Below are 112,274 nucleotides of genomic sequence, written 5' to 3' on the forward strand. Positions count from 1 at the left end.
TCATCGCTGCGCGATGAGCAAGCGAAGCGCCGCGCTTCGCTTGGCGCGTCCTTCCGCTTCGCTCCAGGACTACGGATGCCGGCTCGCTTCGCTCCCCGGTGCGCGCGAAGCGCGGGCGTTCACTCCGCTTCGCTCCATGAACGCAATGAACGGGCCTCGCTTCGCGGTGCCTTGACGGGCCGTCACTTCATGGCTGCCCGTCAAGGGTTTCGCTTCGCTCCACCCCTACCCGTCCGCTTCGCTCCCAGATCCAGAGCCCGCTTCGCGGGCGGCTTGCTGCACAAGTAAGGAATGAGAAAGTTGGCCTCAGCCCTCTCGGCTCAGCCTGTGCTTCATTCTCTGAACTGGATTCGAACTGGACTAGAGATATCCCCCCGATGAGGCTCAGCTCGTTCGTCTGTCTGTTTTGCCCTGCACCGTGGCAAGGCGCGGCACCGGTGACCTTGCCACGTCAGGCTTCACCCGGCCGCGCAGCGCGGGATCGCCGGATACCTCTTGAGCGCCGGGGTGGCCGATCACCCCGGGTACCCGCTCGTCAGAAGACTCGTCGGTGACTCGCCCCTCGGTCACCCCGGTGACGGCTGTCCCGTATCGGTCTGAGGGAGGTTCAGTGCGGGAACGCCCTCGGCGGACGCTGACGGGGCAGCGTGGTGCGGAACTCCTCGATCACGGAACTCACCTGCCGCATCAGCGAGGTCCGCTCCAGCAGACCGAGGTAGAGATTACGGCGGGCCAGTCCAGGCAGGTCCACACAGAAGTACAGCGCCATCAGCGGGTTGATGAACAACTCGCTGCCCTTGGTCCTTTCCGTGAACCGGACATTGCCGAAGTCACCGCGCACGGCAGCGGCCACAGAACCGTTCACAATGCTCGGGTGGCTCGCGGTGTGGCGCTGGGCATGCGCCACCGCGTCAAGATACAACGCACCCTCCCGCCCCGCCCCCAGCAGCGAGAACGCGCCGAGATACGAGCCATCCCGGTCCAGAGCGGCCAAGTTCTCCAGCACGAGCGAGTGGTTCACACCGTGATACGCATCCACCCCGAAGCCAAGACAGGCCACCAGCCGGTGCGCGACCTCGTCGAGTCCGCTCACGGCGGCGAGACTCGCCATGTCCTCCTCCGGGGTGCCGAGACCGTGCTCGTCGCCGCGCATCAGGATGTCGGTGCCGCCGTCCACCAGCACGATCGCGTCAACACCACCGAGATGCTCGATCAGCGTCCGGTAGGCCGTCCGCAGCGGCCCGACCCCGATGCTCGGGAAGGCGTACACGGTCGGCGGTAGATCCTGCGTCACGAGCCACTGGGCAAGCGTCCGTTCAGGGAAATAGTCACCACGCATAGGGGTGTCGGGCCCGATGGCCGCGACGTCCTGGTCCACCCACACGTCAAGGTCCAGGCCGTACAAGTCGGCGAAAGACAGGTTGGCAAGGTGTACCTCCTTGCCCGCCGACCGCAGCGCGAGTGCGAGCGGCAGCCCGGCGTACACGTCGAAGCCGCCGCCCGCACCGGCGATGAGCACCCGTCGCACGTCGTGCAGGCGAGTGAAGAATGCGGGTTCCCCCAGAGAAATCACCGCATGACGCTAGCAGGAGGGCGAGTCGGCACCAGGGCGATCAGACTTCAGTGAGATTGAGGCCGTGGAGTCCCTGTCGTCGTCCTGAGGGGCATCGCCTACGCCCCGTCCGGTGGTGCGACGCAGGTGTGCATCTGTGCGGTACGGCCGCCGGCTGTTGTCCAGGTGGCTGGGGACGTGGAGACGTAGTGCCATCCGGCGCGTTCGTAGAGGTGGATGGCGGCCGAGGCTCCGGATTCGACCTGGAGGGCGGGGGTGCGGCCAGCGGTTGTGGCTGCTTCGGTGGCCTTGCGCAGGAGCTCTGTGGCCACGCCTCGTCTGCGGGCGTCGGTGCTGACGAAGAAGCGCGCCACGGACAGCAGTCGCTGTGGCGGCAGGCCGACTGCGGTGGCCAGTGCCTGTCCCGGGGGGTCAGCCAGCCTTCGGGGTCGACGGGCCAGTCCACTGGATAGCGATCTGCCGTGTGGACCGTGGCGAGTGCCTGGACGCAGCCCGGCATGTGGTCATCGGTACGTGGACGGATCGTCGGTTCGCTCATTGCGGGATCCTGGCACGTCACCGCGTTTGCCCGGGAGCGCAGCTGAGCACGAGGGCCGCGGCTCCGGCCAGGGCGAGCACGACTGAGGCGCTGCGGGCCATGGTGCGGCTCCTCACCTATGACGGCCGATCAGGAACGTTGCAGGGCCGCCGGACGGCGGCGGCGCAGCGCCGGGCGGGCCGGCAGGAGGACGCCCGCGGCCACGGTCACAACGACGACCAGGACGATGGCCGCCACCTGGACCGGCGGCAGATAGGGCAGCGACCCGGTGACGGACAGGCTGAACGCGGTGAGGGGGATCAGGGCGGCCAGCACGCCGACCACCAGTCCGGTGACGATCAGCACCAGGGTGCTGAGGAGGGTCCTCGTCGTAGTCGGTCGAACGTGCCATGGAGGGCTCCTGCTTCCGGTCCAGTGCTCGTCACGGGTCCCCGTAACGTCTGCTCCATGCTGCCCTGGCCGTGTGGTGCGGGTCAGTGCACCGCACACCCGAATCGGGGTGGAGCCTGCACCACCCTGTTCTACGCAGCCGCTCGGACCATGTGCACCTGGGACTTCCGCTCGGCGACGAGTGCCGCCAGGCGGTCCAGGCCCGTGTTGATGCGGTCCGGTTCCAGGGCGCTGAAGGAAAGGCGCAGTTGGCGGTGGCCGCCGTGGCCTCCGTAGAAGTGGTGCATGGGGGTCCACAGGACTCCGAAGGCGCGGGCGGAGTGTTCGAGGGCTTCCTCGTCGGCGGTGAAGGGGACCGTGAGGACGGTGAACATTCCGCCGCGCGGAGTGGTCCAGGTGACGGTGGGGTCGCCTCCGAACCGCTGCTCCAGGCCGTCGAGTACGGCGGTGAGGTTGCGCCGGTAGACGGCCCTTTCGCGTTCCGTGGCCCGGACGAGGCTGCATCCGTGTTCCAGGAGGTAGCCGCCGATGACGGCCTGGGAGACCGTGGAGGTGTTCAGGGTGAGCATGCTCTTGAGCTTGGCCAGTTCGTCGGCGAGGAGGGTGCCGTCGGTCATCGGCTGGTCGGCGACGACGTAGCCGACCCGGCTGCCCGCGAAGGCCGTCTTGGCGAAGGAGCCGAAGTGGAGGACGCGCCGGGTCCGGTCGAGCGACTTGAGCGTGGGCTGCCGGTTCCCGTCCGCCCCGAAGAACGCGTACGGGTTGTCCTCCAGGATGAGCAGGTCCTCGCGGTCGGCGATGTCCAGGAGTTGCCGGCGGCGCTCCTCGGGGAGGGTCGCGCCGCTCGGGTTCGCGAAGTCGGGGACGACGTAGCAGGCGCGGGGCCGCAGTCCCCGGGCGCGCAGCAGCCGGACCTGGGTGACGAGGTCGTCCGGGTCGAGGCCGTGGGCGTCCTCGCGGACGCCGTGGACGGGCATGTCGACCAGCCGGGCCGCGCCGAGGAATCCCACGTACGCGGGGAGCGCCGCGAGCACGACGTCCTGGGGGCCGCGGCGCAGGGCGCGCAGGGCGAGGACCATGGCCTCCTGGCAGCCGGTGGTGACGAGGATCGCTTCCGGGTCGGCCGTGATGTGCTCGTCCTGTTCCAGCTGGCGGGCGACGAGGTGGTGGATGAACCCCTTGGTGCGGCCGTACTGGAAGAGGGTGCGGTTGATCTCGGCGGGGCTGCGGCGCTGGTCCTGCTCCAGGTGGCGCTGGAAGCGGCGGAGCCACCGGGGCAGCGATTCGGCGTCGTAGAAAGCCTCGTAGGGGCGTCCGGCGGCGAACGACACGGCGTCGGGGAAGCGTCCGGCGATGTCGTTGAGCGTGGTCATGGACGTCAGGACGGGGTCGTCCACCGAGGGGTGCAGATCCGTCCGGTCCAGCGGGGGCATCGCCGTCTCCGGCCGGCGCGGCGGTGTTCTCGTGTCCATGCTTCCCCCTTGTTCAGGCGTGGTGCGGGGCCGGGACGCCGGCCGTGTCGTCGGCCTCGGCCGGCCGGGTCCGGGCGCCGAAGCGGGCCAGGGCGGGGCCGGTGAGCCCGAGGAGCAGCATGATGACGCCGAGGCCGATCCAGCCGAGGCTGCCGAGGCCGAGTACGACTCCGAGCAGGAAGACCGGCGAGGCGGCGCGGACCGCCGAGGACGCGGTGCCGGACAGGCCCTGGTACTGCCCCTGCGCGTGGGCCGGCGGGAGGCCGAACTCGAAGGCGAAGGAGCCGGCGGAGTACCAGATCTCGCCGAGGGTGAGCAGCACCATGCCGGCGACGAGGGCGAGCACGGCGACCCACGCGGACACCCCGGCCATGAGGCTGATCGCCGCGCAGCCGAGCAGCAGGGCCATGCCGGAGCGGCGCAGGGCGGCCCCTCCGTCGGTGAGGGTCTGGACTCCGCTGCCGAGCCGGACCTGGAGGAGGACCACCAGGGCGGTGTTGATGAGGAAGGCGGCGGTGACACCCCAGGTGGGGGCGTCGGTGTGGGAGACGATCCAGACCGGGATCATGATTTCGAGGACGAGGACCTGGACGGTCATCGCGCCGCCGACGAGCGCGTAGAGGACGAACGCCGTGTCCCGCAGCGCGGCTCTCCGGGTGGCTCCGGCGGGCGCCTTGCCGGTGCCGGCGGCCGGGGCGGGCCGGGGCAGGGGCCGGTAGTCGGGGACCCTGAACAGGAGGAGCAGCGCGGCCGTCTGGGCGACGCCGAACAGGACGATGAGGACCTGGTAGGCGGTCTCGGTGCCGATCTGGATACCGACACCGCTGACCAGGGAACCGAGGGCCACGCCGATGTTGGAGACCGCCCGGGACTGGGAGCGGATGGTCACGGTGTTCTCGCCGCCGACCCGGCGCAGCAGGGCGCCGACGGAGGGGAAGTAGGCGGCGAAGCTGACGTTCATGCACGCGTTGACGACGAGCAGGGTCCAGAAGCCCTGGACGGCCAGGTAGGCGAGGCCGGACGCGCCGAGGCCGGCGAGCGAGCCCATGACGACCCGGCGCGGGCCGACGCGGTCGGCGAGGGCGCCGGCGGGCATCGACGCGAGGATAGCGATCAGGCTGGACACGGTGAACGCGAGTCCGACCCGGGCCGTGGGGAGCCCCACGATCCGGGTGAAGTAGAGGACGCTGATCGGCATCATGATGCCGCCGCCGACCGTCCCCACGAACGACGAGGTGACGTAGACGCGTTGTGCGCCGGCTTCGGGTATGAGGCTCTTGGCGAAGGTCAACGGACTGAGTGCGGACATGGCCTGCCTTCTGTCGCCCGTGCGTCGGTCTTCCGTGACGGCTCTGGTGGACGGCCAACCTAGGTCCGGCCCGGCGGTCGGTCATCTCCTCCCGTGCGCGGCCCGGAACGGGCTGCGCGTACGGGCAAGCTCGGAGTTGTCCGGCTTCTCGCGGGGCGCCTAGCTTCGCCGTTCCGATGAGGAGGCGTTGCCCATGCGAGACGTCGAGGAAATCGCGCGCTATCCGCTCTCCGCCCAGCTGGCCATGTGCTGCGCCAACGAGCGCGACGGCTTCGACATGTCGAAGTTCATCGCCGTGATGGCGTTGCGGATCCGGGGCCCCTTGGACTCCTCCGCGCTGCGCGGGGCTTTGGACGACCTGGTGTCCCGGCACGAGTCGCTGCGTACGGTCCTGGCCTGCGACTGCGACGACGACGGCGAGGGGTACCAGTCGGTGCTTCCGCCGGCCCCGGTGCCGTTCACCGAACAGGTGCTGGTGCCCGGGCCCGGCGAGTCGCGGGAGGACGCGGCCGAGGAGCTGCTCGTCAAGCTGCACGCGGAGACGATGCCGCGTACGGAGACCCCGCTGCTCAGGGCGGTGCTGTACCGGTTCGACGACCAGGACGCGGTGCTGACGGTCCTGTCGTCCCACCTCGCGGTCGACGCCTGGTCCGCGGGCATCCTGCGCCGCGATCTCGCGGCCTGCTACCGGGCCCGGGTGCGCGGCGAGACGCCGGAGCTGCCGCCGGCCCGGAGTTACGGGGAGTACGCGGCCCAGCAGCGGGAGGGGCTGGCCGGGGAGAGGGCCCGGTCCGTCCGCGACTTCTGGAAGGCGGAGCTGGCGGGCGGTCAGGTCTTCGCGCCGACCGCCGAGGAGGTCGGGAGCGCCGACCGGGGCGGGGCCGTCTACGGGAACGCCGTGTTCGACCTCGGTGAGCGGGAGATGGGCGCCGTCCGCGCGGTGGCCCGGAGCGTGCGCAGCACCCCGTGGCACGTGCTGGTCGCGGCGGGCGTGCTGCTCGCCGCCCGGGTCACCGGTGTCCCGGACGCGGCGCTGATGACCAACACGGCCGCCCGTGACGACCGGTCCTTCTACGACACGGTGGGGTTCTTCGCGGACGTGCTGCCGCTCCGGGTGGACCTGAGCGGCTGTGTCACCTACCGGGACGTGCTGCTGAGCGCCCGCCGGGCCTGTCTTGAGGCGTCCCGGCATCCTCTGCCGCACCGGGAGCTGGAGCGGGACAACCCTGCCTTCATGCGGCCGCGCGCGCAGCCGGAGAACATGATGTTCCTCTTCAACTACGCCCGGTCCGTCGTCGGGGACGACGACATCCAGTTCGCCGGGCGGGTCGAGCAGGTCTCGATGCGGCGCGAGATGCCGCTCGACCGGGGCGGGTTCTGCGTCTGGGCGATGTGGGACACCCCGTCCGGCGGTCTGCGCGGCTGCTTCGAGTACGCCCCCGAGCGACTGCGGAGCGGTACGGCAGAGCGCTGGACCGCCGACTTCGCCGCCCTGGTCTCCCACCTCGCCACCCACCCCGATCGCCCTTGGAGGGACGACACGTGACCACAACTCAGGACGACCTCGCACAGCGCGTACGGGACGAAGTCCTCGACGCCGCCCGGCAGGTGTTCGCCGGAGAGGTGGACGACACGCTCGACCCGGTCGCCGCCGGCTTCGACTCGCTGGCCGCGACGGAGATGGCCGTGGCGCTGGAGGAGCGGCTGGGCGTCGAGTGCACGCTCGCCGATGTCTTCGACATGCCGTCCCTCGGCGAGCTGGCCGCCCTGCTGGCCGAGCGGGTCGACCGGGCCGGCGGCCGGTAACCGGTGGACACGGGCGCGGAATGCCCGGTCGTCGCCCGGGTCCGGAGCGTCGCGGCCCGTCACCCGGGCCGCCCGGCCGTGGTGACGGATACGGGCCGGGTCACCTACCGGGAGCTGTGGCGCCAGGTGCTCGGTTGGCGGGACCGGTGCGCGGCGCTGGGTCTGGCCCCGGGCGCCCTGGTCGCCGTGCTCGCCGGGCCGGGGGCGCGCTGGCCGGCGGCGTTCCTCGGGGCGCGGGCGGCGGGTCTGGTCCCGCTGCTCGTCGACGTACAGCAGCCGGTCGAGCGCACCGGCGCGTTGCTCGCGGCGGCGCGCCCGGCCGCCGTGCTGCGGTCCGAGACCGGGGAGGCCGAGCGGACGGGTGAGCCCGCGCCCCGGGTGCTGCCGCCGGGCGCCGGTTATGTCGTGTTCACCTCGGGCAGTACGGGCGCGCCCAAGGGGATCGTCGGGCGGGCCGCGGGGCTGCTGGCGTTCATCGACTGGGAGATCGGGGCGGTGGGCGCCGGCCCGGGGACCCGGGTGGCGGTGCTGACGTCGCCGTCGTTCGACGTGGTCTTCCGCGATCTGCTGCTGCCGCTGTGTGCGGGCGGCGAGGCGCACTTCGCCGGGCGGGCGGTGCGCGCCGCCCCGGCCGCCGTGCTGGGCTGGCTCGCGGAACGCCGTGTGGAGGTGGTGCACGCGGTCCCGAGTCTGGCGGCGCGCTGGCTGGCCGCCGACGGGTCGGACGGGTCCGTGGACTCCCTGCGCTGGACGCTGTTCGCGGGTGAGCCGCTGCACGGCCGGCTGGTACGGCGGTGGCGTGCGGCCGCGCCGTCGACGGAGGTCGTCAATCTGTACGGGCCTTCGGAGACCACGCTCGCCAAGTTCCACCACCGGGTGCCCCGCGACTGCGGCCCCGGTCTGCTGCCCGTGGGCCGGCCGCTGGACGGGACGGCGCTGTCCCTCGTACACCCGGAGGCGACGGGGCCGGTGGGGGCGGAGGTGCGGCAGATCGTCATCACCTCGCCCGACGGCTCGCTCGGCTACCTGCCGGGGACCTGCGGGGACGACGACGCGGAACGGCTGCGGTACGCCCCCGGGTCCGGGGTGACCCGGTTCCGTACGCGGGACCGGGGCGTGCTGGACGACGACGGGAATCTGGTGGTCGTCGGGCGGCTGGACTCGCTGGTCAAGCGGCGGGGCGTGTTCGTGGACCTGGCGCGCGTCGAGGCGGCGGCGGCCGGTCTGGCCGGGGTGACGGCGGCGTGCTGCGTCCAGCTCGCGGACGGCGATGTCGTCCTGGCCGTCCAGGGCTTCGGCCCGGCCGCCGCCGCGGCGCTGCGCCGTCCGCTGCGCACGGCGCTCGGCGAGGGCATGCCCGACCGTGTCACGGCCCTGCCCGTCCTGCCGCTGCTGCCGGGCGGCAAGGCGGACCGGCGGGCCGTCGCAGACCTGTTGGACCGGAAGGAGACCGATGAACGCCGGGCGTCGTGACCGTACGAGGGACCGCACCATCGTCGTATGCAAGTACCAGCCGGAGCTGCTCGCCGCACTGCTCGACCACGAGGCGCGGACGGCCGACGTCTGCCTGGTGATCGAGCGGTCCGACGTCCTGTACGAGAGCCCCGATCCGGCGCTGCTCGGCCGGTGCCGCAAGGTGTACACCGTGTCAGGCTTCGACTCGCTGGCGGAGCTGTCCGCCGTCGCCGTGGATCTGCGGCAGACCTGTCCCCCGGTCGTCCAGGTGCACAACCAGGACGAGCGCAGCCAGTTCGGCTCGGGCTATCTGCGGCTGCTGCTCGACCCCTCGGCACCGGGGGCCCGCCACCATGTCGCGCTGCGGGACAAACGGCTGATGAAGGAGCTGGTGGGTGAGGCGGGCGTGGCCGTGACCCGGTTCCGTTCGCTGGCGGATCCTCAGGACGCGGACGCGGTGGCCGCCGTGGCGCGCGAGCTGGCCGCGCCGCTGATCGTGAAGCCGGTGGCGGGGTACGGGGCGAGCGCCACGGAGAAGGTGGAGTGCGGGGAGGAGCTGGGCGCGGTCGCGGCCGGGCTGAAGTTCGAGGTGGGGCAGCGGGCCGGGCAGCTGATGGTCGAGGAGTTCGTGCCGGGCGAGGAGCTGGCCGTCGACGCGATCTGGTCCGGCGGCGAACCGCTGACCTTCGTCGTGCACCGCTATCTGTACCCGAGGATGCAGGTGCTGGGCGGCGCCCTGGACGGTTCGCTGATCCTCGCGCCCGGGGAGCATCCCGGGCTGTACGCCCGTATCAAGGACATGCACAAGCGGTTCAACCCGGCCCTGGGCATCCACGACGGGCCCAGCCACCTCGAAGTCTTCGTCCGGGAGGACGGCGAGCTGGTGTTCTCCGAGGTCGCCGCGCGGCCGGGCGGCGGGTGGATCCAGCTCATGATCGGCGCGTACCACGGGCGTTCCACGTCCGGCCTGATCGCCGAGGCGGCGCACACGGGGTCGGTGACGCTGCCCGGCGCGCCGTGGCCGCACATCGGCGGGCTCCACATCAGGCCGTCCGCCCCGGGCGTCATCGTGTCGATGCCGGACGACGACGAACTCGCGGCGTTCCCCGGCGCGGTGGACTGGCACCGCAGGCGTGAGGCCGGCGACCGTGCCCGGATCTCGGGCCCGTCCGACTGGTACTTCCACCTGGTGCTCGGCGCGGACACCGAGGAGGGACTCTTCGAGACCTGCGAGCGGGCGGCCCGGACGTTCACGGTGGAGACCGCGGAGTCCGCACCCCCGGTACGCGGCAGAGCCGTCGCGCGCCGCGCCTGAACAGCCGTCCGCGCCCGGACCTCCTGGTCCGAGCGCGGACGCTTGTGTCAGGCGTTGTTCAGGGGGCTGTTCTGGTACGCGGCGAGGCGCCAGCCGTCCGGCTGCTTCACGGCCAGCCAGGAGGCGTGCACGGCGCGCTCGGGGGCCGGCTCGGTCTCGCCCTCGACGCAGATCCCGCCGCGCGTGATGAGGACGGCGACCTCGGGTGACAGGAAGCGGACGTCGATCGGGGTGCCGACGACGCGGGTGCCCTTATACGGCCCGGCGAAGGCGGCGCTGGTGAAGGCGCGGATGGACTCGCGGCCCTTCTGGAAGACGCCGGGCAGGATCATGGTGCCCTCGTCCGTGAACACGGCGGCGAAGGCGTCGGAGTCGTAGCGCGCCCACGCCTCGACGATGCGGCGCGGCAGGCCGGCGACCTCCGCCTTGTCCTCGTCGGCTACGGGGCCGCTGATCGGGGCGGTCTGCGTGGTCATATGTGCTCCCTGGAGGCTGGGCCGTGGTGGCCGGGCAAGGTCCTCCGGCCGTCGCGCGAGTGCCGCGGAGGGGCCGGCCGTGCTGTGCGTCAACCGTCACATTCCGGGGGTACGGGCCGCACCTTCCGGACCGACCGCGTTCGGGCCCGGCGCGGGCGGATTGGGCACGGGGCGAGAAGCCCGGGCGGCCGTCACCAGGGCCGGCCGCGCATCGCGGCGGACAGGCGCTCGGCGATCATGACCGTCGGGGTGTGGGTGTTGGCCGAGGGGGTGTCCGGCATGACCGACGCGTCGATGACCCGGAGGCCGGTGTGCCCGTGCACCCGTCCCTGGAGGTCGACCACGGATCCGGGGTCGGCCGCCGGGCCCATCCGGCAGGTGCCGGTGGCGTGGAAGTAGTCGCCGACGTGGTCCGGCAGCCAGGCGTCCGCGAAGTCCTCGTCCAGCAGGGCGGTGAGGTCGCTGCCCCGGTCGTCCACCCGTACCGACTCCACCACCTCGGCGAAGGCGGAGCTCCGCAGCGCGCGGACCAGGCAGCGCAGCGCCTCGTGCATGGCGCGCCGGTCGGCAGGGTCGTCCAGCATGCGCAGGTCGATCCGGGGCGGTCCGGACGGGTCGTCGGGGTCGAGCCGGACGGTGCCGTCGGAGCGCGAGGTCATCAGGGCGGCCATGAGGACGCCGTGCACCTCGCCGCCCCCGCTGGAGTCGCCGTGCATCGGCAGGAGGTGGATGTCGCCGTGCCCCTCCCCGGAGGACGTCCGGAGGACGGTGCCGATGCACGGGAGGTCGGCGCGCGCCTCCCGGTACTCGGGGCGCAGGACCAGGCCGACCGAGACGGCCGGGTGGTCGCGCAGGTGGTGGCCGATGCCGGGGCGGTCGACGCCGGAGCGCAGCAGTACGGCGGGGCTGCCGATGACACCGGCGCTGAGGACGACCTCGTCCGCGTGCAGCTCCTCGCCCGTCGCCGTCCGTACGCCGACGCACCGGGTGCCGTCGAACAGCAGCCGTTCGACGGGGGTGTCGGGGCGGACGGTGAGGTTGGCGCGGTTCCTCGCGGGCCGTAGCCGGTGCTCGGCGCTGGAGTGCCTGCCGTGGGGGGTGGCGTTGCGCAGGAGTACGCCGGCCCCGTCGGATGGGTCGTCAAAGGTGTCCAGGTCGCGTTTGAGGCCGAGTTCGGCGGCGGAGGCGAGCAGGGCGCTGTCCAGGGGCGTCAGCTCGGCGTCCGTGGAGGCGGCCAGGTGGGGCTTCAGCTCCTGGAGCCAGGGCCGCACCTCCGCCCAGGACCAGCCGGTGCAGCCGAGCTCGTCCGCCCAGCGGTCGTAGTCCCGGGGCAGGCCCGGCAGGGCGAGCATCGAGTTGACGGACGACGACCCGCCGACCCCGTACCCGCGCAGGTACCAGCCGAGCCGGCCGCCGGCCAGGTGGGTCGCCCGCTGGTCGGGCCAGAACGCCTGGTGGTGGGCGAAGATGCCGATGCCGTTGCGGGAGGCGATGGCGCGGGCCAGTCCGGGGGCGCGCCGGTCGGGCCCGCCTTCGAGGAGCAGCACCGCACGGTCCGGGTCCTCGGAGAGCCTGCTCGCCACCACGCAGCCGGCCGAGCCCGCTCCCACCACGATGACGTCCGGTCCTGGGGACACGCCGTCACCTCCTTCTCGCCTTCGCCATGGAACAGGGGCGCCCATCCTGTCGGCGCCGCGTTCGCGGCGGCCACTTTCAGGGTGCGGTCCTTCCGGGACGGACCGCCGCTGTCAGTGGCGGCACTTAGGATCGGCCCGGCCCCACCGTGGGGCCCCGGATGAATCGAGGTCCGTAGCGTGAAGTTCATGATGTTCGTGTGTACCGACTCCGAGCCCGACGAGGACCGGACCGACGACTGCGACACCTGGGCGGCCGAGAACGACGCCGCCGGACGGCGGGTCACCGGGAGCGCGCTGGCGCCGGTGGACGAGGCCGTCACCGTCCGGATGCGGGCGGGGGAGCTGCTGCGCACGGCGGGCCCGTTCGCGGAGTCCAAGAACGTGATCGTGGGGTTCGACATCCTGGAGTGCGCGGATCTGGACGAGGCGGTCGAGGTGGCGCGGCAGCATCCGATGGCCCGTATCGGCCGGCTCGAACTGCGCCACTTCGTGGATCTGGACTGAGCAAGCGGTTCGACTGAGCAAGCAGGGAGTTGGGCGCCCGGCGCGATATCGGTAGCGTCGGGCGTGGTTGCCGACGCCCGTACCGGTCGGTGCCAGGACCCCCGGCCGGTCCGCCGGCAGCCAGCGACTCAGCCCCCGCGGAGGCCCCCGTGTACGAGAACGACGCCGCCCCGAAAGCCTCCGTGGTCATTCCCACGTACAACAGGGCCGGTCTCCTCAGGGACACCCTGCACCAGCTGACCCGGCAGACCGTGCCCGCCGGTGACTTCGAGGTGATCGTCTCCGACGACGGTTCCAGCGACGAGACGGCGGACGTGGTACGGGAGTTCACCGACCGGCTCCGCATCCGGTACCGCTTCCAGGAGGACCGGGGCGCGCGCATCGCGCTCGCCCGCAACCAGGGGGCGCGGCTGGCGACAGGCCGGGTCCTGGTCTTCCTGGACACGGGTGCCATGGTCGGGCCGGGCTTCCTGCGCTCCCATCTCGCCGTGCACGACGCGGCGGAGCCCCGGGCGGTCATCGGTTACGCGTTCGGCTACAACCCCTCGGACCCCATGCGGCAGCTCGCCGGTCCGCTGGATCTGAGCGAGCCGGAGGCGGTGTGGGAGCGCTTCCGCGACGACCCGGCCTTCCGCGACATCCGGCACGAGCAGTTCACGGGGTGCGGTTTCGACCTGTCGCGGCGCCGGACGCCGTGGAGCATGCTCTTCACCATCAACTTCTCGGTGGACCGCGCGGCCTTCTGGGCCATCGACGGGTTCGATGAGCAGATCAGCGGCTGGGGCGGGGAGGATCTGGAGCTCGGCTACCGGTTGCACCGGGACGGGGTGGCGTTCCACTCGACGTACGACGGCTGGGTGATCGAGTCCTCGCACGAGCGGAACATGGACGTCTCGTTCAGCGAGTTCATCTCCAACATGGCCCAGATCCTCGCGAAGCACCCGCAGCCCGCGATGGAGCTGGGCTGGGCCCTGGTGGGCTGGACCCGGCCCTTCTGGGACTGGGAGAAGGAGTACCGCGCTCTTGAGGAGTGGACCGCCGAGGTGGGTGGGGCGTCCGTGGCCGGTGAGCTGGCCGCGTCGCTCGGGGAGGTGCTCGCCGGGAGCCGGATCGCGGTGTTCGGGTCGGGCGGTGACATCCCGTCGGATCTTCCGCCGTCGGTCCTCGTGGAGTTCGACCGGGGCCTGCTCGACGCGGCCCTGGCGGGGGGTGCGCACGAGGGCCATCACTCCATCGGTCTGCGTACGCCGCTGGCCGACGGCGCGGTGGACACGGTGGTGATCACCTCGCGCCTGTCCGGGCTGTGGAAGCGCTGGGGCGACGACCTGACGGCGGAGGCCGGGCGCGTCGGCCGCCGGGTGATCAACCTGGCTGCCTAGGTGTTCTGCGCAGCGACGAAGCTCCTGGTAGGCGGGTTCTCGACCAAGATCACCCGCACGGGGCTGATGTATCAGCGGCAACGATTACAGTCGCCCTTCCGGGCCGCTGCTGCTATTTCGTGGACATGGCCCAGACCTGATCGTGACGGGGAGCAGGGGTATGCGTGCAGATGCGGAGCACGTGGCGATGGTGGTACGTAGGGCCGTGCGGAGGGACCTCGAGCTGGTTCTGACCGTCCTGGCCAATGCTCGTGCCGGCCAGGAGCGGCAGGGGACCCCTCTCTCGTGGCGCGCGCTTCCGCGGGCGGCCGCCGCAGCCAGCGTCGCCAGGGGGGAGACCTATGTCGTGCAGCGTGCGGGAGACACCGTGGGCACGTTCGCTCTCGAGGATACTGACGCTGCGGTCTGGCCGGACTCGGAAGCGGTGGGGGCTGTGCATCTCCATCGGCTGGCTATCGACCCGCACCACCAGGGCCAGGGGATCGGCAGTTTCGCGGTTGACTGGGCTGCACGAACCGCGGCGGCGCAGGGGCGCTCCCTTCTGCGCCTTGACGCCGTCGCAGCCAACACGAGGCTGTGCACCTGGTACGAACGGCTGGGGTTCGCAGCGAAGGGTGAAGTGCTGCTCTCCGGATGGGTGCGCGCCAGCATGCGCTTCGAGCGCGAGGTGACCAGGCCCGTGGGCTTGCCGGAAATCGACACGCCGTGTTGATTTCCGGCAAGCCCGCAGAGCTCGTGAGCACGTTGCTGCAACGGCCTAGGTGTTCTGTCCACGGAGGTCCGTGTACGCGCGGGCCGAGGCGTCCGCGTGGGCGAGCCGGCGCAGGGCGCTGAACATGGCCTCGCCCAGCACCGTGCCCACGACCACGCGCTCCACCAGGTCCGCGCGCGCCGCCGGCCGCCCGAGATGGCCGAGATCGGCGCGGGCGACCCGCTCGGCCGCCGCCGCGTAGTCGTCCAGGAGTACGGCGAAGTCCCCGTGCCCCGAGGCGCGCAGGGCCACGAGCACACCGGCCAGCGCCTCGCCCGCCGGCCCGTCCGCCTCCGCCCGCCAGCCCAGGCGCCGCACCAGCCGGGCCACCTCGGCGCGGGCCGCGTCCAGCTCCGGGCCGGACGCGGTCTCCCGGGGCGGGGTCAGGCGGTCCGTGGCGGTGCGGAGCACGTCGGCCGGCGGGCGGTCCGGGTCGTCCACGGCCCGTAGTACGTCACCGATGGCCGCCAGGGAGAGCCCGCCGACGTCCAGCAGGGCCCGGACGAGGCGCAGCCGGTGCTCGTGGGCGCTGTCGTAACTGGCCCGGGTGGGGCTGGTGAGCCGGCCCGCGGGCAGCAGGCCCTGGCGGATGTAGAACTTGATCGTCGCCACGGGTACGCCGGACCTGCGGCACAGCTCGCCCATGCGCACCGGCGGGTGTCCTTCCTGGGGCGGACGGCAGGACGAAGGCGGGCCGGGGGTACCGGCCCGCCTTCCGGTGGCCGCCCGCGCGGGGGAACGCCGGCGGCCACGGCTCGACGGGCTACTGCCGCTTGAGGTGAACCGGGAGGGTGTCGACGCCGTTGAGGAGGAAGGTGCCGGCGGGCCGGACCTGGTCGTCGGGGACGGCGAGGGACAGGTCGGGGAAGCGTTCGAAGAGGGCCGGCAGGGCGACGAGGGCCTCGATCCGGGCGAGCGGGGCGCCCAGGCAGTGGTGGACGCCGTAGCCGAAGGAGAGGTGGCGCTTGTCGGCGCGGGTGATGTCGAAGCGGTCGGCGTCGTCCCCGTGCCGGGTGGCGTCCCGGCCGGAGGCGGCGAAGCCGGTCAGGACCGGGTCGCCCTTGGGGATGGTGACGCCCGCGATGTCGATGTCCTCGGTGGCGAACCGGAACGGGAGCTGGGCGATCGGGGACTCCACCCGCAGGGTCTCCTCGATGACCTCGCTCCACGGCACCTCGCCGGAGAGGACGAGGGCGAGCTGGTCGGGGTGGGTGAGCAGGGCGACCACGGCCTTGCTGATCAGGTTGGTGGTGGTCTCCGAGCCGGCGCCGAGCATGAGGTGCAGGGTGCCGGCGAGCTCCGAGTCGTTGAGCCGTGAGCCGTCCTCCTGCTGGGCCTCGATGAGCTTGCTCAGCAGGTCGTCGTCGGGCTCGCGGCGCTTGAACGCGACCAGGTCGTACATGGCCTGGTGCCACTGCTCGACGTTGGCGACGGCCTCCTCGTGGGAGATCGTGGTCTCGGTGTTGACCTCGCCGCCGCGCATGACGTCCCGGCGGCGGTCCTCCGGGACCCCGAAGAGCTCGCAGATCACCCGGGTCGGCAGCGGGTAGGCGAAGCGGTCCTTGAGGTCCACGACCTCGTCGGGGCCGCTGGTGGCCAGGTCGTCCAGGAGTTCGGCGGTGATCCGCTCGACGCGGGGCCGCATCTCCTCGGAGCGGCGCAGCGTGAACGCCTTCGCGGTGAGCTGGCGGAGCCGGGCGTGGTCGGCGCCGTCGGCCGTCGTCATGTTGTCCATCATGACCCAGCCGATCAGCGGGAAGTCCTCGCCGATCTCGCCGTTGACGAAGGCGGGCCAGTGCTTGTGGGCGTCCTTGGCGAACCGCTCGTCGTTCAGCACCTCCTTCAGCGCGTCGTGGCCGACGACCGACCAGGCGCGTACCCCGCCGGGCAGCTCGACCTGGGCGACCGGGCCGCTCCGGCGCAGGCGCGCGCCTTCCGCATGCACGTCCCGACCCGTCGGGTCGAGAACGATCGACTCCGATTCCACGCAGACCACTCCTTGTTCCGTCACGTGCGAAGCGTTGGCGGCGGCAGGCCGGGAGCGCGGCGGATGCTGGTTCCGCGCCGGATTCCTGACGGCTCTCGCCGGTGCGCAGACGCTAACGAGCGGGCGGCGGACGGCACCACTTCCAGCGTGCGCACTCGTCCGGGCCGGGACGGACGCGGTGGTCGGCCGGTCGGGCGACCACTTCCGGATTGCTCTCTTCCGGCTGTTCGCTGCCGTAGCGTGCGCAACTTCCCTAGTCTGGCTTTCATTTGACCCACCGATGAGCCCAAACTGCCCGGTTCTGAAAAGGAGTTCAGGGATGCGCCCCTTCCGCGTCGCGATTCCCCAGGAGGCGCTGGACGATCTCCATGACCGCCTCTCCCGTACGAGATGGCCCAGTGAGCTGCCGGGTGTGGGGGATGCCCGCGGTCTGCCGGTCGGTCAGGTGCGGGAGCTCGCCGCCTACTGGCGCGACGGCTTCGACTGGCGGGCCGCCGAGGCGCGGATCAACGCGTTCCCCCAGTTCGTGGACGAGATCGACGGTGCGCGGGTGCACTTCCTCCATGTGCGCTCGCCCGAACCGGACGCGACTCCGCTGCTCATGACGCACGGCTGGCCGGGGTCGATCGCCGAGTTCCTGGACGTGATCGGGCCGCTGAGCGACCCGCGCGCGCACGGCGGGGATCCCGGGCAGGCGTTCCACCTGGTGATCCCGACCCCGCCCGGCTTCGGGTTCTCCGGTCCGGCGCCGGAGGCCGGCTGGTCGGTGGGGCGGATCGCCGGTGCCTGGGTCACCCTCATGGAGCGGCTGGGGTACGAGCGGTACGCGCTGCACGGCACGGACCTGGGGGTGTGGATCTCGCTGACCCTGGCCGGGATGCGGCCGGAGCGGGTGATCGGGGCGCACGTCAACTTCCTGCTGACGCCGCCGTCCGGCGAACCCGGCGAGATCGAGGCACTGAACGCCTCGGACCGGGAGCGGGTCGCGGCGCTCGGGGGGATGGAGCAGGGCAGCGGCTACATGCGCATCCAGAGCACCCGGCCCCAGACCCTGGGGTACGGCCTCACCGATTCACCGGCCGGGCAGCTGGCCTGGGTGGCGGAGAAGTTCCACGCGTGGACGGACGACTCGGTGCCGGGGGGCTCGGTCGATCGCGACCAGCTCCTGACCAATGTCTCCCTCTACTGGTTCACGGCCACCGGCGGCTCGTCGGCGCAGCTGTACTACGAGATGGCCGACCAGTTGCCCGGCTCGTCCAAGCCGCAGGAGGTGCCGCCACCGCTGCCCGTACCCCTGGCGGTGACCGTGCATCCGTACGACAGTGCGCTGCCCGTACGCAGCCTGGCGGCGCCCCGGTTCCCGGAGATCGTGCAGTGGAGCGAGTTCGACCGGGGCGGGCACTTCCCGGCGATGGAGGTCCCCGAGCTCTTCGTGGCGGACGTGCGCTCGTTCATCGAGGCGGCACGGGCCCGCGACATCGCACGGCAGTCCGAGGTTCCCACCCTGGCGGAGGCGTCATGACCGAGCAGTTGCAGTGCAGCGTCGTCATTCCCACGTACAACCGGAAGGCGCACCTGGCGCACACCCTGGATTCGCTGGTCCGGCAGACCCTGCCGCGCGAGCGGTTCGAGGTGCTGGTCGTGGACGACGGTTCCAGTGACGGCACCGAGGAGCTGGTCGGCGGCTACGCTGACCGGCTGGACGTGCGGTACTTCTTCCAGCCCGACGACGGCTGGCAGGTGGCCAGGGCCCGCAACGTCGGGGTCGCGGCGGCGCGCGGTGCCGTCACCGTCATGATCGACTCCGGTGTGGTGCTGCACAGCGAGGCGCTGGCCGGCCACCTGACGGCACACCGGAAGGCGTCCGGTCCGGTCGCTCTCGTCGGCTACCTCTACGGCTTCACCGTGGACAACGCGGACGCCGAGGCGCTGGAACGGGAGATCGACACGGACGACCCGGACGCCACCATGGCCGGCTTCGCGCGGACCGGTACCCGGTTCGACATCCGGGAGTACTTCTACGAGAAGTACACGGACGACTTCAACGGCCTGCCCGCCCCGTGGGTGGTCTTCTGGACCGGCCATGTCTCGGCCCCGACGGCGGCGATCCGGGCGGCCGGCGGCTTCGACGAGAACTTCCGGTCCTGGGGCGGCGAGGATCTCGACCTCGGTTACCGGCTGCACCGCGACGGTGTGCGGTTCGAGCTGTGCCGGGACGCGTCGGCCATCCACCTGCCGCACTACAAGGACTTCGAGGAGAACGAGGACGCGGCCGCGCCCAACTACCAGTACATGGCGCGGAAGTACGGCACGCCCATCACCGGGCTGCTGACCGAGCTGCGTACGGTCACCCCGTTCGACTTCAACGACGTCATCGCCGAGCGCGGGCTGCCGGCCTGCGCGGACCACCTCGCACAGCACGGGGTCGCCGGATGAAGTGGCTCCTGCCGGACGGTGTCGCCCGGCTGCTCGCGGCCCGCCGGGACATCGCCCGCCTGCTGCCCCGTGCCGGGGCGGCCCTGGTCGCCGCGAGCGCGGTGGTCAACGTCCTCCTCGGCCTCCTGCCCGTGCTGTTCGTGGTGGCGAGCGCCGTGGTGCTCGGCCGGGTCCCGGCGGCGGTGGAGGGCGGGACCGGCTCCGGCGCCTTCGACGCGCTGATCCGGGCCTTCGTGCTGGCCGCCGCCGCGTTCGTGGGGCAGCAGATCCTCGCGCCCGCGCAGCAGGCGCTCGGCGAGTCGGTGGCCCGCCGCATCGACGGCCGGGTGCTGGACGAGCTGATGGACGCGGCGACGTCGACGCCCGGGATCGCCGCGCTGGAGGACGCCCGGGTCATCGAGGACCTGCGCGCCGCGGCCCGTGAGCTGGAATCGGGGGTGCAGAGCCCGGGCCAGGCCGGAGCCGGGCTGCTCGCGCTGGGCGCACGGCAGATCCAGCTCCTCGGGTACGTCGCGGTCGTCGGCTTCGCGTTCTCCTGGCTCGCGGCCGCCGGGCTGCTGACCGCCGTGCTGCTCTTCCGGCACGGTCACGTCGGCGGGCTGCGGAAGTACGCCGGTGCCCGCTTCGACCTGGGCTCGAAGGAGATGGAGAACGACTACCTGCGCACCCTCGCCACCTCGGCCGACGCGGCGAAGGAGATCCGCGTCTTCGGGCTGATGCGGTGGCTCCAGGACCGGCTGCACACCTCGTACACCGACTGGCTGAAGCCGCTGTGGAAGATCCGCCGCGCGATCTATCTCGGACCGTTCCTCTGGTACACGCTGTGGATGGTGCTGGTGAGCGGTGCGGCCCTCGCGGCCATCGGCACCGGCGCGGCCGACGGGGACACCGGGCAGACCCTGACCGTGTTCGCCCTGGTCCTCCAGGCCGCCCTGGGGGCGCTGCGGCTCGCCGAGTTCTACCCGGAGAGCGATCTGCAGACCGCCATCGGCATGCACGCGTACGAGGCGGTGCGCCGCTTCACCGACCACCTGGACGCCACCACTACCGCCGAGCCGGCCGGGAACGCGCGAGGCGCCGAGGTGCCGGAGCCGGCCGGGGTCATCCACTTCGACCACGTCACGTTCCGCTACCCCGGCGAGGACCGCGCGGTCTTCGAGGATCTGGACCTGGAGATCCCCGTGGGCAGCTGCACGGCCGTGGTCGGGCTGAACGGCGCCGGCAAGACGACCCTGGTCAAGCTGCTCACCCGGCTCTACGAACCCAGCGCCGGCGTCATCCGCCTCGACGGGGTGGACATCGCCTCCTACCCGTTGGAGGCGTGGCGCGCCAAGACCGCGGTGATCTTCCAGGACTTCGCCCGGTTCGAGGTCTCGGCCGCCGACAACGTGGCCTTCGGCGCCGTCCACCGCGCCGACGACACCGAGGGCGTCCGCCGGGCGATCGAGGCCGTGGGTCTCACCGGCGCCCTCGACGCGCTCCCCCGGGGCACGGCGACGCCGCTGGCCCGCCATCTGGAGGGCGGGGCGGAGCTGTCGGGCGGCCAGTGGCAGCGGCTGGCCCTGGCCCGGGCCCTGTTCGCCCTGGACCACGGCTCGTCCGTGCTGGTCATGGACGAGCCGACGGCCAGCCTCGACGTACGGGCGGAGGCCGGGTTCTTCGAGGAGTTCACCTCGCTCACCCGGGGCGCCACCACAATGCTGATCTCGCACCGCTTCTCCACCGTGCGGCGCGCGGACGTCATCGTCGTGCTCGACGGCGGCCGCGTCATCGAGCGGGGCAGCCACGAGCAGCTGCTCGACCGGGGCGGCCGGTACGCGGAGCTGTTCCGGCTCCAGGCCGACCGCTTCACCGATGACGACGACGGGGCCGGCCACGGCGTGCCGGCGGAGGTGCTGTCATGAAGGAAACCCTCGACGGCTCGTGGGGCCTGTTCCGCATGGCGTGGCGCATCCACCCCCGCAAGACGCTCCTCGCCCTCGCCCTGATGGTGGCGGGCGCGGTCTCGGCCCCGCTGCTCGCGGTGTTCCTGGGCCTCATGACCGACGCGGTGGTCGCGGGCCGGGGCACGGCGGCCGCCCTGTACGGGGTGGCGACCGCGGTGCTCGCCGCGCTCACCCTCACCGGGGCGCACTTCGCGCACATCGCCTACTTCGAGCTGTCGGAGCTGGCCGAGCTGGACATGGTCCAGCAGCTGGCGGAGCTGTCCAACGGCTCCGCGGGGATCGAGCACCACGACCGGGCCGAGTTCGCCGACGAGCTGTCCGTACTGGACCGCGAGGTGCGGCAGTTCAGCAACGCCCTGTCCGCGCTGTTCAGCAGCGTCGGCCTGGCCCTGGCCATGGTCCTCACCGCGGTCCTGCTGGCGCGGCTCCACCCGGTGCTGCTCCTGCTGCCGCTCGCCGCCGCTCCCCCGCTGCTGGCCGGGCGGGCCGCCGAACGCCGCCTCGACCGCTCCCGGACGAGCTCCGCCGAACCCACCAGGCTGGCCCTCAACCTCTTCCGGCTCTCCACCTCCGCCCGGCACGCCGGGGAGCTGCGCGTCTTCCGGCTGCGGCAGGAGATGCGGCGCCGGCACGCCGGGCTGCGCGCGGACGCGGACCGGGTCCTGTGGCGCGGGCAGGCCGGGGCCGCCGCGCTGCGGGCCGGCGGCCAGGTCGTCTTCGCCCTGGCGTACGTGGGCACCGTGCTGCTCGTGCTGCGGGACGCGGTGTCCGGCCGGCACGGCATCGGGGAGGTCACCGTCGTCATCGCGCTGGCCGTCCAGGTGAACCAGCAGGTCACGGAGGCGGTCAATCTGACGGGCACCCTCCAGCGCATGGGCAGCACCCTGCGCAGGGTGGCCGCGGTACGCGCCCTGGTGGCGGAGCCGGACGGCCCCGCCGAGGAGGGCGGCCTCAGCCCCGCGGACCGGATGCGCGAGGGCATCGAGCTGGACGGGGTCGGCTTCGCCTACCCGGGTGCGGACGCGCCGGTGCTCAACGACCTGCGGGTGCGCATCCCGGCCGGCACCACGGTCGCCGTGGTCGGCGAGAACGGGGCCGGGAAGTCGACGCTGGTCAAGCTCCTGTGCGGGCTGTACCGCCCGACGAGCGGCCGGGTCCTGGTGGACGGCGTCGACCTGCACCGGCTGTCCGCCGAGGAGTGGCGGGCCCGTATCTCGGTCGGCCTCCAGGACTTCGTACGGTACGAGTTCCGGGCCGGGACCACCGTCGGGCTGGGCGACCTGCCCCGGGTGGACGACGACCGGGCGGTGCTCGACGCCCTGGAGTCGGCGCACGCCGGTGACGTGGTCGAGCGGCTGCCGCAGGGGCTGGACAGCCAGCTCGGCAAGAGCTGGACGGAGGGCGCCGAACTCTCGGGCGGGCAGTGGCAGAAGCTGGCGCTCGGCCGGGCCATGATGCGGCCGGCACCGGTCCTGCTCGTCCTGGACGAGCCGTCGTCCGCGCTCGACGCGGAGACCGAGCACCAGCTCTTCGAGCGCTTCTCGGAGCAGGCCCGGCAGGTGCGCGAGGCGGCCGGCGCGATCACGGTCCTGGTCTCGCACCGGTTCTCCACCGCGCGCATGGCCGACCTCATCCTCGTCGTCCGGGACGGGCACATCGCGGAGTCCGGCAGCCATCAGGCGCTCATGGCGGACGGCGGCCTCTACGCCGAACTCTTCGGCCTCCAGGCGGCGAGCTACCGGTGACGGGCGGAGGGGCACATTCCATCGGATCTGCCGGGCTCGCGCGACTTTGGGATGTGCCCCTCCTGCCGGATGCCCGCCGGACGCTACGGTCGGCTGACCCGGATGATGCCGCACGGAATACGGAGTAAGAAATGATCAAGGGACTCGACCGGCTTGAGGTCATCACGCTCTTCGTCGAGGACGTGGTCGCGGCGAAGCGGTTCTACCAGGACGTCTTCGGCCTTGAGGTGGTCTTCGAGAACGAGGACTCCGCGGTGGTCAAGCTCAGCAACACGATGATCAACCTGCTGGTGACCGACAACGCCCCGACGCTGGTCGAGCCGCGCCCGGTCGCCGCCCCGGAGGCGGGCGCCCGGCTGCTGCTCACCATCGAGGTCGAGGACGCCGACGCGGTGTGCGCCGAGCTCGTGGAGCACGGGGTGACCCTGCTCAATGGTCCGGTCGACCGCCCCTGGGGCCGCCGTACCGCCGCCTTCGCCGACCCGTCCGGCAACGTCTGGGAGGTCGCCCAGGTCCTGCCGGACGCGTAACCGGAAGCGACACACGAGCGGGGCGCGGCCACCGGGTGGCCGCGCCCCGCTCCGTCGTGTCCGGTCAGTCGTGTCCGGTCAGTCCCAGAGGACGGTGGTGCGGTACAGCAGGCGCGGGCTGACGAGCCGGTCGCAGGGCGTACGGGTGTGCATGGTGGCCTCGTTGTCCCACATCACCACGTCGCCCTCACGCCACTGGTGGCGGTACACATAGCGGTCGGCCGTCGCGTGGTCGTGCAGCTCGCGCAGCAGCGCGTCGCTCTCGGCCCGGCCCAGACCGACGATCCCGCTGATGATCATGCTGCCGAGGAGCAGCGACCGGCGCCCGGTCTCGGGGTGCTCCCGGACGAGGGGGTGCGCCATGTCGGGCATCCGCTCGCGTTCCTCGGCGGTCAGCGGCGCCTTGTGCGGGTTCGTCAGCCGCTCGGTCTCCACCAGGTGGTGCATCGAGTGCACGCCCTGGAGCCCGGCGATCCGCTGCTTGACGGCCTCCGGGAGTTCGTCGTACGCGGCGGTGGAGTCGGCGAACAGCGTGTCGCCGCCGGTCTCCGAGGCGACGACGGAGTACAGCAGCGACGCCCTGCTGGTGCGCGCCTTCCAGCTGTAGTCGGTGTGCCACTCGATCTGCTCGTCGCCGTCGTACAGGCCGATCGGCTGCCCGTCCTTGAAGATGTTGCTGATGGTCAGCACTTCGGGGTGGTCGGGGACCACGTACTTCGAGACGGGGTAGACGTCCAGCGGCCCGAACCGGCGGCTGACGTCGACGTGTTGTGCATGGCTGAGCTGCTGACCGGGGATCACCAGCACCCGGTGCTCGGCGAGATCGCGGGTCAGCGCGCCGACGGTCTCCTCGGTCAGCGGCTCGCGCAGGTCGAGTCCGTGGACCGTGGCGGCGAAGGTCTGGCCGGCCCGTTCGATCCGGTAGGGCGCTGCGGTGGTGGTGAGCATGGCGGCTCCTCACTGTGGTGGGTGGTGTGGGTGGTCCCGCGCGCCTCAGCCCACGACGGCGTACGCCCGTACGGGGAAGCTGCCCAGGCCCGCGACGGGCGCCGGTACCGCGTGGAAGCGGAATCCGTCCGACGGCAGGTCTTCGAGGCCGCGCAGGTGCTCGATGACGCAGATCTCCGCCGCGAGGAGTCCGGTGTGGGCGGGGCGCGTCAGGTCCGCCATGTCGTCGATGTTCACGGAGTCGATGCCCACCGCGGCCGGCTTCCGCGCGACGAGCCGTTCCACCGCGCTCGCGCTGAGGAAGGGGTGCCCGGCGTCCGCGTACCGAGGGGTGCGCCAGTGGCGGTCCCAGCCGGTGCGGATCAGGACCGCCCGGCCGGTGACCTCGACGCCGTCGAGGAGCTCGGGGCCGACGGACCGGCCCTCGATGCCCGTGGCGTCGATGACGACGCCCTCCACGTCCGCCAGCCGGGACAGGTCGAGCGCGGACAGGTCGGGGCCGTCGGGGTAGCGGTGGAAGGGGGTGTCCAGATAGGTCCCGGTGTTGGCGACCATGGTGATGGAACCGATGTGGAACTCGGTGCCGGCCGGGTACCTGCCGCGCGACTCCTCGCGGGAGAGGTGGTCGCTCAACTCCGGCCCGGGCAGGCCGGGGTAGGTGTCCATGCCGTGCTCGATGGTGTGGGAGAGATCGATGATCCTGGTCCGGACGGGGTGCCCCACGGTGGTTCCTCTCGGTCGGTGTTCCACGCTTCAGCCGGGGTGGGCGGGGCCGCGCACCGGCAGCAGTCCCTCGTACTCCGGTTTCTTCTTCCACTCCGGTTCGGGCGGCAGGTGGCCGGGGCGGGGGCAGTGTGCCGAGGGGGCGCCCGTGACCCGGTCGTGCAGATATCTCGGGCAGTTCTCGAAGACCTGGTCCACCGTGATCCGCAGGACGGCCTCCGCGCCCTCGTGCGCGGCGACCGCCTCCGGGTCGGTGAGCAGCCGGGCCCGCCCGCCGACGCGGAGCTTCGCGGGGACGCCGGCGGGCAGGAAGAGGAGGGCGACGTGCGCGGCGGCCGCGGCGTTGCCGAGCGTGCGGTACATGCCGTTCCCGTCGTAGCTCGGCAGGTCCAGCGTGTGCGCGTCGAGCACCCGGACGAAGCCGGGCAGCCCGCCCTTGTACGAGCAGTCCGGCCGGCCGTCGGGGCCGACGGTCGCCACGAACACCTCGTCGGCCGCGGCGATCCACTCCTGGTGCCCGGGCTCCAGGCGGTCGAGGACGTACTTCTCGGCGAGGTGTCCGGCCAGGCCGGACGTGCCGAACCGGCGCTGAAGTCCTCGGCTCTGCTCGTGGTAGAAGGCGTCGGGCTCCATGGGGCCGCTCCCTGTGATCGGGGGGATCGGGGTCCGCCGGTCAGCGGCGCAGGTCCTTCATCTGCTGCCAGATGCGCCGGTAGTAGGCGTTCGCGACGCGTTCCCGGGTGAGCACCCCCATGCACACCTCGCGGAGCGCGGCGGGCGAGGACTGGACGAGCGGCAACAGGACGTGGTCCAGCCAGTCGGCGCCGTGGCCCTCGTCCACGTGGACGTGGATGCTCTGGTACGTGATGACGTCGGCGGGCACTCCGAGGCGGGTGCAGGCGTCGACCATCGCCTGGAAGCGCGGCGGGGCGCTGTGCTCCATCAGGCCGAGGGCGCCCAGGGCGCGCGGGACCAGGCCGCGGTGGAGCGCGTACATGAGGGTCAGGCAGGCGTTCTCGAAGACCTCGGTGCCGTTCAGCTCGGAGGTGTCGATGTTCCGCTCGGCCAGGCGGTCGCGCATGTAGACGGCGGAGTGCTCGAAGAGCACGGTGTGCATCCGTTCGAGCGCGCCCTCGCCCATCTCGTCCCAGTAGTTCTCGGCCATGACCAGCTTGCTGGCACCGGCGGAACCGAGCTGGACCAGGGCGACCAGGTCGTCGAAGCGGCTGTCGACCAGCTCCTCGGCGAGGAAGAAGAGCGCCACCTCGTCCAGCCTGGCCTCGTTCTCGATGTACCGGCAGAACTCGGGCTGCACATGGGCGGCGCTGACCGCCTCGAACCAGTCGCGGAACTCGGCGGCGGACTCGGGCAGCCGGGCGGTGTCGACCTGCTCGTCCTCCCAGCGCAGCCACTCGTTCTCGATGCGGCCGATCTGCTGCGAGGCGTTGAGCCGCGGGATCTGCTCGAAGGTCTCGGGGCCGCCCAGGTAGGCCGCGTAGTGGCGGTGCAGACGGGTCATCAGTTGGAGTCGCGCGGCCAGGTCCGGCGCGGACGCGTCCTGCGGGAAGGCAGCGGAGATCGCGCTGCCGTGGGGACGGGGGCGTTCCAGAACGCTGCCCGGGAGTGCTCCAGCCACTGCTTACCTCCTGGCCGTGACGGCCTGTGCGAGTTGTTCCGGGTGGGGGGCGGGCCCGTCGCCGAGGGGGGCGACGGGCCGTTGGTCGCTCAGACCGCCGCCATCGGGCAGCCCGCGGCCTCGGCGGCCGTGACCACCGGGGCGGCGGCCGTCGCGGCGATGTCCTCGGCGATGCCGGCGACGATGGCCTGGGCCTCGTCGGCGGTGGGCGCGGCGGCGATGACCGCGATCATCGGCTCGTCCCAGTGGATGCCGCGCACGCTGGTCGGGTAGGCGCGGACACCCTGGTCCCAGAGGCGCTGGAAGACGGGGCGGATGTGCTCCTGGTAGCTGAGCCCCGGCGGCACGGTCATCATGAAGTGGGCGGAGAGGGTCAGGTCGCGCTCGGCGTTCCACAGCCGGAGCAGGCCGCCGGCGTGCAGGGAGCCGCTGCGCCGGGCGTTGATCTCCGTCACGTACAGGGTGCCGTCCGCGCCGGCGACGCAGTCGGCGCACATCCAGCCCCGGTAGCCGAGCGCGTGGGCGGCGGCGCCCACACCGTGCGCGACCTTGGTGACCTCGGCGCCCCAGTTCTGCGGGAGCGCGCCGTCGCCGACGTCCACGCTGCGGAACTGGTAGCCGTTCTCGACGGTGAGGGCGCACAGGACGACGTCCTCGACGCCGTCCTCGCCGACCAGGATGTCGACGGCCGGGCAGCCGACGCCCGGGGCGTGCTCCACGAACTGCTGCACCAGGATCGGGAAGGCGAAGAAGGAGTCCCGCGCGGCGTTGTCCAGGAAGCTTTCGACGGTGCCGGCCGAGACGACGCCGGAGCCGTCGCCGGCGACGCCGTAGGCGGTACGGGCGATGACCCGGTCGTAGCGGGTGAGCAGCCGGGTGAGGGCGCCGCGCAGCTCGACCCAGTTGCTGACGACGACGCCGGGGGCGACGTGGATGTCGGGCAGTTCGCGGGCCAGGTCGAGAACACTGACCTTCGAGTCGAGGTAGAGGCTCGCCCAGTAGTCGGCGGTGTCGACGGAGTCGAGCTCGACGTCCAGGCCCCAGCCGCGGATGATCGCGGCCAGCTGGTACGTCTCGGGGGTCGGGCCGACCATCTGCATCCTGACCAGGTCGTGGCCCTCCAGGCGGGCGCGCAGGGCGCGCTGCGCCGCCCCGTCGGCGAGCAGGTCCTCGACCAGCAGGCCCGTGGTCACGGCCGGGGAGATGTACGGGGGTGCTTCCACGCCCAGCGCGTGGTGCACGTCCGCGAACCACTGCTCGTCCACCCCGGCGGGGAGCAGGAGGACGCGCGGGGCGGAGGTCCAGAACACCGAGTGCTCGCACTCGTACGTACCGCTGAACCGCACCACGCGGGCGCGCTCGTCGCCGGTGAGGTTCAGGTCGGGGTCGCGCAGGAAGTACTCGGCGGCGTTCGGGATGATGAGTTCTACGGTCTTGGTCACTGCGGGGTCTCCCCGGTCGCGTAGGGCATGGGTGTGAGGGCCCGCACCGTGGGCTCGCTGAGGAACGGCGGGCGGGGCTTCGAGACGTCCTGCGGTCCGTTGTCGCTGCTGTTGTAGACGAAGATCACCATCGCCCGGCGGAACGGTGAGCTGTTCGGCGCGGAGGTGTGGAGGATGTTCGGGCTGAAGAAGAGCACGGAGCCGGCCGGGCCCTTGGGGCTGACCATGCCGCGCTCGCGCACCATGGCGCCGACGGTGTCGTGGCCGACCTGGAACTTCTCCTCGGCGGTGAGCGTGGCCACCCAGGACGGGGCGTCCTCGTAGCCGGCCGGCATGCCCGAGGACTCGGTGCCGGCGAGCACGCCCCGGCGGTGCGAGCCGGGGACGAAGGTGAGCGGTCCGTTGAACTCGGTGACCTCGTCCAGGAAGATCGCCACGTTGACCAGGTCGGGGCGCTGGATGCCGTCGTTCTGCAGCCAGTAGATGTAGTCCTGGTGCCATTCCCACTGGTCCCCGGAGAACGGCGCCTTGAAGTTGATCTTCGACTGGTGGACGTACGCGGAGTGGCCGACGATCTGCTCGACCGCGCCCAGCAGCTCCGGCGCCCGGGTGACCTCGGCGATCTCCGGGTAGGTCTGGTGCAGTCCGTAGACGGAGCGGACGGTGGTGTTGTCCCGCTCCATGACGCGTCGCGGGCCGTCGTCGGCGTGGAGCCGGGGCAGCAGTGTGTCGACCACCCCGGGGACGTCGGTGTTCAGATAGCCCGGGGGCAGCATCAGGTACCCGTCGCGCCGGTACTGGTCCAGCAGTTCGGTCCCCAGGGGGCCGGCCGTCAGGGTACGAGCTACATCAGGCATGGGTCCTGAACCTCCCGGTACGGTGCGGGTCTTGCGGGCAGCGCGAGCTCCGGGCACCGATTCTGCGCAGTGGGGCCCGAGGGGGCATCTCCGTGGTTGCTCACGTTCGGCGGCCCCGGTCCGCCCGGGGTGCCGTGCGCGCCTCCTGCTCGCGGCCGAGGCGGCGGCCGGTGCCCAGCGCGGAGCGCAGCGCCGCCCAGGAGGTGAGCTCGATGAGCGCCCGGTCGCCGGGGTGGCGGGCGCGGAACGCGGCGACGTCCTGGTCGGTCACCTGGTACGGGGCGTACGCCACCAGCAGCGCGAGGGCGGCGGCGGGCCGGTCGGCGGCCGGCAGGCCCGCCACCGCGTCGGAGAACCAGGCACGGCTCGGCCCCCGCGGGTGGTCCCCCGCGTCGAGGCGCCCGGTCACCAGCGCGCGGACCGGCTCGGGAAGCCAGTGCACGGCGGCGTCCGTCGCGGCGGCGGCCCGGCCGAACGCGTCGGCGGCCGCCGGCACGTCCTCGGCCCAGGAGAAGCCGTCCGGGGGCGGGGCGGCGGGCAGCAGGGGGAGCGACCGGCCGGGCGCGGGGCTCGCGGCACCGGCGGGGCGCATGGCCCGGGCGACCGTGCGCATCATCGGACCGCGCACCGGGCCGGGGACGGCGGCGGGCATGGGCGACTCCGCGAGGAAGAGGGTGACCATGCGGTTGAGGTAGTGGAAGACGACGGCCACCGCGAGGAATTCGGCGCGCTGGGCCGGCTGCCAGGAGGCCGGCCAGGGCGGGGTTCCGGCGCCCGGGTCCGCCCCGGCGCGCGCCCACGCGGTCAGCTCGGGGTCCTCGTCGGCGGCGCCGTCCAGGGTCTCGTACGTGGCCCGGTGGACGTCCACGCAGTACGGGCAGGCGTTGGCCCGGGACACGGCCGCGGCGACCCGTTCCCGGGCGGCCCGGTCGGTCGCGCCGTCCACGAGCAGGCCCTCCCGGAGCATCGCCCAGGCGGCGGCCAGCGCGGGCGGGGACGGCGAGTGCAGGGCGAGCGGGGGCGCCAGCACCCCGAAGTCCCGCACGGCCTGGGTGTAGACGGCGGCGACGTCGCCGCGCGCCTCGGACTGCCGTACGGCCGTGACGTGCCGGACCTGTGTGCACGCGTGCCGGAGCATCGCTCCCACGATCTGTCTCATCTTCTCCGCGCCTCCCGCGAACCGTGCCGTGCCCGTTGCCGCCAAGTGGCCTCGCGGCCCGGCGGCTTCGGCGGTGTCGGCGCAGGCTGTCAGCCGGCGGGCGGGGCGGGCACCTCCGCGGTTGCCGGTTCGCCCGGGACCGCGTGGACCGGCAACCCCGAAGATGCCTGCCGGGGCGCGGGGTTGAACGCTGAGGGGGTGTCCTCGCCCCGGCCGGGCGAGGCGGAGAACGAGGAGGCGCCATGTCCCCTGTGCCTGTTGTCGCGCGGCGGCGACCGTCCCTTACGCCGGTGCTGCGGACCCGGCTCCGAACCTCGGCGGCCCTGTCGGCGCGCAGCGGTGAGCCGGACCGGGCGGCGGTCGCCGAGCTGCGGGCGTCGGGGCTGCTGGCCGTGGCGGTGTCCGAGGCGTACGGCGGCGCGGGGGGCCGGGCGGCCGACGTGAACCGGATGGTGGAGGAGGTGGCGGTGGTCAATCCGTCGCTGGCCATCATCGCGTTCCAGCACTGCTCGGTCGCGGCGCGGATCGGTGAGTGGGGCTCGGCCGCGCAGAAGGCGCAGCTGCTGCCCCGGCTGGCCGACGGCACCTGGCTGGCCGCGTCCGCCTGGAGCGAGGGCGGCGGCCGGCCCGGGTCGGGCGGTCCGCGCAGTACGGCGGTGCGCGAGGAGTCGGGCGGCTGGGTGCTGCACGGGGCGAAGGCGTTCACCACGGGTGCGTGTCTGGCCGATGTGTACCTGGTGCAGGTGCGCGACGCCCGTCCGGCCGTGGAGCCGGCGCCGGGCGGGGGCCCGCGGCCGACGTTCTTCGTCGTCCCGGCGCGGACGGAGGGCCTGGTCGCGGAACTGGGCCTGGACCTCGCCGGGATGCGCGGTTCCGCGACGGGGACGGTGTCCCTGACGGACTGCCGGGTGCGGGACGCGAACCGGCTGGGCGCGGTGGGCGCCGGGCAGGAGATCGTGGCCGGCGCGCACCGGTCGGGCGCCGGCCTGGGCGCGGTGGCGGTGGGCATCGCGCAGGCGGCCCTGGACGAGGTGACGGGGTACGCCCACCGGCACGGGCTGATGGGGCGGCAGTCGTTCCGCTACCGGCTCGCCGAGCTGACGACCCGTCTGGAGGCGGCCCGGGCCATGGTGGAGCGGGCTGGTGCGGGGACCGCTCCCCGCCCGGACCTGGCGACGCTGCGCAGCAAGCTGTTCGCCTCGACGGCGGCGGAGGACATCTGTCTGGAGGCCGGCCGGCTCATGGGCTCGGCCGGCTACGCGTCGGAGAGCGCGGTGGCGGGCCTCCTCGCGGACGCCCGCGGGGTGGCGCTGATGGGCCCGTCCAACGAACTGTGCCACCGGCTCCTCGCCGTGTCGCTCCTCGGCCGCGACCACGCTGTCGCGGAGGAGCCCGACGAGGCGCCGGAGGCCACGGTGTTCAGAATCTGAGGACGACCTTGCCGGTGAAGCGGCCGGTCAGCTGGCCGACCGCCGCGTCGACGCCGTTCTCCAGGCCGTCGACCACGGTCTCCGGCACCACGATCTGCCCGGTGCGCACCCAGCGGGTGAACTCCTCCTCGAACCGGGGCATCAGCTCGGGGTGGTCGAAGGTGTAGAAGCCCTGGATGCTGAGGCGTTTGCCGACCACCGTGAGCATGTTGCGCGGGCCGGTCGGCACGCCCGACCTGACCTGTTCGGTCTGCCCGCACATCACGATGCGGCCGCGCGGCCGCAGCGCGTCGATGGCCGCTTCCAGGTGCTCTCCGCCCACGCTGTCGAAGTAGACGTCGAGTTCGCCCCCGATCTGGGAGGCGATGCCGTCGTGGTAGTCGAACGCGGCGTCGTAGCCGAGGGTCTCGACCGCGAAGCGGACCTTGTCGGGCGAGCCGACCGAGCCGATCACCCGGCCCGCTCCGCGCAGCCGGGCGATCTGCCCGGCGATGGAGCCGACGCCGCCGGCGGCGCTGGACACCAGCACGGTGTCGCCCGGTCTGATGCGGGCGAGTGCGACGCCGATGTAGGCGACCACCCCGAAGCTGAGGTGGTGGGAGAGCGACGGGTACGCGTCCGGGTCCAGGCGGCGGAACTGGCAGCCCTCGCCGACCGCGTAGTCCCGCCACCCGTACCGGTGCCACACGAGGTCCCCGGCCGCCAGGCCCTCGCACCGCGACTCCACGACCTCGCCGACCGCGTCGCTCCACAGGGGCTCGCCGGTCTCGAAGTGGGGGATGTCCAGGGCGGACAGGTCGCTCATCCGCAGCAGCGCGCCCGGGTCGATGGACATGTAGAGGTTACGCACCAGGACCTCGCCGGGAGCGGGGTCCTGGACGTCCACCTCGACCAGTTCGACGTCCCCGGGGTCCGGCACGCGCTGGGCCGGGCGGGAGACGAGGCGGACGAGCCGGCCGGTCCTCATGACAGGGCCCGTTCCCGGTCCGCCGCCGTGTCCGCGCTCCCACGCCGGCCGCGCGGGAAGAGCACCCTGCGCAGCACCGAGGGGCGCATCACGGCGGGAGGCGGGTCGACCAGCCCTGCCACGCGCAGGAACGCCTCGGTGACGGCCTCGTCGTGGACCGCCGCCGCGCGCAGCCTCGGCATATAGGCGTTGACCAGCCGTACGGGCAGGCTCCGCCTGCCCCGCGTACCGGGGAAGGCCAGGTCGCCGCCGGCCGCCAGCGCCCACGGGGCGTCGTTGACGCGTGCCAGGTCGCGGAAGTAGGCGCGCGGGTCCGGGTCCCGGTCGCGGCCGGTGTGCCGGGCGAGCACCCGCGCGCCGAGGGCGGCGACCGTCATCCCCTGGGCGTAGATGGGGTTGAAGGAGCAGACCGCGTCGCCGAGGACGAGCAGTCCCCGGGGGAACGCGCCGAGGGATTCGTAGCGGCGGCGGACGCTGGCGGGGTAGTGGAAGGAGACCGGGTCGCCCAGCGGGGTGGCCTCGCGCACCGCCTCGTGGATCGCCGGTACGGGGAGGGACGCGGCGAACGCGAGGAAGCCGGGGAGGTCGGCCGGCGGGCGGTCGCCGTGGATCCCGTACAGCGACAGCGAATAGCGGTCCGCGAGCCGGGCCAGCGTCGCGCCCCGGGGGGAGCCGGGGGTGGCGACGCAGACCTCGGCGACCCCGTCGCCGACGGGGTCGGGGTCCAGGGGGCCCCGGAAGTCGCAGGTGGTGTAGGTGAGGTCGATCCTGACCTTGTCCTCGCGCACCTGGGGCAGGCCGAGCGCGGCCAGCCAGCCGGGGGTGCGGGAGCCGCGGCCGGTGGCGTCGACGGTGAGGTCGGCGGGGACCTCGTACGCGCCCTCGGACCCGTGCCGGGCGTGCAGGCGCACCCCGGTGACCCGGCCCCCCGCGGTGCCGATGAGGCCGGTGATGTCGGTGGCCTCGGCGAACCGTACGGCGTCCAGGGCGCGGACCCGGCGGCGCAGCCGCTGTTCCAGCATGGGCCGGGACGGCGAGATGCAGGTGAGTCCGGTGGTCGTGCGGCGCATCATGCGGCCGTCGAAGTGCCAGCCGAGGCTGGTCCCGAAGTCGCCGACGGGGACGCCGTCGGCGCGCAGTTCCTCGGTCAGCCCGGGGAAGAGCCCTTCGATGACCTCGTGGCCACTGGCGAGCAGTCCGTGGACGTGGTGCCCCTGGGGCGCGGCGCGCCGGGGCCCCGCGGTGTCTCCCAGCTCGTCCCGGTCCACGACCAGGACGTCGTCGTAGGAGTCGGCGAGGACCCGGGCGGCCAGCAGGCCGGCGATGCCGCCGCCGAGGACGACGGCGCGCCGGCCGGGGGCCGTGGCTCCCGCCGTCATGCGCGGTCCCCCGCCCCTGCGGTGACGGGCTGCCGGGCGCCGACGGCCGCGGCGAAGTCGCGGAGGTCGGCGACGAAGTGCGCGGGCTGCTCCAGCGGGGCGAAGTGGCCGCCGCCGGGGTGCTCGCGCCACTGGACGATGTGCGGGTACTGCTGCTCGGCGAACGCCCGGACCGGCGGCGCCGGGTCGTCGGGGTAGACGGACACGCCGAGGGGCGCGGTCATGGGCGGCGGGGCGGTCGCGGTGGGCGAGCCGGGCAGCTGGTCGGCCAGTTCGTAGTAGGTCTGGGCGGACGAGCCGCCGGTCGCGGTGAGCCAGGTGAGGGTGAAGTTGGCGAGCAGGTCGTCCCGGTCGATGACCTCCTCGGGCCGCTCGGCGCAGCCGGACCACTCCTTGTACTTCTCGGCGATCCAGGCGAGCTGGCCGGCCGCGGAGTCGTCCAGGGAGTACGCCAGGGTCTGCGGCCGGGTCCCCTGGATCTTCATGTAGCCGGAGCCGTACTCGAAGAAGTCCCCGAGCCGGGCGAGGCGGCCCAGGTCCCGCTCGTCGAGCCCGGCGACGGCCTCGGGGCCCGGCGGCGGGGTCACCAGGAAGTTCACGTGCACCCCGGCGACGTGCTCCGGGTCGAGGGAGCCGAGGGCGAGGCTGACCCAGGAGCCCAGGTCGCCGCCCTGGACGAGGTAGCGGTCGTAGCCCAGCCGGCGCATGATCTCCGCCCATGCCTGGGCGATCCGGGGCACGCCCCAGCCGGGTTCGGCGGCCGGGCCGGAGAGGCCGTGCCCGGGGAGGGTCGGCAGGACGAGGTGGAAGGCGCGGGACGGGTCGCCGCCGTGCGCCCGGGGGTCGGTGAGGGGGCCGATCACGTCCAGGTATTCCAGGACGGACCCGGGCCAGCCGTGGGTGATGAGCAGCGGGGTGGCGTCCGGCTCGGGCGAGCGGACGTGCAGGAGGTGGACAGGGGTGCCGTCGACCTCGGTGCGCAGCTGCGGGTGGGCGTTGAGCCGTTCCTCGACGGCACGCCAGTCGAACGTGTCCAGCCAGTACTGGGTGAGCTCGCGCAGATAGCCCACGGGGACGCCGCGGCTCCAGCCGGCTCCGGGGATCTCGGCGGGCCAGCGGGTCTCCGCCAGACGCCTGCGCAGGTCGTCCAGTGCGGACGGGGGGAACTCGGTGCGGTACGGATGCATGTGGTCTTCCCGGTTCCTGGTGCTGTGGTGGGTTCCGTCGCGTGGAGCGGGGCGCGCCCCGGAAAGGGCCTAGGACCTGTCGGGAGTTCCCCGTCGTCCGCGCGGAGCGCGGGCGCCGCTGCGCAGGCGGGGAACTCCAGACAGGGCCTAGAGGTACGAGGTGTTGGGGTCGAGGCCGCAGAGCACGCGTCCGTACAGTTCGGCGTTGGTGTCGGGGTGCATCAGCGCGTGCAGGTTGAGCGCCTGGACGTCGCGGCGGATCCGCTGGATGGGGTCCGTGCTGTACAGGCCGCTGCCGCCGCTCGCCGTGGCCAGGGCCTCGACGGCGCCCGCCGCCTGACGGAACGTGCGGCCGAGCGCGGCGCGGGCGGCGATCCGCTCCGGCAGCGTCCACGGCTCGCGGGCCAGGCCCTTGCGGTCCAGGTCGCCGGCGATGCGGCGGGCGTGGAACTCGGCCTCGTCGGCCAGGTAGGCGGCCTCCGCCACGTGGAGGTGGGTCACCGGGGCCTCGCGCCGGCTGTCGTAGGCGGTGTACGTGATCTTCCGGCCGGGGAGCCGGTCGTGGAAGGTCTCGACGGCGGCGCGGGCCAGCCCGACCGCGGCGCCGGCGAAGCAGGCGGAGCCGGTGGCCATCATCGGCGCGTTCCAGACCGGGGACGCCTGGTTGAGCTCGGTGGCGTACTGGCCCTGGAGGACCAGGGGCAGGGGCAGCACGCGTTCCATCGGCACCCGCACGTTGTCGGCGATGGTGGTGAGTGACCCGGTGCCGCGCAGGCCGGAGGTGAACCAGTCGTCCTCCAGCTGGAGTTCGGCGGTCGGTACGAGGGCCATGACGGGCCACACGCCGTCGCCGCCCGGGGCCGGGGCCATGGCGAGGACGACCTGCCACTGGCTGTGCGGGGCGCCGCTGACGAAGGACCAGCGGCCGTCGATGATCATGTCGGAGCCGTCCGGGCGGGCCTGGGCGGAGGGGCTGAGCACCCCGCAGACGCGGACGTCCGGGTCGGCGAAGACCTCGTCCTGGACCTGGTCGGGGAAGAGCCCGGCGAGCCAGGCGCACATGGACCACACGGCGGTGTTCCAGGCGGCCGCGCCGTCGCCGCGCGCGATCTCGCCGATGACGCTCTGGAGGGTCGCGAAGTCCGTCTCCTCGCCGGAGTAGCGCGCCGGGACGCGCATCCGCAGCGCCCCGGTCCCGGCGAGCGCGTCGAGCGTGGCCTCGTGGAGCCTGCGGTTGTCGTCGGTCCACCGCGCGTGCTCGCGCAGCGTCGGCAGGACCTTGCTGACGTTCTCCTGGAGGGGATGGGCCACAGGCGCTGTCGCAGTCATGTGTGGTGCCTCTCGTCTCGGTCTTCGCGGAGGGACCGGGCGCTGCGGGACGTCGCGGCACGCGCGTCTCCGGCGCCTGCCCGGGCGTGGATCAAGGCTGCGGTCCGCGTCAGGCGCGGCGCATCTTCCTTCGTGCGCAACGGGCTCGGGGAGCGTTGGGCGCGTCTTCCCGCGTGCTGTGGTCGCTCTTCCGCTGTGCCTGAACGCCTGTTCAAGCGGGTCGGGCCCGTCGCGGGCGGTGAAGGCTGCCCTCCGGGTTCCGCCGTCGGCCCGGGAGAGGAGCGCGGTCATGGCATGGCTTCAGCGCACACGGGTCGCGCCCGGTGCCGCGTTCCGCGTGGTCTGCTTCCCGCATGCCGGGGGCACGGCCGCCTTCTTCCGGCACTGGGCCTCCCCCGGCGGGCGGTTCGAGGTGTACGCGGTGCGCTATCCGGGCCGTGCGGAACGGGCGGCCGAGCCGTGCGCCACGGACGTCCGGGACCTCGCGGCGGGCGTCGCGCCCGCCGTCGCTGCTCTGGCGGACCGGCCGGTGGCGCTGTTCGGGCACTCCATGGGCGCCTGGGCCGCGTTCGAGACGGCGCTGCTGCTGGAGCGGGGCGGTGTTCCGCCGAGCCGCCTCTTCGTCTCGGGCGCCTCGGCCCCGCCTCCGCGACCGGCCCCCGCCGGGCTGGAAACGGCGTCCCCGGACGAGCTCGCGACGACCCTGGTCCGGCTCGGGGGCACCGACCCCGCGCTGCTGGACGACCCGGGGCTCCTCGACCGGTACTTCCCGTACATCCGGGCGGACCTGCTCATGGCGAGCCGGTACGCGGCACGTCCGGCGGACCGCGTCGGCTGTCCCGTCACCGGGGTGCTGGGCGACGCGGACCCGGTGACCGGCCCCGGTCAGGCGTCCGGCTGGTCGCACCGCACCACCGGCGGATTTCGCCAACTCGTCGTTCCCGGAGGCCACTTCTACCTCGCGGACGACCCGCCCCTCGCGCTGCTCGACGCGGAGCCGGCCTCCTCCCCGCGCACCGCGCCGATCCCCACGTAACACTCCTCCGTGAAAGGGCCTCGCATGACGCACATCGCGCTCGACAACGACCTCCCCGGCATCACCGGCCTGATGGCCAACCGGCCGGACACCGCCGCCCCGCTGAACCACCTCGCCGAGACCCTGCTGCGGGCGCCCGCCTCGCTCCCCCAGGGTGAGCGGGAGCTGATCGCCGCGTACGTCTCCCACCTCAACCGGACCCCGTTCTGCGCCGGTTCGCACGCCGCGTTCGCCGCCGCACAGCTGGTGGAGGGCCAGGAGCTGGTCGACGCGGTCCTCGCCGACCCGGCGAGCGCCCCCATCGGCGCCAAGCTGCGCGCGCTGCTCGCCGTGGCGGCCGAGGTGCAGGCGGCGGCCCGGGCCGTCTCCGCCGAGGCGGTGGCGGAGGCGCGGCGGGCGGGCGCGAGCGACGCGGACCTGCACGACACCGTGCTGATCGCGGCGTCCTTCTGCATGTTCAACCGGTATGTCAGCTGCCTGGACACCGCGCTGCCGGTGTCCGACGCCTACTACCTCGAATCCGCGCACCGGATCACGACCGTGGGCTACGGCCGGGCCGTGAGCGTCCCGGCCTGAGCGGTGTACGCGGCGGCGGAAGGAGGACCGGAGTGTTCGGCCTGACAACGGAAGAGCGGTGGACGGCTGCCCGGGCGCCGGAGCAGCACGGGCGCACCGCCGTCGTCACCGGTGCCAGCTCCGGCATCGGCCTCGCGACCGCCGCCGCGCTCGCGCGCCTCGGGGCGCATGTGGTGCTGGCGGTACGGGACCCCGGCCGGGGCACCCTGGCGGTGAGCCGTATCCGGGAGGCCGTACCGGGCGCCGACCTGACGGTCCAGGAGCTGGACCTCGCGGCCCTGGACTCCGTACGGCGGGCGGCGAGGGAACTCGAAGGGCTGCCCCGGATCGACCTGCTGGTCAACAACGCCGGGGTGATGTGGACCAAGGGCACGACGACCGCCGAGGGCCATGAGCTGCAGTTCGGGGTGAACCACCTCGGGCACTTCGCGCTCACCAACCTGCTGCTGCCCCGGCTGGCCGAGCACCCCGGCTCCCGGGTCGTGACGGTCAGCAGCCATCTGCACCACCTGAGCCGGCCCGGGCCGCCCGGCGCCCGGCCGCCCTCGGGCCGCTACCGGGCGTACAACCGGTCGAAGCTGGCCAATCTGCTGTTCACCGCCGAACTGCAACGGCGGCTCACCGCGAGCGGCCGTCCGACGATCGCCACGGCCGCCCACCCCGGCCTGGCGGCCACCGGTCTCGGCCGGGGCTTCCCGGCCGGGCTGCGGGTGGCCGGCGCACCGTTCGCGCGGCTGCTCCTCCAGGACGCCGACGCGGGAATGCTGTCCACCCTGCGGGCGGCCACCGACCCGTCCGCGCGAGGCGGTTCGTACTACGGGCCGGGCGGGATCACGGGCACCCGGGGCGCTCCCCGGATCGTCCGCCCCGGCCGGGGCGCCCGGGACGAACGGGCGTGGCGGCGGCTGTGGGAGCAGTCGGAGGAGCTCACCGGCCTCACGTACGGCGGCTGAGCGGGACCGAGGCGGGTGGGGTACGGGAAGCTTCCCGTACCCCACCCGCCTCGGTCGTTCCCAGGCCCTGCCCGGTCACCCGAGGCTGTTCCAGGACCGGTCGGGCTCCCGTACGGCCGCTTCGAGCAGGGCGGCGTAGGTCCCGGCCCAGCCGGCGACGGTCTCCGGGTCCAGCTCCTCGGTGTTGAACTGGATGTGCCCGCCCAGCTCCCCGGTGGCCAGGGCGTGCACGGTCCACGCGACGCCGTGCGGGATCCAGGCGCCCTCCGGGGTCAGGCCGGCCGGCTTGGGCACCTCCTCCGTGGCGTCGGCGATCCGGGTGGCGGCGGGCTCGAAGGGCGGGGCGAAGGCGCCGAAGATGAGGTTGGTCTTCCGGGGCTCGTCGTTGGGGGACATCAGCTCGGGCAGCATGTCCTCCACGTGCTGGATGGGGACCGCGTTCTCGTGTCCCTCGCGGCAGGTCCGGGCGGTGGCCGCCAGGACGTCGCGGAAGGTGTCGTGGCCGGCGAGGCCGGTGCGCAGTGCGAGGAAGTCCATCAGCGGGCCGACGATGCCCTGGTGGCGCGGGGCGGGGCGCACGGTGGTGAGCGTGTCGATGACCGGGTCCATCGTGCCGTTGATCCGGTGGGCGAGCAGGTTGAACGCCGCCAGGTACACGGTGGAGACGGGGGTGTCCGCCTGCGCGGCCAGCTCGTGGGCCCGGGTCACGGTGGCGGCGTCGAGCGGGAAGGTGTGGGCCGAGTAGGGCGCGGAGTGGACGTGCGGGACCTCGCGGTCGGTGGGGACCGCGAAGACGCGGGCGCCGGCCAGGTGCGTACGCCAGTAGGCGCGGTCCTCCTCGGTGCGGGGCGTGTTCTCGCGGGTGAGCTCGTCGTGGGTGAAGTCGGTGTACTGGACGGCCTCGGGCAGGTCGGCGGGCCGGTCCTCGGCGTGGGCGCGGATCAGCTCGGCCAGGTCCCGCAGGAGCACCTGCATCGACCACTCGTCGCCGGCGGTGTGGTGCGTGACGAGGCTCAGGACGGCGTCCTCGGCGTCGAAGCGGACCAGCCGGGCGCGGAGCAGCGGCACGGTGCGGGGGTCGAGGCTCCCGGTCTCGGCCTCGTTGCGGAGCCGTTCGGCGGCGGCGTCCCGGTCCGGTCCCGCCGCCACGGCGAGGTGGTCGACCAGCAGGGGGACGGACCGGGCGGGCACGACCTCCTGGGTCGGGCTGTCCTTGTCGCGTGTGACGACGGTACGCAGGATGGTGTGCCGGACCACCAGCTGGTCCAGGGCCCACTGGAGGTCCGCGGTGTCCAGCGGACCGGTGATCCGCCAGCTGCCCGCCATGGTGAACCGGTGGCTGAAGAATCCGGCCTCGTCGCCCTCGTCCCCCGAGTTCCACAGCACCTGGGGCGCGGAGAGGGCTTCGGGCTGCTGGTCGGACGCCTGCGGGGTGAGCGTGGTCATCGTCTTCCTCTTTCGGAGATCGGGGAGCGGGCCCGGCGGCCCGGGGGCACGTCGTCGCGGTGGGCGCCGCAGGTGCGGACGAGGCGGTCGACGGCGTCGAGGGCGTCCGGTTCGGCCAGGGGGTAGGGGCACACGGTCCACGGGCGGCCCGCGAAGAGGCCGGCGGCCGGTCCGCCCGGCCGGGCGGGGAGCCGGGGGCGGCCGGGGACGTACCCCCGCAGGTCGCAGCCGCGCAGGCGGGCTTCGTCCCAGATGCCGTGGTTCCCGGCGGTGAGGTCGGTGTAGGCGCGGCCGAGACCGGCGGCCTGCGCCTCGTACAGGGTGTCGATCACGGCGGCGGTCGGGGTGGCGACGACGACCAGTGCGGCCGGGAGGCTGTCGGGCCGAAGGACGGTGCCCGCGCCCCGGAACACGGCCCGGGCGAGGGCGCGCGGGTCCTCGTCGGCGAGCGCGACGCTGCGGCCGGCCCGGGTCAGGGCCAGGGCGATGGAGGTGCCGAGCGTCCCGCAGCCGATCACGGTGACGTCGTGCGGGGCCGTGGAGGTCATGGTGGCCGCCGGGGGTCCGTCGGGGTGCCGGGTCAGTGGCTGTGGGCCGCGAACTGCCCCGGCCGGCGGCCTTCTCCGGCCGGTCCCCGGTACGCCTGGGCCAGGCCCAGCCACTCGGTCGCCCGGTCGCCGCTCGCGGTCAGCGCGAGGTCGTCGGGGTGGCGGCGCCGGGTGACCAGCAGGCAGAAGTCGTGGGCGGGGCCGGTGATGGTCTCCACGGCGTCGGCCGGGCCGATGCTCCAGTGCTCCCCGGAGGGGGCCGTCAGCTCGAACCGGAACGGCTCGGCGGGCGGCGTCAGGCCGCGCGAGAGGTAACCGAAGTCGCGGGTCAGCCAGGCGAACTCCGCCAGGTGGCGCAGCCGGTCGCTGGGCTCGCGGCGCACCCCGAGGGCGTCGGCGATGTCCTGGCCGTGCCCGAAGACCTCCATGATCCCGGCGCAGGTGAGGATCCGCGGGGGCAGCGGATTGACGAGCCAGGGGACGATGGAGTCCTCCGGCACGGCGGCCAGGGCCCGCACGCACGCCTCGCTCTCGGCGGTGAAGGCGGCGAGCAGTCCGGCCGGGGTGAGGTGGTCGAAGCCGCGGAGCGCCGCGTTGACCGCCCCGTCGAAGTCGCCGGCCGCACCGGCGGCGATCTTCTCGAAGGTCTGCGGGTCGGCGGCGGCGGTCCTGGCCAGCTGGAAGATGAAGGTCAGGTGGGCGATCTGGTCGGCGATCGTCCAGCCGGTGGCGGGGGTGGGCGTCCGCCAGGCGGCGTCGTCCAGGTTCTCCACGAGGCGGATGGTCTCCTCGGCGTCGATCGAGAGGTCCTTGAGGGTGTCCTGCAGCGTGGCCATGGGGTTCTCCTGGGGTGGGTTGTGTGAAGCAACTCGGTCGGGTTGCGTGAAGCAACCCACTGGGCGTGCGGGGGCCGTACGGGAACGGGGCGTCAGGCGGCGAGCGCGGCGCCGGAGTACGGCGCGAGGGCCTGGACCAGGGAGTCCGGGACGAGCGAGGGGACGGTCGCGGTGTTGGGGCCGCGCATGCAGGCGATCCGCTGGCGGCCGCGGGCGACCAGGGTCTCGCCGCCGTCCTCGGCGAGCCGCACGTAGTCGAAGGTGAACTCCAGCTGGGTCTGCCCGAGCTCCGCCAGGCGCATCCGGATGGACAGCTCGTCGAAGGCGGTGATCTCCGCGAAGAACTCGCAGTCCACCTTGAGGGTGAAGAGCTTCAGGTCGTCCTGGACCTCGGCCAGGACGGCCGGCGCCTCCTGCTTCAGGAACATCTCACGGCACCGTCCCTGCCAGCGCAGGTAGTTCACGTAGTACACGTTGCCGACGAGGTTGGTCTCCTCGAAGCCGACGGTGTGGAGGTACTCGAAGTAGGCGCTCATGGTCTTTCCTCTTCCTGCTCGGTGCGGTGGGGCTGGTTTCGTGAAGCAACCTGCTGGCGATGAGTGGCCGCCCGGGCCCCTGGCCCGGGCGGGGGCGCGCGGCTATCCGGCGACGGGCGCGGGTACGGACGGCGAGGGGATCACGGTCAGGGTCCTGGACCGGCTGTCGCGGACGGCGGCGGGGAGCGTTGCCCGGTAGCTGACGCGGACGCCCTTGTCCTGGGCGGCGCGCACGATGCCCGGGACCGCTCGTTCGGCGATGGCCGCGATGGTCATGGCGGGGTTCACCGTGAGCGCGCCGGGGACGGCCGAGCCGTCGGTGACGAAGATGCCGGGGTGGCCGCGGAGTTCGTTGCGGTCGTCCAGCGCGGAGGTGTGCGGGTCGTCCCCCATCCGGCAGGAGGCCAGGGGGTGCACCGTATAGGCGCCGACCAGGTCGTTGGTCCAGGGCATGACCTGGGACAGGCCGTCCTTCTCCAGGATCTCCTTGACCTCGGCGTCCGACTTCGCCCACGCCTCGACCGTGCTGGTGGTGGGGGCGTAACGGAGGTTGCCGCGGCCCAGCATCTGCTGGGAGATACGGTGCGCGTTCCCGGTGGCGGGCGGCGGACCGAAGACGCCTTCGTTGTTGTCCTCGATCATGGTGAAGATGGTCAGCCAGGACTGCCAGCGCTTGAGGATCTCCTTCTTGGCCTTTCCGAACCAGGAGGGCGCTGCCTCTCCCGGCACCTGGGCGAGGATCGTGCCCAGGCCGGGCGGGAAGTACAGCTGTTCCAGCGAGTAGCGGGAGAACTCGGGGAGGGATCCGTCGAGCCGGTCCCAGTTGGCGACGGTGGGGCCCTTGCCGATCTGGTTGACGGCGTACGCGGTGCCGTCGCCCCGGTCGAGCTTCAGCAGCTCGGCGGCCTTGTCCTCGTCGATGATCGCCGTGTTGAGGCGTTCCCCGTTGCCGGAGAAGTAGCGCCCCACCGCGTGCGGCATCGTGCCGAGGTCGCCCTCGCTGCGCTGGAGGATGACGGGCGTGGCGCCCGCGCCTGCGGCCAGGATGACGATCTTCGCCTCGATGACGCCGTTTCCGGTGCGGACCCGGTAGTCCTCGGCGTCGATGACGTCGTAGTGGACCCGGTAGTCGCCCTCGGGGGTCCGGGTGATGCGCTGGACCTCGTGGAGTGGCCGGATCACGGCGCCGTGGGTGACGGCGGCGGGCAGGTAGTTGAGGAGGAGGGACTGCTTCGCCTCGTAGCGGCAGCCGGCCATCATCCAGTTGCAGTTGGTGCACCGGGAGCTGTCCACGGCGGTCGGCAGCGGGTTGGCGGTGCGGCCGGAGTGGTCGCACGCGGCCGCCCACAGGCCGCCGGCGTAGCTGACGTCGTCCCAGTCCTGCCGGGTGACGGACAGCGCCTGGGCGACGCGGTCGTACCAGGGGTCGAGGGTGTCGCGGTCGATGGCCTTCGGCCACATGCGGCGGCCGATGCTGCCCTTGCGTTCGAAGACGAAGCGGGGGGCGCGGGGCATCGCCGCGAAGTAGACGACGCTGCCGCCGCCGACGCAGTTGCCGCCGAGGACGCTCATGCCGTCACCGACGACGAAGTCGAAGGCCCGGGTGTAGGAGGAGCCGAGCTTGTAGTCGTGCTCGAAGTCCTCGCTGGTCAGCCAGGGTCCACGTTCCAGTACGGTGACGGAGGCCCCGCCGGCCGCGAGGTGGTAGGCGGTGATGGCGCCTCCGAAGCCGCTGCCGATCACCAGGACGTCGGTGCTTTCCGCAGGCTTCTCCGCGGGGTTCGTCATGCCGGGCTCCCGGAGGGTGTGGTGTCGGGGTGCAGGCGGGCCAGCGGGCGTCCGTAACCGGGCTTCGCGAAGCGCCAGAAGCCGTCCGCGCCGGGCGGGGTGATGCCGAGGGCGGCGAGACCGGGGTGGTCCGCGGCCAGGGCCTCCGCCGTGTGCAGGTGGGCGGCCGAGTCGAAGGACATGTTGGAGAAGAGGGCCAGCAGGATCCAGAACTCGCGCTCGGGGTGTCCGGGGGCCGTCAGCCGCTTGACCAGTTCGGTGCGGTGCTCGAAGTCGAGTGCCACGAAGGGCGGGACCGTCGCGTCGAGCTCCAGGCCGTGCTGCCCGGCGTAGCCACGGGCGTGCTCGTCCAGGAGTTCCGCGAGGCCGTCCACGCCCTCCGACATTCCGGTGGCGTCCCAGCGCAGGAGGTCCAGCGCGCCGGCCGCGACGGCTCCGCCGCCGGTGGCCGCGCCGGCGACGGCACGGTCCTCGGGACCACGCTTTTCACCGGGGATTATGGTGTCCGCGAATGCTTCCAGGGTCAGTCGTGCACTGTCGGCCGACTGCCGGCCGGTCACGTCCGTCATCAACTCTCCCTCTCCGGACAATCGGAATGTCGTGCGGCATGCCGAGGAAGCTATGCGAGCGGTGCGAGTTCAAGCAACGGGTGAGTCTGTTCAAGAAACGACCGAGTTCCACGAAGCAACTAACCGAAGTCTCCTCGGGGCCGCTCCGGGCCACCCGATAAAACCAGCCAGCCGGTAGACTTCGAATCGCTCTTCGAACAGCGGAACCGGATCGTACGACGCGTTGGAAATCGTTCCACCTCTCTACGTCGGGAACAGTTCACCCCCACTTCCAGGAGCACCCATGAGCGGTTCTGCCGAGGAACAGACGGAGCTACCCGCCCATTTCACCCAGCCGGTGCGCATCCGCGATCTGGCACCGGGCCGCTCACCGCGTCTGGACGGGATCGACGAGGCGCACGCCCGGCGGCTCGCCGAGGTGTACGACTCGCTGCCGCCGGTCCTGGTGCAGCGCCCGACGATGCGGGTCATCGACGGGATGCACCGGCTGCGGGCCGCCGAGATCCTCGGGCACGAGGTGCTGCGGGCGCAGTTCTTCGACGGCGCCGACGAGGAGGCGTTCATCCAGTCCGTCGCCCGGAACATCGCGCACGGACTGCCGCTCTCGACCGCCGACCGGAAGGCCGCAGCGGACCGGATCCTGCGGTCGTTCCCCGCCATGTCGGACCGGAGCATCGGCATCTACACCGGGCTCGACGCGAAGACGGTGGCCGGGGTCCGGCACCGTTCAACCGTGGATTCTCCGCAGCTGAACATGCGTGTCGGGCGCGATGGCAAGGCCCATCCGCTGGACCGCACCACCGAGCGCCGGCAGGCCGCCGAACTCATCTCACTGCGCCCGGGCCTGACCCTGCGCATGGTGGCCCAGCGCACCGGACTCTCCCTGGGCACCGCCCACGACGTACGGCAGCGGCTGCTGCGCGGTGAGGACCCGGCGCCCCAGCCGGGACCCCGTTCCGCGGCGCGCCCGGCGGCCCGCGACACGGCGGCCCGCGACACGGCGGCCCGCGACACGGAGGGCCCGCGCCCCGCGGCGCCCGTCCGCCGGGCCCCGTCCGGCGGGGGCCGCACCGTGACGACCCGGGACGCTCTGGACATCCTGCGGAGCCTGGCCGGTGACCCGGCGCTGCGGCAGACCGATTCCGGGCGCGACTTCGTCCGGTGGCTGCACGCCCATTTCCTCACCGACGAGGCATGGCGGCGCCAGACACCGGCCATCCCGGCGCACAGCCGGCAGGCGATCGCCGACGTGGCGATGAAGTGCTCGGATTCGTGGCGACGATTCGCCAATGAAATGAATACCGGCCGCTGAACATGCGGATCATGACCCGATCGAAGTTATCCGGAAGGGATCTCTTGTGACTTCTCCATCGGTCAACCAGGCGATTCTTCGCGTCGTCGAGGAAATGCATGAGCGTCTCGATCAGGAACTCACGATCGATGACATGGCACGCGTTGCCATGTTCAGCAAGTTCCATTTCACCCGGATCTTCCGGCACACCACGGGGACGTCACCGCGGCGGTTCCTCTCCGCGCTCCGGATTCAGGAGGCGAAGCATCTTCTCGTCTCCACCGACATGAGCGTCGCGGACGTGAGCAGCCGGGTCGGCTACAGCAGCGTCGGGACGTTCAGCACGCGGTTCAAGACGTGTGTGGGGGTGTCGCCGAGCATGTACCGGGAGAGCGGCGGCGATGTGTCGGCGCTCGGCCCGGCCCCGGTCCGCGCCGCCGGCGACGGCCCCGCGCCGCTCACCATCCGGGGGCGGGCGGTGCTGCCCGGCGACCGGGCCCTGGGCCAGGTCTTCATCGGGCTCTTCCCCAGCGCGATCCTGCAGGGCCGGCCCGTCCGGCACACCGTCATGGACGGCCCCGGCCCCTTCCAGTTGCACGACGTGCCGCCCGGCACCTGGCACGTACTGGCCTACTCCGTCCCGTACGGCACTCCGCTCCCCGCCGGCCAGGGCGGGTACGCGCCGGACACCCTCAGCATCGGCCGGTACGGACCGGTCACCGTGCAGCCCGGGGTCGCGGTGCTGCCCGCCGACATCGTGCTGCGCCCGGCCGATCCGCTGGACCCGCCCATCCTCGTCGCCCTCTCGGGCCGGGACCTCCGCACTCCGGTCGCCGCCTGAGAAGCCCCCGGGCGGCCGGGGCACACGAAGGGGCCGGCGGTGCGAATCCCCCTCGCACCGCCGGCCCCTTCGTGTGCCGCGACCGCCGGCCTCAGCGGTTCCGGCCGACCGTCATCGGCAGCCCGTCCGCCATCCGCAGCGAGAGCATCGCCTCGGGGACGGCCTTGTGCCCCGGTACGGAGTCGAGCGTCAGGTCCCGGGTGACCAGGGCCGTGACGAACACCGCCTCCATCATCCCGAGGTTGCTGCCCACGCAGTACCGGGGCCCGGCCCCGAACGGGATGTACGCGTAGCGCGGGCGGTGCGCGACCCGCTGGGGGTCGAACCGCTCCGGGTCGAACCGCTCGGGGTCCGTCCACAGCCCCGGGTGCCGGTGCAGGATGTACGGGCTGATCAGGACGTCCGCCCCGGCCGACACCTCGTATCCGCCGACGTTGTCCGCCCGCTGGGCGATGCGGGGCAGCACCCAGACCGGCGGGTAGAGGCGCATGACCTCCTGGATGACCATGGTGGTGTAGGACAGCCGGTGCAGGTCGTCCAGGACCGGGGCACGGTCCCCCAGGATCTCCCGGGCCTCCTGGCGGACCTTCTCCCGGACCTCGGGGTGCCGGTCGAGCAGGTGGAAGGTCCACCCCAGCGTGCTGGCGGTCGTCTCGTGCCCGGCGAGCAGCAGGGTCACCAGCTCGTCGCGCAGCTGCTCCGGGGCGCCGTCGACGCTCTCCGCCTCGGCCGCCGCCAGGATCATCCTGGCCAGCGCGTCGTCGGGCGCCGCTCCCCCGCTCATCCGGCCGCGCCGGTCGGCGATGAGGGCGTCGGCGATCCGGTGCAGCTCGCGGCGGGCGGTGCGGAACCGGCGCTGCCGGGGCAGCGGCAGCCACGCGGGCACCTTGTCCATCGTCACCATGTCGAACATGGCCTGGTCCTGCACCGCCTCGAAGGCGTGGGCCACCTCGCCGTAGCCGTCGAGGCCGGTGTCCAGGAGCGTGCGGCCGAGGACGCCCAGGGTCAGCTGGGTGACCAGGTGCATGAGGTTCACGGGGGCCGCGCCCTCGTGCCGGGCGAGGAGCGCGACGAACTTCTCCGCCTCCTCCGCCACGGTCTCGGCCTGCTGGGCGATCCGGGCCGGCTTGAACGCCGGCTGGACGGTCCGGCGTTGCTTGCGCCAGACCGGGCCCTCGCTGGTCAGCAGGCCGTCGCCGAGGGCACTGCGGGCCTGCACCAGGCCGATGCCCTTGTGGTAGTTGTCGCTGTTGTCGGCCAGGACGTGTTTGGCGTAGTCGGGATGGTTGAAGATGTAGAGCTTCTTCGGGCCGATGGCGACCCGGACCGCGTCGCCCAGGGCCGCCGCGTCCCGCATCAGGCCGAGACGGTCCGTGGCCAGTTTGCGCAGCAGTCCCGGGAGCGCGGAGACCGGCGGTTCGGCCGGCCGGGCGGTCATGCCGCCTCGCGTTCTTCGGTGAGGCCCCGGAAGCGCCCGCTCCGGAAGACCAGGGTGTCGGCGGCCGGCGGCCGCTTGCGCGCGGCGACGACCCGGCCGATGAAGATGGTGTGGTCGCCGCCGTCGTAGACCTCCTGCCGCACGCACTCGAAGTGCGCGTCGGCCCCGGCGATCAGCGGGGCGTCGGTGGCCCGGCCCGGCTCCCACCCGACCGTGGCGAACTGGCTGAGCCCCGAGGGCCGGGTGGGGTCCGCGAAGTGCCGGGCGACGTCCTCCTGCCCGGCCGCCAGTACGGAGACCGAGAAGTCCTCCGCGCCGGTGAGGCTGCCGTGCATGACGGCCTCCTTGCCGACACAGACCAGGACGAGCGGGGGGTCGAGGGAGAGGGCGGTGAACGAGTTGGCGGTCATGCCCCGCCAGGCGTGGCCGCCGACGGTGACGACGGTCACCCCGGTGGCGAAGGTCCCGAAGGCGCCGCGCAGCTGCCGGGTGTCGGTGAGGTCGACGTCCTCCGCGGTGCGGGTGGTTACCAGGCTCATGCGGAACTCCCAGCCGGTGTCGAGAGGATGGACGGGCTGATCCCGGCGATGCGTTCCCGGCCGCGGGCGACCAGGATCCCCTCGCCGTGCGCCCCCTGCTTGTACTGGTGGTACGTCAGCTCCAGCTCTCCGGGCGCGGTGCCGGTGACCCGGACCCGGACGAGCACGGCGTCACCGGGCTCGGTCTCGGTCAGGGCCTCGCAGTCCATCTCCCGGGTGCTCAGCGGTTCGGCGGGGAACTCCGCCTGTTCCAGGGTCAGTTCACGGCACTGCTCCTGGCGCAGGAGGCAGCCGAGATAGGAGCCGTCGGCCTCGGCCTCGGCCTCCGTCCCGGTGGCCGTGAAGTGGTATTCGTACGTCTCACCCACGGCCCTCGCCCCCCTCCCCCGGTCCCGCCAGGACGGCGAAGACGGCGGGTTCCAGCGAGGTGCGCAGCGCGGTGACGAAGGTGGCGATCTCCAGGTCCCCGCTCTTGAAGAGCACCCAGTTGTCCTTGGTCTGCGGGAGCAGGGACAGGGACGTGCTGGTGAGGTGTCCGGCCTTCTTCAGGCACTCCACCGCGCTCCACACCCGGGTGGCCGCGGTGTCCGGGGCCTCGCCGGTCGTGCCCGCCACCAGGGCGGCCAGCGGGGCGTGGTCGCCCAGGAGGCCCGTCCAGTCCTTCTGCGTGCGTACGCAGACGGCCTCGACGTCACACGCGACGGCGGTGTCGGACACGGTCGCCAGGGTGAGGTTCATGCCGTGGGCGGCGGACACGTGCTGCCCGGTGGCGAGTTCGGGCTTGCCGTCGGGCCGGTAGCGCAGCTCGGCGGGTGCGCCCAGCGCGCGCTGCACGGCGGTGAGGGTCGCGGCCCGGCGGGTCCGGACCACCTTCTTGGTCCTGGTCGCCACCGCTCCGGGCCCGGGGGCGTCGGTGTCGTCGTCCGGGTCGGGTTCGACCACGACCGCGATGCTCGCGCCGAGGACCTCCTCCAGCGACCGTTCCAGGTAGGAGCCGAGGAGCGCCGGCGGCCAGGGCCCCGAGCCGTCGTTCTTGCGCACGGCGTGCAGGGTGAGCCCGTCCCACCGCTCGACCACGGTGCCGTCCGGGGTGCGTACGGCGATGTCGTAGATGTACGTGTCACCGTCCCGGGACCGTTCGGTGGCGCAGTAGCGCAGCTCGTCCGGGTCGCCGGGCAGCTTGGCGGCGGTCAGCGGCGTCAGGCGTTCGATGCCGGACGGCAGCAGGGTGGCGTCGGGGACGCAGACCTGGTTGCCGTGCATGAGCGCGTCGCGCATGCCGGGGTCGGCGAGCAGCAGGGTCGCGGGGAGGTAGCCGGCGAACCAGCCGCCGGTGCCGGCCAGGGTGAGGTCGGCGTCGACGTCCCGGGCGGCGGCGCGGTGGTAGCGGCGCAGCCGCTGGAAGCGGGTGCCCTGGAAGAGCACGCTCCCGTACAGGTCGGCGTCCGGGTCGAGCGGCACCTGGCCGAGCGGTGCGGTGCTGACGTCGGGCCGTCCTTCCTCCGGCGGTGTCGTCGTGTAGACCACGCGGGCCCGGAAGTGCTCGGCGGCGTAACCGGTCTCCTTGGTGAAGACGGCGACGTCGACGGTGTCGGGTCCGGTGACGGTGGCGGCGATGCGGATGTGCGCGGAGCCGTCCGGCGGGACGACGATCGGCCGGGTGAACCGCACGTCCTCCAGGACGGGTGTGCCGGTCCGGCCGGTGGCCGCGAAGGCGACCTGGGTCATGGCCTCCATGCCCATGACGGCGGGCATCAGCAGGTTGCCGTCGAGGTGGTGGTCGGCGAGGTAGGGGTCGGAGCCGACGTTGAGTTCCGCCTCGGTGATCAGCTCGACGTCGTGGTAGCGGATGAGCGGGGTGGCGGTGAACCGCAGCAGCGGCAGCGGCGGCTGGTGGCGGCGGACCGTGGCGACGCCTTCGGTACGGCCGCTGACGACGGAGACGACGGGCGCGTCCGGGTCCGTGATGAGGCGGAGCAGGATCTCCACGCCCTGCTCGGGCGAGACGGGGGCGATGCCCTCGCGGGCCAGCGTCTCCACGACGGAGAGCTTCTCGCCCATGCCGACACCGGACCAGACGGACCACTCCACGCACCGGGCCCGCAGCCCCGGGTGGTCCCGGGCGACGCTCTCGGTGAGGTCGGCCAGCCACTCGTTGGCGGTGGCGTAGTGCGCCTCGCCCTTCAGGCCGGCCCGGCCGATGATGCTGCCGAAGGTGACGAGGAGCTTGAGGTTCTGCGCGCCGACCGCGTCCAGGACGTGCTGGAGGCCGTTGACCTTGGGCGCGAAGGTGCGCCGGAGGTCGTCGCGCCGCAGCGCGGTCAGCGGGGCGGGTTCGTTGCGCCCCGCACCGTGCAGCAGACCGGTGACCGGTCCGAGCCGCCCGGTCAGCTCCGCGAGGGCCGCCCGGACCTGGGCGGGGTCGGTGACGTCCGCACGCGCGTAGTGCACGGGCACGCCGCCGTCCGTCATCCGGGCGAGGTTCGCGGCGAGTTCGGCGTCCGCCGCCGCGTCGGACCGTCCCATGACGGCCAGGGCCGCCCCGGTGTCACGGGCGATGGCGAGGGCGCACTCCGCGGAGATGCCCTTGCCGCCCCCGGTGACCAGGAGGACGTCGGAAGCGCCGATCGGCGGGTCGTTGTGCTCGGCGCGGACGGGCAGGGCCCGGAGCGTCGGCACCCGGCGCACGCCGTCCTCGCCGTAGTGGGCCTCGGAGAACCGGACGGCGCCACGGGTGGCGGCGACCTCCGCGAGGACCCGTTCCACCAGGTGCGCGCCGGGCGGCGTGTGCACGATGGTGACGCGGAGCCGGGGCTCCTCCTGGGCGAGGGTCTTGACGAGGCCGGCGGCGCCGCGCCCCGACTGGACGAGGACACAGCGCGGTTCGGCGTCCTGGGAGGCGACGGCGAGGGCCGTCTTCGCCCCGTCGAGCGCGTGCTGCAGGGCCTCCTCGGAGCACTGCTCGGGCAGCCGTATCAGGATGCCGGGACCGTACGGGGACGCCTGGAGCGCGGTACGGATCTCCTCGGCCCCGGTGTCCCCGGCGTCCGCGAACAGCTGCCAGGTGCTGGTGCCCTCCCCGGCGCGCGGGGCGGCGGGCAGCGGCAGTGCCTCGGGGGCCACGGAGAAGGCGCGGGCCCAGGGCGCGGCACCGATGACGACCGGGCCCGCCGCGTCCGGAGCGTCGGCCGTCGCGGCCAGCTCCTCCAGGGCCTCGGCGAGGAGCCGTACGGAGGCGGTCGCGAAGTTGGTCGGCATCCGGGCGGCGGAGAGGCCCAGTTGGGTAGCCGCCTGGTTGACGATCTGGCCCACCGTGATGGAGCTGAGGTGCAGGTCGTCCAGGAGGCTGGTCTCGGGTCCGACGAGCTCGGCCGGGAGTTCGGCGCGCTCGGCCACCAGGGCGGTGAGCACCTCCAGGACGGACCGGCCGGCGTCCGCGCCCTCGGTGCCCGTGGCGTCGGCGTCCGCCGGGGAGGCGGCCGGGGCGACGGCGGGCAGGTCCAGGAGCGGGGCCTGCTCGCAGGGGCTGGAGAGGAACGTGCGGGCGGCGCCGATCTCCAGCGGCCGGGTGAGCCGGTGCCGGAACAGGCGCTCGTGGGCGACGGGCGCCCCGCTCACCCAGGCGGCCGCCACGACGCGGAGCAGCGAGCGGACGGACTCGTCGTCGGTGTTCAGGGCGACGGCGGGGACGCCCGTGGCGTTGCCGGCCAGCGCGGAGAGCACCCGGCCCGGGCCGACCTCGATGAACAGGTCGGTGTCACCGGCCGCCCGGGCCACGGCCTGGGAGAACCGGACAGGGGCGGTGATCTGACGGCGGAGCAGGTCCGGGACGGAGGTGTCCGGGGTGAGTTCGGCACCGGTGACCGTGGAGATCACACGGCGTCCGGGGGCCGGGTGGGCCCGGTCGTCCAGCCAGGTGCCGAAGGAGTCGGCGGCGGGGGCGACCAGGGGCGAGTGGAAGGCGTGCGAGACCGGCAGCCGGGTGCAGGGGACGCCCTCCTCGGCGGCGCGCGCGGCCAGCGCGTCCACGGCGTCGACCGGTCCCGCGACAACGGTCTGGGCCGGGCCGTTGTAGCCGGAGACGACGACGGGCAGGCCCTGGGCGAGGCGTTCGGCGGTCTCGGGCCCGGCGGCCAGGGAGGCCATGGTGCCCGAGGCGCTGTGGTCGGCCATGGCCTGTCCGCGTACCCGGGCCGTCTCCAGGAGCTGGGCGGCGGTCAGGGAGCCTGCCCAGTGCAGGGCGGAGATCTCGCCGAGGCTGTGGCCGACCGCGAGGCCGGCCTCGATGCCGAGGGAGTCCAGGACCCTGAGCCCGGCCAGCGAGCCGGTGGCGATGCGCGGCTGGGCCGTCTCGGTGGCCGTCATGTCGCCCGTGGTGGGCAGGGCGGCGGTGGCGTACGCCTCGGCGGCCTCCGGGAAGCGCCTCGCGAGGGCTCCGCCGGTGGTGCTGGTGCCCGATCCCTGGCCGGGGAAGAGGAAGCCGATGCGGGGCTCGTCGGCGGCGTGGCCCAGGAAGGTGTTCCCGTCCGCGGTGAAGGCCGTCGCGCGTGCGTCGCGCTGGTCGACGGCGGTGATCAGGCGGCGCAGCTGCCGTTCGGCGTCCTCGGGTGAGGTGACGACGGCGGCGGCCCGCCAGGGAAGGTCGCGCAGTTCGCGCTGGAGGAGGGCGGCGAGGTCGGTGATCTGGCCGTAGGAGAGCCGGATCGTCTCGTCGGCGGCCCGGGTGAGGCGGTCGCGCAGTTCACCGGGCGAGTCCGCGTCGAAGAGCAGGACCTCGGCGTCCTGGAGCGAACCGGCGAGGTCGAGGGAGCGGCGGGCGAGCGGCTTGCGCTGCTGCGGCTCGGGCTTGTCGAGGACGATGTGGGTGTTGATGCCGCCGAAGCCCATCGCGGTGATTCCGGCGCGCAGCGGGGCGTCCTCGGGCCAGGGTTCGGCCGTGCGCAGGGCCCGCAGGTTGGCGTCGTCGGCGGTGAGGAGGTCGTGCGGGTCGGCGCAGCCGATGGTGGGCGGCAGCATGCGCGCGTCGACGGCGAGCGCCGCCTTGATCAGGCCGGCGACGCCGGCGGCGGCCTTGGTGTGGCCGATCATGCCCTTGATGGAGGTGATGACCGCCGAGCCCGGTTCGGCGCCCGCCCGGGCGCGGAACTCGCCGAGTGAGGTGAGCTCGGTGGCGTCGCCGACCTCGGTGCCGGTGCCGTGGCCCTCGAAGAGCGGCACGGTCTCGATGCCGAAGCCGGCCTGTTCGTAGGCGCGCCGCAGGGCGAGCTGGTAGCCGCTGACCTCGGGGCGGGTGATGCCGCCCTGGCCGTCGGAGGAGATGCCCCAGCCGGCGATGGTGGCGTAGATGCGGTGACCGCCGGCGAGCGCGTCCTCCTCGCGCATGAGGACGACCATGCCGCAGCCCTCGCCGGGCCAGAAGCCGTTGGAGCCCTGGTCGTAGAGGCGCATCTCGCCGCGTGCGAGGGCGCCGGTCTTGGCGAAGCCGATGACCTCGAACGGGTCGATGGACAGGTCGACGCCGCCGGCGACGGCGATGTCCGTGACGCCGCTGAGCAGGGAGGCACTGGCGGTCGTGACGGCCAGCAGGGAGGAGGAGCAGGCGCCGTCGACGGTGTATCCGCCGCCGTTGAGGTCGAAGTAGTTGCAGATGCGTCCGGCGATGGTGTTGGCGAGGCCGCCGGCGAGGGTGTCCTCGTCGGTGGGCGGGAACGGCCGCTTGTAGTCCTCCTCCATTCCGGCGGCGAACTCGGCGATCCGTTCGTCCTCCCAGCCGAGGTCCTTGAGCGCCCCGGTCAGCACCCGTCGTACGTAGGGCCAGCGCAGGCGCATCACGTTGGCGCGGGAGAACTCGCCGGTGAGGGTGTTGCCGATGACGACGCCGGTGGTCTCGCGGGGCAGCCCGGCCGCGTCGGGGAAGCCGGCGTCGGCGAGGGCGCGGCCCGCGGTGTCCAGGGCCAGCCAGTGGGTGAGGTCGGTGGACCGGTAGGTGCTGCCGGCGGTCCGGTGGGCGACGCGGTCGAACTCGTAGTTCTCCAGGAGCGCCGCCGTACGGGAGTAGAAGCGGTCGGGGACGGTGGGGTCGGGGTCGTAGTAGTCCTCCAGGCGCATCCGCTCGTCCGGGAGCCTGCGGAAGGCGCGGCGGCCGGCGACGGCGTTGTCCCACAGTTCGCGGGGGGAGGCGGCGTCGGGGTACCGGCACGCCATGCCGACGATGGCGATCCTGCTCATGCGGGCACCGACTCCTTCTGTTCTCCGGGCGACACGCCGTTGAGGGACGTGGCGGCCGGGGCGGGACGGAGGGGGACGACCTCGGACACGGCCTTGGGCTGCGCGGCGGTGTCCTTGTCGGCGGTGGCGTGGATCCACCACAGGTAGCCGCCGCGGATCAGGCAGACGAGCGCGGTGGCGAAGAAGATGCCGTAGGCGATGTGCAGGGCCGTCAGGAGGCCGTACATCGCGGCGACTCCGCCGCCGAAGGCGATCTGGGCGGTCCGCTTGGACGGCGAGGTGCCCGGGTCGGTGATCATGTAGTTGGTGAAGAGGACGAAGGCGGTGCCGGTCATCATGCCCAGGGCCGCCGGGATGGAGGTCCCGAAGATCAGGCCGCGCACGATGGCCTGGAGGGCGAAGCCGCCGACCCAGGCGGCGATCAGCCACATGCGGTCCGTGAGCTTGGCGTTGAGCATGGTGCCGAGCACGATGATGATGCCGGGCAGGACCCAGTCGGCGGGCCCGTAGAGGTACTCGGTGAAGTGGTACGGCGGGGCGATGCTGGCCCAGGGGAACAGCATCAGGATGACCGCGATGCCGAAGTTCGACGGGTTCATGAAGTGGCGCATCCGGCCGCGCAGCGGCGCGCGCAGCACCCATTTGGTGCCGACGGCGACGATCACGCCGAAGATCATGACCCAGATCCGGTCGTTGACGTAGGTCAGCATGTTCACGGCCAGGCCGGTGATGTGCGAGGGGAGCAGGAACTGCATCAGTCCGCGCGGGCCGCCGCCGAGGAAGCGGGCCCTGCGGCCCTCGACCCGGGCGCTGACGGCTTCCAGGGCGATCTCCAGGGTGTACGCCGTCGCGAGGGCGACCAGCGGCCAGGTCCATGCCTGTTCGAAGCCGAGGACGGTGTAGCCGAGGATGTTGAGCACCGAGATCGAGAGCGCGAACCGGGTCAGGGCCTTGATGACCTTGGCGTCGTGCCGGGGGGCGCTCTGCGCCTTGATCGGGGTGGGGGTCTGCTGGTCGGTCATGGTCACTTCTCCTTGGCCGTGACGCCGAGCTGGAGGCAGTGCCAGCCGGGGTTCAGCTGAAGGTCCTGGTGGTGTACCTGGCCGGAGCGGTCGCGCCAGACGAGGTTGACCTTGAGCGGTCCGTCCGGCTGGTCGCCGAGTCCGATGTGGATGTCGCTGCTGCGGCGTCCGGAGTGCCCGCCGCCGCCGTCGACGCGGCCGACGCGCACGCTGCCGTCGGAGCGGGTCACCGTGGCCTGGGCGCCGATGACGGGCGAGCCGTCGGCGTCGACCAGCTTGAGTCCGAGGTAGTCGCCGGGGTTCTTGCTGGTGTTGCTGTAGAAGACGGGCTCGCCCCACTGGCGGGCGACGGCCATGTCGAGCCGGCCGTCCCCGTCGACGTCACCGGTGGCGACGCCCCGGGTGGGCACCGGTACGGCGAGGCCGAGCGCGGGGGCCAGGTTGGCGTAGGAGCCGTCCGGGCTCTTGGAGAACAGGTGCAGCGCCTGGTCGCCGGCCAGGTCGTCGCCCTCGCGCAGGTTGGGCCACCACATCGGGTGGCGCACCAGGGCGTCGTTGGCGGTGGCGAGCTCCTGGAGCTGGGGCCAGCGGTTGGTCTTGCCCTTGACGAAGCCGGTGGCCTGCGCGATCTCCAGGTCGCCGTTGTTGTCGAAGTCGCCGGTCTTGACGTCCCAGCCCCAGCCGGACCACGCCAGGTTCAGCGGGGCGCTGTGGTCGGTGAAGGGGGCGATGCCGTCGCGCATCTTGGCGCGTACGTCCTTCTTGTCGCGGGCGGAGTCGATGAACGCGAAGTTCGACTCCTGGATGCCGAACGACGTGGTGATGTTCGAGACGAACGCGTCGTACAGGCCGTCGTTGTCGAGGTCGCCGAAGTCGACGCCCATGCCCTTGAAGGAGCTGCGGCCCATCTGCTTGGACTTCGGGATGGTCGAGCTGTACGCGGACTTCACCTCGGCGAACCGGATCTTTCCGGGGCGGGAGACGTTGTGGAGCAGGGCGGAGGTGCCGAAGTCGTGGCCGAGGTACAGCTCGGGGAGCTGGTCGCCGTCGAGGTCGTTGGCGGAGGCGGCCAGGGTCCAGCCGTGGCTGATGCCGGCGGGGACGGCGCCCTTGACCTCGCTGTAGCCGTTCTCGGTCCAGCGGAAGATGTGGGAGCCGCCGCCGTTCTGGGCGTGCGACAGCGAGTCGTTCATGGTGACCCCGCCGTCCTTGGACGGGTCGAGGACGGGGCTGTCGGGGAAGTAGTTCCCGATGAGGATGTCGTTGTGGCCGTCACCGTCGAAGTCCGCGACGGCGGCGGTGTTGGAGTTCCACAGCGGGCCGTTGTACGTCGTGCCGCCGGCGCCGGGGACGAGTTCGACGGGGGTGAAGCCGTCGGGGCTCATCTTCGTGAGGTCCTGGCCGGCGCCCCGCGTGCCCTGGAAGATCACCGGCGTACGGCCCCAGTAGGTGACCAGGAGGTCGGTGACGCCGTCCTCGTTGAAGTCACCGGGGGTGCAGCCCATGGGGGCCATGGTCGTGCTGGTCGGCAGCGGGGCCGGGGCCAGCACGAACGGCTCGTAGGCGGGGCTGGTGCGGTTCGGGGAGGGGGCCGGTGTCACCACGACCTGGTCGATGCGCGGGTCGGTGACGCACAGGTCGTTGGGCAGGGAGTCGCCGTCGATGTCGTTCATGGCGATGCCGGCGCCGACGGAGGAGATCCAGGCGTCGATGTGCTCGTACGCCTTGTTGACCTTGCGGATGGTCTGCTGCTTGTAGCCGGCGGGCATCGCGATCGACTCGGCCTTGAAGGTGAAGTGCGAGGCCATGGCGCTCTTGTCGGCCGCGCTGGAGACGGGCAGGCGCACCGCGTAGAAGGTGCCCACCATCAGGGCGAGGGCGAGAACACCCGGCGCCTGCTTCCGCAACCAGATCCGTGGGTGGGTCATGAGAGGGCATCTTTCTGCGCGAGGGGAAGGGCGGTGAGCCGGCCGGCGATCTGCTGCCGCCAGGTCTCGTATGCGGGTTCGCCGGACGGCCCGGTGGCGCGGGCGTCCGGGCCGGGCATGAGGTCGGTGCAGATCCGGGCCGCCTCGGCGGGGGTCCGGCCGCAGAGCACGCGTGCGGCGAGGTGGGTGTGGTCGATGGTCAGACCGGCCTTCTCCCGGGCCTCGGCGGCGAAGGCGGCGCCCTGGGCGAGCTGGTCGCGGTGCGGGCCGGACTGCTCGGCGAAGCGCCGGAGTTCGTCCTCGCCGACGCTGCCCGCGTAGGTGGCCGCGAGGCCGGCCCCGGCGTACATGTCCGCGTGCCGGTGCTCGGCGTAGGAGCGGATGAGTCCGGTGACGACGTCGGGGTCGGTCCCGCCGACGAACCACAGGGCCCGTCCGATGCCCTGGTCGACCGCGCGCAGGCTGTAGTCCGCGGGGCCGCCCGCCCAGGTGAAGGGGTGGACGCGGTCCGGGTCGCGCACATAGGCGTCGGTGCGGAAGTACGCCTGGTGGAAGCCGTAGCCGTCCAGGATCAGCCAGCGCAGCAGCGGGTCGGTGCGGGTCACGTCCGGCCACAGGAAGCGCGGGAGCCGGGCCATCGCCCAGCCGATGCCGACGTACACCATGTAGATGTGGTGCTGTCCCTGCCCGGCCAGGAGGCCGTCGAGCCGCTTGGTGCTGCCGGCGAGCGAGTCGAGCATGACGGCGCCCATGCCGGCGCCCTCGTACGCGAATCCGCGGTACCGCTCGTCGATGGTTTCGAGGCGTTCCTCGGCCTCGGCGGACGACCGTGCCTCGACCACGTACGCATACCCGTCGAGGAACGTTTTGCCGATCATTTCCAGCTGGTTCTTCGACGCCGCATCCTTCACGTGGAATCCGCGAACGTCCATTCTGGTCGCCGACACATTCGGCGTGAGAATCCTGCGCCTCGCCGCGCGAAGAAGTTTTGACACGTGAAGACCGTCCCTCGTCGTCATTTCTGCGATCGCATCCGATGCCTTCGGCTTTCCGGAAAAAAGTGCCTTCCGCAGCCGATCGGTGTCTACTCCGGGAATGCTCAGCCGGCGTTCACGGGGAGTTTTCCGCGCACCGATTCCCGCCACAGCTCATAGGCGGGCAGCGCGCCGTCGCCGGATTCCACCGCGCAGTCGTCGGCGAGTGCGGCGGCGTCCTCCACGGACAGGCCCGCGAGTTCGCGTACGGCGATACGGGTGTGCTCGGGGACCACGCGGGAGTGGTGCCGGGCCTTGCCGGCGAAGACCGAGCCCTGCGCCACCTGCGGCGCGTGCTCCCCGGCCAGCCGGCGCAGGGCGGCCAGGTCCTCGGCGTGGGACGAGCCGGCGAAGGTGGCCGCGAGTCCGACCCCGCTCCACAGGTCGGCGTGGCGCGCGGAGGCGAAGCGGCGGACGGCGGCGTCCACGTGGGCGGTGTGCGCGCCGTGGATGAACCACAGCGCGCGGCCGATGCCCTGGTCCACCGCGCGCGAGAAGTAGGCGGCGTCGCCCTGCCAGGGGTAGGCGGCGGGGGTGTGCTGCGCGTCGACGTGCCGGGCGGTGTCGAAGTACGCCTTGTCGAAGCCGTAGCCGTCCACGGCGAGCCAGCTCATCTGCGGGTAGAGCGGGGGGCCGTCCGCGCTGTCCGTGAGGTCGGGGAGGACCTTCTTCCACAGCGGCCGCGGCAGCCGGGCCATGGCGAACCCGATGCCGATGTAGTTCAGGAAGATGTGCGGGGCGCCGGGGCCGCGCAGCAGGTCGAGGGTCCGGTGGCCCTTCCCGGGGCCCATCGCGTCGCGCACGACGCAGGCCATGGTCGCGCCCTCGTAGGCGAAGCCCTGGAGCTCCGGGTCGACCAGGGCGAGATGGCGCTCGGTCTCCTTCGGGTCGCCGGCCTCGATGGCCCACTCGAACCCGCAGACGACCGCCTGCGGAATGGTCTCCAGCGCGCGGGTGTGCGCCGTCTCCTCGACGGGAAAACCTCGTCGGGCGAAGGTCACTTCGTCCAGGGACGGCGCCATGAGAATCCGGCGCAGTGCTCCCACAGCCGTCACGATCTGCCTCCTTCGGACCGCCACGGGAGGCGGTGGAGGCTTCATGGTGGGCGGGGCGCCGGGGGCGGGCATCTTCCGCTGTGCGCTGTTGACCGGGCAGCCGGAATGTCCGCGCTCAGCGGGTCCGGCGGACCGCCACCTCGTCCGTGTGCACCTCGCGGTCGCAGTCCGTGCACCGCAGCTGGGCATGCACCGATCCGTCGCAGCCGAGGTGTTCGGCGGTACGCGGGGGCCCGTCGGCGAGGTGGAGGTTGCGGTCGCCCCACTGCATCAGCGCGATGACGGGCTTGGCGAGGTCGCGGCCTTTCGGGGTGAGTACGTATTCGTACCGGACGGGCTTCTCCTGATAGAGCACCTTCTCCATCAGACCGTGCTCGACAAGCCTCCCCAGGCGGTTGGCCAGCACGTTCCGAGCAATTCCGAGGTTGCTCAGGAATCCGTCGAACCGTTTGATACCGAGGAACGCCGAACGAGCGATGAGGAGGGTCCACCGTTCGCCTATCACTTCCAGCGAGCGGGCGACGTTGCAATCCTGTCCTTCATAGGTGTTCTTCAACATCCATCCACCGTAGGGACCGAGTGAGTCTCTTGAAAACACCAAGGTGGTGAAGTGTGCACGAGCGATCCGTCCGGACCCGGGAAGCCATTTTGAGCGGAGCCGCCGAGGTATTCGGAGAAAAGGGGTATCTGGGCACACGACTGGAGGACGTCGCGACGCGGCGGCAACTGAGCAAGGGCGCCGTGTACTTCCACTTCGCGTCGAAGACCGACCTCGCGAAGGCCGTCATCGCACGGCAGTACGACCTGGTGCCGCGGCTGATCGGCCGGCTGCGCCCGCGCTTCCCCCGGGCCGCCGGCCTGCTGACCGCGCTCGCCCAGGAGGTCGCGCGACTGCTGGCGGACGACCCGGAGGTACGCGGGAGCTTCCGGCTGCTGGCCGAACGAGGGCTCATCGACGCCTCGGTGGACGATCCGTTCGCCGCCTGGTCGGCGGCCGTGGAGGACGTCCTGCGGGAGGCGGAGCACCAGGGCGCGGTCCCGGCCGGTACGCACAGCGCGGCCGTGGCGGGACTCGTCGTCTCCGCGCTGGTGGGGCTGCACCACATGGGCGAGGGAGCCGCCGGCCCCGGAGTGCCGGGTGACTGGCCGCCGCTGCTCGGCGCGCTGCTCGCCCTGGACTCCCCCTACGAGGCCCGCGCCAGCGCCGGGGCGTCCGTGCCCAGCCGGGCGTGCATGTAGGCGGCGGACATCAGCGCCATGTGGTGGTGCCAGCCCGGATACGAGCGGCCCTCGAAGTCGGCCATCCCGTAGTCCTGCTCCAGCCGTTCCAGCGTCTGCGTGGAACGGGTCCGCAGCCGGGTGAGCCGCAGTACGTCGTCCAGCCGCCGGCTGACCATGTTGGTGAGCCACAGGGTCTGCGGGCCCGTCCCCCGCGCGGGGCCGGCGATGAGCCGGTACGCGCGGGCGGCCGCCGGGTCCGCGACGGGTCCCGGGAGCCGTACGAGCGCGGTACGGAAGGTCAGCGGGCGGCCGATGCCGTCCCGGATCGTGTGCGAGCCCACCAGGTGCTGGTCGCGCGCGGCCTCGAAGAGGTCGGCGGCCGGTGTCACGAGGGGCGCGGCGCTGTCGCAGGGCCGCACGCGCAGGTGGCGGTCGGGGACGACCGGGAAGCGGGCCGGCACGCCGACGAGGAAGTCCCGGTGGCTTCTGCCCAGTCCGCGGATCAGCGACGTACCGGGGCAGTGGCTGCTGAGGTCGGCCACGAAGGGCACCTCGCCGAGCCGGGACCTCTCCCCCATGGCCCGGACGAGTTCGAGCGCACACGTCTCCAGGCCCCGCGCGTCGACGTCCTGGGGGATGCGGGTGCGGCTCCGGCGCGCCGGGTCCTCGGTCCAGAGGCGGGGCAGCAGCAGCCGCCAGCCGACCGGCAGCGCGTCGTCGTCGGTGACCAGGAAGGCGCCGATGCCCACCTGGCAGTTGACGGACCGCCCGGTGCTCGGCACGAAGCGGCGGTGGACCCCGCAGGAGTGCTCCCCGCGCTTGCGGACCACGGAGACGTCGATGGTCCAGGCGCGCGGCACCGTGTGCTCCTCCGCCCACCGCAGCAGTTCCCCGTACGCCGGTTCCCACGGCCAGGGGCTGGCGTTGACGAACTGGTGCAGCGACTGCGCGGTGGACGTCGATCCGGCCAGCGACTCGGCGAGCCGGCGGACCGACTTCTTGCCGGGCGTGGCCAGGAGGGCGCCGAGGTAGGCGTGGGCCCAACGGCGCTGGTCCACCCGGGGGAGGTGGCCGAAGACGACCTCGGTGAAGTCGAAGGCCGAGACCGGTCCGGGGCGCGGCGGGAGGGACGTGAGCACAGTGCGACTCCCTGTCGGCAGGGTGACTGGACTCGCAAAAGAATAGCGGACGTCCTCTTTTTTTCCTCCCGCCGGTACGGCCTCGGTTCCACTTCGCCACGTCGGAACCGGGTCCGGTGTGATACGGCGCCCGAACTGTCGCACTTTGCCAACTCCCCCTTGTCAACCCTCCGTTGCCCCGTGATCGTGACCGCGTATTGGATACGGCAGGACAGATCCGGAGTGACTATGGCTAAGCGGGTCAAGGCCCTGCGCACACGTGCTCTCCTCCTGGAGGCGGCGGCTTCGGCGTTCAGCGGGAACGGCTTCCACGGCACGTCGCTGGCGCAGGTGGTGGAGAAGTCGGGCATGACGATGGGGGCGCTGACCTACCACTTCGCCAGCAAGGACGATCTGGCCGACGCCGTCGAGGAGGAGGGCACGGAGGTGACGCGCTCGATGGTGCGCACCTTCGCGGCACAGGCGTCGCCGCCGCTCACCCGGCTGGCCGACCTGTTGCTGGGGCTGGCCCGGCTCCTGGAGGAGGACCCCCTCGTGCAGTGCGCGGTCCGGCTGTCACGGGAGCGGTCGACCGCCCCCTGGTCCCGGCTGTGGCTGCCCCTGGTGACGGCGCTGGTGGACGACGCCTGCAAGCAGGGCCAGGTACGGGCGGCGGCACGGCCCGACGACGTCACCGAACTGATCAGGCTGCTGCTGCACGGCACGGCGCTCGGCCCGGACACGCAGCGCAAGGACGCGCTGGCGAGGCTGCGGGGGGCCTGGCAGGTGGCGCTGGGCGGCATCACCGCCGAACCCGAGCCGGCGGTACCGGCCTGAGACCCCGGGCACCGGCCCCCGCGTCAGGCGGGCTGCTTCCGGTACCAGTCCGCCGCGTCCGCGAGAGCCGCCAGCGGCCCGGGCCCGGGATCGCACTGCGCCACGTCCCAGATCTCCTCGCTCCGGTACCAGTGGTCGCGCGCCAGCAGCTCGAACTGCCGCTCGCTGACGGGCCCCGGGACCGCGCGCAGCCGCTCCAGGCAGCCGGGCCAGTCGAGTTCGCCGCGCTGGGCGGGCAGTACGGCGTGCGCCGCGAGGGTGTCCATCAGGTCCCGGTTGCGCACGGGCCGCGGGTGCGAGGCGTGGAAGACGCCCCCGGCGGCCGGACCGGACCCCGGCGACAGGGCGAGTGCGGCGATCAGCCGGGCGAGGTCGTCCACGGCCACCGCGGACAGCAGCCCCCGGCCGCCGTCCCACCGCGACGGCACCCTCCGTACGAGCTCCGCCAGGGCCGGAACGACCCAGCGGTCGCCGCTCCCCAGCACGAGGCCCGGCCGGAGCACGAACGCGCCGGCCTCGCGGGCGGGGCGCTCGGCGAGCAGCCGGCTGCGGCTGGCGGCGGAGACCGGTGCGGGCACGATCTCGTCCACGCCGATGCCCCGGTGCGGACCCCGGCCGTAGACCGCGGCGGTCGACAGATGCACGATGCGCCGGACCCCGGCCCGGACGGCGTCGGCCATCACGGCCGCCGTTCCGCCGGCGTTGACCGCCTCGCAGCGGGCCGCGTCCGGGCCCAGCGTGGAGGCCAGGTGCAGGAGCACGTCGGCGCCCTCGCAGGCACCCCTGAGCGAATCCGGGTCGGTGAGCTCGGCGGACACCCACTCGTCGGCCGCGGAGGCCGGCCCCTCCGGACGCGGGCCGCGCCCGACCGCGCGGAGCACGGTCCCGGACGCGGCGCGGTGCCGGCCGAGTTCGCGCAGGACCGCGCCGCCGATGAAGCCGGTGGCCCCGGTGAGCACGACCCGTACGGGGCTCACCCCCGCGGCTCCGCCCAGTCCGGCCGCACGGTGAGCCGGGCACGGGCCTCGGGGGCGGCGATCCCGGGGAGGAGGTACCGCCAGAGCGAGGCGATGCGCTCGATGAGGTCGACGGACCCGGTGGCGACCTTCGAGTAGAGCTGGGTGCCGCTGTACGCGCCCACCAGGACCTGGGCGAACTCGCGCTCGTCCACCTCGGGGAGGAGTTCGTCGTCCTCGCGCGCCTCGACGAGGATCGCGTAGAACTGGTCGGCCCAGCCCTGGTAGGCGCTGGCGTCCTGGATCCCGATCTCGCCCTGTTCCACGGCGAGCCGGACGCCCGCACGGAAGAGAACGTTCCGCTGGAGCTCCCTGGCCAGGTAGAAGTTGACGTCCAGGAGCCGTTGCAGGCCCCTGCCCCCGTCGGGTATCTGCACGAAGGTGCCCTGCGCGTGCATGACCTCCTGCGCGATGGCCTGCTTCGTCTTGAAGTGGAAATAGAGAGCGCCCTGAGTGACGCCGGCCTTGGCGCTGATCCTGGCGACGCTCGCGGCGTGGTAACCGCTCTCCTCGAACACCTCGGCCGCCGCACGAACAATCAAGTCCCTTGTCCTGATTGCTCGTTCCTGTTTCGGATCCCTTGTCGCCACCACACGCGCCCCTCTTGGAAAAATACCGAGCAACCGTTATTTTATCAGCCTGCTCCACATCCCTAGAAGGTTGCATCCAGCCCACCCCGCTAGGAGTCACCATGCTGACTGAGCACGTGGACACGACCGCTCGACATGACCTGACCACGACTGTGGCCAAAGAGTATGTGCATCGAGCGGCTCTCGCCGAGGTCTTCCTGACCGGATGGCGGCGCACCGGGCCGGACGCCTTCACCCTCACCGCGCAGTGGCCCCGCAGCCACAGCTTCTACTCCGTCAGCCAGGCGGTGTACGACCCGATGCTGTTGTGCGAGACCATCCGCCAGACGTTCCCGCTCCTGATGCACGCGGCGTACGAGGTCCCGTTCGGCTACCAGCTCAGCTGGAAGGACTTCCGGTACACGGCCGATCCCGAGGCCATGCGGGTCACCGGCACCCCGGCGGAGATCGTCCTGCGGGTGTGGTGCCACGAGATCAGACGCGTCCGCGGACTGCCCTCGGCCCTGGCGATGCGGTTCGAGATCAGCCGCGGCGACGCCCTCCTGGCGGTGGCGAGCACCCGCATCGGATGCAGTTCCCCCGCCGTCTACCGGAAGGTCCGCGCCGGCCGGGGCGGTGTCGTACCGGAGCCGGTCGCCGCCGAGCGGCGCAGGCCCCTGGCCCCCCACACCGTGGACCGCCGCTTCGCCGCCGACGTCGTCCTCGCCGAGCCGGCCCGGCCGGCGGCCGGTGGTCCGCCCGGCTCCGTGGAGTGGCAGCTCCTCCTCGACCCGACCCACCCCGTCCTCTTCGACCACCCGGTCGACCACGCACCCGGCATGGTCCTCTTCGAGGCGGTGCAGCAGGCGGTCCTCGCGCTCGGTGATCAACCTGACATGAGCATGCCAATTTCGATGGACATGGCCTTCCACCGCTACGTCGAGTTCGACAGCCCCTGCACCATCACCGCCGAACCGGCCGCGTCTCCGGCGGCCGGGACGCGCCGCGCCCTCCGGGTCAGCGGTCTCCAGAACGGGGCCTGCGCCTTCGAGGCGACCGTCGAGGCCGACACGGTCCGCCCGCTCCCCGCACCCGGTCTCCGGTCCGGGGCGGTCGCCGCCGGCACGGCCTGATCCACCCCGTACGACGCACCCCCCGCCACTGGCCGCCGGTCCGCCGGCGGCCAGGACGGACCCCAGGAGACCTGATGCACGTGCACGGCAGCCCGTTCGAGGCGGCGCGGTGAGCCTTTCCGACCCGGCCGAGCTGAACGTCGCCTTCGAGCTCGAACTGGGACGGCGTGCACCGTTCACCATGCTCGGGGACTGGGTGCTCCTCTCGGGGGCCTCGTCGGAGGCGCGCGCGCTGTGGTGGGCGCTGTCGTCGCACCTGAACGTGAAGCGCAACGACGCCGAGGTGTGGCCGGGGCTGGCGACCCTGGCCCGGCTGCTCCACCTCAAGAAGCCCGAGCACGTGGCCCGTTACCTCCTCGAACTGGAGGTCATCGAGGCGGTGACCGTGAAGCGGGTGGAGGCGGGCCTCAAGCGCCGGCACCGTTACGTCATCCACCAGACCCCGTCCGCCGGATACGCGGGCCCCCGCTCGATGGGCGAGTGGTACGCCCTCAACCGGGGGCCCAGGTCCGAGACGGACGAGCAGCGGCGGCAGCGCGAGTCGGAGTTCGACCTCTGGCTGGAGGCCGTCCGCAAGGGGCTCAAGGAGCACTGCGCGCGGGTCGCCGCCGAGCGCACCCGGGCCCGCCGGGACAAGGAACGGCCTCCACCGCTGACCGCGTTCCGCGCTCCGGCCATCGAGGATTTCCGTACCCCCCTGGGAGGAGGTACGGAGCCGTCGGCGCAGACGTCCGCCCTCGAAGACGTACCCCTCTCCGAGGGGGTACGGCCCCCTGCGCGAAGGGGTTCGGTACCCCCTCCGGGAGGGGTGGAAGAAGACGAAGGTGAAGCAGACCAACATCAACGAGACCGCGATGCGCCTGCGGCGCGCAGCGCCGGTGACGGCCGTAGGCCAACTCACCGTAGTAAGGCCGCGGATCCGCGCCCGGCGCTCACCCGGGAACGGTCGTTCCGGATGAGCGCGGAGCAGAGCCGCGCGGTACGCACGGTGGAGGCGGCCTTCCCGTCCGAGCTCAGGGAGGGGCTGCCCGGGTACCGCCCGAAGGTGCTGCGCGACGCGGTCCTCGCCGCGCTGGAGTGGCGGTCGGCCGAGGAGGTCGCCGAGCGGGTGGGCCGCCGCTGGTACACCTGGGGCTTCTGCGACGACGCGGCGCACGGCCGGCTGGAGCGGCCCGTGGGCATCGCGGTCCGCCTCGTCGGCGACGGGGACTGCGGGGCGCCGCGCTGCGAGGACGGGGTGGACATCGACACGGGCAGCGTGTGCCCCCGGTGCGCGGAACGCGCCGCCCGCCGCTCCCGCTCGTCGGCCCGCCCCGTGGAGGCCCCGCCGGAGCCCCCGGCCACGCCGTCGCGGCCGGGCCCGATGTGGGAGTGCCGGCGGCCGGACTGCCGGACCCCGGTCAAGGGCCCGCGCCCGTCCGACCAGCTGTGCCCGTCCTGCGCGGCGGAGTACGGGGGGAACTAGTCGTTCATCACCCGGCGCACCTCGACCGGCTGCTGCGTGGGGACGCCGCCGGGGCCGGGGACGGCGGAGATGCGGGCGGCGATCTCCAGGGCGCGGGCCTCGGAGGCGACGTCGAAGATGTTGAAGCCGGCCAGGTGCTCCTTGGCCTTGGGGTCGGGGCTGTCGGCCACCTTCGGTGCCGCCGCCCCGTCCGCGCGCACGATCTTGGTGAGCTGGGGGTCGGCGAGCGCGGTGAACTGGATCATCTCGCCGCTCTCGGTGAGTTCCTTGGTCAGGACCTCGTAGTACTGGAAGTGCGCGGCGATGTCGCTGGGGTCCCACTCGTCCATGGGCTGCTCGAAGACGCCGCCGTCGTGGTTGACCATCAGCATGAACTTCGGCATGGGAACTCCTTGTGTCGTGGTGGTGCGCCGGTGCGCTTTCTCACCCCTGGGTCGGAGCGGGCGGGCCGTTCTCGACATCCCCCGGGAAGAAAGTTGAGAAGTTTTCCGGCGGGGCCCCGGCCCCGGGTCAGCGCAGCTTCCGGGCGAACTCGCGTACGTCGTCAACGAACAGTCCGGGCTGCTCCAGGGCGGCGAAGTGCCCGCCCCGGTCGTGCTCCGTCCAGTGCGCGAGGGACGGCAGGATGCGCTCGGCGAAGCCGCGGACCGGCCGGACGATGTCCCCGGCGAAGTACGCCACGCCGACCGGCATGGTGAGCGGCCACGGACCGGCCCAGGTCTCCAGGAAGTCCTCGACGGTGCGGTTGGACTCGTAGTACAGCTGGGCGCTGGTCCCGGCGGACGCGGTCAGCCAGTACACCGAGGCCACGGCCAGCAGCTGGTCGCGCTCCACCGCCTCCTCGGGGGCGTCCTTCGAGGACGTCCACTCCTTGTACTTCTCCGCGATCCAGGCCAGCTGGCCGACCGGTGAGTCGGTGAGCGCGTACGCGAGGGTCTGCGGGCGGGTGGACTGGATCTTCCGCCACCCCGTGCCGTCCTCCTCGAAGGCGACCGCGTGCGCGAGCCGTGCCGCGTCGGTCTCGCCGAGGCCGGCCATCGCGGCGGGGTCCTCCGGCGGGATCGTCACCAGCATGTTCACGTGCACCCCGGCGACGTGCTCCGGGTCGGCGAGGCCGAGGTGGAGGGAGATGGAGGAGCCCCAGTCCCCGCCCTGGGCGATGTACCGGTCGTAGCCCAGGGACGCCATGAGCTGCGCCCACGCCCGCGCGACCCGCTTCACCCCCCAGCCGGCTTCGGCGGGCGCGCCGGAGAATCCGTACCCGGGCAGGGACGGGATGACCACGTGGAAAGCGTCGCCCGGGTCCCCGCCGTGGGCGGCCGGGTCGGTCAGCGGCCCGATGACGTCGAGGAACTCGGTCACCGAACCGGGCCAGCCGTGGGTGAGGATCAGGGGCGTCGCCGTCGGTTCGGGCGAGCGCACGTGGAGGAAGTGCACGTCGACGCCGTCGATCCCGGTGACGTACTGGGGCACCTGGTTCAGCCGGTCCTCGACGGCGCGCCAGTCGAACTTCGTGCGCCAGTGGTCCGCCAGGTCCTTCAGGTATTCCAGGGGGACGCCGCGGTCCCACTGGACGCCGGGCAGTTCGGCCGGCCACCGCGCGTCGGCGATCCGGCGGTCCAGGTCGTCCAGGGCGGCCTGGGGGATGTCTATGCGGAACGGGCGCATGGTGTCACCTTTCATCGGCCCGGGGCCGAGATCACGAGGCCGGTCTCAGGGAGCGCCGGAGCACCCGGAGAAGAACGCGGGGGCGCATCAGCGCCTGGGGTGGATCGATGAGGCCCGCCGCCCGGATGAAGGCGTTGGATATCTCCGCATCGTGCTCCGCCGCTTTCTGGAGCCGCGCCACATAGGCGTTCACCAGGCGGGTCTTCACCGTGCGCTTTCCCCCGACGCCGGGAAATCCGAGATCGGATCCGGCCGACAGGTCCCAGGGCGCGTCGACGTCCTGGGAGATGTCGCGGAAGAAGGAGAGCGGCTGCGGGAGCGCGCCGTTGCGCAGATGCCGGAGCAGGGTCAGTGATTCCAGGGCGGACACGGTCATGCCCTGCGCGTAGATCGGGTTGAAACTGCAGAAGGCGTCGCCCATGACGAGCAGCCGCTCGGGGAATGCGGCGAGTCCTTCGTAATGGCGGCGCACACTGGCCGGGAATCGGAAGGTCACCGGATCGTCCAGGGGTTCCGCCGTACGAATGGCCTCGTAGATCTCCGGGACCGGAAGGGATTTCGCGAAGGCGAGGAAGCCCTCCGGATCGGTCGGCGGATGGTCCCCCAGCATTCCGGTCAGGGAGAGTTCGAAGCGGTTTCCGTCGCCGGGCAGCCGGTAGAAGAACGCGCCGCGCGGGTACGCCGGGGTGGGCGCGGGGATGATCGCCAGGTCGGTGCCCAGGGGGTCCTCGGCCAGCTGGTAGTGGCGCGTGGTGTAGGCCAGGTCGACCTTGACGTGCTCCTCGCGGGGGGCCGCGTACCCCAGCTCGCGCAGCCATGCCGGGGTGCGCGAGCCACGCCCGGTGGTGTCGACGACCAGGTCGGCGTGGAGCGTCCGCTCGGCGCCGCCCGGGGTCCGGGGCTGGACGCGGGCGCCGGTGACGCGGGCGCGGTCGGGGGTGGTCTCCAGGCCGGTGATGTCGTGGCCGTCCAGGAAGGTGATGTTGTGGATCTTCCGGACCCGCTCGCGCACGTGGTATTCGAGCACCGGTCTGGTGGCCGGGACGCAGAGGAGTCCCGAGTGCCCGGGGCGCATCCGGCGGCCGTTGAAGCACCACCGGTTGTCGCCGTTGAAGTCGCCGGAGGTGATGCCGGCGGCCGTGAGCTCGGCCGTGAGACCGGGGAAGTGCGATTCCAGGATCTGCTGGCCCCTGGCCACCAGGCCGTGGGCGTGGCGGGCGTGCGGAACCCCGCGGCGGTACTCCACGGTGTTCGGGAGTTCGTCGCGTTCCACGATCGTCACGTCTGTGAAGAATTCCGCGAGGACCCGGGCGGCGAGCATTCCCGCCATACTCCCGCCCAGGACGACCACGCGATCTCCGACGAGGCTGGTCACCACCAGCGCCTCCTCAATTCATAGGTGTCACCGCGATGTTCGAATGGTCGTCCTCAGCCGTTCGTGCGGCATCTTCCCGTGTGCGCTCCCTTGCCTCTACGGTTCAGCCGCCGGCCATCGGAGGGATCAGGACGACGGTGCTTCCCTCGGGCACCTCGGTGGTGGCCCGGGATTTACGGGGAATGAGCGTGTCACCCACGCACATATTGATGTAGCCGGCGGGTTCGCGGTCGGTACCGAGCAGCCGGCGGGCGTAGGACGGGTGGTCGGCGACGAATCGCTTGATGACCTCGTGCAGCAGCCCGGCGGGTACCTCGAACTCCGTCTGGCCGTCGGCAGCCCACACCGAGGGAAGAACGACCTTCACCATGGAATCCTCCTTTATTTCAATCGTCTTTCGCGCACCGGAATCCGTGCGCGAAACTGGCCCATCCGCTGGGATCGCCGTGCATTCTTTCGGCGCAGCGCACCTGGTACCGGAGATTCATCCAGGAGCCGCCGCGGATGACGCGGTACCGGCCCAGGGCCATGCGCACGGTCGGGTCGCAGTCCACCGCGTCGTCGTAGAGGTGCGAGAGCGTCGACGTCCACTCGTAGACGTTGCCGGCCATGTCGGCGCAGCCGAACGGGCTGTCGCCCCGGTCCGAGAAGGCGCCCACCGGCGTCGTGCGCGGCAGCGCCCCCTCACGGGCGCACTCCGCGGCCCACCACTCCTGCCATGCCGCGTACGAGGTGAACGAACGCGCGTGGAACTCCGTGGTGTTGGCGTTCCCCGCGTCCCAGCTGTCGCCCCACGGCCAGATCCTGAACCCGGTCCCGCGCGCCGCGAACTCCCACTCCGCCTCGGTCGGCAGCCGCTTGCCGGCCCACCGGGCGTACGCGCTCGCGTCGCCCCACGAGACGTGGACGACCGGGTGGTCCTCGTATCCGCTCACCGTGAGGCCCGGGCCGCCGGGCGCGTCCCAGCGGGCGCCGGGCTGTTCCACCCAGCCGCCCGCCCCGTAGACGAGGCTGAAGCCGCGCTCCTCCGCGTCGGTCCGGTAGCCGGTCTCCGCGACGAACCTGCCGAACTCGCCGACCGTCACCGGGTACTGGTCGATCCGGTAGGGGGCGACGGTCCGCGCGACGACCGGGGTCTCGTCGGCGAACCACTGGCGCGGGAACGGCTGGTCCGCCTCGTCCAGGAGGTCGAGCATCCGCTGCGGCGAGCCCTGGAGGAACTCACCGCCCGGGACCCGGACCATCCGGCCCGTCGCGATCGTGCTCCCCGTCGCGGTCATGCCGCACGCGCCACGGGGGCGGCGGCCTCCGCCAGCAGCTCCCGCAGGACCTCCCGGTACTCGTCGGCCATCCTCACCACCGTCGCCTCGTCGAAGCGGTCGGTGCGGTACATCAGGTTGCCCATGGCCTCGCCGGAGGGCTCGAAGCTGAGGGTCCACAGGGCGCCGTCCGGGAGCTCGGAGACCACCGGCGCCGACTGCGGCTGCCAGGGGATCTCGGAGAACGCCGGTGTGCCGGCGTCCGGGTCGCCCTCGTCCTCCTCCAGGGCGCGGGCGCGCGGGAACACCTGGAAGGTGACCGGCGCGTGGTCGTCCCGCATCGCGAGGGACATCAGGTCGGGCAGCGCCTCGAAGAGCTGGATCGCGGGGATGTCGTGCGCGTAGGCGTCCAGGCAGGTGGCGCGGGTGCGGCGCAGCAGCTCCCCGACGTCCGCGCACCCGGCGAGGTCGACCCGGAGCGGCAGGAAGTTGAAGAACGAGCCCACGGTGTCGTTGAACTTCCCGTTGGCGCGCCCGGGGGTGTGCGTCGAGACCACGACGTCCGTGGCACCGGTGATCCGGTGGACGAGCCGGTAGTACGCGGCGAGCAGCACCATGAACGGTGAGCAGCAGGCGTCCTTGGCCAGCGCGGTCGCGCCGGAGACGAGGTCCGCGCCGACCGTGAACCGGTAGGCGGCGGTGACGGACGGCAGCCCGGCGGACTTGAGGTGGTCGGTCCTGAGGGCGGTCAGCCGGGCGTCGCGCAGCTTCCGCCGCCAGTGGTCCAGCGATCTGGCCGTCGCCGCGCTCGCCGCCTGCTCCCGCTCCCAGGCGACGAACTCGTGGTACGGCCGTACGGGCGGCAGCCCGGCGTCGGTGCCGTCCTTGCGGGCGGTGTAGTACGCGGCGAGGTCCCGCGCGAGCAGGCGCATCGACATGCCGTCGGTCGCGGTGTGGTGGGTCTGGAGCAGCAGGACCGCGTCGCGGGCGTCGAAGCGGAGGAGCACGGCCCGCAGGTGGGGCAGCTCGTTGATGTCGAGCGTCCCGGCCTCGATCTCGCGGCGCAGTTCCTGCGCCCGCCGCGCCCGCTCCGCGACCGGGACACCGGGGCACTCCCGGACGTCGAGGCGGGGCGGGGTGGCGGGGAAGACCCGCTGGTGGCCGGCGCCCGCCTCGCGGACGATCTGGCTGCGCAGCGGTTCGTGCCGGTCCACCACGTCGGCCAGGGCCCCGCGCAGGTGGTCCGGGTCGACCGGACCGGTCAGCCGCCAGACGCCGACCATGTGGAACCGGGGTCCGAACGGGCCCGACTCGTCGCCCGAGTCGAACATGCGGAGGAACTCCTGGTTGAACGACAGCGGCAGCCGGGTCGTCCCGTCCGCCGTGCTGGATGCGGTCATGCCTGCGTACTCCTACTCCTGTGACGTGCGGGCCGGAGGTGCGTGCTCAGCGGGCGAGGGCGAGCTTTTCGAGGGTCGGGACGATGTCGCTGGGGCTCGGCGACGCCATCAGGTCCATCCGCAGCCGCCCGGCGCCGTCGCGGAACGCCGGGTCGGTCAGGAGCCGGGTGACCTGTTCGCGTATGGCCTCCACGGACGGGCTGCCGAGGTCCATCACCTCGCCCGCGCCGAATCCGGTGATGTAGGCGCCGGTCACCGGCGCGAGCTTGTACCGGGGGTAGGCGATCCGCTCGGACGGCGGCTCGTCCTCCTTCTTCTCGTCGGTCTCCGGGAAGTCCACGACGATCTGCGGGACGCCCACGCAACCGGCGGCGGCCATGGTGCCGATCCCGCCGTGGTGGATGAGGAGTTGGCAGGTCTGCATCAGGTTGTCGAGCGGCAGGTAGTCGACCACCCGGATGTTCGCGGGGAGTTCGCCGGCGTCCGCGAGCTGGCTGGCGTCCAGCGTCGCGACGACCTCGATGTCCAGACCGCCCAGCGCGTCCAGCAGCGTCCGGACGTACGCCCAGTCGGTGGCCGGCACGTACTTGCGTACCGAGAGCCCGAGCGAGAGCGCGACCCGGGGCCGGTCCGGCACGGGGTACAGCCAGTCGGGCATGGCTGTCTGGGCGGTGTGCGGTATCCACCGCATCGGGAGCCGCCGGGTGTCCACGTCGAAGTTCATGCCGCTGGGGACGACGTCGATCGTCCACTGCCCGTAGAGGGTGTCGTGGTCGATCGGGACGTCGTACCGCTCGGCCATCGCCCGGATCGTCTCGACCATGGGGTTGGGCTCGTCGGGGGCGTCCGGGCCCTCGGTCAGCTTCTCGTACAGGTCGAGGAACCAGCCGTTGTAGTCCGTCCCGGACTGCCGGGCGTGCCGGGCGCCGACCGCGCGCGCGGCGACGGCCGCGCCGGGCATGCAGGGGTCCCAGATGACCAGGTCGGGCTGCCAGCTGCGGAAGAAGCCCACCATCCCGTCCATGGCGGGCAGGGGTTCGTCGGGCGAGCCCTGGAAGGGGGTGAAGTCCCACATCGCCGGCAGGAAGCCGTGGCAGATGGTGCCCCACTCCATTTCGTTCTCCTCCGGGACGCGCAGTGCCTCGGTGATGCGGGTGACTTCCTTACGGGCCTGCGGCCACGCCCCGGTCGGTCCGGTGGGTTCGGGCATCTCGTCCGCGCCGCACATCTCCTTGAAGGTGAGGCCGGACGCCGTGACCGTGGGGCCGAGCGTGGGGTGGGAGACGACGACGACGTCATGTCCTGCGGCGCGCAGCGCCCAGGCCAGGGGGACGAAGGGGTAGAGGTGGGCGGCCGCGGGCCAGACCGCGAAGGCGACACGCATGGGAGGGCTCCTTACTCGTTTTCTTCGGACGGTTCGGGCGAGGAGCCGATCGGCCGGACGCCGCGCAGGGTCTTGTGGGCGACGAACGCGAGCCCGAGGAAGAGCAGCATGGCCAGCAGCGCGACGGAGGTGGCTCCGGTGTTGAAGGTGTCCCGCGCGGCCGCCAGGACCTGGCTCCCGGCCCGGGCCGGGAGCCGGCCGGCGGCGTCGATCGCGTGGGGAAGGGTCTCGTTGATCGCGGAGGCGGTCTTTCCGGTGACGGATGCGGGGATGTTCACGTGTCCGGCGTAGAAGGCCGTCATGAGGCTGCCGAACACGGCGACGCCGAGCGCGGAGCCGAATTCGCCGCTGATCCCGCTCAGGGAACCGGCCGAACCCGCCCGCTCCTGCGGCACCGCCTGCATGACCAGCTGGCCGCTCAGCACGCCGACGGGGCTGGTCCCCAGCATCACGACGCACAGCCCGCCGATCAGCGTGGCCACCCCGCTCTCCGCGGTCATCCGCGTCAGCACGGCCTCGCCGGTGGCGGCGAGCAGCAGGCCGCCGGTGAGTACCCTGCCGGGCGGGAAGCGCTTCGCGAGCATCGTGGACAGATGCACCCCGAGGATCGCCATCGAGACCGGCAGCACCATCCACAGGGCCGTCTGGAACGCCGAGTAGCCGTCGACCAGTTGGAGGTGCTGGTTGAGCACCAGGCCGTTTCCGCTCTGCACGATCCCGACGAGCAGGAACACCAGCAGCGTCGCGCCGACCGTGCGGACCCGGAAGAACCCCATGTCGACCAGCGGGTCGGCCAGCCGGCGCTGGCGGCGCGCGAAGGCGACGCCGAACGCCAGCCCGACCGCGATGGCCACCAGCGGGAGCACGGACAGGCTGCGGGCCAGCGCGGTCAGGCCCCAGATGGCGGGGAGCATCGTCGCCAGCGACAGGCCCACGCTGACGAGGTCGAGCGGCTGCGCCGAGTCGTCCCGGGACTCGGGCAGGACGAACGGCCCCACCACGAGCAGCAGGACCATCACCGGCACGGCGATGAGGAACGTGGACCCCCACCAGAAGACGCCCAGCAGGAAGCCGCCGACGGTGGGGCCGAGCAGCACGCCGAGCATCGCCGCGGTCGCCATCATCGAGAAGGCGGTGGCCATCTTCTTGGGGTCGGGGAACATCTCCTTGATCAGGGCCATGACGGCCGGCCCGATGGTCGCCCCGGCGATGCCCAGCAGGGCACGCACCACGATGAGGACCGCCGGACTGTGCGAGAGCGCCGCGAGCACCGACAGGACGGCGAACGCGGCGGCACCGATCAGCAGGAGCTTCCGGCGGCCGATCCGGTCGCCCAGGCGTCCGATGGTGACCATGAATCCGACGACGAAGAAGCCGTAGATGTCGATGATCCACAGCGCTTCGAGGTTGCTGAGGGACAGGTCGCTGACCATGTAGGGGATCGCCAGGAAGATGACGCCGAGGTCCAGCATCACCAGCATCATCGGCAGCAGGAGTACGACGAGACCGAGCCACGCCTTCCTTCCGGACGGCCCGGTCTCCTCCCTCGCGGGTTTCTGACTCACGGAAGTGCTCATCATGCTCCTGTACTCAAGGGCTCGTGGTGGTTGCCCGGTCGGGCGGACTCGTGTGCGCGGATCGTCAGGGGGACGGCCGGGGTGTAGTGGACGTCGCCGTACGCCATGACCTTGACCAGCGCCCAGGACGCGGCCGGGTCCGTGCCGTGCGGCACGCGCACCGGATAGGCGAGATCGGTCCGGGCGCCGGGGCCGAGGGCGAACGTCCGCGTCCACGGACCGGCGAACTCCCAGGTGCCGTACGGGGTGATGAGCTGGGCCTCACCGCGCACCTCGTCCAGGCTGTGGCTGGTCAGCCGGACCCGCAGCTCGCCGTCTCCCCCGGCGTCGACCACCAGCTCCGGGGTCAGGCTCTCGACGCTCAGCCGCCCCTCCTCGCCGGGGGCGCCCATCCGGACGGTGGCGACGTCCTCGACCGGCGGGCAGCCCTCGCCGGCCAGCCGGGCCGTGAGGTGCCGGATGCCCGGGGGCGCGCCCTCCTCGGGGCGCAGCAGCACGTCGAAGCACCGGTGGTCGTCGTCCAGGTCGAAGCGCAGGTCGTCCGGCGCGCTCGCGGTCACGCCCGGCGGGAGGGTCAGTTCCACGGTGCCGGACGCCGTGCCGACGGCGGAGACCGTCACCCGCACGGTCACCGGACCGGTGAGGTCGATGTCCCGGGGCTCCACGTACACGGTGGCCGGCTGGTGGCCCAGCGGGGCGGCGCCCTTGTTGTGGAGCCAGTACCGGGCGAACACCGGTGCGTCCGGCCCGGTGCCGGACCTGGCCGGTCGCACCTGGTCCGGTACGGCGGGCAGGGCCGTCGCGGTGACGGTCGCAGCCGGGCCGAGGGCGAGGCGGAGTGTGCCGTCGTCGGTGTCCAGGGGTGCGCGCGGCTGTTCGTGGAGGTCGGCCTCGGCGCCGTCGTGGAGCGGGACGAAGGAGTGGACGCGGGCCCGCGTGGCGCGGCCGCGGGTCTCGTAGCAGCGGAGGGTGATTCCGGCGCCCGGGTCGCCGTGCCGGGGCTTGAGCGCCGTGACCACCACGTTGTCGGGTTCGGCCCGGAGCAGGCTCGCGGAGGCGGGCAGCTCGCCGTCGTGGGAGTCGGTGAGCCGGGTCAGGAAGCGGCTGTTGTAGGCGTGGCCGGCCCGTACGAAGCCGGCGTCCCGCCAGTCCCCGGCGCCGCTGACGAGGGCGTATGCGAAGGTGTGGCTCCAGTGCTGGAGGGCGAAGCTCGATCCGTCGGGGGCGGTGCGCTGCGGCGGCTCGATCCAGGTCCCGGCCGGCCATCCGCTGCACGCCCGCAGCAGGGACAGGCAGAGCGTCCCGTCGGGCTCGACCACGACTCCGGGGGTGCCCCGGTGGAGCACCGCCGCCGAGTGGTCCTCCAGCATCTCGTCGGCGGGGACGGCGTCGGGGGCCCCGGGCTGCTCGATCCAGATCTCCGCGCCGGACAGTCCGGCGACGAGGTCCGCGACGGCGCCCGCGAGGGCCGGGCCGTCGTGTCCGGCGACGACGAGGACGGGCAGGTCGCGTGCGCCGCGCAGATCGGTGCCCGGCGCCCACATCTCCGTACGGGAACGGGTCGCCGGCACCCAGAGGCAGGCCGTGCCGTGCTCCTTCAGCAGGGCGTCGAGCCGGTCGGTGTACCAGTCACCGGCCGCCGCGAGGACGCGGGCCGTGAAGGCGTTCTCGGCGGGCCCGCCCACGCTCACCCGGACGTCGGGGAGGTTGGAGTCGACGTCGAGCGAGCCGTACCGGGAGCCGTCCGGGCGCGAGGTGGTCGCCGTGACGCCCTGCTGGGCGAGGGCGGCGACCAGGGCGCGCACCGCCGCGTCCTGGTCCTCACCGCGCCCGTGGTGCGCGACGACCTCGGCGACGCCGATCGCCTGCGTGGCGACGGGGACGCCGTGGCTTTCGAGCACGACGCGTGCGGCGGAGGAGAGGCCCGCCCAGTTGTACGCGGGGCTGTCGAGCGCGTACGGATGCTCGGCGACGTCGAGCTGGGACGAGCCGAAGGTGCGGCCGATGACGGCGTTGCCCACCTCGTACACCGGCCGGGCGCCCGCGATGTCCAGCGGGAAGCGGACGCGCAGCAGCCGGTCCTGGCCGCTCGCGCCGTCGACGCGGGTCCGGAACTCCAGGCGGTCGAGCCCGTGGAGGAGCGTGACCTCGGTGGTGATGCGGAGGTCCCCGATGCGGCACGCCGAGACCAGGCGCAGGCCGGCCGGGGACGTCTCGACGTGCACCTCGGCCGGTGCCTCGGCCGGGGTGCGGCGGTGGCCGGTCGGGACGATGTGCCACGGTCCTTTGCCGAACGCCGGGTGGTCGGGGTACTCGTCGTCCAGGACAGGACCGGCCGCCTCACCGGGCCGCAGCAGCTCCTTGCCGGTGCGCTTGTCCAGGACGCGGGTCAGCGCACCGCCGCGCGCCGGGTCCGCCTCGACGAGGAAGGCGTCGTTCTCCGCGCGGTGGCCCTCGGTCCGTTGCCAGCCCTCCTCGGCCGGGGCCGCCGCGTCCACGAGGCGGAACACCCGGTGGCCGGTGGCGGGGACGCGGGCGGCCACGAACGACAGGGTGACCGTGGCGAGTGCGCCGCCGGGGTGCCGGGAGACGCCCGTGGCGACGGCGGGGACCTCCTGGCCCTCGGTGTCGAGCACCCGCACTCCGGCCGGGCCGTTCTCGGGGAGGCGGACGGTGACGGTGGCGAGGTCGGTGCGCTCCCAGGACTGGGTGTTCACGACGAGCAGCGGGCGCCCGGCGCCCCGGGTGTCCGTGCGCCCGGCCAGGTGGGCCAGGGCCTCGTCGCGCACCCCGGCCCCCAGCTCGTACGCCTCCCGCCAGCCGGCCGCGAGGTCGAGGTAGACCTGGTCGGAGGTGACGCCGGTGATCCCGTCGTGGTGCGCGCCGAAGAACAGCTGCCGCCAGGCTTTGTCGATGGCCCCTTCCGGGTAGGGCGCGCCGAGGACGGAGGCGAGCGTGGACAGCTTCTCCGCGTCCAGGACCGCCGTCTCGGCGGCGCGCTGGGCCTGCTTGATGTCGATGTACGAGACGTCCTTGCCGGGGTAGACCGGGTTCATGTCGCGGGACTGCGGGGTGAACGCGATGTGGTCCCGGTCCGCGTCCTCCCGTACCCGGGCGAAGAACTCGCCGGGCAGCGCGACGACGAACCGGGGCCAGACGTACCGCTCGTTCCAGTGGCGGTGGATCTCGGTCGTCCAGCGGCCGGGGGCCACGTGGTTGTAGCCGACCGGCAGGAGCACGTTGCGGGTGGACGCCACCCGTTTCAGGGTCCGGAACTGGTGGTACGCCTCGTCCTCCGCCTCGGCGAGGGTGTCCACCTCGTTGAGCCGCCATCCGGCGGGGTAGTGGTGGGCGAGGTAGCAGGCCGGCAGCCCCGTGCCGTCCGGCCCGATCCACTCGATCTCGCTGGCGAACTGCATCCCGGTGTCGTCGCCGCCGGTCACCTGCGGCCCCCACTGGTGGAACGGGCCGCGCGCGAAGGCCAGTTCGGTGAGCCCGGCGTCGGCCATCAGGGACGGGAACGCGGGGTCGTGCCCGAACACGTCGAGCATCCATCCGGTACGCGGTTCACCGCCGATCAGGCCGCGCTGGAAGCGCACCCCGTGGGCGATGTTGCGGATGGTGGCTTCCAGGCTCGTCAGGTTGGTGTTCGGCTCGTTGTACATGCCGCCCACCAGTTCGATCCGCCCCTCGGCGATGAACCGGCGCAGGTCCGCCCGGTCCTCCGGGCAGACGTCCCAGTACGGCTTGAGGTAGTCGAACTCGGCGAGGACGAACTTGTAGTCCGGGTCCCGGCGGGCGAAGTCGAGATGGGCCCGTACGAGGTCGAAGGCGGCGGCCTGGTGGGGCTTGCGGAGCTTCTGCGCCTCGGCCGGCTGGGAGTCCCACTCGGAGAGGTAGCCGGCCTGGGTGTTCCACCAGAACGGGTCGTAGTGGAAGTGCGGGACCATGAACATGGTCCACCCCGGGGCGGCCGCGACGAGTTCGGCGGTCGTCTCCCGGCGCCGGCCCCCCGCCTCGACGGACACCGTCACCGCGAGGCGCGTTCCCTCCTCGGTGCCGGGGCCGACGGCGACCGGCACGTCGAGGACGCGTTCCTCGCCCGGCCGCATCCCCGTCACGACCACGGGCCGGGGCGTGGTCACCCGTGCGCCCTCGATCCGGACGGTGACCGGCTCGTCCTCGCGTACGGACTCCGCCCCGCGGTTGGTCAGGGTCACGCGCTGCACCTGGAGCGGATGCCGCTCCGAACCCACGAAGAGTTCGGTCGAAACCACCTGGTCGATGTCCACGAAAATCTCCGGCCTTCGCGCCCCGTTGAGCTCGGTCGTCCAACGTCCTCGGCGGCGCCGCCGGATGTCATCTCCCCGGTTGCGCTGCACGCCCCCGCAGGCCGTTCCGCCGCGTCGGCCACCCCGGCGGGCAACCAGGAAGATGCGCGCGCCCGGGCGGCCCGGCACGGTGGCGGCCGGACGTCATCCACGGGTGCCACGGCCTCACGGCCGCCAACAGAAGGGTCGGACGATGAAGCCGCTGGGAATTCCAGGTGCCTGGACCGAGGAGAAGAAGCTGTTCCGCGACGACCGCGGCAGCTTCCACGAGTGGTTCCGGAACGACGCGCTGCACACCGCGACCGGCCGGGAGATGGACGTCCGTCAGGCCAACTGCGCGGTGTCGCGGAAGGGCGTCCTGCGCGGCATCCACTTCACCGAGAACCCGCCGGGCCAGGCCAAGTACGTCACCTGTCTGCGGGGTGCGGTGGTCGGCGCGGTCGTGGACATCAGGGTCGGCTCCCCGACCTTCGGCCAGTGGCGTACGGCGGAACTGGACGACACCAACTGCGCCGCGCTGTACGTCTCCGAGGGCCTGGGCTTCGGCTTCATGGCCGTCAGCGACGAGGCAACGGTCATCTACCTCAGCTCCGCCACGTACGACCCGAAGCGGGAACACGGCCTGGACCCGCTCGATCCGGAGCTGGGCATCCAGTGGCCCGCGGACATCACGCCCGTCGTCTCCGACCGGGACGCGAGCGCACCGGGCCTGGCCCGCGCCGGAGAGCTCGGGCTGCTCCCCGTCTACTCCGATTGAGCAACGAGCGACCCCCAGGAGGGCCCCATGGCACTGACCCCGCACGAGCGTGAAGCGTTTCTCGCCGAGCCGCACATCGGCGCCCTGTCCGTCGCCCTCGAACCGGGGCGGGCCCCGCTCACCGTCCCGATCTGGTACGCCTACGAGCCCGGCGGGGAGCTGTGGATCCTCACGGCCACCGGCTGCCCCAAGCACCGGGCGATCGAGGCGTCCGGACGGTTCTCGCTCATGGTGCAGCGCACCGAGCCGACGACCCGTTACGTCACGGTGGAGGGGCCGGTCGTCGCCGTGGTGCCGGGCAGGGAGGAGGAGCTGCGGCGCGAGCTGGCCAAGCGCTATCTCCCCGCCGACCAGGTGGAGGGCTACCTCGCCATGGCCCGCGAGGTGTACTCCGCCAGCGACCAGATCCGGATCCGTCCGGAGCGCTGGCTCTCCGCCGACTTCGGGGGCCCCGGGGCGCGGCTGTCCGCCGAGGAGGTGCGCGCCGCGCTCGGCGACGTCTGGTCCGACGCGGTGGGGGTCCGCCCGCGCGACGAGGACGACTTCTTCGGGCTGGGCGGCGGGTCCATGGAGCTGGTCATGCTGCTGATGGCGGTGGAGGACCGCCTCGGGGTGAACATGTCGATGGACGAGCTCTTCACGGACGAGTTCACGTTCGGCGCGAGCGTGGCCGCCGTCACCCGGGCCCTGGACGCTCCTCGGTGACCAGGTTCCTGCTCCTCGCCCACGGCACGCGCGGTGACGTCGATCCGTTCGTCGCGCTGGCCGGCGTCCTCGTCCGGCGGCACCAGGACGTCACCGTCCTCACGCACGCCCCGTACGGGGAGGCCGTCGCGGCCACGGGGGCGGACTTCCGGGCGGTGGACGACGCGGCGGGCTACGCGCGCCATCTGCGACGCGCCCGGGACCTGCTGGGCGGGCGGCACCTGCTGGGCGGGCGGCACCACACCCGCGTCGCCGACTACTACGGCGACGCGGACCTCTTCCTGGACCGGGTGTCCGTGGCCGGCGGCTTCGGGCAGATCCGGCGCGAGGCCGAGGCGATGGCCGGTGCCGGCGGCGACACCGTGGTGGTCGGCCGGCTGACCTCGTGCCTGTCCGGGCTGATGGCGGCCGAGCTGACGGGCAGCCCGGTCTGCCAGGTCTCGCTGTCCCCCTTCCAGTCGTTGACCGCCCCGATGACCGCGCTGCACCTGGCGCGGTCGGCCGGGACCGGACTCAACGCCGTCCGGGCCGGCCTCGGACTCCCCCCGGTCACCGGCTGGTCGCGGTGGCTCCAGCGGGCGGACCTGACCGTCGGCCTCTGGCCCCGGTGGTTCGACGCGGCGGGACCGGCGTCCCCCGGCCCGCTGGTGCTGACCGGCTTCCCGCTCGGGGACCGTGCCGCCGGGGAGACCCGGCGCGCCCCGGTCCCGGACGCCGGCCGGGAGGACGTCGTCGTGGTCACCGGCGGCACGGGCCGGATGCTGCACCCCGCCTTCTACACCTCGGCCGTCGCCGGACTGGCCGCGGCCGGACGGCGTGGCATCGTCGTCACCCCGCACGCCGACCTGGTCCCCCGCGTGCTGCCGCCCGGGGTGGTGCACCGGACCTCGCTGCCCTTCGCGGACGTCCTGCCGCGCGTGGCCGGTGTCGTGCACCACGGCGGCATGGGCACCCTCGCCCGGGCCCTCGCCTCGGGCACCCCCCAACTGCTGCTCGCGGACGGCGCGGACCGCCCGGACAACGGCGCCCGGCTGGAACGCCTGGGCCTCGCCCGGAGCCTCGAAGCGCACGACTGGTCCGCCGGGACGGTCGGACGCGAGATCGCCCGGCTGGGCCCGGCGGGCACGCAGGACCTGATGAACGGTCCGGACCCCGTGGAGCTGCTGGCGGACCGGGTCGTGGCGCTCGCCGGCCGGGCGCGGGCGAAGAGCGCGGAAGGGTGGGCGGTCCGGTGAAGGTGCTGCTGGCGCAGAACATGTACTACCTGCCGTCGCACGGCGGGGCCAACAAGTCGAACCGGCTGATCATGGAGCGGCTCGCCGGGCGCGGCCACGCATGCCATGTGGTCGCTCCGGTGACGGGGCGGCTGAGCCACATCGGCCCGGACCGGATGCCCGGCTACCTCGCCGAACGCGGGGGCGAGGTCCTCGAACACACCGACCGGATACTCCGGTACCGGCACGAGGGCGTCACCGTGCACGGGGTCCTGCGCGCCCAGGACCTGCCGCGCACGGTGATGGACGTGGCGGAGGACCTCGGGGCCGACTGGACGCTCGTCCCCTCCGACGACCCGGGCATGATGATGCTCTCGGCGGCGCTGCGGTCGACGGAGCGCGTCCTCTATCTCGTACACACGCTTCAGCAGCTGCCGTTCGGGCCGCGTTCGTTCCGGCCCAGCAGGGCGGCGACGGCGATGATCGGGCGGTCGGCCGGGCTGGTGTCGGTGAGCCGGGCGGCGCGGGAGTACGTGGAGCGGTGGGCGGGTCTCGACTCCGAGCTGATCTACCCCGACATCTACTCCTGTGCGCCGGTCCGCGAACCGCGGCCCGCCGAGCAGACGTACGTCACCCTCGTGAATCCGTGCGGCTACAAGGGGATCGACGTCTTCCTCGCCCTGGCGGATGCCCTGCCGCACGTGCCGTTCCTCGCCGTGGAGAGCTGGGGCATGACCGACCGGGACCGTGCGGCGCTCGCCGCCCGGGCGAACGTCGTCGTGCACCCGGGCGCCGACGACATGGAGCAGGTGTACGGGCGCACCAAGGTGCTGCTCATGCCGTCGTTGTGGGACGAGACCTTCGGCTACTGCAGTGTGGAGGCCATGCTGCGCGGCATCCCGGTGCTGGCGGCCGACGTCGGCGGATTGCGTGAGGCGAAGCTCGGGGTGGGCGATCTGCTTCCCGTGCGGCCCATCACGCGCTACCCGGGCGCCGGGCCCGTGGCCCTTCCGGACGCCGAGATCCCCGCGCAGGACGTGGGGCCGTGGCTGGACGCGCTGCGGGGCCTGCTGGACGACGAGGAGGACTACGGGCGGCTGTCCCGGGAGTCCCGCCGGGCGGCGCGCGGGTTCGTGGACGGTCTGGACCCGGACGCGATCGAGGCGTACCTGACGCGGCTCAGTACCCCAGCGCCTCGTTGACGGCGGCGCCGACGGCCCGGGCGGGTCCCGGCTCCATCATCTCCGTGTGGCGGCCGTCGACGCTGCGGGCGAGGACGCGGCCGCCGACGAACGGCTGCCAGGACCGCCGGGCGGGGCCGCCCGGTGCGGAGGGTTCGAGGCTGAGCGCGTCACCGTCGAACACCCTGCTGACCGGTGTCCGGTACAGGTGCTCGTTGGTGCGGTAGACCTCGTACACCGCTGTGAGCGCCGGTTCCGTCAGGCGGCGCATGGGGTGCCCGGTCCGTACGAGATGGGCGCTGAGGGACGCGTAGTCCAGGGGGAGGCGGCAGAGGCGCGCCAGTCCGGCGTCCAGTTCGTCCACGCCGGGCGGCAGCAGCATGGCCCGCAGGATCTCCTCGGGGCCGGGCAGCGGCTCGGGCCCGGGCGGCGAGGTGCTGACGAGCGCCAGGAGGCCGACGTGCTCGCCCTGGGCGCGGAGCCGGCACGCGATCTCGAAGGCCAGCCGGCCGCCCACGCACCAGCCGAGCAGCCGGTACGGCCCTGCGGGCTGGACCCGGCGGATCTGCTCGGTGTAGTCCGCCGCCATCTCATCGAGCGAGGACGGCAGCCCGTCCGCCGTCACCAGGCCGCGCGCCTGGACGGCGTGGACCGGCACCCGCGCGTCGAGATGCGGCAGCAGGCCGGCGTACGGCAGTCCGAAGCCGCTGCCGGGGTGGACGCAGAACAGGGGCGCACCGCTGCCGCCGCGCCGCAGCGGCAGCATCACGTTCCGGTCGGCGGTGGGCCGTTGGGTGGGTGCCGTCATCTCGTCTCCCCGGGAAAAGTCCCCCCAGGCTCCCCGCCGGTGTTTCCGGATGTCATCCTCCCGATTGCGGACGCACACCCCCGGCGCATTCCGCGCGGGCCGGAAAAGGCGGCGCAACCGGGAAGATGACACGCCTGGCGCCGACGCGAATTCTGGGTGCGCAGAAATCGCGCCGGTTGGCCCGCCCTTCGCCGCACGCGACGCCGAGGCGCCGGCAAAGGAGGCTTTGTGTACCCCGCGAATCGCTCCCCCGAGCCGATCCGGATCAGGCTCGCGTCCACTTTCACCGCCGACCCGCTCGCCGATGTACTGGAATTCTGGGGCGACGAACTGGGAGGGGAACTGGAAGCCGCATTCGCGCCCTACGGGCAGGTGTTCCAGGAGCTCCTGGCCTCCCAGGACGAACCGGAATCCGCCCGTCCGGCCGCCCGGGTGCTCCTCCTGCGCCTCGACGACTGGCTGGCCGAGGGCACCCGCCTCGCCGCATCGGTGGCCGATCTCGCGGCGGCCGTGCGCACGACGGCCGCGCGCGGCGGCAGCCCGGTCATCGTGCTGATGTGCCCCTCCCCGCCGGGCGCGCCCGACGCCGTACGGGCCGCCGAGGACCAGCTCGTCGCCGCCCTGCACGGGGTGCCACGGGTCCAGGTCGTCTCCTCGGCCCGGGTCCTGTCCGGCTTCCCGGACAGCGGCTGGCACGCCCCGTACACCGACCGGCTCGGCGCGGTCCCCTACACCGAGGCCGCGTTCGCCGCGCTCGGGACGGTGGTCGCGCGGGCCGTCCACGCCTGGGTGGCGCCCCGGCCGAAGGTGATCGCGGTGGACTGCGACAACACCCTCTGGGACGGCGAGATCGCCGAGGGCGGCATCACCGTGCCGCCCGCCCGCCGGGAGCTGCAACGGATGCTGGTGGACCAGACGCGCGCCGGCCGCCTGGTCTGTCTGTGCACCCGCAACGACGAGGCGGACGTCCTCGGCGTGCTCCGGGACCACCCCGACATGGTCCTGCGGCCCGAGCACGTGATCGCGGTCCGGGCCAACTGGCGGCCCAAGTCGGAGAACCTGCGCTCGCTGGCCGGCGAACTGGACCTGGGCCTCGACACCTTCGTGTTCCTGGACGACGACCCGCTGCAAGTGGCGGAGGTGCGCGCCGCGACCCCCGAGGTCACCGCGCTGCACCTGCCCGCCGACGCCGGAGCGGCCGCCGCGTTCCTGACCCACTGCTGGCCGCTCGACGCGCCGCAGGTGACCGCCGAGGACGCCCGCCGGACGGCCAGCTACCGGGACAACCACCGCCGCGAGGAGGTGCGCCGGCGGTCGGCGACGCTCGCGGACTTCCTGGACCGCCTCGAACTGGTGGTGACCGTACGCCCTCTCGCCGCGCCCGAGCTGGACCGGGCGGCCCAGCTGACCCAGCGCACCACCCAGTTCAACCTCGGCGGCGTCCGGCGCACGGCCGGGGAGATCGCCGCCCTCGCCGACCGGGGCACGGAATGCCTGGTGGTCGATGTCCGGGACCGCTTCGGCACCTACGGCATCGTGGGCCTCATGCTCTTCGACGCCCGTGACGGGGCGCTGTGCGTGGACACGTTCCTGCTGAGCTGCCGTTCGACCGGACGCGGCGTCGAGCACCGGATGCTCGCCCACCTGGGCCGGCTCGCCGAGGAACGCGGGCTGGCCGAACTCCGGCTGCCGTACGTGCCCACCGCCCGCAACGTCCCGGCCGCCGACTTCCTGGAGGAGGCCGGGGGCAGCTGGGAGGCGTCCGAGGACGGGCGCCGCGTCCGTGTGCTCTCCGCCGGACGGGCCGCCGGGGCCCGGCACGCGCCGGACCGGGGGACGCCGGACCGGGGCACGTCCGCCCGTAAGGCGCCGGACCGTCCCGCGCCGAGCGGCCGCCCCGCGCACCGGGACGCGGCGGAGCTGGTCCACCGCACCGCCGAGGAGCTGGCGACCCCGGCCCAGGTCGTCGCCGCGATGCGGGCCCGGCGGACGGACGCCGGCCGGCACGCGGTGGCCGGGTCCGGCGCCGTACCCCCGCGCACCCCGCTCGAAGCGCGCGTGCTGCGGCGCTGGGAGGAACTGCTCTCGCCCCGGCCGCTCTCGGTGCACGACGACTTCTTCGCACTCGACGGCGACTCGTTGAAGGTCGTCCAGTTCCTGGGCTGGGTGTACGAGGAATTCGGCGTCGAACTCCCCGTCGGCGCCTGGTCCGAGGGCTCGCTGACGGCGGCCGACGCGGCGGCGGCGATCGAGGAAGCGCTTCACCCGGCACCCGTCCCGGCCTCGTAAACCCCGCGGCACTTCCCCGCTCCGGAGCACGGCAATCCAAGAGATGACCCGCCCGCCGCCGTGGGATGGGATAGGCGTTCGGTGGGCGGCCTCTGCCCATCCGGACGCATTCCGGTCCGGGACCGGAAGCGACTACGGAAGGCAGTGGATCGTGAAGGCACTGGTACTGGCGGGCGGTTCCGGAGTACGCCTCCGGCCCTTCACCTACTCGACCCCGAAAGCGCTCATTCCCCTCGCGAACAAACCGGCTCTGGAATATGTCGTCGCCCATCTCCGGGATCTCGGCGCGCGGGACATCTGTCTGGTCGTCGGCGACTGGGCGGACACCATCGCGGAGGCCATGGGCGACGGCTCCCGCTTCGGGGTGCGCCTCACCTACCTGCGGCAGGAGCAGCCGCTCGGCCTGGCGCACGCGGTGCGCACGGCCCGCCCGTTCCTGCGCGACGACGACTTCCTGCTGCATCTCGGGGACAACGTGTTCCCGGACGGCGCGGCCGGCATCGTCGAGGAGTTCCGGCGGGCCCGCCCGGCCGCGGGGCTCGTGGTGCAGCAGGTCGCGGACCCGCGCGCCTACGGGGTGGCGGAGGTGGCGGCGGACGGCGCGGTGCTGCGGGTCGCGGAGAAGCCGGCGCAGCCGCGTACCGACCTCGCCGTGCTCGGCCTGTACTACCTCACCGCCGCCGTCCACGAGGCGATCGGCTCCATCGCGCCGAGCGCCCGGGGCGAGCTGGAGATCACGGACGCGATCCAGTGGCTCATCGACCGGGGACGGACGGTCGAGGCGAGGCGGTACAGCGGCTTCTGGAAGGACATCGGCCGCTCCGACGACGTCCTCGCGTGCAACCGCCGGCTCCTGGACGACCTCGTCCCGGCCGTCGACGGGCACATCGACCCGGCGAGCGAGATCCGCGGCCGGGTCGTCATCGAACCCGGCGCCCGGGTGGTCCGCTCCCGCGTCCACGGCCCCGCGGTCATCGGCGCCGGCACCCTCGTCGAGGACAGCTGGATCGGCCCGGGGACCTCCGTCGGGCGCGACTGCACCGTGCGCGCCACGCACCTGTCCGACTCGATCGTCCTCCAGGGTGCCCATGTCCACACCCCGCGCGGCCTGTACGGGTCGCTCGTCGGCCGGTACGCCACCGTCGGCCCGGCGGAGCCGGACGAACCGGCCCACCGCCTCGTGGTCGGCGACCACGCGCGCGTCGAAATCATCGCGGCATGAGGGCCGGCCCCTCCGAAGCGCCGGCTCGCGCGTTCCGAAGAACCGCCCCCGATCAGGAGACTGCCATGACTGACGACCGGATACCGCCCGAGGACCACGGATCACCGGACGCGCCCACCGTGGCCGTGGTCGGACTGGGATACGTGGGCTCCTGCCTGGCCGCGACGCTGGCCGACCGGGGCTCGCACGTGGTGGGGGTGGACGTCGACACCGCCCTCGTGGACGAACTCGGCGCGGGGGTCGTCCGCTTCGCCGAGCAGGGGCTGAAGGACATGGTGGGCCGCGCCGTCTCGGCGGGGCGGCTCCGGGTCACGACGGACTTCACCGCGGTCACCGCCGCCGACGTCGTGGTCATCGCCGTCGGCACCCCCGCCCACGACGACGGCTCGCTGGACGACCGGCAGTTGCGCGGCGCGTGTCTGGCCCTGAGCGGCCACCTCCGCGCGGGGCAGCTGATCGTGGTCAAGAGCACGGTCACGCCCGGCACCACCAGGAGCCTGGTGGCCTCGTCGCTCGGCAGCGGTGGTCTGCGCGCGGGCGCCGACTTCCTGCTGGCCTACAGCCCCGAACGGCTGGCCGAGTCCACCGCGCTCGCCGAGCTGCGCGCGTTCCCCATCGTCGTCGGCGGGCTCGACGCGCCGAGCACCCGGGCGGCGGCGGACTTCTGGCGGCGCGCCCTGGGCGTCGACGTCATCGAGCAGGACTCCCTCGAAGCGGCCGAGATCGTGAAGCTGGCCGACAACTGGTGGATCGACCTCAACATCGCCCTCGCCAACGAACTCGCCAAGTTCTGCGCGCTGTACGAGGTGGACGTCCTCGACGTCATCGAGGCGGCCAACTCCATCCCCAAGGGCAGCGGCCACGTCAACATCCTGCGCCCGAGCGCCGGGGTCGGCGGCTCCTGCCTCACCAAGGACCCGTGGCTGGTCTGGCGGGCGGCCCGCGGCCACGACGTGGACCTCCTCACCGTCCCGGCGAGCCGCGCGGTCAACGACGGCATGCCCGGGCACACCGCGCGGCTGATCACCGACGAGCTGACCGCGCTCGGCAAGGACCCGGCCGCTTCGACGGTCGCGGTCCTCGGCGTCGCCTTCAAGAACAACACCAGTGACCTGCGCAGCAGCCCCGCCCGGGCGGCGGTCCAGGCGCTCGCGGCGGCGGGGGTGCGGATACGCGTCCACGATCCGCTGGTGGACACCGTGCAGGCGGAGGAGCTGCTGAACGTACGGCCGAGCGCCACGGTGGACGAGGCGGTGCGCGACGCGGACTGCATCGCCGTGCTGGCGCTGCACAAGGAGTTCGAGGACATCGACTTCGGCGCGCTGGCCGTCGCCGACTCGTGCATCGTCATGGACGGGCGCGCCTACTACTCGAAGGAGAAGATCGCCGTGCTGCGTCGGCTGGGCTACCGCTACCTCGGGATCGGCCGATGAGCGCGCGGCGCGTGGTCGTCACCGGCGGCTGCGGGTTCGTCGGAAGCCATCTGGTGGAGCGCCTGGTGGCTCGCGGCGACGAGGTGACCGTCTTCGACGGTGCGCCGTACCCGGCCGACCTGGACGACGACGTACGCAAGCAGGCTCGGCACGTCCGGGGCGACATCCGCGACGCCGACGCGCTCACGGCCGCGATCCGCCCCGGCACCGATGCCGTCTACCACCTGGCCGCCGTCGTCGGCGTGGACCAGTACCTGGCCCGGCCGCTCGACGTGATCGACGTCAACTTCACCGGCACGCGCAACGTGCTGGAGGCGGCGGCGCGGGCCGGGGCGAAGGTGGTGGCCGCGAGCACCAGCGAGGTCTACGGCAAGAACCCGGTCGTGCCCTGGGCCGAGGACGGGGACCGGGTGCTCGGTCCCACGACCGCCGACCGCTGGACGTACTCGACCAGCAAGGCGCTCGCCGAGCACATGACCTTCGCGTTCGCCCGCCAGCACGGCCTGGAGGCGACGGTCGTCCGCTACTTCAACGTGTACGGGGCCCGTCAGCGCCCGGCGTACATCGTGAGCCGCACCGTGCACCGCGTGCTCAACGGCCTCGCCCCGGTCGTCTACGACCAGGGCCTCCAGACCCGGTGCTTCACCCATGTGAGCGACTGCGTCGAGGGCACCGTCCTGGCGGCGGAGAAGCCCTCTGCGGCGGGCGGCGTCTTCAACATCGGCAGCATGGACGAGACCACGGTCGGCGAGGCGGTGGGCCTGGTCGCCGAACTCGCCGGTTCGGACGGCGCCGTGATCGAGGTGGACACGAAGGACCGGCTCGGACCGGCGTACGAGGACCTGCTGCGCCGGGTCCCGGACAACTCCCGGGCCAGGACCGAGCTCGGCTGGACCTGCGGGACGTCCCTGCGCGACGGGCTGGCCGACACCATCGCCTGGGCCCGCGCCCATCCGTGGTGGCTCGCCCTACCCGACAACGGCGCGCTCTGACCCGGCCCCCGCGCATCCGACTGCACCGGCGACTCCTGGACCCTCGGCCCGCACGGGTTTGCCGTCAGCCGAGGATCAGCGGGAGCCGTGCCGCCAGGTCGCCCAGGTCCGCGGTCTGCGCCGGGGTCGGGGTGCCGCGGCCCGTGCCGGTCCGCAGCGCGTCGGCGTCCGTGAGCGAGGCGGGGAACGCGGCGCCCGCGACGGCCTCCAGCGCGGTGCGCGCCGCGGCCAGGGTCTCGACGGGCGGCCCGGGGGCGGCGGGCAGGTGGGCCACGAGGTCGAGGTGGTGCAGGGTGCCTTCGAGGACGTACGCCGAGAGGTAGTCGGCGACCGTGAGAACCATGTCCTGCGTACGGACCCGGGCCGCCGGGTCCGCGAGACCGGCGGCGCGGACGGCCGCCGTGCCGACGTCGTCGATGTGGTGCTTGAGCAGGCGCGGTTCGCCGTACGCGGCTGCCAGCCGGGGGATCAGGGCGTCGAGCGGGTCGTCGCCCGTCGGTGGTTCGGGGAGCAGCGTCCAGTAGCCGGGCGCGTCGGTCGTGGCGGGCGCGTCGGCGGGGGTGACCAGGGTGATCAGGACGTCCTGCGCGTCGATGACCAGGTGGCACACCAGATCCCGGACGAGCCACCCCGTACAGCCCGAAGGTTTCCCGAAGTCCTCGTCGGGAAGACCGGCCACGGCGTCGAGCAGCGCCGTCCAGGAACGCGAAAAGGGATGCATGGGGCCACGCTAGGTGTACTGACCCGTGAGGTTAGGGACGCGGCTGGCGGGTGGTTGGCCCTTGAGCGCGGTGTGTCCGCGGTGGTGATTGTAGGTGTGGAGCCATCGCGAGTAGGCGTCACGCCGTTCGGTCTCGGTCCGATATGCCTTGGCGTAGGCCCACTCGTCCAGCAGGGTCCGGTTGAACCGCTCGACCTTCCCGTTTGTCTGGGGCCGGTAGGGGCGGGTGCGCTTGTGTGAAATGCCCTGTGAAACAAGTGAGTTGCGCCAGAGGTACGACGTGTAGCAGGAACCGTTGTCGGTCAGGACGCGCTGGACGGTGATCCCGGCGGCGGCGAAGTAGGCGTGGGCGCGCTGCCAGAATCCGACGGCGGTTTCCTTCTTCTCATCGGTGAGGATCTCGCTGTAGGCGAGACGGGAATGATCATCGACTGCGTTGTGCAGGAAACTCATGCCGGCGCCCGCCCGGTTCTTGCGGCCTGCTTGCCGGCCGAGGGCCTTGTGGCCGCCGCCGTCGGGAATGTTGCCGAGCTTTTTGATGTCGACGTGCACGAGGTCACCGGGGGCGGCATGCTCGTAGCGGCGGATCACCCGGCCGGTCGCTCGGTCCAGATGGGCCAGGCGGGCGAGTTTGTAGCGAGTCAGGACGCGGTGCACGGTCGCCGGGTTCAGCCCGAGCAGATAGGCGATGCGGGCTGGTCCCCAGCGCCGCAGGACACGGACCTTGATGATCCGCCGCTCGGTACGGGTCGGTGTCCGGCGCGGGCTGTAGTGGGGCCGGGAGGAGCGGTCGGTCATCCCGGCCTCGCCCCGCTCGCGGTAGCGCCCCGCCCACCGCTGAGCCGTGGTGGGCGAGACCTGGAAGCGCTCGGCGGCCCGGCGCAGAGGCCAGCCGTCCTCGACGACGCAGCGGGCCAGACGCAGACGCCCGGTCTCGGTCAGGGGTGCATTACGGTGGGGCATGAGGGCCTTCTGATCGTTCCGTGTAGATGTCGCAATCCACACCGAACCCGGAAGGCCCTCACTCGTTCAAGATCCCCAAGCCGTGGGATCCGTCACCAACCTCCATGGACAGAACACCTAGCCAAGGCCGAGGCTGGCGACGACTTCGGGCTGACGGCATGAGCGCCCCGGCACTCAGGGTGCTGTCGCTCGGCGCCGGCGTGCAGTCGACGTGCCTGCTGCTCATGGCGGCCGTTGGCCACCTCCCGAAGCTGGACGCGGCGATCTTCGCGGACACCGGCTGGGAGCCCCGCAGCGTCTACGACCACCTCGACCGCATCGAGTCCGAGATCGCGAAGCCCGCCGGGATCCCGATCCTTCGGGTGTCGTCCGGGAACATCCGCGACGACGCCCTCGACCCCAGCCGGCGCTTCGCCTCGATGCCCTTGCACATCCTCAACGCCGATGGTGGCGAGGGCATGTCACGGCGGCAGTGCACGGGTCAGTACAAGGTCCGGCCGATCAAGGAAAAGGTCCGCGAGCTGCTCGGCTTCCCGCACCCGCAGCGCATCCCCGCCGGATTGCATGTCGAGCAGTGGATCGGCATATCGGTGGACGAGTTCCACCGGGCCAAGGACGCCGACGTCGCCTACATGAAGAACCGGTTCCCGCTGATCGAGCAGGGCTACTCGCGGTCGGACTGCCTGCGGCTACTGCGCTCCAGGGGCTTCGGCCAGACCCCCAAGTCCGCCTGTCTGGGCTGTCCTTACCACGGCAACGCCCAGTGGCGGGCCCTGCGCGACGATGCCCCCGATGAATGGGAGGACGTGGTCGCTTTCGACGCCTCGATCCGGTCGGGCAACGCCCGCGCGACCGCCGAGGGCAAACCCCTGCTCGGACAGGCGTACCTGCATCGCAGTCGCCGCCCGCTGGACGAGGCTCCGATCGACCGGGTCACCGCCCATGAGTGGTCCGGGCGCCAGACCGATGTCTTCGACGCGGTCGCCGACGCCGAGCTGGAGAACGGCGCCCCCGACGGCTGCTCGCCGTGGTCCTGCCGATCCGGCACCCCCACCCAGACCGATCACGGTCTCGCTTCCTAACACCTCTTCACCGAATAGGAGTTGCTCATGGACTCGCACCGCCCTTCCCCTCCTGCTGCTTCCGGAAGGCTGATGCGATCACCGGCTGTGCGGCTCGGCGGCCAGTGGTGGCTCGTCGGCACGACCGGCGCCGTACGCGCCGACGACCCGGACTTCGCCGGCGCCTTGGAGGCGCTGGCCACGGCCGCAGCCGCAGCCGACCGGGCGGTCGCCGACCTCCGCACCCACACCGCCATACCCCCGGCGCGGGGTGGTCGGCGATGACACCTCTGCAGAAGGCGGAGCAGGCGGTCCTCGGCGCGGTGCTCCTGGACCCGGGCCAGCTCGCGCTCCTGGACTGGCTCGTGCCGGAGCACTTCGACCGGCCGGCCCACCAGGCCCTGTACGCCGCTCTGCGCAAGCTCCGGTCCGGTGGGCACAACGCGCTGGTCACGGAGGGGGCTGTTCCGTTGTCGTGGGTGACCGACGCGGTCGACGAGGCCGGCCGCCACGTCCGCGGCATGACCGCCGTGTATGCCCACACGCTGATCTCGGCCTGTCCGCGCCCCGAGCACGCCCCGGTGTACGCGCGGATGGTGCTGGAAGGCGCCATCCACCGCACCATCGCCCAGCACGCGGTCCGCCTGCACCAGGCCGCCCGCGCCGACGCGCTCCAGGGCCAGGTCGACGGCGCCCTGCACCGGGCAGATGTTCTGGCCGGCGTTCTCCACGACCTTGCCCGGCGGTGGGGCACCGAGCCTCGCCCGGTCCCAGCCAACGAACCACCGCCCAAGGACCGCGGCGGCCCGGTCCGGGCCTCGGTGATGGAAGACGAGCGGTTCCTCCTGACCGTCCTGGCGGACCAGCCGAAGGCTATGGAACGCGGTGGTGGGGTGGCTGCGGCCGGGCGACTTCGCTGACCCGGGTCACGGTGGGCTCTATCGCTGTCTCGGCGCCCTGCACCATCGCGGTGAACCGGTCCGACCGCCTCACCCTGCTCTGGGAGGCCCAGCGACGCGGGCTCCTGGCCGACGGCACGCTCACCACGGACGCTCTTGTCGCGATCTGTGACGACGTCGGTGCCGGCGACGCAGCCTGGCTCGGCGAGCAAGTCCTCCGATCCTCAGTCACCCGGACCGCCGCCACCTCGGCCGACGAGGTACGGGCCCTCGCTGAGACCGAGGCGCTGTCGCCAGGCCAGCTGATCAATCACGCCGTGCACGCCCTGGGCCCGCTGGACGAGGTGAGGGCGCGCTGGCAGATCGCTACGGGCCGCTCACCCGCACCCCCACCCCACCCCACTCCCGCTTCGAGCGGTCCTCCTGCGGAGCGGATGCACGCTGCCCTCGCCCGCAGCACGCCGACGCCGGGCCCTCCGCCCGGCAAACGGCCCGGCCCTGCCCCCGCCCCGGCCGGCGCACGGCCACCGGCACGCGGCCACCACTGATCACCCCCGCTTCTCACATCTGGATCGACCATGAACAACACCCCCAGCACGGATATCCGCGCCCTGCGTGCCATCGCGGCAGCCATCGACGCCCAGCACGGCAAACTCCCCGACCTCACGGACCCGTTGCGCCCGCCGGTTCTCGGTGACGTCGCTCGGCAGATCACCGCGCTCGGCCAGCTGGCCGCCGACATGGGCCACGAGGTCTTCTTCAGCGACGCCCGGGAGCCAGAAACACACACTCCGAAGGTCATCGCCGCCTACACCGCCGCCGTACGGCCCACCGCCGAGGCGGTATCCGCGCTCGGGCAGGTTGCCGAGCAGCTCGCCTTCCTCGACCGGACCGAGCACCTGCGCGCCCAGCCCGACGCCGACGACGCCCGGGAGGCCGCCGTACATGTGATCGACGAAGCGCTCTGCACGGCGCACACCACCCTGCGCGATGCCGCCGACTCACTTCGCGCAGCGTCGACCACCATCTCGCCGCCGTCCGTGCAGCTTCGGGCCGCACTCAGCCGATCCCCGGCCTCCCCCTCCGCAACGGCTTCGACCCCACCCCCACCGCCTGCGGCACCTTCCACCGCCCCGGCCCGGCGGGGCCGGTGACATGCCGGCCGACGCCGTACGGGCTCCACTGATCGGCTCCCTCTGCTCGGGCTACGGCGGCCTGGACCTCGGGGTCCAGGCCGCCCTGGGCGGCACCCTGGCCTGGCACGCGGAAGTCGATCCGGGCCCCTCGCGCATCCTGACCCGCCACTGGCCGGGGGTGCCCAACCTCGGCGACATCGCCCTCGTCGACTGGTCCGGCGTCCCCCGGGTGTGCGTCCTGACGGCGGGCTTCCCCTGTCAAAGACGTCTCGGTCGCCGGCCGTCGCGCCGGGCTCAACTCCGCCACCCGTTCAGGGCTGTGGCTGCACGTCGCCCGTGCTGTCGCGGCCCTCCGCCCCTGCCTCGTGGTGATCGAAAATGTCCGCGGACTCCTCACCTCCCCCGCCGGCTCCCCTGGCGACGTGGAACCCTGCCCGTGGTGTCTGGGAGACACCCCAGGCCAGCCTCCTTTGCGGGCACTCGGTGCCGTACTCGGATCCCTGGCCAACCTCCGGTACGACGCGCGATGGTGTGTGCTTCGCGCCTCCGACATCGGAGCCCCGCACCGACGCGAGCGCACCTTCCTCACCGCCTGGCCCTCCGACCGCCCTGCTCAAAACGCCGACCAGCAGCATCGGCAAGAACGGCGGATCCCAACACCCGTCGAAGCGGCGGAGCGGCGGCCACGGTCCGAACCTGGCCGACGAGGTCGAGTGGCTCCTGCCGACCCCGAAGGCGTCCGACGGGACCAAGGGCTCACCCAACCAGCGGTATGGGAACAGGGACTTGACCCTTCCCAGCGCAGCGGCATCCCTCTCGCCCTCACACCGGACCGGCCCCTCCTCGCCCCGGGAGCGACGCGGTCACCAGCCGACGGCGGCACTACCGCTTTGGTCGGAGCCGCCTCTGGAAGCCGCGGATCCGAGCAGCGATGGGGACCGTACAAGGCCGCAATCACCCGGTGGGAGATGCTCACCCGTCCCGCCCCGGCTCCCACCGATCCGGCAGGCCGGCTCCGGCCCGAGTTCGTGGAGTGGATGCAGGGCCTGCCGCTCGGCTGGGTCACCGCCACCCCTGGTCTCGGACGGCCCGCGCAGCTCACCGCGCTCGGCAACGGCGTCGTCCCCCAACAGGCCCGAGAGGCGCTGCGGTTGCTGCACCCGCCCTTCCCCCGGTGCCCGCGCTGCGGGGCGTCGGGGTAGCGCCCTCTACCTCGCTGTTCCGGCCGGGCCAAATCGGAGTTCGTGCGGATCCTCTTCCCCATGTCGCCGACCCACAGATGGAGCACGACCGTATGTCCGACAGCACGACCGCCCCCGAGCCCGAGCCGTTCCGCATCGCGGACGAGGATCTCGGCGACCTCGCCAGCACCCTGGCCAAGGTCGTATCCGACGTCAGGCAGCACGGCGTCATCCTCGACCGCCTCGACTCCGAAGCATCTGCCCCCACCGTCGCTGCGGGGGCCGGCTCCGCCCAGGGCGGGCGCGGGCCTGCCTCGGTGTTCATCGTCGCCCTCGGCGGAGAGGCATATGCCACCGAACTCACCGCACTCAGCAACTGGGTGCACCACCTCTTCCTCCCGATCTACGGGCGGGAGATCAGCACGACCCGACCCTGGTGCGCGCAGTGGTACGACCACCCCGAAGCCGTCGCACGGCTGCACGCGCTGTGGCTCGCGTGGCAGCAGCTCACCGACACCGAGGCCGGCCCGACCGGGCCCTCGACCTGGCACCGCGACCACCTCGACCAGGCTTTGGTCCACCTGCGTGCCCCCGACGGCCCCTTCGCCGCGTGCACGACGAGCGCGTCCCGGCCCAGCCACCGCGTGCTCGCCACCCCGGCGCCCGTACAGACGGAGGTGGCGGCATGAGCACCCTGCCCTCCCGGCGCCCGGCTGCTGGAGCGATACCGTGAGTCGCGCCCGCTTCGCCTTCGCCGCTCACCCGGACGCGATCCGCGATCTCCGAGAACTGCCAGACGAGATGCGGGATTTGGCCTTGCTGGAGCTGCAGGGTCTGGTTCACGGCAATGGTGACTGCCTGCCGCTGAAGGGCCTCCTCACCGGCTACCACAAGGTCTACGTCGACCCCGCCGTGCACTACCGGCTGGTCATCCAGTTCCGCGACGCCCCGGCGACCTCCACCCACCGGCGGGAGATCTATCTCGTCGCCGCCGGCAGCCGCAAGGACTACGCCGTCTACCACACCGCGCAACTGCGCACCGGCGCCGTCCAGAAGCACCCGCCGGCCACCGCCGCCGAAACACGCGTGCAGGCCGCCCTCTCACGCTCCCCCCACGCCACCACTCAGCAGATGACCGCACCGGCCTCCCACGCGACCGACGCCCGACCTGCCGCCGCACCCCTTCGAAAGGTTCCCCAGCGATGACCGCCGCCCAGACCTCCCTGACCCGTATCGAGCTGGCCGAACGTCTCACCGACGCGGCACAGAGCGTCTCCAGCATCCTGATCACCGAATACCCGACCGCCGCGAGCCGGTCCTACCTGCACCCCGTACTCGGTCCGCTCGCGGCCGGGCCCCGCGTCATCGGCGAGCTGAACGACCGGTTCGAACAGCTCGTGGCCGCCGAGCCCAGCCTGGTCACTCCGGCCGGCCTGTTCACCCTGGCCTCCTACGCCTCCGCACTGGGATGGCTCACCGAGTCCTTCACCGAGCTGACCTCCTCAGTCGGACAGATCTGCACCCGTGCGGGCATCCCCACCGAATCCGGCACCCCGGTCGTCGACGGGGCCGTCTGCACGGAGCCGGACGACGAGGACGACGAGTTCGACTTCGCGTTCAGCGCGCTGGAGCTGGCGGCGATCCGGACTGCGGCCGAGGCCGCCGGCCTCGCACCGTCCGACTACGTCGAAGTCCTCTCCCAGGCGCTGCTCGCCGGCTCCCGGATCACCGACGCCTGCATGGAGATCTCCAGCGGCCTGATCGACGACGCCGCATATGTCCTGGACGAAGCGAGCGACCATGTCCGGACCGACGATGGACCGGGCAGCCTGCCCACCCTGGTCCGATCGCTCCTCGCCCGTATGGAGTCGGTGAAGTGACCCCGAACCCGTACCACCCTGTCGAGCGGCCCGGTGCGCACCTGGTCGCCGAGGGGCTCTTCGTCGACAATCCCTGGGACTTGACCGAGAACTTTGGCCCTGGTGACCCCCGCGACATCGTCGGCCGGTTGATCGCTGAGTCGGCTCGCAACGTCGACTCCCTGCACAAGGAGCTGGGCCGGGCTGCCCAGACCGCCGCCGAGCTCCTCGCGCCGATTCTTCATGGCGAGATCACCCACGAGCAGCAGTACGGCGTTCTGTCGAGCGTGGCCCCGCGGATCGATGTGCTTGCGGCCCGGCGGGCAGTTGCTTACGGCCAGCTCAAACAGGCCATTGCCACCTTCCGGCAGCTCGACCCCGACCGCGGGCCAAAAGGCTCCACGCAGGCGGCAACACGCGACCAGGAGTGGGGTCAGCAAGCCGTGCACGAAACAGCTTCGGGGCCAGCCACACCGCGCGTCTCCGCCGCCCTCAGCCGCAGCACCCCTGTGCCGGAGTCACGCCCCGACGCAGAGACTCCTGCCCCAGGCCCCCGCACGGCTCCCGCCCCTGTACGCCCCCGCCGGTCCCCCTCGGCCTAGGCCCCCCTTCTCACCGGAGTGCACCATGTTCACCACCCCCCTCGCCCTGGCCCAAGCTCAGCGGATCGAGGACCGCTTGTCCCTCCTCGCTCCGAAGTGGACCGTCTGGCTGGCCCAGACCCTGGCCCAGCACGACCACCCACTCCGCGTTGGCGACATAGCCGACCAGCTGCCTTTCATCAGCTTGTCGACCATCAGCACGCGGCTGAGTGAGATGCACGCCGACGATCTGGTCACCCGCGCGGGCACCCGCTATGGGGCCCCGTACAGGCTCAGCGCTCTGGGCGAGTCCCTGCCACCGGTCTACCGCGCCCTGTCCGACTGGTCGCACGAACACATTCCGCTCGACGAAATCGCCGGCGCCGAAAGGGTCGAGGACGCGATCCGACGGCTGCACCTGCACCATTCCACCAACGTGATCCAGGCCCTCAGCACACACGGACCCATGCGGTTCCTCCACATTGCCGAAGCCACCGACCTGGAGAACAGCAGCGCCCTGCAGCGGCTCAACCGGCTCCAGAAGGACGGCCTGGTCACCCGCACCGGCCCACGCTGGGGAGACCCGTACGTTTTGACCGATGCCGGCCAAGCCCTCGGCCCCGTCTACGCGGCCGTAGGGAACTGGGCCGCTCCCTCCACCGCGCAGACAACGGCACCTTCGCCAACGCCTGCAGCACAGGCCCGAGTCGGTCTCGCACCGGAAACGAGCAGCGCACGCACCGCAGCGGCGCTGCGCCGAAGCCCTGCCGTCCCGACGCTGTTCAGTCACGCGCCACAGCCCCCACCGCGGGTTCCGACGGCCTTCAGCGCCCAGTCCGCCCCCTCCCGAGGCCGGTGATCCCGATGCCGAGAACCGAGCACCCCTCGCCATCAGCACGGTGCCCCCGTACGGCCGAGCACTCCTCCGCTCCGCCGACCCGGGCACCGCCTCCCCTCTACGTGTTCCGGAGTACCGGCCATGAGCGCCCAGCAGTCCCACGCATACGATCCCTACGAAGAGGTACTGGTCAGCCCTCGGTACCTGGCCGGCCTGGGGGTGTCTGGCGAGGCCAGTTTCGCGCCCGTTGCCCACTGGCCGCGCCACGATCTGGGCGACAGCCCCTGCCAACTGCTCGTCACCAGCCCCGATCACCGGATTCGTATCGGCTGGTTCGGCGACGACTGGGACATCTGGAAGATCACTGCCTCCGCTGAGAGCATCGGCGCACCGCGGTGGACGGCATCCTTCAACCATCTCACCGCGCCCGAGATCGTGGCGGGTCTCACCGCTGCCCTGGCCCGCGACTACGCCGAAACCGACACCCATCAGGACGACGCGCGCTTCCTGGAGCGGCCGTCGATGTACTGGCGCGATGCCCTCCAGCCCTTGCTCGACGCCGGCTGGCGCCGGGGGGTCGAGGAAATGGGCGTCGTAGAGATCATCGCGCCCGACGGGCAGGCAGGTGCCCGGCTCGACCGACGGTTCATCGGCGAAGACGAAGATGCTGTGACCTTCTGGTCCGGTCCGCCCGGGTGGGGCACGCGCGCCGAGGCGGTCTTCACCGCCGGCACTCCGTCCCACCTGATCGCCGCGACGGCCGCCGCCGTGACCATCACCGCGCCCGTCGTACGTGAACGTCACATGCTGAACGAGGACTTGAAGAATCTGGTCACCATCACGCCTGTCACTCCGCGCGCGGCCCGGCCACCCGCCGCTCCGACTCCGCTCGACGTACGGCGCACCGCCGTCACCGAGGCGGTCAACCGCGCTTCACGCGCCCCACGCTCCGCCGCTGACCTACGGGTGATGGCAGCCCGCAGCCGCACGACGGCCACGCCGCAGAACCGTCCGTATAGCCCCGTCCCCGCAGCCGCAGCCGCGCCCCCGACGAGTTCACCAACCGCCCGGCACCCCCGCTGATCACCGGTACCCCACCCTCCGATACACCGGGAGTCCCCCCTCATGCCCAGCACCACCGCCCGCGACGAAGCCACCGCCATGATCGAGAAAGCGTGGGGCCGCCCAGTCGAGGACCTCGAACCCCTCGCCAAGCAACGCCCCTGTGCTGATCCGCTCCTGCGCTCGGTCATGCACATCCGATCGGCCCTGGTCATCACCGAAACCTCGACCGCAGTACACCAGGGCCGTCTGCATGCTCTGACCCGCGGCGACCACACACCAGGCTTCTTCGACCTGGAGCGCATTGCCAGTTCTGCGACCAGCCTGCACGTCGGTCAGGCTGAAAACCGGATCGCCCTGCAGGCCATCGGATACGTCATCGAGGCCCGTAAAGCCGCCGCGCCCCGGGACAACGCGCCAGCAGCCCTGCGGGCCCAGGCCGCTGTCGCCCGCTCCGGGCACACCACCGCCCAGCCAGCCCCGGTGCCCGCCTCACCGGCTCCCTCGGCGGCAGCGAGCCCGCCGGCGCCCGCGACGGTCCCCCGCCATCACTGAGCGGTCAGGCACAGGCCCGGCGTGGTGGGCGTCCTCGATACGGGCGCCCACCACGCGGGCTCCCCCCATGACGTGTTCAGGCGGGAGGCTTCGCCTGGTGGGCATCCGAGACGTGAGCGCCCACGACGCGGGCCAGCTCCTCCACCGTCATCTCGACATCTCCGCCCTCCGCTATCCGCAGCTCCACCACGGCCTCCTGCTCCGTCCATCCGCTGGGCTGCGCGCCAACTCCCCATTGCCCGTCCGCGACCATCACGGTGTCGCCCATGGTCCAGGGCCGACCTGCGGCGAGGATCTTGTGCTCCAACCCTGTGCTGTCCCAACCTCTGCTCGACTGCGTCATTCCGGCCCGCCTCTCGATTCCGCGCGGCCCGTCACCGCAACCCAGGTACGACACCGGCCGTCGACGATCCATTCCTTCGGCCGGCGCACGCTTGCGGCTCGTCGCGAGTTCGCCCACGGCAGACGCCACCGTCGGGGAAACGACTACGCCCTCCGGCCTACCCCATGTCAACGTACGGGTGTCGGGAAAACCGCAGGTCATCGAAGGGATCGTCCAATCGTGAACGCCTCTGCTGCCCTCTTGCCCGCCACCGCCAACCCCACCGTGGACGAGGGCCGTTGGCTCTCCTCCGACCACTGCGCCGCCCCCGTGTTCGACCTCCTCCATGCCCTCGACTGGTCCGTCGTCGACACCCCGGAGGCCAACTGCCACGCCACGAGCCCCGACGGCCACGTCTACGTCGGCTGGCTCCCCGAGGACTCCTCTGCTTGGCAGCGCAACATCGTCTGGCAGATCCGCGTCCAGCCCACCGAGGGCGTCGCCTGGGTCCAGGAGTTCGGTGTCCGCACCCCCTCCGAGGCAGTCTCCGGGTTTCTCGCCGCTCTCGTCGCCCACTCCTCCAGCTGACGCCGCCCCGCCCCGGGGCAGAGCCGTCGTCCGCTCGCCGTAACGCCCGAGCCAACGGCTCTCTCCCCGGCCGCCAGAATCTCCGATTCACCAGCCCTGAAAGGGGGTTACCTCGTGCGCATGCTCCTGGCCACCCGCCCCGGCCACCGACGCAAGTGCGCCCACGCCCGGCGAGGCTGCACCTGCTACTACCTGCCCGGAAAGTACGGCCGCCGCGCAAAGACCCTTCGGCGCCGTGCCGCCCGGCGCGCCGAAGAACACCGATGGATCGCCGACATCGCGAACGAGCTCGGCGAATAGGGCCTCCGAGCCCGTCGAGCCCGGCCATCCCCGGGCGCCTTGCGCCCCAGCCATCGACATCCGGCACGAAGAAGGGACGACTGCTGCCGTGACGCGCGACAAGATGATGACCCGGCGTGGACTGCGGCGATACGACTGCTGCCCCGGCCACAACCCCAGCTCCTACCACCACGGGCGGGAGCGCGCCCGTGAAGCCCGTGAGTGGCGGCAGGACATCGCACACGACCTCCCGCCCGGCGCACGCGTGCCCTACCCGCCACCTGAACCATCTTCTGCTGCCCCGTACGACCCTTGGAGGCCCTCTTGCCCCGCCACCTGACCGTCGGTGACCTGCTGCGTCAGCTCCAGAACCTCGACCCCCACCTGCCGGTGCGAATCGCCGTCGCCCCCGACTTCCCGTTCACCCACTACGTGGGCGCCGAGGTCGTCGTCCACGACGGCCACGCCTTCATCGCCGAGGACGGCCAGGAGGACTACCTCCAACCAGCCGTCGCCGACGCGCTCGGCTGGTCCTGACCACACATCCGCACCGCCCCGGAGGTCCGCATCCCCTCTTCACGCACCCTTCCGTTGCACGGGCTCGCCGTACGCCCCATGCCGACCGGCGTACGCGGCGCGCTGGTCCAGCGCGTGAGCGCACGGGCCGACGGCCCGCTCGACGTCACCTGGCTCGCCCTCGACGCCGTACGACTCCCGCTCGGCCGCATCCGGCTCCACTGGGAACCCGCCTCCCTCACGGGCTGGGACGTCACCGCCCACCTCAGCCTCGCGACGACCGAGGTGCACCTGGCGTCCTGGCCCGCAGCTCCCGACGACTGGCCCAGACTCGTCCGACCGACCCTCCACGAAGTGACCGGCCTCTCCGCCGCCCTCGCGCTTGCGACCGCAGCCCTCGACCTCTCGAACAGCCTCGCCCCGACCTGAACCGCTACACCATCAGAAGGCCGTCCGTACCCCGATCCACAATCGGGGTACGGACGGCCTTCGTGTATCCGATGGCGCCAGAACCTACGCGGCTGGACCGGTCAGGCCGCATCCCAGACGTGGGCACGGCCCCCTCGCCACTCGACCCAGGCGGGATTGTCGACTAGTGCTTCCGCGTCCAGACCGGCGCGGCGAAGGAACTCGATCAGATCGCGATCATCGTGGGCGAGTCCGAGGATCCGCCCGTTCGCTGTCACTCTTCGACCGCCGGTGGGCGACGGACGATGAACGACTATCGGCGCAGGCTTCATGCCTCCACCGTCCGCCAGCACGGCCGTCACAGCATGCCCAGCTCGGTGTCCGGACGGCAGATGCCGCAGGCGAGCGCACCGTTCTCGCCTATCAGACGCCGCGCCTCCTCTGCCGGCACTGGTTTGACCCTGGACCCGGTCATCTTGCACCCGCCCTGGTACACCGCGACGAGCTGGCGCCCTTGGCCGATGCCCATCTCGATCAGCCACTCCGGCGGCGGCGGAGGCGGGCGACGAGCAGCGATCTCCGCCAGGCGCCGCTCCTCCTGGGCGATCCACTCTCGTGTGCGCGCGAGATCTCGGGCTTGCACCTGCTCCTGGAAGCGGAGCAGCTCGATCCTCGGCACCTCGCATTCGCCCACGCGTTCGATTATATGGAGGTGGCGCCTCGCGGCCGAGCCGGGCGCCCGATGACCTCCGACAAAGGATCTTGGCCGTTTGCCATGTGATCTTGACGGCGGGTAGTTCTCTGCCACCTGATCTTGACCAACGAGGTCTCCTGCCCCCCGCAGGCCGGGGCGGCGGCTGCCCGACGCGACCCGGCTCCACCGCAGGAGGGGCGGAACTGGGAGGCAAAACTGTGGAATGGACTGATTGGACTGGCATGCGACGTGCCCGGATGCCCTCTCCACCGTGGATCGACGTGCGGTGGGCATAATGGACCGTTTCCGCCCCCGTCCCCGAATGGATGGGGCTGCACTGCTTGGCGGTCGGGACTCATCCGCAGTCACGCCAAGGGTGTGACGGTTCGGACCGGCTGGTCGTTGGTCGGGCTATGACGAACCACGACTACTATTACGAAGACGAGTCAGCCGACCTCGCTGCGGAGATGGACGCTGACCGCCGCGCTGAGCGCGAGAGCGAGATGGGGCCTGAGGATAACGACCCCTGGGTCGAGCCCGCGTAGGGACCGTTTGCGCCCCCGGTCTCGATCGGATCGACGTCACTGCTCAGGTGCCCCGTAGACGGCGAGGGCTGGGAGCAGTCCAGGTGGCTTTCCGGTAGGCAGACACGAACAAGATTCGAGCCGCAGCCGCCTGATCCCAAGCGCTATGACATGCGTCCCGATTGGGCCAGGCTGGACTGCCTGCTTGGAGCCGTATGGCCTGAGTCAATGCACTGAGGGTTGAAGCTAGCTGAGCGCATGCTGTATCCATGCTCGCGGGTCCGAGCAGTGCCACTTGTTCAAGAGCGTTCTCGACAGGTTCCGAGATGACCTCGGACCGGTCCCAGATCCGGTCTTCGCTGGCCTGCCAGCCATCACCGGAGTGAGTCTCTGCCAGGTGGCGTTCGACTGAGACCTGATCCGGATCGATCATCTCCTGGAACTCCTTCACGCAGGTCACCCACGCGTTCAAGAGAGCAAGGTGCGCCTCTTGGCGCTGCCCGCGTAGCCACTGCCCGTGTTCGACGCGGGCCTGATGCGTCGCCTGCCAGCGCCCCACAAGGATGCCGGCCAGCACACCGATCAGTCCGATGACCCCGGGTATGAATGTGTCCCACTGTTCTGCCATGACCGCATTTTGCAGTGAGCGTTCGGCCCGAGAGGACCGTTTTAGCCCTCCTGGTCTATGGATTCGTGGTCACCCAAGAGGGGGGCAGGGTGACCCCCACAGATGTACTTGCGATAGCAGTGAGCAGTCCAACTGGTGCTGGACCACCCTCTAGGTCGGTGAAGTGAACCTCGCTGCCGGGGAACGTCGCGTCAATAAAGGTCACCGTGCCGTCGGAGAACGTCGCGCCGCGGAAGGACACCGTGCCACTGGAGAACGTCGCATTGTCGAAGAACACCGTGCCGTCGGGGAACGTCGCGCCGGTGAAGGACACCGTGCTGCCGGAGAACGTCGCGCCGCGGAAGGACACCGTGCCGCCGGAGAACGTCGCGTAGAAGAAGGACACCGTGCCACTGGAGAACGTCGCGCCGCTGAAGGACACCGTGCCGCCGGAGAACGTCGCGCCGCGGAAGGACACCGCGCTGCCGGAGAACGTCGCGCCGCCGAAGAACACCGCGCTCCCGGAGAACGTCGCGCCGCCGAAGGACACCTCGCTCCCGGAGAACGTCGCGCCGCGAAAGGACACCGTGCCGCCGGAGAACGTCGCGCCGCGAAAGGACACCGTGCCGCCGAAGAACGTCGCGCCGCGAAAGTCCATGTCGCCGTCGATGGTGACGCCGGTGAGGTCGAGGTCGCAGCCCTGCCAGGACCGGTGAGTCCCCCTGGGGCGTCGGTAGTGGTCCCCGATGAGGCGCAGGATCGTGTGCCGGACCTTGCGGAGGGCCAGGTAGCGGTGGTGTTCCTCTTGGTGGGCGGGGTCGTTGCCGGGGTCGGGGGTGAAGGGGAGTTGGAGGTAGGCGCACAGTACGTCGATGCATGTCTGGCGCAGGCTGTCGTTGGGGGCGTCGTCGGCGAGGCCGGCCAGGGCGTGGACGCCCCCGAGCCGGACTGCTGGGGAGTCAGAGCCGAGCTTGTCGACGGCCTGCGAGAAGCGCTCGGTGTGGAGCCGGGTGGCTTCGCGGTGGGCGCCGGCCTCGTCGACGCGCTGGCGGCGGTAGGCAACGACCAAGGCGACGAGCGCCCCGGACCCGGCGACCACCCCGAACGAGAGCTTTACCAGGTCGAAGAGTGTTTTCGCGTCGAGCTTCGCGGTGGTGTCGACCTCTTGGAAGTCGAGCAGGACTACCAGGCCGTAGAAGACGCCGCCCGCAACCAAGACCGCAGCGACGAAGGCCAGAACCAGGGTTCGACCGACCTTCCACAGCCGCAGCTCGCGTTCATTCAGTGATCGTGACCTTCGCCTGAACATCATGACGATGAAGACAAAGCACTGAAGTCAGTGGTTGCAGCGAGCACGTTGGCCGCAGGACCTGGCGTTTACGGCCGTTTCCGCCCCCTGATTCATTGGACGGTATGTAGTGCTCACGACTCACGGAACACTGGGACCACGCACAGAAGGAGGGGACGTCAGTGAATCCTGCGGTTCGAGCGGCGTGGCATGCCTGGCGCACCAAGCACGAGTCATGGTCCGGCCAGTACGTCTGGCCGGGTGGGAGTGGGACGGTCTGGTTCTGTGATTGCGGCGAGCAGTTCTGGCCAGAGGAGGCCATAGAGGCCCTTGGGGACTGGCGCAGCCATACCGTCCGCCGGGACCGGCCCACGAAGTGACCGGACTCTCCCGCAGTCCGCAGGTCCACTCGACCGTTTTCGCCTCCTGGAACCGATTGGATTTGCGGCTGCTGGACGTGCTGGCGAGCAGCACGTCGTCCCGCCCTGCTACGCGGGTGCGTACACCTCGGGAGTCGTCACCGGTCAAACTACAGTGACAAACACTCAAGATCGTTTGCCAGAGGTCACCGAGGGGCTATGTCTTCAGTCCAGGTAGGTGCCGGCGAAGGTCCCGTCGAAGCCGAGCGCGGCGAGGGCTTGGTCGAGGTTGGGGTAGACGGTTCCGTCGGGGAAGAAGATCAGCGCGTCGAAGTCGGCGCGGGTGATCTCGGGCTCCAGCCACTGGTGGCCGCAACGGCAGATGACCCAGACGTTGCGGCCGTGGTTGATGAGCAGCCAGTCGCGTCGGGCACGGCAGACCGAGCACATCACCGGGATTCCGCGAAGGGTGAGTTCCTGGGGATGGGCGAGGTGGCGCGTCGCGCCGGGTCCGGTGGGCAGGCTCGGTGCGTCCGTGAGCTTGAGGAGCGGGTCGGTGCCAGCGGCGGGGTTGGTTCTTCTGTCCACGGTGTCGTCTCCCGGTCGAGGTCTCGGTTCTCATCCATAACAGCAGGTGAGTGGGCTGTCCAGGGGATATGCGGAGCCCGGGTTCCCGGTTGAGGAGGGGCCGTATGCTGCGGCCCTCAGCGGCGTGGGGGCCGGCGGGGTGGCTGAACGGTGGTGTGGGTGGTCGCGGTGGGTGTGGCGGGGCGGGCCGTGGCGCCCGTCCGCCGGGCTTGGGACGGTTCGGCCGCCCGGGCGGGGAGGTGTGCGAGGTGGCGCAGGCGCCAGACCAGGACGTCGTTGACGTTCTCCGCGGTATCGAGTTCGCGTATGTCGATGGCCTGCTGGAGCAGCGCCTTGGGGTCGTGGCCTGCCTTCTCGGCCTGGGCGAGCGTGGCGGCCAGAGCATCGGCGTGCGCCGCTGAGTGCTCTGCCTTCAGTCCCGCCTCGCTCAGTGCCGTACGGATGGTGGCCTGGTGGGTTCGGCGCTCTGCCTCCGGGAGGGCGCGGCCCTGTGCGTTGAGTGCGCGCAGCGGTGTGGTGGCGGCGTGGTGGTAGGCGGTGCGCAGGTGCTGGGCGGCTTGGTGTGCGGCGTGGGCCTGCTGGGCGTGGCTGTGGGCGGAGTGCCAGTGGGCGGCGGCGAGGGTGAGGAGGACCAGGGTGGACAGGAGCATGGCGGTGGTGCCGCCGTCCTCGCCCCGGCCAAGTGCGCCGCCGGCCTGGACGATGCCCCGGGCGGCCGAGCGCAGTGCCCGGGTCTCGGAGTGTTCGGCTCGGATGTGGCTGCGGGTGGCGCGCTCGAAGGCTCGGGCTGCGGCGGCCAGCTCGGCACGGGTGGCGGACGGGGATGCTTGGGCGAGCGCGTCCAGGAGTTCTCCGGCGCCGACGAGCTGGGCGGCGGCCTCTTGGTCATCCTCGCTGTCGAGGAGGGCCGCGGCGTGCTCGGTGATTCCGGTGGCGCTGCGTCGTGCTCGGGCCGGCGCGGACCAGTCCGGTCGGTCGCTGTCCGACGGAGTTGTTGTCCGCTCGCCGGGGCCGTCGGCGAGGCGGAGGCGGATCTTGGGGAGGGAGAGGTCGGGGGCCAGCTTGGAGCCGGGGTACCAGATCGGTTCGCCATGGCGGTTGCGGTCGCCAGGGAGCGCGACGTTGTAGCCCAGGAGGTCGCCGGACGGTGCGGTCCGTACCTTCACCCGCAGGCCCGCGTCGCGGAGCCGGGTGAAGAACTCCTTCTCGTCGTCCACTCCGGCGAGGGCGCGGCGGACGGTGTCGCGGAGCGTCTCGCGGGCGGTATCGGTATGTCCGGTGCGTTCGGCCTTGAAGCGTTCGGCGCTGGTGGGGGTCTTGGCTCCGGTTCCGTCGCCGGGCTTCAGCTGGCGCAGGCCCATCTCCCTTTCGATGCGCCGGCACTCGCCTTGGGCCTTCTTGAAGTCGTAGTTCATCCGAGGGCGGCGCAGGTCGCCTCGGACCATGGTGGCCAGGATGTGGATGTGGTCGTCGGCATGCCGTACGGCGACCCAGCGGCAGCCGTCCGGGTCGCCTTCCGGGGCTAGGTTGACGGCGCGGACCAAGCGGTTGGCGACCGTGTTCCATTCCGCGTCGGTCAGGGTTCGATCGCCGGGGTCGGTGCGGACCGAGCAATGCCAGACGTGCTCGGGCGGGGCCCCGGTGCCTGCCTGTTTAACGCGTAGATCCAGCGCCGCGGCGAGCCGGGCGAGGGTGACCTTCGGGTCGGGGTCCGGGCTGGTGTCGCGCCCGGGGTCGGGGGCGAAGCCGTCCCAGGAGCCGACGAGATGGGGGTCGACGTGCTCGTCGCGCTTGCCAGGGCCGTACAGGTAGACGAGCAGACCGTGGGTGCGTGAGCCGCGCCGGATCTTGGGGACCATCAGCTTCGCTCCCTCACCAGGTCGTTCGCAGCGTTGTCGACATGGACGAGAAGCCTGGCCAGGGCGCCCAGTGCGTGCTCGAGTTCTCCGGCGCGGGGGCGGCCGCCGCTGTTGAGGACGTAGGCGATCTGGTTGACGTTGTTGCCGATCCGGGCCAGGGCCGTACGCAGGGCGGCCAGCTCGTCGATCGCGGCGTCGAGCCGTTCGTTGCTGTGCAGGGGGGTCGACCCTCGGGCGGCGGCCAGGCCGGCTGCGGCAATGAAGCGGGCGACGGTGACGTTGCGCTGCTTGGCGGCGGCAGCGATCTCGGCGTGCTCTGTGTCGGAGAGGCGCGTGGTCGTCTTGCGGGTGCGCTGGCTCGGGTTTCGGCTGCGGCGGCGCGGCATGCGGTCGGGGAAGGCGGGCGTGTTCAGACTCGGCTGCTCACTGCGGGCGTCGCTGTTGGCTTCTCCCCCACTGACCGGCGCCCCCTGGTGCCGGTTGTCCTGCTGGTTCCCGTGCGCCCTCGCTCGGGAACCAGCAGGGCTTCCCCCGCCCTCTGGGGCGGGGGCAAGTGCGTACGACGGGCCGTAGGACCGTCGTACGCGACAACTTGCTCCGCCAGGAGCCGTCGTGGGGTCACGCTGCTGTCCGGACGGGGCAGGCGCCGGTTCGTCGGCGGTCACCTGCGCTTCTCCGGGCGCAGTCGCCGGATTTCGCGGACGGTGTTCTCGATCCAGTCCATGGCCAGGACCGGATGGTGCAGGGTCCAGGGCCGGCTGTCCGGGGACCGGCGGACGATCCAGGTGGCGTCGGGTCCACGGCGGACGTCGTGAACGTGGCCATGCTGGTGCAGGACGGCCAGCCAGGACTCGACCTCGGTAGATGTGGCCGGGGTGGTGCGCATCAGGTGCTCTCCGCCTCGCTTGGAACGGTTGGGGGTGCGGTCTCGGTGGGCGGGTGACCGGCCGGGGCGCCCGGCGCGGTCACCCACCAGAATTCGGATCGGTCAGTTCCGGGTGGAGGTGACCTGCTGTCCGTGCTGGGCGCGGAGCTGGGCCATCAGGCCGGTCAGGGTGTCGCTGGACAGCGGTATCCGCTGACCTCGGATGGCCTGGGCGACCACCTTCCGGGTCAGCTTGTCCTCCGCCCTGACCGCCGACCGGGCGATCCGCAGCAGGTCCTCGGTGTCCGGGTCACTGCGCCGGTCACCGCCTGCCCGAGGCTCGCGGTCACTGACCTGGGCCGCAGTGACCGACCGGCCGGTGACCGTGCTCCCCCTGTCCGAGCCGCTGCTGACCGGCGCGGCGGCGGCCGTGCGGCCACTGACCGGCAGCGTGGTGTCCGACTGACCGCGCAGGTCAGAGCCCCTTCTCCGCTCCTCCCGGTCACCGATGACCGGGAGACCGCTGTCCGCCCGGGTGCTCCCTTCGGTCGCTGACTGCGGGCTCGGTGTCTGCTTGTCCAGGGCCACTTCCGGCCGGTCGGTCAGGGCAGTGACCGGCTGATCGGCGCTGACCTGACCGTTCTCCGGACGCTGCTGACCGAGCCGGTCATCTCGGGTGACCGTGACCCGGTCACCCCCGTTGGGCTGACCGAGGTGACCGGAGTATCCGGGGTGGCCGAGGTGACCGGAGTCCTTGCGGTCACCGGCCTTGACCGGCGCCCGGGCAATGAGGATGTAGAGGTGGACGGCTCCGGCCAGTGCGAGCGGGGCGAGGGTCGAGAGCACCGCGACCACCGTGTCCCCGAGCCGCAGGCCCGTGCCGGCCGCGACCTGTCCGTTGAGGCGGACGGCATGCAGGGCGTTGGCCCAGATGCTGGCGGCGGTGGCCGTGCCGAAGAGCATCCAGACGTAGAGCCGGGCGCGGAGCGGGGCGTCGCGCAGGACCACCAGGGCGCGGACGCCGTAGGCAATGAACCCGTCGACCACCAGCGGGAAGAGGTAGGTCAGCACTCCCCGGACATGGATGGCGACGGCCATCTGCTGGAGCGCGTCGTACGACAGGGCGCACCCGGCTCCGCCCAGGGCAATGATCGCCGTGCGGTCCCAACCGGTGGGGCGCGCCACCGTAGGCGTGTTCGTGGTCGTCATGCCGCCGTCCCGAACGCGTCGCGGTCCAGGTGCCCGGCATGGTCGCCAGGCAGCTCCGGCTGGTTCATGGCGCTGTGGGCGATGGCACGACGGGTCTCGCGGTAGAGCTTCTGCGCGTGTTCCTCGGTGACCTTCAAGAGCCAGGCGAGGCGTTGTTCGCTCAGCCCGTGACGGTAGGCGGCGAGAACGACGGCGCGGCGTTCGGCCTTGGTGAGGTGGACGTCGCGTCCGGAGACGGTCTCGTTGACGCGGCTGTGGTCGAGGCGGTCGGCGATCCTGGAGTGCAGCCTCGCCCGCTCCTCCTCGGTGAGTCCGCCTCGGATGCCGTCGGTGTCGCCGCCTTCGAGGGCGGCGTCCAGGCAGATGCGGCGGACCGGGCACTGGCCGC

Annotated in this window: 106 protein-coding genes and 4 pseudogenes (1 of these 110 running past the window's edge); 49 read left to right on the forward strand and 61 right to left on the reverse strand. The window is 72.3% G+C overall.

Going from position 1 to position 112,274, the window contains the following annotated elements; translation table 11 throughout:
- Window positions 1-607: 607 nt before the first annotated feature.
- From OG867_RS00005 to OG867_RS00025, 5 genes are all read right to left on the reverse strand, one after another.
- On the reverse strand, window positions 608-1,573 hold the full coding sequence (locus tag OG867_RS00005) for a DUF1152 domain-containing protein (protein WP_328904561.1): 966 nt from the start codon (window positions 1,571-1,573) through the stop codon (window positions 608-610).
- Window positions 1,574-1,671: 98 nt separating this feature from the next.
- Window positions 1,672-1,926 carry a GNAT family N-acetyltransferase gene (locus OG867_RS00010; protein ID WP_331720314.1) on the reverse strand — a complete coding sequence of 85 codons (255 nt, stop codon included), beginning with the start codon at window positions 1,924-1,926 and terminating at the stop codon, window positions 1,672-1,674.
- 314 nt (window positions 1,927-2,240) lie between these two features.
- The gene (locus tag OG867_RS00015; protein ID WP_331720315.1) at window positions 2,241-2,456 is read right to left on the reverse strand and encodes a hypothetical protein; all 216 of its coding nucleotides are present in this window, start codon (window positions 2,454-2,456) and stop codon (window positions 2,241-2,243) included.
- 176 nt (window positions 2,457-2,632) lie between these two features.
- On the reverse strand, window positions 2,633-3,973 hold the full coding sequence (locus OG867_RS00020; protein WP_331720316.1) for a PLP-dependent aminotransferase family protein: 1,341 nt from the start codon (window positions 3,971-3,973) through the stop codon (window positions 2,633-2,635).
- Between the two features lie 13 nt (window positions 3,974-3,986).
- A complete protein-coding gene (locus OG867_RS00025) occupies window positions 3,987-5,282 on the reverse strand; it encodes an MFS transporter (RefSeq protein WP_328904565.1) in 1,296 nt (431 codons plus the stop codon).
- A 193-nt stretch (window positions 5,283-5,475) separates the two neighbouring features.
- Here OG867_RS00025 and OG867_RS00030 point away from each other — a divergent pair, with 193 nt between their 5' ends.
- From OG867_RS00030 to OG867_RS00045, 4 genes are read left to right on the forward strand one after another with little or no spacing between them, the layout of a single operon-like run.
- The gene (locus OG867_RS00030; protein WP_331720317.1) at window positions 5,476-6,828 is read left to right on the forward strand and encodes a condensation domain-containing protein; all 1,353 of its coding nucleotides are present in this window, start codon (window positions 5,476-5,478) and stop codon (window positions 6,826-6,828) included.
- Window positions 6,825-7,088, forward strand: a complete 264-nt coding sequence (locus OG867_RS00035) for an acyl carrier protein (RefSeq protein ID WP_328904567.1) — start codon at window positions 6,825-6,827, stop codon at window positions 7,086-7,088. The genes OG867_RS00030 and OG867_RS00035 overlap by 4 nt, the downstream gene beginning before the upstream one ends.
- A 3-nt stretch (window positions 7,089-7,091) precedes the next feature.
- Window positions 7,092-8,561, forward strand: coding sequence for an AMP-binding protein (locus OG867_RS00040; RefSeq protein ID WP_331720318.1), 1,470 nt, complete (start codon window positions 7,092-7,094; stop codon window positions 8,559-8,561).
- The gene (locus OG867_RS00045) at window positions 8,542-9,858 is read left to right on the forward strand and encodes an ATP-grasp domain-containing protein (RefSeq protein ID WP_331720319.1); all 1,317 of its coding nucleotides are present in this window, start codon (window positions 8,542-8,544) and stop codon (window positions 9,856-9,858) included. The genes OG867_RS00040 and OG867_RS00045 overlap by 20 nt, the downstream gene beginning before the upstream one ends.
- Window positions 9,859-9,905: 47 nt before the next feature.
- On the opposite strand, the gene OG867_RS00050 is transcribed toward OG867_RS00045, so the two are convergent.
- Window positions 9,906-10,334: an SgcJ/EcaC family oxidoreductase gene (locus tag OG867_RS00050; RefSeq protein ID WP_328904570.1), complete on the reverse strand. Its 429-nt coding sequence runs from the start codon at window positions 10,332-10,334 to the stop codon at window positions 9,906-9,908.
- 191 nt (window positions 10,335-10,525) lie between these two features.
- The gene (locus tag OG867_RS00055) at window positions 10,526-11,971 is read right to left on the reverse strand and encodes a GMC oxidoreductase (protein ID WP_331720320.1); all 1,446 of its coding nucleotides are present in this window, start codon (window positions 11,969-11,971) and stop codon (window positions 10,526-10,528) included.
- Window positions 11,972-12,157: 186 nt separating this feature from the next.
- On the opposite strand from OG867_RS00055, the gene OG867_RS00060 reads away from it, so the two are divergent.
- The 3 genes from OG867_RS00060 (at window position 12,158) to OG867_RS00070 (ending at window position 14,566) form a co-directional block, all read left to right on the forward strand.
- Window positions 12,158-12,475, forward strand: coding sequence for a YciI family protein (locus tag OG867_RS00060; protein WP_406281286.1), 318 nt, complete (start codon window positions 12,158-12,160; stop codon window positions 12,473-12,475).
- A gap of 149 nt (window positions 12,476-12,624) precedes the next feature.
- Window positions 12,625-13,854 (forward strand): glycosyltransferase, encoded by a 1,230-nt coding sequence (locus OG867_RS00065; RefSeq protein WP_331720322.1) that lies wholly within the window; start codon window positions 12,625-12,627, stop codon window positions 13,852-13,854.
- A 160-nt stretch (window positions 13,855-14,014) separates the two neighbouring features.
- The gene (locus OG867_RS00070) at window positions 14,015-14,566 is read left to right on the forward strand and encodes a GNAT family N-acetyltransferase (protein WP_406281289.1); all 552 of its coding nucleotides are present in this window, start codon (window positions 14,015-14,017) and stop codon (window positions 14,564-14,566) included.
- Window positions 14,567-14,611: 45 nt separating this feature from the next.
- On the opposite strand, the gene OG867_RS00075 is transcribed toward OG867_RS00070, so the two are convergent.
- Entirely contained in the window at window positions 14,612-15,250 is a 639-nt protein-coding gene (locus OG867_RS00075; RefSeq protein ID WP_331720323.1) for a MerR family transcriptional regulator, read from the reverse strand.
- Window positions 15,251-15,368: 118 nt separating this feature from the next.
- Window positions 15,369-16,616 carry a cytochrome P450 gene (locus OG867_RS00080; protein WP_328904575.1) on the reverse strand — a complete coding sequence of 416 codons (1,248 nt, stop codon included), beginning with the start codon at window positions 16,614-16,616 and terminating at the stop codon, window positions 15,369-15,371.
- Window positions 16,617-16,911: 295 nt separating this feature from the next.
- Between OG867_RS00080 and OG867_RS00085 the strand changes: the two genes are divergently transcribed.
- The 5 genes from OG867_RS00085 (at window position 16,912) to OG867_RS00105 (ending at window position 23,249) form a co-directional block, all read left to right on the forward strand.
- Window positions 16,912-18,114, forward strand: a complete 1,203-nt coding sequence (locus OG867_RS00085; RefSeq protein WP_331720324.1) for an epoxide hydrolase family protein — start codon at window positions 16,912-16,914, stop codon at window positions 18,112-18,114.
- On the forward strand, window positions 18,111-19,028 hold the full coding sequence (locus tag OG867_RS00090; protein WP_331720325.1) for a glycosyltransferase: 918 nt from the start codon (window positions 18,111-18,113) through the stop codon (window positions 19,026-19,028). The genes OG867_RS00085 and OG867_RS00090 overlap by 4 nt, the downstream gene beginning before the upstream one ends.
- Complete coding sequence (locus OG867_RS00095) at window positions 19,025-20,932, forward strand: ABC transporter ATP-binding protein (protein WP_331720326.1); 1,908 nt, start codon at window positions 19,025-19,027, stop codon at window positions 20,930-20,932. Before OG867_RS00090 ends, OG867_RS00095 begins: the two co-directional genes overlap by 4 nt.
- On the forward strand, window positions 20,929-22,719 hold the full coding sequence (locus tag OG867_RS00100) for an ABC transporter ATP-binding protein (RefSeq protein WP_331720327.1): 1,791 nt from the start codon (window positions 20,929-20,931) through the stop codon (window positions 22,717-22,719). The genes OG867_RS00095 and OG867_RS00100 overlap by 4 nt, the downstream gene beginning before the upstream one ends.
- A 131-nt stretch (window positions 22,720-22,850) precedes the next feature.
- On the forward strand, window positions 22,851-23,249 hold the full coding sequence (locus tag OG867_RS00105) for a VOC family protein (protein WP_328904580.1): 399 nt from the start codon (window positions 22,851-22,853) through the stop codon (window positions 23,247-23,249).
- A gap of 78 nt (window positions 23,250-23,327) precedes the next feature.
- On the opposite strand, the gene OG867_RS00110 is transcribed toward OG867_RS00105, so the two are convergent.
- The 7 genes from OG867_RS00110 to OG867_RS00140 all read right to left on the reverse strand — a co-directional run bounded on the left by OG867_RS00110 (window position 23,328) and on the right by OG867_RS00140 (window position 30,014).
- Entirely contained in the window at window positions 23,328-24,197 is an 870-nt protein-coding gene (locus OG867_RS00110) for a TauD/TfdA family dioxygenase (RefSeq protein ID WP_331720328.1), read from the reverse strand.
- A 45-nt stretch (window positions 24,198-24,242) separates the two neighbouring features.
- Window positions 24,243-24,920, reverse strand: coding sequence for a cyclase family protein (locus OG867_RS00115; RefSeq protein WP_328904582.1), 678 nt, complete (start codon window positions 24,918-24,920; stop codon window positions 24,243-24,245).
- Window positions 24,921-24,950: 30 nt separating this feature from the next.
- On the reverse strand, window positions 24,951-25,553 hold the full coding sequence (locus OG867_RS00120; protein WP_331720329.1) for a pyridoxamine 5'-phosphate oxidase family protein: 603 nt from the start codon (window positions 25,551-25,553) through the stop codon (window positions 24,951-24,953).
- 40 nt (window positions 25,554-25,593) lie between these two features.
- Window positions 25,594-26,556, reverse strand: coding sequence for an iron-containing redox enzyme family protein (locus OG867_RS00125; protein ID WP_331720330.1), 963 nt, complete (start codon window positions 26,554-26,556; stop codon window positions 25,594-25,596).
- Between the two features lie 89 nt (window positions 26,557-26,645).
- Window positions 26,646-27,998, reverse strand: a complete 1,353-nt coding sequence (locus OG867_RS00130) for a hypothetical protein (protein WP_328904585.1) — start codon at window positions 27,996-27,998, stop codon at window positions 26,646-26,648.
- Window positions 27,995-28,855 carry a phytanoyl-CoA dioxygenase family protein gene (locus tag OG867_RS00135; protein WP_328904586.1) on the reverse strand — a complete coding sequence of 287 codons (861 nt, stop codon included), beginning with the start codon at window positions 28,853-28,855 and terminating at the stop codon, window positions 27,995-27,997. The genes OG867_RS00130 and OG867_RS00135 overlap by 4 nt, the downstream gene beginning before the upstream one ends.
- Window positions 28,856-28,955: 100 nt before the next feature.
- Window positions 28,956-30,014, reverse strand: a complete 1,059-nt coding sequence (locus tag OG867_RS00140) for a carboxymuconolactone decarboxylase family protein (protein WP_331720331.1) — start codon at window positions 30,012-30,014, stop codon at window positions 28,956-28,958.
- A gap of 242 nt (window positions 30,015-30,256) precedes the next feature.
- On the opposite strand from OG867_RS00140, the gene OG867_RS00145 reads away from it, so the two are divergent.
- Entirely contained in the window at window positions 30,257-31,444 is a 1,188-nt protein-coding gene (locus tag OG867_RS00145) for an acyl-CoA dehydrogenase family protein (RefSeq protein ID WP_331720332.1), read from the forward strand.
- Here the strand turns inward: OG867_RS00145 and OG867_RS00150 are convergent.
- The 4 genes from OG867_RS00150 to OG867_RS00165 form a co-directional block, all read right to left on the reverse strand.
- A complete protein-coding gene (locus tag OG867_RS00150) occupies window positions 31,434-32,411 on the reverse strand; it encodes an NADP-dependent oxidoreductase (protein ID WP_331720333.1) in 978 nt (325 codons plus the stop codon). The two genes, OG867_RS00145 and OG867_RS00150, sit on opposite strands and share 11 nt — an antisense overlap.
- Window positions 32,408-33,790, reverse strand: coding sequence for an FAD-binding monooxygenase (locus OG867_RS00155; RefSeq protein ID WP_328904590.1), 1,383 nt, complete (start codon window positions 33,788-33,790; stop codon window positions 32,408-32,410). Before OG867_RS00155 ends, OG867_RS00150 begins: the two co-directional genes overlap by 4 nt.
- Complete coding sequence (locus OG867_RS00160; RefSeq protein ID WP_328904591.1) at window positions 33,787-34,977, reverse strand: epoxide hydrolase family protein; 1,191 nt, start codon at window positions 34,975-34,977, stop codon at window positions 33,787-33,789. The genes OG867_RS00155 and OG867_RS00160 overlap by 4 nt, the downstream gene beginning before the upstream one ends.
- 147 nt (window positions 34,978-35,124) lie before the next feature.
- Window positions 35,125-36,306, reverse strand: a complete 1,182-nt coding sequence (locus tag OG867_RS00165; RefSeq protein ID WP_331720334.1) for an acyl-CoA dehydrogenase family protein — start codon at window positions 36,304-36,306, stop codon at window positions 35,125-35,127.
- A gap of 289 nt (window positions 36,307-36,595) precedes the next feature.
- Between OG867_RS00165 and OG867_RS00170 the strand changes: the two genes are divergently transcribed.
- Genes OG867_RS00170 through OG867_RS00180 form a run of 3 tightly spaced genes read left to right on the forward strand, consistent with a single transcriptional unit; the run spans window position 36,596 to window position 38,871 of the window.
- Window positions 36,596-37,342 (forward strand): alpha/beta fold hydrolase, encoded by a 747-nt coding sequence (locus OG867_RS00170; protein WP_331720335.1) that lies wholly within the window; start codon window positions 36,596-36,598, stop codon window positions 37,340-37,342.
- 24 nt (window positions 37,343-37,366) lie between these two features.
- On the forward strand, window positions 37,367-37,918 hold the full coding sequence (locus tag OG867_RS00175; RefSeq protein WP_328904594.1) for a carboxymuconolactone decarboxylase family protein: 552 nt from the start codon (window positions 37,367-37,369) through the stop codon (window positions 37,916-37,918).
- A gap of 41 nt (window positions 37,919-37,959) precedes the next feature.
- Window positions 37,960-38,871, forward strand: coding sequence for an oxidoreductase (locus OG867_RS00180; protein WP_328904755.1), 912 nt, complete (start codon window positions 37,960-37,962; stop codon window positions 38,869-38,871).
- A 75-nt stretch (window positions 38,872-38,946) separates the two neighbouring features.
- Here OG867_RS00180 and OG867_RS00185 read toward each other — a convergent pair whose 3' ends face one another.
- The 6 genes from OG867_RS00185 to OG867_RS00210 form a co-directional block, all read right to left on the reverse strand.
- Window positions 38,947-40,317 (reverse strand): condensation domain-containing protein, encoded by a 1,371-nt coding sequence (locus OG867_RS00185; protein ID WP_331720336.1) that lies wholly within the window; start codon window positions 40,315-40,317, stop codon window positions 38,947-38,949.
- Window positions 40,314-40,865: a prephenate dehydrogenase/arogenate dehydrogenase family protein gene (locus tag OG867_RS00190; protein WP_328904596.1), complete on the reverse strand. Its 552-nt coding sequence runs from the start codon at window positions 40,863-40,865 to the stop codon at window positions 40,314-40,316. Before OG867_RS00190 ends, OG867_RS00185 begins: the two co-directional genes overlap by 4 nt.
- A 32-nt stretch (window positions 40,866-40,897) precedes the next feature.
- Complete coding sequence (locus OG867_RS00195) at window positions 40,898-41,701, reverse strand: TIGR03084 family metal-binding protein (RefSeq protein ID WP_331720337.1); 804 nt, start codon at window positions 41,699-41,701, stop codon at window positions 40,898-40,900.
- A 92-nt stretch (window positions 41,702-41,793) separates the two neighbouring features.
- Window positions 41,794-42,237 carry an acyl-CoA thioesterase gene (locus tag OG867_RS00200; protein ID WP_328904598.1) on the reverse strand — a complete coding sequence of 148 codons (444 nt, stop codon included), beginning with the start codon at window positions 42,235-42,237 and terminating at the stop codon, window positions 41,794-41,796.
- 102 nt (window positions 42,238-42,339) lie between these two features.
- Entirely contained in the window at window positions 42,340-44,025 is a 1,686-nt protein-coding gene (locus tag OG867_RS00205) for a GMC family oxidoreductase (protein WP_328904599.1), read from the reverse strand.
- Window positions 44,022-44,594 carry a DUF5987 family protein gene (locus OG867_RS00210; RefSeq protein ID WP_328904600.1) on the reverse strand — a complete coding sequence of 191 codons (573 nt, stop codon included), beginning with the start codon at window positions 44,592-44,594 and terminating at the stop codon, window positions 44,022-44,024. The genes OG867_RS00205 and OG867_RS00210 overlap by 4 nt, the downstream gene beginning before the upstream one ends.
- Before the next feature lie 283 nt (window positions 44,595-44,877).
- On the opposite strand from OG867_RS00210, the gene OG867_RS00215 reads away from it, so the two are divergent.
- Together OG867_RS00215 and OG867_RS00220 are read left to right on the forward strand one after the other, a co-directional pair.
- Entirely contained in the window at window positions 44,878-45,906 is a 1,029-nt protein-coding gene (locus OG867_RS00215) for a ParB/RepB/Spo0J family partition protein (protein ID WP_331720338.1), read from the forward strand.
- A 94-nt stretch (window positions 45,907-46,000) separates the two neighbouring features.
- A complete protein-coding gene (locus OG867_RS00220; RefSeq protein ID WP_406290686.1) occupies window positions 46,001-46,726 on the forward strand; it encodes a helix-turn-helix domain-containing protein in 726 nt (241 codons plus the stop codon).
- Between the two features lie 91 nt (window positions 46,727-46,817).
- Here OG867_RS00220 and OG867_RS00225 read toward each other — a convergent pair whose 3' ends face one another.
- From OG867_RS00225 to OG867_RS00265, 9 genes are all read right to left on the reverse strand, one after another.
- The gene (locus OG867_RS00225; protein WP_331720339.1) at window positions 46,818-48,164 is read right to left on the reverse strand and encodes a cytochrome P450; all 1,347 of its coding nucleotides are present in this window, start codon (window positions 48,162-48,164) and stop codon (window positions 46,818-46,820) included.
- The gene (locus OG867_RS00230) at window positions 48,161-48,703 is read right to left on the reverse strand and encodes a flavin reductase family protein (protein WP_331720340.1); all 543 of its coding nucleotides are present in this window, start codon (window positions 48,701-48,703) and stop codon (window positions 48,161-48,163) included. The genes OG867_RS00225 and OG867_RS00230 overlap by 4 nt, the downstream gene beginning before the upstream one ends.
- A complete protein-coding gene (locus OG867_RS00235) occupies window positions 48,700-49,071 on the reverse strand; it encodes a hypothetical protein (protein WP_331720341.1) in 372 nt (123 codons plus the stop codon). Before OG867_RS00235 ends, OG867_RS00230 begins: the two co-directional genes overlap by 4 nt.
- Window positions 49,064-54,931 (reverse strand): type I polyketide synthase, encoded by a 5,868-nt coding sequence (locus tag OG867_RS00240; protein ID WP_331720342.1) that lies wholly within the window; start codon window positions 54,929-54,931, stop codon window positions 49,064-49,066. Before OG867_RS00240 ends, OG867_RS00235 begins: the two co-directional genes overlap by 8 nt.
- Window positions 54,928-55,953, reverse strand: a complete 1,026-nt coding sequence (locus OG867_RS00245) for an enediyne biosynthesis protein (protein ID WP_331720343.1) — start codon at window positions 55,951-55,953, stop codon at window positions 54,928-54,930. Before OG867_RS00245 ends, OG867_RS00240 begins: the two co-directional genes overlap by 4 nt.
- A gap of 2 nt (window positions 55,954-55,955) precedes the next feature.
- Entirely contained in the window at window positions 55,956-57,881 is a 1,926-nt protein-coding gene (locus tag OG867_RS00250; protein ID WP_328904608.1) for a VCBS repeat-containing protein, read from the reverse strand.
- Window positions 57,878-58,900: a DUF1702 family protein gene (locus OG867_RS00255; RefSeq protein ID WP_328904609.1), complete on the reverse strand. Its 1,023-nt coding sequence runs from the start codon at window positions 58,898-58,900 to the stop codon at window positions 57,878-57,880. The genes OG867_RS00250 and OG867_RS00255 overlap by 4 nt, the downstream gene beginning before the upstream one ends.
- 80 nt (window positions 58,901-58,980) lie before the next feature.
- On the reverse strand, window positions 58,981-59,973 hold the full coding sequence (locus tag OG867_RS00260) for a DUF1702 family protein (protein ID WP_328904756.1): 993 nt from the start codon (window positions 59,971-59,973) through the stop codon (window positions 58,981-58,983).
- A 112-nt stretch (window positions 59,974-60,085) separates the two neighbouring features.
- On the reverse strand, window positions 60,086-60,529 hold the full coding sequence (locus OG867_RS00265; RefSeq protein WP_328904610.1) for a helix-turn-helix domain-containing protein: 444 nt from the start codon (window positions 60,527-60,529) through the stop codon (window positions 60,086-60,088).
- Window positions 60,530-60,618: 89 nt separating this feature from the next.
- On the opposite strand from OG867_RS00265, the gene OG867_RS00270 reads away from it, so the two are divergent.
- Window positions 60,619-61,209, forward strand: a complete 591-nt coding sequence (locus OG867_RS00270) for a TetR family transcriptional regulator (RefSeq protein WP_406281314.1) — start codon at window positions 60,619-60,621, stop codon at window positions 61,207-61,209.
- Here OG867_RS00270 and OG867_RS00275 read toward each other — a convergent pair.
- On the reverse strand, window positions 61,155-62,330 hold the full coding sequence (locus OG867_RS00275; protein WP_328904612.1) for a transposase: 1,176 nt from the start codon (window positions 62,328-62,330) through the stop codon (window positions 61,155-61,157). The two genes, OG867_RS00270 and OG867_RS00275, sit on opposite strands and share 55 nt — an antisense overlap.
- Before the next feature lie 228 nt (window positions 62,331-62,558).
- Between OG867_RS00275 and OG867_RS00280 the strand changes: the two genes are divergently transcribed.
- Window positions 62,559-63,146, forward strand: coding sequence for a helix-turn-helix domain-containing protein (locus OG867_RS00280; RefSeq protein ID WP_331720345.1), 588 nt, complete (start codon window positions 62,559-62,561; stop codon window positions 63,144-63,146).
- Between the two features lie 23 nt (window positions 63,147-63,169).
- Here OG867_RS00280 and OG867_RS00285 read toward each other — a convergent pair whose 3' ends face one another.
- Entirely contained in the window at window positions 63,170-64,123 is a 954-nt protein-coding gene (locus tag OG867_RS00285; protein WP_331720346.1) for an NAD-dependent epimerase/dehydratase family protein, read from the reverse strand.
- Complete coding sequence (locus OG867_RS00290) at window positions 64,120-64,755, reverse strand: ScbR family autoregulator-binding transcription factor (protein WP_328904615.1); 636 nt, start codon at window positions 64,753-64,755, stop codon at window positions 64,120-64,122. The genes OG867_RS00285 and OG867_RS00290 overlap by 4 nt, the downstream gene beginning before the upstream one ends.
- Before the next feature lie 98 nt (window positions 64,756-64,853).
- Here OG867_RS00290 and OG867_RS00295 point away from each other — a divergent pair, with 98 nt between their 5' ends.
- Together OG867_RS00295 and OG867_RS00300 are read left to right on the forward strand one after the other, a co-directional pair.
- The gene (locus OG867_RS00295; RefSeq protein ID WP_328904616.1) at window positions 64,854-65,864 is read left to right on the forward strand and encodes a ScbA/BarX family gamma-butyrolactone biosynthesis protein; all 1,011 of its coding nucleotides are present in this window, start codon (window positions 64,854-64,856) and stop codon (window positions 65,862-65,864) included.
- Window positions 65,865-65,973: 109 nt separating this feature from the next.
- Window positions 65,974-67,329 (forward strand): hypothetical protein, encoded by a 1,356-nt coding sequence (locus OG867_RS00300; RefSeq protein ID WP_331720347.1) that lies wholly within the window; start codon window positions 65,974-65,976, stop codon window positions 67,327-67,329.
- Here OG867_RS00300 and OG867_RS00305 read toward each other — a convergent pair.
- The 9 genes from OG867_RS00305 to OG867_RS00345 all read right to left on the reverse strand — a co-directional run bounded on the left by OG867_RS00305 (window position 67,326) and on the right by OG867_RS00345 (window position 80,284).
- Complete coding sequence (locus tag OG867_RS00305) at window positions 67,326-67,712, reverse strand: YciI family protein (RefSeq protein WP_328904618.1); 387 nt, start codon at window positions 67,710-67,712, stop codon at window positions 67,326-67,328. The genes OG867_RS00300 and OG867_RS00305 overlap by 4 nt on opposite strands.
- Before the next feature lie 127 nt (window positions 67,713-67,839).
- Window positions 67,840-68,997, reverse strand: a complete 1,158-nt coding sequence (locus tag OG867_RS00310) for an epoxide hydrolase family protein (protein ID WP_331720348.1) — start codon at window positions 68,995-68,997, stop codon at window positions 67,840-67,842.
- A gap of 31 nt (window positions 68,998-69,028) precedes the next feature.
- Window positions 69,029-70,372, reverse strand: a complete 1,344-nt coding sequence (locus OG867_RS00315; protein WP_331720455.1) for an FAD-binding monooxygenase — start codon at window positions 70,370-70,372, stop codon at window positions 69,029-69,031.
- A gap of 103 nt (window positions 70,373-70,475) precedes the next feature.
- Window positions 70,476-70,742 (reverse strand): MoaD/ThiS family protein, encoded by a 267-nt coding sequence (locus OG867_RS00320; protein WP_328904620.1) that lies wholly within the window; start codon window positions 70,740-70,742, stop codon window positions 70,476-70,478.
- A gap of 16 nt (window positions 70,743-70,758) precedes the next feature.
- The gene (locus tag OG867_RS00325) at window positions 70,759-71,652 is read right to left on the reverse strand and encodes a formylglycine-generating enzyme family protein (protein WP_328904621.1); all 894 of its coding nucleotides are present in this window, start codon (window positions 71,650-71,652) and stop codon (window positions 70,759-70,761) included.
- On the reverse strand, window positions 71,649-73,031 hold the full coding sequence (locus tag OG867_RS00330; protein WP_331720349.1) for a condensation domain-containing protein: 1,383 nt from the start codon (window positions 73,029-73,031) through the stop codon (window positions 71,649-71,651). Before OG867_RS00330 ends, OG867_RS00325 begins: the two co-directional genes overlap by 4 nt.
- Window positions 73,032-73,077: 46 nt before the next feature.
- On the reverse strand, window positions 73,078-74,415 hold the full coding sequence (locus OG867_RS00335; RefSeq protein ID WP_331720350.1) for a nucleotide disphospho-sugar-binding domain-containing protein: 1,338 nt from the start codon (window positions 74,413-74,415) through the stop codon (window positions 73,078-73,080).
- Window positions 74,416-74,426: 11 nt separating this feature from the next.
- Entirely contained in the window at window positions 74,427-75,980 is a 1,554-nt protein-coding gene (locus OG867_RS00340) for an MFS transporter (RefSeq protein ID WP_406281325.1), read from the reverse strand.
- A gap of 11 nt (window positions 75,981-75,991) precedes the next feature.
- Complete coding sequence (locus OG867_RS00345) at window positions 75,992-80,284, reverse strand: glycoside hydrolase family 38 C-terminal domain-containing protein (RefSeq protein ID WP_331720352.1); 4,293 nt, start codon at window positions 80,282-80,284, stop codon at window positions 75,992-75,994.
- A 232-nt stretch (window positions 80,285-80,516) separates the two neighbouring features.
- Here OG867_RS00345 and OG867_RS00350 point away from each other — a divergent pair, with 232 nt between their 5' ends.
- The 5 genes and pseudogenes from OG867_RS00350 to OG867_RS00370 all read left to right on the forward strand — a co-directional run bounded on the left by OG867_RS00350 (window position 80,517) and on the right by OG867_RS00370 (window position 84,201).
- On the forward strand, window positions 80,517-81,080 hold the full coding sequence (locus tag OG867_RS00350; RefSeq protein ID WP_331720353.1) for a dTDP-4-dehydrorhamnose 3,5-epimerase: 564 nt from the start codon (window positions 80,517-80,519) through the stop codon (window positions 81,078-81,080).
- Window positions 81,081-81,107: 27 nt separating this feature from the next.
- A pseudogene (locus OG867_RS00355) lies at window positions 81,108-81,527 on the forward strand (pyridoxamine 5'-phosphate oxidase family protein); the annotation flags it as partial.
- A gap of 30 nt (window positions 81,528-81,557) precedes the next feature.
- Window positions 81,558-81,785 carry an acyl carrier protein gene (locus OG867_RS00360; RefSeq protein WP_331720456.1) on the forward strand — a complete coding sequence of 76 codons (228 nt, stop codon included), beginning with the start codon at window positions 81,558-81,560 and terminating at the stop codon, window positions 81,783-81,785.
- Window positions 81,782-83,020: a glycosyltransferase gene (locus OG867_RS00365; RefSeq protein ID WP_331720354.1), complete on the forward strand. Its 1,239-nt coding sequence runs from the start codon at window positions 81,782-81,784 to the stop codon at window positions 83,018-83,020. The genes OG867_RS00360 and OG867_RS00365 overlap by 4 nt, the downstream gene beginning before the upstream one ends.
- The gene (locus OG867_RS00370) at window positions 83,017-84,201 is read left to right on the forward strand and encodes a glycosyltransferase family 4 protein (RefSeq protein WP_406281331.1); all 1,185 of its coding nucleotides are present in this window, start codon (window positions 83,017-83,019) and stop codon (window positions 84,199-84,201) included. The genes OG867_RS00365 and OG867_RS00370 overlap by 4 nt, the downstream gene beginning before the upstream one ends.
- On the opposite strand, the gene OG867_RS00375 is transcribed toward OG867_RS00370, so the two are convergent.
- Window positions 84,179-84,988 carry a thioesterase domain-containing protein gene (locus OG867_RS00375; protein ID WP_331720356.1) on the reverse strand — a complete coding sequence of 270 codons (810 nt, stop codon included), beginning with the start codon at window positions 84,986-84,988 and terminating at the stop codon, window positions 84,179-84,181. The two genes, OG867_RS00370 and OG867_RS00375, sit on opposite strands and share 23 nt — an antisense overlap.
- Before the next feature lie 228 nt (window positions 84,989-85,216).
- Between OG867_RS00375 and OG867_RS00380 the strand changes: the two genes are divergently transcribed.
- The 4 genes from OG867_RS00380 to OG867_RS00395 all read left to right on the forward strand — a co-directional run bounded on the left by OG867_RS00380 (window position 85,217) and on the right by OG867_RS00395 (window position 90,924).
- Window positions 85,217-87,277 carry an HAD-IIIC family phosphatase gene (locus OG867_RS00380; RefSeq protein ID WP_331720357.1) on the forward strand — a complete coding sequence of 687 codons (2,061 nt, stop codon included), beginning with the start codon at window positions 85,217-85,219 and terminating at the stop codon, window positions 87,275-87,277.
- 151 nt (window positions 87,278-87,428) lie between these two features.
- Window positions 87,429-88,499 carry a glucose-1-phosphate thymidylyltransferase gene (locus OG867_RS00385; RefSeq protein WP_328904631.1) on the forward strand — a complete coding sequence of 357 codons (1,071 nt, stop codon included), beginning with the start codon at window positions 87,429-87,431 and terminating at the stop codon, window positions 88,497-88,499.
- 65 nt (window positions 88,500-88,564) lie between these two features.
- On the forward strand, window positions 88,565-89,932 hold the full coding sequence (locus OG867_RS00390) for a nucleotide sugar dehydrogenase (protein ID WP_328904632.1): 1,368 nt from the start codon (window positions 88,565-88,567) through the stop codon (window positions 89,930-89,932).
- Window positions 89,929-90,924, forward strand: coding sequence for an NAD-dependent epimerase/dehydratase family protein (locus tag OG867_RS00395; protein WP_331720358.1), 996 nt, complete (start codon window positions 89,929-89,931; stop codon window positions 90,922-90,924). The genes OG867_RS00390 and OG867_RS00395 overlap by 4 nt, the downstream gene beginning before the upstream one ends.
- Before the next feature lie 64 nt (window positions 90,925-90,988).
- Here the strand turns inward: OG867_RS00395 and OG867_RS00400 are convergent, their stop codons facing one another.
- Both OG867_RS00400 and OG867_RS00405 read right to left on the reverse strand, forming a co-directional pair.
- On the reverse strand, window positions 90,989-91,645 hold the full coding sequence (locus OG867_RS00400) for a maleylpyruvate isomerase N-terminal domain-containing protein (RefSeq protein WP_331720359.1): 657 nt from the start codon (window positions 91,643-91,645) through the stop codon (window positions 90,989-90,991).
- A gap of 9 nt (window positions 91,646-91,654) precedes the next feature.
- Window positions 91,655-92,608: an IS481 family transposase gene (locus OG867_RS00405; RefSeq protein ID WP_331720360.1), complete on the reverse strand. Its 954-nt coding sequence runs from the start codon at window positions 92,606-92,608 to the stop codon at window positions 91,655-91,657.
- Between the two features lie 158 nt (window positions 92,609-92,766).
- Here OG867_RS00405 and OG867_RS00410 point away from each other — a divergent pair, with 158 nt between their 5' ends.
- The 14 genes and pseudogenes from OG867_RS00410 (at window position 92,767) to OG867_RS00475 (ending at window position 101,780) form a co-directional block, all read left to right on the forward strand.
- Window positions 92,767-93,690 (forward strand): hypothetical protein, encoded by a 924-nt coding sequence (locus OG867_RS00410; RefSeq protein ID WP_406281338.1) that lies wholly within the window; start codon window positions 92,767-92,769, stop codon window positions 93,688-93,690.
- A gap of 72 nt (window positions 93,691-93,762) precedes the next feature.
- A complete protein-coding gene (locus OG867_RS00415) occupies window positions 93,763-93,954 on the forward strand; it encodes a hypothetical protein (RefSeq protein WP_406281341.1) in 192 nt (63 codons plus the stop codon).
- Window positions 93,951-95,116: pseudogene (locus OG867_RS00420) on the forward strand (DnaB-like helicase N-terminal domain-containing protein). Before OG867_RS00415 ends, OG867_RS00420 begins: the two are co-directional and overlap by 4 nt.
- 30 nt (window positions 95,117-95,146) lie before the next feature.
- The gene (locus tag OG867_RS00425) at window positions 95,147-95,722 is read left to right on the forward strand and encodes a hypothetical protein (protein WP_406281344.1); all 576 of its coding nucleotides are present in this window, start codon (window positions 95,147-95,149) and stop codon (window positions 95,720-95,722) included.
- A 1-nt stretch (window position 95,723) separates the two neighbouring features.
- Window positions 95,724-95,897, forward strand: a pseudogene (locus tag OG867_RS00430) (DNA cytosine methyltransferase); the annotation flags it as partial.
- A 121-nt stretch (window positions 95,898-96,018) separates the two neighbouring features.
- A pseudogene (locus tag OG867_RS00435) lies at window positions 96,019-96,303 on the forward strand (DNA cytosine methyltransferase); the annotation flags it as partial.
- A gap of 369 nt (window positions 96,304-96,672) precedes the next feature.
- Window positions 96,673-96,906 (forward strand): hypothetical protein, encoded by a 234-nt coding sequence (locus tag OG867_RS00440; protein ID WP_406281347.1) that lies wholly within the window; start codon window positions 96,673-96,675, stop codon window positions 96,904-96,906.
- Between the two features lie 92 nt (window positions 96,907-96,998).
- Entirely contained in the window at window positions 96,999-97,574 is a 576-nt protein-coding gene (locus tag OG867_RS00445) for a DUF4913 domain-containing protein (RefSeq protein ID WP_406281349.1), read from the forward strand.
- Between the two features lie 40 nt (window positions 97,575-97,614).
- Window positions 97,615-98,091, forward strand: coding sequence for a hypothetical protein (locus tag OG867_RS00450; RefSeq protein ID WP_406281352.1), 477 nt, complete (start codon window positions 97,615-97,617; stop codon window positions 98,089-98,091).
- Window positions 98,088-98,765: a hypothetical protein gene (locus OG867_RS00455; RefSeq protein ID WP_406281355.1), complete on the forward strand. Its 678-nt coding sequence runs from the start codon at window positions 98,088-98,090 to the stop codon at window positions 98,763-98,765. The genes OG867_RS00450 and OG867_RS00455 overlap by 4 nt, the downstream gene beginning before the upstream one ends.
- Window positions 98,762-99,346 (forward strand): hypothetical protein, encoded by a 585-nt coding sequence (locus tag OG867_RS00460; RefSeq protein WP_406281358.1) that lies wholly within the window; start codon window positions 98,762-98,764, stop codon window positions 99,344-99,346. Before OG867_RS00455 ends, OG867_RS00460 begins: the two co-directional genes overlap by 4 nt.
- Before the next feature lie 25 nt (window positions 99,347-99,371).
- Window positions 99,372-100,184, forward strand: a complete 813-nt coding sequence (locus tag OG867_RS00465) for a winged helix-turn-helix transcriptional regulator (protein WP_406281361.1) — start codon at window positions 99,372-99,374, stop codon at window positions 100,182-100,184.
- Between the two features lie 120 nt (window positions 100,185-100,304).
- A complete protein-coding gene (locus tag OG867_RS00470) occupies window positions 100,305-101,246 on the forward strand; it encodes a DUF317 domain-containing protein (RefSeq protein WP_406281364.1) in 942 nt (313 codons plus the stop codon).
- A 42-nt stretch (window positions 101,247-101,288) separates the two neighbouring features.
- Entirely contained in the window at window positions 101,289-101,780 is a 492-nt protein-coding gene (locus tag OG867_RS00475) for a hypothetical protein (RefSeq protein ID WP_406281367.1), read from the forward strand.
- A 76-nt stretch (window positions 101,781-101,856) separates the two neighbouring features.
- Here OG867_RS00475 and OG867_RS00480 read toward each other — a convergent pair whose 3' ends face one another.
- Window positions 101,857-102,087 (reverse strand): hypothetical protein, encoded by a 231-nt coding sequence (locus tag OG867_RS00480; protein WP_406281370.1) that lies wholly within the window; start codon window positions 102,085-102,087, stop codon window positions 101,857-101,859.
- Window positions 102,088-102,342: 255 nt separating this feature from the next.
- On the opposite strand from OG867_RS00480, the gene OG867_RS00485 reads away from it, so the two are divergent.
- The 4 genes from OG867_RS00485 (at window position 102,343) to OG867_RS00500 (ending at window position 103,914) form a co-directional block, all read left to right on the forward strand.
- Entirely contained in the window at window positions 102,343-102,690 is a 348-nt protein-coding gene (locus tag OG867_RS00485; RefSeq protein ID WP_406281373.1) for a DUF317 domain-containing protein, read from the forward strand.
- Between the two features lie 114 nt (window positions 102,691-102,804).
- A complete protein-coding gene (locus OG867_RS00490) occupies window positions 102,805-102,990 on the forward strand; it encodes a hypothetical protein (RefSeq protein ID WP_406281376.1) in 186 nt (61 codons plus the stop codon).
- A 303-nt stretch (window positions 102,991-103,293) separates the two neighbouring features.
- Window positions 103,294-103,506, forward strand: coding sequence for a hypothetical protein (locus tag OG867_RS00495; RefSeq protein ID WP_406281379.1), 213 nt, complete (start codon window positions 103,294-103,296; stop codon window positions 103,504-103,506).
- A gap of 78 nt (window positions 103,507-103,584) precedes the next feature.
- A complete protein-coding gene (locus tag OG867_RS00500) occupies window positions 103,585-103,914 on the forward strand; it encodes an esterase (protein ID WP_406281382.1) in 330 nt (109 codons plus the stop codon).
- Between the two features lie 101 nt (window positions 103,915-104,015).
- Here the strand turns inward: OG867_RS00500 and OG867_RS00505 are convergent, their stop codons facing one another.
- From OG867_RS00505 to OG867_RS00550, 10 genes are all read right to left on the reverse strand, one after another.
- Window positions 104,016-104,225, reverse strand: coding sequence for a hypothetical protein (locus OG867_RS00505; protein ID WP_406281384.1), 210 nt, complete (start codon window positions 104,223-104,225; stop codon window positions 104,016-104,018).
- Between the two features lie 26 nt (window positions 104,226-104,251).
- Window positions 104,252-104,587, reverse strand: a complete 336-nt coding sequence (locus tag OG867_RS00510) for a DUF6233 domain-containing protein (protein ID WP_406281387.1) — start codon at window positions 104,585-104,587, stop codon at window positions 104,252-104,254.
- A gap of 588 nt (window positions 104,588-105,175) precedes the next feature.
- Entirely contained in the window at window positions 105,176-105,739 is a 564-nt protein-coding gene (locus OG867_RS00515; protein WP_406281390.1) for a hypothetical protein, read from the reverse strand.
- Between the two features lie 55 nt (window positions 105,740-105,794).
- Window positions 105,795-107,030 carry a pentapeptide repeat-containing protein gene (locus tag OG867_RS00520; protein ID WP_406281393.1) on the reverse strand — a complete coding sequence of 412 codons (1,236 nt, stop codon included), beginning with the start codon at window positions 107,028-107,030 and terminating at the stop codon, window positions 105,795-105,797.
- 560 nt (window positions 107,031-107,590) lie between these two features.
- Entirely contained in the window at window positions 107,591-107,953 is a 363-nt protein-coding gene (locus OG867_RS00525) for a hypothetical protein (protein ID WP_406281396.1), read from the reverse strand.
- Window positions 107,954-108,069: 116 nt separating this feature from the next.
- Window positions 108,070-109,812, reverse strand: coding sequence for a relaxase/mobilization nuclease domain-containing protein (locus OG867_RS00530; protein ID WP_406281398.1), 1,743 nt, complete (start codon window positions 109,810-109,812; stop codon window positions 108,070-108,072).
- Window positions 109,812-110,198 (reverse strand): plasmid mobilization protein, encoded by a 387-nt coding sequence (locus OG867_RS00535; protein WP_406281401.1) that lies wholly within the window; start codon window positions 110,196-110,198, stop codon window positions 109,812-109,814. The genes OG867_RS00530 and OG867_RS00535 overlap by 1 nt, the downstream gene beginning before the upstream one ends.
- Window positions 110,199-110,473: 275 nt before the next feature.
- Window positions 110,474-110,698, reverse strand: coding sequence for a hypothetical protein (locus OG867_RS00540; RefSeq protein ID WP_406281404.1), 225 nt, complete (start codon window positions 110,696-110,698; stop codon window positions 110,474-110,476).
- Between the two features lie 102 nt (window positions 110,699-110,800).
- Entirely contained in the window at window positions 110,801-111,886 is a 1,086-nt protein-coding gene (locus OG867_RS00545; protein ID WP_406281407.1) for a DUF2637 domain-containing protein, read from the reverse strand.
- On the reverse strand, window positions 111,883-112,274 hold the 3' portion of the coding sequence (locus OG867_RS00550; RefSeq protein WP_406281410.1) for a WhiB family transcriptional regulator. 163 nt of this gene lie beyond the right edge of the window; 392 of the gene's 555 nt are visible here — the last part of the coding sequence; its start codon lies beyond the right edge, outside the window; its stop codon occupies window positions 111,883-111,885. The genes OG867_RS00545 and OG867_RS00550 overlap by 4 nt, the downstream gene beginning before the upstream one ends.

The sequence above is a fragment of the Streptomyces sp. NBC_00209 genome, assembly GCF_045206345.1.
Taxonomy (GTDB): domain Bacteria; phylum Actinomycetota; class Actinomycetes; order Streptomycetales; family Streptomycetaceae; genus Streptomyces.

Excerpts from the sequence above, each read along its gene's own strand:
- OG867_RS00085 (WP_331720324.1), top strand. The coding sequence starts at position 16,912 with ATGCGCCCCTTCCGCGTCGCGATTCCCCAGGAGGCGCTGGACGATCTC.
- OG867_RS00245 (WP_331720343.1), bottom strand. The coding sequence starts at position 55,953 with ATGACCGACCAGCAGACCCCCACCCCGATCAAGGCGCAGAGCGCCCCC.
- OG867_RS00520 (WP_406281393.1), bottom strand. The coding sequence starts at position 107,030 with ATGATGTTCAGGCGAAGGTCACGATCACTGAATGAACGCGAGCTGCGG.
- OG867_RS00500 (WP_406281382.1), top strand. The coding sequence starts at position 103,585 with ATGCCGACCGGCGTACGCGGCGCGCTGGTCCAGCGCGTGAGCGCACGG.
- OG867_RS00025 (WP_328904565.1), bottom strand. The coding sequence starts at position 5,282 with ATGTCCGCACTCAGTCCGTTGACCTTCGCCAAGAGCCTCATACCCGAA.
- OG867_RS00170 (WP_331720335.1), top strand. The coding sequence starts at position 36,596 with ATGGCATGGCTTCAGCGCACACGGGTCGCGCCCGGTGCCGCGTTCCGC.
- OG867_RS00110 (WP_331720328.1), bottom strand. The coding sequence starts at position 24,197 with ATGCTCACCACCACCGCAGCGCCCTACCGGATCGAACGGGCCGGCCAG.
- OG867_RS00030 (WP_331720317.1), top strand. The coding sequence starts at position 5,476 with ATGCGAGACGTCGAGGAAATCGCGCGCTATCCGCTCTCCGCCCAGCTG.
- OG867_RS00280 (WP_331720345.1), top strand. The coding sequence starts at position 62,559 with ATGGCTAAGCGGGTCAAGGCCCTGCGCACACGTGCTCTCCTCCTGGAG.
- OG867_RS00440 (WP_406281347.1), top strand. The coding sequence starts at position 96,673 with ATGCTCACCCGTCCCGCCCCGGCTCCCACCGATCCGGCAGGCCGGCTC.
- OG867_RS00335 (WP_331720350.1), bottom strand. The coding sequence starts at position 74,415 with ATGCGTGTCGCCTTCGCGGTCTGGCCCGCGGCCGCCCACCTCTACCCC.
- OG867_RS00135 (WP_328904586.1), bottom strand. The coding sequence starts at position 28,855 with ATGCCTGATGTAGCTCGTACCCTGACGGCCGGCCCCCTGGGGACCGAA.
- OG867_RS00230 (WP_331720340.1), bottom strand. The coding sequence starts at position 48,703 with ATGAGCCTGGTAACCACCCGCACCGCGGAGGACGTCGACCTCACCGAC.
- OG867_RS00395 (WP_331720358.1), top strand. The coding sequence starts at position 89,929 with ATGAGCGCGCGGCGCGTGGTCGTCACCGGCGGCTGCGGGTTCGTCGGA.
- OG867_RS00050 (WP_328904570.1), bottom strand. The coding sequence starts at position 10,334 with ATGACCACGCAGACCGCCCCGATCAGCGGCCCCGTAGCCGACGAGGAC.
- OG867_RS00250 (WP_328904608.1), bottom strand. The coding sequence starts at position 57,881 with ATGACCCACCCACGGATCTGGTTGCGGAAGCAGGCGCCGGGTGTTCTC.
- OG867_RS00325 (WP_328904621.1), bottom strand. The coding sequence starts at position 71,652 with ATGACCGCGACGGGGAGCACGATCGCGACGGGCCGGATGGTCCGGGTC.
- OG867_RS00075 (WP_331720323.1), bottom strand. The coding sequence starts at position 15,250 with ATGGGCGAGCTGTGCCGCAGGTCCGGCGTACCCGTGGCGACGATCAAG.
- OG867_RS00320 (WP_328904620.1), bottom strand. The coding sequence starts at position 70,742 with ATGGTGAAGGTCGTTCTTCCCTCGGTGTGGGCTGCCGACGGCCAGACG.
- OG867_RS00255 (WP_328904609.1), bottom strand. The coding sequence starts at position 58,900 with ATGACGACGAGGGACGGTCTTCACGTGTCAAAACTTCTTCGCGCGGCG.
- OG867_RS00100 (WP_331720327.1), top strand. The coding sequence starts at position 20,929 with ATGAAGGAAACCCTCGACGGCTCGTGGGGCCTGTTCCGCATGGCGTGG.
- OG867_RS00165 (WP_331720334.1), bottom strand. The coding sequence starts at position 36,306 with ATGACTGCGACAGCGCCTGTGGCCCATCCCCTCCAGGAGAACGTCAGC.
- OG867_RS00455 (WP_406281355.1), top strand. The coding sequence starts at position 98,088 with ATGACCGCCGCCCAGACCTCCCTGACCCGTATCGAGCTGGCCGAACGT.
- OG867_RS00415 (WP_406281341.1), top strand. The coding sequence starts at position 93,763 with ATGCGATCACCGGCTGTGCGGCTCGGCGGCCAGTGGTGGCTCGTCGGC.
- OG867_RS00215 (WP_331720338.1), top strand. The coding sequence starts at position 44,878 with ATGAGCGGTTCTGCCGAGGAACAGACGGAGCTACCCGCCCATTTCACC.
- OG867_RS00070 (WP_406281289.1), top strand. The coding sequence starts at position 14,015 with ATGCGTGCAGATGCGGAGCACGTGGCGATGGTGGTACGTAGGGCCGTG.
- OG867_RS00205 (WP_328904599.1), bottom strand. The coding sequence starts at position 44,025 with ATGACGAACCCCGCGGAGAAGCCTGCGGAAAGCACCGACGTCCTGGTG.
- OG867_RS00120 (WP_331720329.1), bottom strand. The coding sequence starts at position 25,553 with ATGGAGCCCGACGCCTTCTACCACGAGCAGAGCCGAGGACTTCAGCGC.
- OG867_RS00470 (WP_406281364.1), top strand. The coding sequence starts at position 100,305 with ATGAGCGCCCAGCAGTCCCACGCATACGATCCCTACGAAGAGGTACTG.
- OG867_RS00350 (WP_331720353.1), top strand. The coding sequence starts at position 80,517 with ATGAAGCCGCTGGGAATTCCAGGTGCCTGGACCGAGGAGAAGAAGCTG.
- OG867_RS00020 (WP_331720316.1), bottom strand. The coding sequence starts at position 3,973 with ATGGACACGAGAACACCGCCGCGCCGGCCGGAGACGGCGATGCCCCCG.
- OG867_RS00530 (WP_406281398.1), bottom strand. The coding sequence starts at position 109,812 with ATGGTCCCCAAGATCCGGCGCGGCTCACGCACCCACGGTCTGCTCGTC.
- OG867_RS00425 (WP_406281344.1), top strand. The coding sequence starts at position 95,147 with ATGAACAACACCCCCAGCACGGATATCCGCGCCCTGCGTGCCATCGCG.
- OG867_RS00475 (WP_406281367.1), top strand. The coding sequence starts at position 101,289 with ATGCCCAGCACCACCGCCCGCGACGAAGCCACCGCCATGATCGAGAAA.
- OG867_RS00310 (WP_331720348.1), bottom strand. The coding sequence starts at position 68,997 with ATGCGCCCGTTCCGCATAGACATCCCCCAGGCCGCCCTGGACGACCTG.
- OG867_RS00465 (WP_406281361.1), top strand. The coding sequence starts at position 99,372 with ATGTTCACCACCCCCCTCGCCCTGGCCCAAGCTCAGCGGATCGAGGAC.
- OG867_RS00150 (WP_331720333.1), bottom strand. The coding sequence starts at position 32,411 with ATGAGGACCGGCCGGCTCGTCCGCCTCGTCTCCCGCCCGGCCCAGCGC.
- OG867_RS00295 (WP_328904616.1), top strand. The coding sequence starts at position 64,854 with ATGCTGACTGAGCACGTGGACACGACCGCTCGACATGACCTGACCACG.
- OG867_RS00545 (WP_406281407.1), bottom strand. The coding sequence starts at position 111,886 with ATGACGACCACGAACACGCCTACGGTGGCGCGCCCCACCGGTTGGGAC.
- OG867_RS00515 (WP_406281390.1), bottom strand. The coding sequence starts at position 105,739 with ATGGCAGAACAGTGGGACACATTCATACCCGGGGTCATCGGACTGATC.
- OG867_RS00095 (WP_331720326.1), top strand. The coding sequence starts at position 19,025 with ATGAAGTGGCTCCTGCCGGACGGTGTCGCCCGGCTGCTCGCGGCCCGC.
- OG867_RS00145 (WP_331720332.1), top strand. The coding sequence starts at position 30,257 with ATGTCCCCTGTGCCTGTTGTCGCGCGGCGGCGACCGTCCCTTACGCCG.
- OG867_RS00200 (WP_328904598.1), bottom strand. The coding sequence starts at position 42,237 with ATGAGCGCCTACTTCGAGTACCTCCACACCGTCGGCTTCGAGGAGACC.
- OG867_RS00195 (WP_331720337.1), bottom strand. The coding sequence starts at position 41,701 with ATGGCCACGCTGCAGGACACCCTCAAGGACCTCTCGATCGACGCCGAG.
- OG867_RS00540 (WP_406281404.1), bottom strand. The coding sequence starts at position 110,698 with ATGCGCACCACCCCGGCCACATCTACCGAGGTCGAGTCCTGGCTGGCC.
- OG867_RS00535 (WP_406281401.1), bottom strand. The coding sequence starts at position 110,198 with ATGCCGCGCCGCCGCAGCCGAAACCCGAGCCAGCGCACCCGCAAGACG.
- OG867_RS00185 (WP_331720336.1), bottom strand. The coding sequence starts at position 40,317 with ATGACCACGCTCACCCCGCAGGCGTCCGACCAGCAGCCCGAAGCCCTC.
- OG867_RS00175 (WP_328904594.1), top strand. The coding sequence starts at position 37,367 with ATGACGCACATCGCGCTCGACAACGACCTCCCCGGCATCACCGGCCTG.
- OG867_RS00330 (WP_331720349.1), bottom strand. The coding sequence starts at position 73,031 with ATGACCGCATCCAGCACGGCGGACGGGACGACCCGGCTGCCGCTGTCG.
- OG867_RS00210 (WP_328904600.1), bottom strand. The coding sequence starts at position 44,594 with ATGACGGACGTGACCGGCCGGCAGTCGGCCGACAGTGCACGACTGACC.
- OG867_RS00225 (WP_331720339.1), bottom strand. The coding sequence starts at position 48,164 with ATGACCGCCCGGCCGGCCGAACCGCCGGTCTCCGCGCTCCCGGGACTG.
- OG867_RS00405 (WP_331720360.1), bottom strand. The coding sequence starts at position 92,608 with ATGCCCCACCGTAATGCACCCCTGACCGAGACCGGGCGTCTGCGTCTG.
- OG867_RS00190 (WP_328904596.1), bottom strand. The coding sequence starts at position 40,865 with ATGACCTCCACGGCCCCGCACGACGTCACCGTGATCGGCTGCGGGACG.
- OG867_RS00240 (WP_331720342.1), bottom strand. The coding sequence starts at position 54,931 with ATGAGCAGGATCGCCATCGTCGGCATGGCGTGCCGGTACCCCGACGCC.
- OG867_RS00410 (WP_406281338.1), top strand. The coding sequence starts at position 92,767 with ATGAGCGCCCCGGCACTCAGGGTGCTGTCGCTCGGCGCCGGCGTGCAG.
- OG867_RS00390 (WP_328904632.1), top strand. The coding sequence starts at position 88,565 with ATGACTGACGACCGGATACCGCCCGAGGACCACGGATCACCGGACGCG.
- OG867_RS00155 (WP_328904590.1), bottom strand. The coding sequence starts at position 33,790 with ATGACGGCGGGAGCCACGGCCCCCGGCCGGCGCGCCGTCGTCCTCGGC.
- OG867_RS00045 (WP_331720319.1), top strand. The coding sequence starts at position 8,542 with ATGAACGCCGGGCGTCGTGACCGTACGAGGGACCGCACCATCGTCGTA.
- OG867_RS00140 (WP_331720331.1), bottom strand. The coding sequence starts at position 30,014 with ATGAGACAGATCGTGGGAGCGATGCTCCGGCACGCGTGCACACAGGTC.
- OG867_RS00400 (WP_331720359.1), bottom strand. The coding sequence starts at position 91,645 with ATGCATCCCTTTTCGCGTTCCTGGACGGCGCTGCTCGACGCCGTGGCC.
- OG867_RS00060 (WP_406281286.1), top strand. The coding sequence starts at position 12,158 with ATGATGTTCGTGTGTACCGACTCCGAGCCCGACGAGGACCGGACCGAC.
- OG867_RS00160 (WP_328904591.1), bottom strand. The coding sequence starts at position 34,977 with ATGCATCCGTACCGCACCGAGTTCCCCCCGTCCGCACTGGACGACCTG.
- OG867_RS00265 (WP_328904610.1), bottom strand. The coding sequence starts at position 60,529 with ATGTTGAAGAACACCTATGAAGGACAGGATTGCAACGTCGCCCGCTCG.
- OG867_RS00375 (WP_331720356.1), bottom strand. The coding sequence starts at position 84,988 with ATGACGGCACCCACCCAACGGCCCACCGCCGACCGGAACGTGATGCTG.
- OG867_RS00090 (WP_331720325.1), top strand. The coding sequence starts at position 18,111 with ATGACCGAGCAGTTGCAGTGCAGCGTCGTCATTCCCACGTACAACCGG.
- OG867_RS00220 (WP_406290686.1), top strand. The coding sequence starts at position 46,001 with ATGCATGAGCGTCTCGATCAGGAACTCACGATCGATGACATGGCACGC.
- OG867_RS00105 (WP_328904580.1), top strand. The coding sequence starts at position 22,851 with ATGATCAAGGGACTCGACCGGCTTGAGGTCATCACGCTCTTCGTCGAG.
- OG867_RS00445 (WP_406281349.1), top strand. The coding sequence starts at position 96,999 with ATGTCCGACAGCACGACCGCCCCCGAGCCCGAGCCGTTCCGCATCGCG.
- OG867_RS00505 (WP_406281384.1), bottom strand. The coding sequence starts at position 104,225 with ATGAAGCCTGCGCCGATAGTCGTTCATCGTCCGTCGCCCACCGGCGGT.
- OG867_RS00305 (WP_328904618.1), bottom strand. The coding sequence starts at position 67,712 with ATGCCGAAGTTCATGCTGATGGTCAACCACGACGGCGGCGTCTTCGAG.